This is a genomic window from Streptomyces sp. O3 (assembly GCF_054788135.1).
On record NZ_JBTVYK010000015.1, the window covers coordinates 1 to 110,600 of the forward strand.

The following is a 110,600-nucleotide window of genomic DNA, read 5'->3' on the forward strand; positions in this document are numbered from 1 at the left end:
CGAACCCGGAAGCTAAGCCTTACAGCGCCGATGGTACTGCAGGGGGGACCCTGTGGGAGAGTAGGACGCCGCCGAACAATTTTTGAGGACCCTTGGTCCCAGCGTTCACGCTGGGACCAAGGGTCCTTTTGTTTTGTCGAAGCGCGCCTCGTTGCTGGGTGCGCAAGAATGACTGCGGTACCGAAGACAGGAGTCACCCATGTCGACCAACTCTCCCGACGACCGACCGGAGCGCGACCAGCGTCGACGGGACGGTGGCGACCGGGGCGGATACCGCGGAGGGCCGCGTCGCGACGGTGACCGTGGGGCTCCTGGACGCCGTGACGACCGGCGCGATGGCTCGCGCGGCGATCGCGGCGAGCGTGGTGGTTTCCGCCGCGACGACCGCGACCGTGACCGTGACCGGGGTGGCTACCGGCGCGACGACCGGGACCGCGGCGATCGTGGTGACCGGGGCGGCTTCCGTCGTGACGACCGCCGGGATGACCGACGTGATGACCGCGGTGGCTTCCGTCGTGACGATCGCCGGGATGACCGTGGTGGGTTCCGTGGGCGCGATGACCGCCGTGAGGGTGACCGGGGCGGGTTCCGCGGACGTGATGACCGTGACCGTGGTCCCCGTCGGGACGGCGACCGGCCTGCCTTCCGTCGGGACGACCGCCAGGATGACCGGGGCGGCTTCCGTCGTGATGACCGACGTGATGACCGTGGTGGGTTCCGTGGACGGGACGACCGGCGGGACGACGACCGGCGGGATGGTAGCCGGGGCGGGTTCCGCCGTGACGACCGCGACCGCGGCGATCGTGGTGACCGGGGCGGCTTCCGCCGCGATGACCGCCGGGACGAGCGGCGCGACGACCGCCGTGATGACCGTCGTGACGGGCGGCGCGATGACCGCGGCGGCTTCCGTGGACGGGACGACGACCGGCGCGGCGGCGGGTTCCACCGGGACGACCGGGGCCGTGGCCCGCGCAGGGACGACAGCCGTGGCCGCCCCGGCGGCGGATACCGTGGTGGGCGCGACGACCGCGACCGCGGGCCGCGTCGTGACGAGCGGGAGCGCGAGCCCATCAAGCGGCTGCCGATCCCGGAGGACGTCACGGGCGAGGAGATCGACGGTGACGTACGGCAGGAGCTGCAGAGCCTGCCCAAGGGTCTCGCCGAGGACGTCGCCAAGAACCTGGTGATGGTCGCCAAGACCATCGACGAGGACCCCGAGCTGGCGTACGGCTACGCGAAGGTCGCGCTGCGACTCGCCTCGCGGGTGGCCGCCGTGCGCGAGGCCGCGGGCTTCGCCGCGTACGCCACGCAGAAGTACGCCGAGGCGCTCGCCGAGTTCCGCGCCGCCCGCCGGATGACCGGGTCCGCCGAGCTGTGGCCCCTGATGGCGGACTGCGAGCGGGGGCTCGGAAGGCCCGAGAAGACCCTCGACATGGCCGGTGCGCCCGAGGTCCAGAAGCTGGACAAGGCGGGACAGGTCGAGATGCGGCTCGTCGCCGCCGGAGCCCGGCGCGACATGGGGCAGCTGGACGCCGCGATCGTGACGCTGCAGAGCCCCGAGCTCGCGTCGAACTCCGTACAGCCGTGGACCGCGCGCCTGCGGTACGCCTACGCCGACGCGCTGCTCGCCGCCGAGCGGGAGGACGAGGCGCGAGAGTGGTTCGCGAAGGCCGTCGAGGCCGACAAGGATGGCACCACGGACGCGTCCGACCGTCTGGCGGAGCTGGACGGGGTGGAGTTCGTTGACGCTTTCGACGACGAGGCGGAGACGGGCGAGGCCGAGGCCGAGGCCGCCGCACCGGCGGAGGGCGACCACACGGCCGACAGCGGGCACGACAGTGGGCAGGACAGCGGGCAGGACGATGACCGGAGCTGACCGCGCCAACGCCGTACGGCATGAACGGCTGAACGGCTGAACGGCGTGACATGAGCAGAGGAGGGGGGCGGGACCGCGACACGGTCCCGCCCCCCTCCTTCGGTTCCTCAGCCCCGTCAGAGCCAGGGGCGCGTCAGAGAGTCAGGCTGCGCAGCACCAGGCCGGTGGCCGGTTTCGGGCCGAAGGACGTGGACTTGCGCGGCATCGTGACGCCCTGGCGGGCCAGCTCGCGTACGACGTCCTCGCCCACGGCGTGCATCAGGACCGCCGTACCGCCGTCGCGCTCCGCCTTGGCGACGGTGGCCGCCGCATCGTGGATGTAGCCGATGTGCTCGGGGTCGTCCGGGATCTTCCAGAGGTGGTCCAGGAGCGTCGCGTGCAGGACGGTCGCGTCCAGCGTGCGCCAGGCCTCGGGCCGGTCGTCCGGCACCGTACGGGCGAGCAGTTCGGGGGACGGGCGGTCGACGAGGTGGAACGCGCCGTCGCCCGCCAGCAGGAGGGCGTTGGACGCGGCCGCCGCCTCGGCGAGCGCCTCCAGGGCCTGGGGCAGCGGGCCCGCGACACGGCGCACCCGGAAGCAGTCCGACACGGCCTCGAGCGCCTCGGCGACCGGGAGGCGGTGCAGCAGACGGTGGATGCCGCGCACCTGGAGCGGGTAGCGCGCGCTGTCGACCAGGAGGACAAGACCGAAGTCCCAGGGCGTGGGCGGGGTGTGCTCGGAGCGCAGGCGCAGATAGGTGGCCCAGCGGTGGTGGCCGTCCGCGATCAGCGCCTGCCGGGGCGCGAGGTCGGCCTGGACCTCGGCCAGCTCGGCGGGGTCCGTGACCGCCCACAGCCGGTGGCTGTAGCCGTCCTCGGTGGTGGTGGCGAGCAGCGGCGCGCGCCGCACGGCGCGCTCGACCACCGCCGTGCCGCCGGTGGCCGTGCCGCCGTCGCCGCGGTAGGACAGCAGCAGGGGCTCCAGGTTGGCCGCGGTGGCACGCATCAGGTCCGCGCGGTCCTCGACGATGTGCGGCATCACGCCCTCGTGCGGGAGGACGACGCCGTCCTCCGCGTCGGAGAGCTTGAGCGCTCCGATGATTCCGCGCTGGAGCAGATCGCCCTTGCGCTGCTCGTAGACGTAGAGCGCGGGCTCCTGGTCGGGGGCGAGCACGCCTTCGGACAGCCAGCGGTGGAAGGTGTTCGAGGCCTGTTCGCGGCGGGCCGCCGCGGTGTCGGCCTGCGGGAGGATGAGCCGGACGATGTTGTACGGGTCCGCCGACTCGAGGTGGTGCAGGCCGTCCGGGCGCACCACGACGTCGTACGGCGGCGAGGTCACGGCGGCCAGGCTGCTGACCCGCTCGGGGACATAGCGCAGTCCGCGGAACGGGATCAGGTGCAGACCTTCGACTGTCGGACCTGTGGAGTTCATGACTGCATCGTATGTGCGGTACTGGAGTACGAGATGATCGGGGGAAGAGCGGCGAACGAGGAGCGGTACGAAATGAGCCAAACCGTCAGGACCAGCCCGGCAGCGAGCGAGCGGGCGCTGAGCGAGGCCTACGACACGGCGCTGCTGGATCTGGACGGGGTGGTGTACGCGGGCGGCGATGCGATCGAGCACGCCGTGGACTCGCTGCTGGCGGCGCGCGAGCGTGGCATGCACCTGGCGTACGTCACGAACAACGCGCTCCGGCCGCCGGACGTCGTGGCCGCGCACATAACCGAGCTGGGTGTGCCGACCGAGGCGGTGGAGGTCATCAACTCCGCGCAGGCCGTGGCCCGGCTGATCGCCGAGCAGGTGCCAGCTGGTTCGCGGGTGCTGGTGATCGGGGGCGAGGGGCTGCGGGTCGCGCTGCGCGAGCGCGGCCTGGTGCCGGTGGAGTACGCGGAGGACGACCCGGCGGCGGTGGTGCAGGGGTATGGCGGGCTCGAACTGGCCTGGGGCCGGTTCGCCGAGGCGTGCGTCGCCATCGCGCGCGGGGTGCCGTGGTTCGCGTCCAACACCGACCTGACGGTTCCCAGCCCGCGGGGGATCGTGCCGGGCAACGGGGCGGGGGTCGAGGTCGTCCGGATCGCGACCGGAGCCGAGCCGCAGGTGGCGGGCAAGCCGTTGCCGCCGATGCACCGCGAGACGATCCTGCGGACCGGGGCCGAGCGGCCGCTGGTGGTCGGCGACCGGCTGGACACGGATATCGAAGGGGCCTTCAACGGCGAGGTCGACTCGCTGCTCGTGCTGACCGGGGTGACGGACGCCGCCCGGCTGCTGGCCGCACGGCCCGAGCACCGGCCGACCTATGTCGACGCGGATCTGCGCGGCATGCTGACCGGCCAGCCGCCGGTGTCCGCGGCGGGGGACGGGTTCGCCTGCGGCGGATGGACCGCGTCCGTACGGGATGACGCGCTCGCGCTCGACGGCGACGGCGCGGTCATGGACGGGCTGCGGGCGCTGTGCGCGGCGGCGTGGACCCAGGCCGGGGAGGGGGCTTGCACGCTGGACGCGGGGAAGCCGCTGGCCCGGCTGGGGCTGTAGATCGCTGACAGACCGCCGGATAGATCGCCAGGTCAGGCGGGGCAGACGGGCCGGGCGAGGCAGGTAGTCCGGGCGGCATCCGCGGCGCGACCGGTCAGAGCAGCGACCTGAGCCGGAGCAGATCCCGGACCCCGGCTTCCAGCCGTACCCGTCCCGAGGCCCAGGCCCTGGCGAAGTGCAGCTCACCGCCGACCAGCGAGACCAGGTCGTCGCTGGTCATGGCGAGCCGGATCTGCGCCTTGCCGCGCGGCGGGCCGCTGTGCGTGCCGGTGAGCTCGATCCGGCCGTCCTTCAGCCGTCCCTCGAAGGTGGCGTCCAGGTCGGTGACACGGCAGCTGAGCGAACGCTCTCGGGCGATGACGCCGCGTACCTCGCCGTCGGCCCCGGCCAGGGTGTCCGAAAGTGTGTCGAGTGCGGCGCGGCACTCCTCCATCGTCGCCATCGTGACCGACGGTACCCCAGCCGTTCGCGGTAGCGTCGGGGCATGAGCGACACGACGCCGGGGCTCGACGGGGAGCCGCCGGCCGCACAGACGACCTACCATCCGGCCGGGCCCCGGCCCCTCGGCGTTCCCCGTACCGCCACCGGGAACGCCGACGTCGACGCGCGGATAGCGCGCCTCGGGGACGCCGACCACCTCGCCACGGACGGGCACATCGAGGTGTACGAGGATGTACACGGGGGGCTGCGCGACGCGCTGACCGCGCTGGACGCACGCCAGGGTCCTCCGGCACCCGCCCCCGGCCGCCCGTACGACGACAGGAGCTGAACCGAACGTGGCAGGAGTGGCACGCCGCCGCCTCGACGCCGAGCTGGTCCGCCGCAAGCTGGCGCGGTCGCGCGAGCACGCCGGACAGCTGATCGCCGCCGGGCGGGTGACCGTCGGCGGCAATACCGCGACCAAGTCCGCGACCCAGGTGGAGACCGGCGCCGCCATCGTGGTCGCCGACGACGCGGACGACCCCGACTACGTCTCCCGCGGCGGGCACAAGCTCGCGGGCGCGTTCGCCGCCTTCGTGCCGCAGGGGCTGAAGGTCGAGGGACGGCGCGCGCTGGACGCGGGCGCGTCGACCGGGGGCTTCACCGATGTGCTGCTGCGGGCCGGAGCGGCCCATGTGGTGGCCGTGGACGTCGGCTACGGCCAACTCGCCTGGTCGCTGCGGAGCGATGACCGGGTCACCGTCAAGGACCGTACCAACGTACGGGAGTTGACCCTGGAGGCGATCGACGGCCAGCCGGTGGACCTGGTGGTCGGCGACCTGTCCTTCATCCCGCTGGGGCTCGTGCTGCCCGCCCTGGTGCGCTGCGCCGCGCCGGACGCCGACCTGGTGCTGATGGTCAAGCCGCAGTTCGAGGTGGGCAAGGAGCGGCTCGGGAGCGGCGGTGTGGTGCGCAGCGCCGCACTGCGCGCCGAGGCCGTGCGGACGGTGGCCGGTCAGGCCCTGGACCTGGGCTTCGGGACGCGGGCCGTCACCGCGAGCCCGCTGCCGGGGCCGTCCGGCAATGTCGAGTACTTTCTGTGGCTCAGGGCCGGGGCACCCGCACTCGACCCGGCGGACGCCGACCGTGCGGTGGCGGAGGGACCGAGTTGACCACTGATGCGACGACGCTGACCACTGAGGGGCCGACCACTGAGGCGCTGGCCGCCGACGCGACGGCCGCCGAGGCGACGGCCGACCGCACGCGCACCGTCTTCCTGCTCGCGCACACCGGACGCCCGGCCGCCATCCGCAGCGCGGAACTCGTCGTACAGGGGCTGCTGCACAGCGGCCTCGGGGTACGGGTGCTCGAGTCGGAGGCCCCCGACCTGCCGTTGCCGTCCAGCGTCGAGCGGGTGCCGGACGCCACCGGCGACGTGCTGAACGGCTGCGAGCTGATCGTGGTGCTCGGCGGGGACGGCACCCTGCTGCGCGGCGCCGAGTTCGCGCGCGCCTCCGGGGTGCCGATGCTCGGCGTCAACCTCGGCCGGGTCGGGTTCCTCGCGGAGGCCGAGCGGGACGACCTGGACAAGGTCGTGGACCGGGTCGTCACGCGCGCGTACGAGGTCGAGGAGCGGATGACCCTCGACGTCCTGGTACGGGACAACGGCAGCGTGGTGCACACCGACTGGGCGCTGAACGAGGCGGCCGTCCAGAAGGTGTCCCCGGAGCGGATGCTCGAGGTCGTCCTGGAGATCGACGGCAGGCCGGTCTCCGGCTTCGGCTGCGACGGCATCGTGTGCGCGACCCCGACCGGGTCCACGGCGTACGCCTTCTCGGCGGGCGGTCCCGTGGTGTGGCCCGAGGTGGAGGCGCTGCTCATGGTGCCGATCAGCGCGCACGCGCTGTTCGCCAAGCCGCTGGTGACCTCGCCGAGTTCGGTGCTCGCCGTCGAGGTGCAGCCGCACACGCCGCACGGCGTGCTGTGGTGCGACGGCAGGCGGGCGGTCGAGCTGCCCGCCGGAGCGCGGGTGGAGGTGCGCCGGGGCGCGGTGCCGGTCCGGCTGGCCCGGCTGCACCACGCGTCGTTCACCGACCGCCTGGTGGCCAAGTTCGCGCTGCCGGTCTCGGGCTGGCGGGGAGCGCCGGACCAGCCCTAGGCCCTGTCTCCCTGGGGCTCTGAGGTTACGGAGCAGCAGAGGAGAGGGGGCTGAGGCGCTGACGCTGCGGCGGGAAGCGGCACGGCCGCCGGAGTTCCACCCCGCGGGTGACAGTTCGTCCGCTGTGTCCCCTGATCACCTGCGTCTTCGCCCGTGCGGGGCGGGGCCCGTCGCCATGCGGGGCGCCGACCTCGTAAGGTCGTGTCCGTGTTGGAGGAGATGCGGATACGGTCGCTCGGAGTCATCGACGACGCGGTCGTCGAGCTGTCACCAGGTTTCACCGCCGTGACGGGTGAGACCGGTGCGGGCAAGACGATGGTGGTCACCAGCCTCGGGCTGCTGCTCGGCGGACGCGCGGATCCCGCCCTGGTGCGGATCGGCGCCAGGGCGGCGGTGGTGGAGGGGCGGATCGCCGTGCCCGCCGACGCCTCGGCGGTGCTGCGCGCCGAGGAGGCGGGCGCCGAACTCGACGACGGGGCGCTGCTGATCAGCCGCACGGTCTCCGCCGAAGGCCGCTCCCGCGCGCACCTCGGCGGCCGGTCGGTGCCGGTCGGGCTGCTCGGCGAGCTCGCCGACGACCTGGTCGCCGTACACGGCCAGACCGACCAGCAGGGCCTGCTCAAACCCGCCCGCCAGCGGCAGGCGCTCGACCGGTACGCGGGGGACCCGGTGGCCGCGCCGCTCGCCAAGTACACGGTGGCCTATCGCAGGCTGCGGGCGGTGGCGGCCGAACTCGACGAGCTGACCGTCCGGGCTCGCGAGCGCGCCCAGGAGGCCGATCTGCTGCGCTTCGGGCTCGACGAGATCGCGGCGGTCGAACCGCGCGCCGGTGAGGACGCCGAGCTCGCCGCCGAGGCCGAGCGGCTCGGGCACGCCGAGGCGCTCGCGTCCGCCGCCACGGCCGCGCACGCCGCGCTCGCCGGGAACCCCGAGGACCCGGAGGGCGTCGACGCGGGGCTGCTCGTCGGCGGCGCGCACCGGGCGCTGGACGCCGTACGCGCGCACGACCCGGAGCTGGCCGCGCTCGCCGACCGGATCGGCGAGATCGGCATCCTGCTGGGCGACGTGGCAGGGGACCTGGCGGGGTACGCCGACGACCTCGACTCCGATCCGCTGCGCCTGGCCGCGGTCGAGGAGCGGCGGGCCGCGCTGACCCAGCTGACCCGCAAGTACGACGCGTCAGGCGAGGGCGTCGACGCCGTACTGGCCTGGGCCGAGCGGGGCGCCACCCGGCTCACCGAACTCGACGGCGACGACGACCGCATCGGCGAGCTGACCGCCGAACGCGCGGCCCTCAGCGCGGAACTGGGCGAACTCGCGGCCGCCCTGACCGCCGCCCGCACCGAGGCCGCCGAACGGTTCGCCGCCGCCGTCACCGCGGAGCTGGCCTCGCTCGCGATGCCGCACGCGCGCGTGAGCGTCGACATCCGCCAGACGGAGGCCGTCGACGAGGGCTCCGGCATCGAGGTCGCGGGCCGCGCCCTCGCCTACACCGCCAGCGGCGTCGACGAGGTCGAACTGCTCCTCGCGCCGCACCCCGGCGCCCCGCCCCGCCCGATCGCCAAGGGCGCGTCCGGCGGTGAGCTGTCCCGCGTGATGCTCGCGGTGGAGGTGGTCTTCGCGGGCTCTGACCCGGTGCCGACGTACCTGTTCGACGAGGTCGACGCGGGCGTCGGCGGCAAGGCTGCCGTCGAGGTGGGCCGCCGCCTCGCCCGCCTCGCCAGGTCCGCGCAGGTCGTCGTCGTCACCCACCTGCCGCAGGTGGCGGCCTTCGCCGACCGGCAGCTGCTCGTCGAGAAGACGCACGACGGCTCGGTGACCCGGTCCGGGGTGCAGGTACTCGAAGGCGAGGACCGGGTCCGTGAACTGTCCCGGATGCTCGCGGGCCAGGAGGACTCCGAGACGGCCCGCGCGCACGCGGAGGAACTCCTGGCGACGGCCCGAGCGGACGGCTGAGCATGACCGACTGCCGACCGCCCGGCGGCCGTCTGACCGCGCTGCTCACCGCCGCCGCGGCGACCCGCGCCGGGTACGAGGCACTGCGCCGCGGGCGCGGGGACTCGGGGCGCTGGGAGCGGAGGAACTTCGCGGGCCGCACCGTCGACCTGTGCGCCGGGCCCGCGACCGTCGTCGGCGGCGTGCTCGGGGCGCTCGCCCCGCGCGGCCTGCCGCCCCGTGCCCGCGCGGGGGCCGCGCTGGCCGTGGCCGCGGCGGGAGCCTGCGGGGCGTACGACGACCTCGCGGGCGCCGACGATCCACGGCGCGGGTTCCGCGCGCACCTGGGCGCGCTGCGCCGCGGCGAGGTGACCAGCGGCGCGGTGAAGCTCCTCGGCATCGGGGCGGCCGGTCTCGCCGCGGGCGCGCTGCTCAAGGAACGGCCGGTCGACAAGGTGCTGGCGGGTGTGGTCATCGCGGGCGCCGCGCACGGTGTGAACCTCGTGGACGTACGTCCTGGGCGTGCGGCGCTGCTCGCGCTGGCGCTCGGCGCGCCGGGGCTGCTGAAGCGGGACGGCGCGCTCGCGGCGGCCCCGATGGGCGCGGTCGCGGCGGTGCTCGCGGACGATCTGGGCGAGCGGACCATGCTGGGCGACGCCGGGGCGCATGCGGTGGGCGCGGGGCTGGGGGCGGCGGTCGTCGCGGGCAACGGGCGGGCGGGGCTCGTGGTGCACGCGGCGGGGGTGGTCGCGGCGGCGGTGTACGGCGACGCGGCCGCGGCGCGCGGCTCCGCCGCGTAGTTGTTCTCCGGGTGCCCCAGGGCCCCGTGCCACGGGAGGGTGTTGCCCTGCGGCCTGTCGGAGCGGTTCACCGGGGTCGGGGGGTGTGCTCACCCTCCCCCACTCTCGGCTTCGCTCGAATGGGAGGTGCTCTCTCGCCCTGAGGAACGTATGCCCACAACGGGGGGAGACGGCATGGGCGGGAGGCAGCGCGGCGGTGAGTGGACTGGTGTGCGGTCGCTCGTGTGGGTGAAGTGGTGGGGTGTCGTGGGCGCTCCCTTACGCGATCGGCACGTCGGCGGTGCCGGAGCGCCTGTGCGGGCTGGCATCCTTGGCGGTGCGCTCGGCGCCCGCCGTCCGAAGCGTCCCCAGCGCGTCCGTCCGCGAAGCCGTCCGTCGACTCAGGAGCCCCGGCCACGTGAGCAGCCACTCACCGCAAGGCCAGCCGCAGTTGCGTACCGTGCAGGTGCTCGGCGGCGGCAGCGCGGGCAGCACCGCCCATGTCCGCTCGCTCGCCGCGGGGCTGGTCGCGCGCGGCGTACGGGCGACCGTGTGCGCGCCGCCCGAGCTCGACGCGCGCTACGACTTCACCGGCGCCGGGGCGACGTTCGCCCCTGTGCCGCGCCGCACCGACCCGATGTCCGTGGCCGCGCTGCGCGCTGCCTGCGCGGACGCCGACCTCGTCCACGCGCACGGGCTGCACGCCGCGCTGCGCGCGTCGCTCGCCCTCGCCGGGCGCGCCACCCGCCCCGACGGCCGCCGTACCCCGCTGGTCGTCACCTGGCACGCGCGCGGATGTGCGGAGGGCGCCAGGGCCCCGGTCCTGCGGCTGCTCGAACGGCGGGTCGCGCGGGCCGCGGCCGTGGTACTCGGCACGTCGTCGGAGCTGGTCGCCCGGGCCCGCAGCCGCGGCGCCCGCGACGCGCGGCTCGCGCCGATCGCGTTCCCCGTGTCCCGCCGCACGGCCGCCCCCGGTCCCGACGACCCCGACCGGCTGGGCCACAAGGCCAGGGCCGAACTGGGCGCTGTCGACCGCCCGTTGCTCATGGCCGTCGGCTCGCTGGACCGGCACCGTGGATACGGCACACTGCTGGACGCCACGCGCGCGTGGCGGCGGCTGGACCCCGCGCCGCTGCTGGTCGTCGCGGGAGAGGGGCCCGAACGGGCCGCGCTGCAGCGCCGTATCGAGGGCGAAGACCTCCCCGTACGGCTGCTCGGCCGCCGCGCGGACATCCCGGAACTGCTCGCCGCCGCCGATGTCGCGCTGCTCCCCAGCCGCTGGGAGTCCCGCTCGGTGCTCGCCCACGAGGCGCTGCACGCGGGTGTTCCGCTGGTCGCCACCGCGGTTGGCGGGGTGCCCGAGCTGGTGGGGGACGCGGCCGAACTGGTCCCGTACGGAGACGCGGACGCACTCGCGGACGCGGTGGCCGCGCTGCTCGCCGACCCGGAGCGCAGGGCGCGGCTCAGGGCCAGGGGCCTGGCCCAGGCGGCGAGCTGGCCGACCGAGGACACGACGGTCGCCCAGATCCTGAGCGTGTACGACGAGCTGGCGCAGCCCTGACTCCAGGCCCAGGCCCAGGCCCAGGCCCAGGCCCAGAGCCAGCCCCAGCCGGAGCCTGGCCGGTGTCACGGCACGTGGCGGCGGGCCCGCAGGGCCAGGCTGAGGGCGAGCACCGTCTGCGGGTCGTCCAGGTCCGTGCCGAGCAGTTCCGCGATCCGCGCGAGCCGGTTGTACAGCGTCTGCCGGTTCAGATGCAGCTCGCGGGCGGTCTCCGCCTTGCGGCCCGCATGCGCGAGATAGGTTTCCAGCGTCGGCAGCAGCGGGGTCTTCGACCTGCGGTCGTGCGCGCGCAGCGGACCGATCGCCCGGCCGACGAACGCCGCCAGGTCGGGGTGCTCGCGCAGCCGCCACAGCAGCAGGTCGGTGTCCAGGCGCCGCGCGTCGTACCACGGACGGTCCGGGAGCCCCTGCGCCGCGGCCGCCGTCTCGGCCGCGTGCCGCAGCCCCGCGGCCGCCGCCGCCCAGCCGCCCGCGACGTCCCCGGCCACCACGACCGGCGCCCGCGCCGCGGGCCCCCGGATACCGGCCCGCTCGGCCCCGGCCCGCAGGGCCGCCGCGACCCGGTCGGCGACCGCGCCCCGCTCGGACTCCGAGCGCAGCCCGAGCAGCAGCGGCACTCGCCCCTCGACCGGACGCACCCCCACCAGCACCGGCACTCCCACCGCCGCCAGCTCCTCGGTGACCGCACGGGCCAGCACCGCCCAGCCGCCGCCGGGCGCCAGGCCGTCACCGCCGTCCCCAGCGCCATGCCCGCCGCCTCCGCCGCCTCCGCTGCCGGGGAGCCGCATCACCATCGGCAGCAGCGGCCCCGCACCCGGCTTGAAGCCCAGCACCCTGGCCTGGGCGGGGGCGTCGTCGGCGGTGCAGCGGCCTTCCGCGAGGTCGGTCAGGAAGTCCCCGCGGCCGCGTGCCGCCAGCTCCTCCTCCTGGCGGGCCTGCATCAGCACGACGGCCAGGATGCCCGCCGCCCGCTCGGCCGCGATGCGGTGCACCGCGAGCAGCGGCGCCGCCACCGGGAGCTGGACCAGGCGGGCGCGCACGGACCCCGTGCCGGGGCCGCCACCGGGGACGTCGACGACCACCGCGCCCGCGGGCGGCCCGGTGCCCCGCTCCGGCCGTTTGCCGCGCAGCCCCTCCCAGACCTGGAGCGGATCGACCTCACCGCCGACGGCCTCACCCACACCCGCGCCCACACCCGCGCCCATGCCCGCGCCCGCACCCAGGCCCGCGCCCGCGCTCGCGGACGGGGATCCGCCCGGCCCGGCCGCGTACAGGAGCTGCCCGTCGGCGGTCTCCAGGAACACCGGATTGCCGCCGAAGTCCGCGAGCGTGCCGAGCACCTGCGGCACCCCGCCCCCGCCGAGCAGCACCTGGGTGCACCGCCGGTGCACCTCCTCGGCCTGCTGGAGCAGCGCGTAGTGGCCGTTGACGATCTCGGTGTGCACCTCTTCGGTGACCGTCACAAAGGCCACCTCGCGGTGCAGCTGCACCAGCGGCAGCCCCGTGGCGCGCGCGGTGTCCACGATCGCCGCGGGCAGCCGGTCGAACCGGGTGCCCAGCTCGACCACCAGCGCGGCGATCCGGCGCTCGGCCAGCTTCGTCACGAAGGCACGCTGCTCGGCGGGCCGGGCGCCGAGCCCGATACCGGTGCTGAGCAGCAGTTCGCCGCCCTTGAGCAGGGACGCGATGTTCGGTGTCTCGCCCGCGTGCACCCAGCGCACGGTGCGCTGCAACCGGTCGGCGCCCGCCACGACCTCCGGAAGGCCGCTGCGCAGTCCCGGCAGCTCCAGCGCCCGTTGCACGGTGATCCCGCCCTGCATGTCCATGGGCGGGACGGTACCCGTACACCCGTTCCCGGAGCATCTCGCTCCGGTTCGTCCGGGACGTTCGCGTGCGGTGGCCTCAGCCTCCGTACGCCCCCGAAGCCGTCAGCCGCAGTGCCGTGTCGATCAGCGGGACGTGGCTGAACGCCTGCGGGAAGTTCCCCACCTGGCGCTGCAGGCGCGGGTCCCACTCCTCGGCGAGCAGCCCCACGTCGTTGCGGAGCGAGAGCAGCCGCTCGAAGAGCTCACGGGCCTCGTCCACGCGCCCGATCATCGCCAGGTCGTCGGCGAGCCAGAAGGAGCAGGCCAGGAAGGCGCCCTCGTCCCCTTCGAGGCCGTCGACGCCCGCGTCGTCACCGGACGTCGGGTAGCGCAGCACGAACCCGTCGGACGTGGACAGCTCCCGCTGGATCGCCTCGATGGTGCCGACCACCCGCTTGTCGTCCGGCGGCAGAAAGCCCACCTGCGGGATGACCAGCAGGGACGCGTCCAGCTCCTTGGAGCCGTAGGACTGGGTGAAGGTGTTGCGCTCCGGGTCGTAGCCCTTCTCGCAGACGTCCCGGTGGATGTCGTCGCGCAGTTCCCGCCACTTCGCCAGCGGCCCGTCGGCGTCGCCCGACTCGATCAGCCGGATGGTGCGGTCGACGGCGACCCAGGCCATCACCTTGGAGTGCACGAAGTGGCGGCGCGGTCCGCGCACCTCCCAGATGCCCTCGTCCGGCTGGTTCCAGTGGGTCTCCAGATAGCGGATCAGCTTGAGCTGGAGCAGCGAGGCGTAGTCGTTGCGGGACAGGCCGGTCATATGGGCCAGGTGCAGGGCCTCGGTGACCTCGCCGTACACGTCGAGCTGGAGCTGGTGGGCGGCGCCGTTGCCCGCCCGGACCGGCTGGGAGCCCTCGTATCCGGGCAGCCAGTCCAGCTCGGTCTCGCCCAGCTCTCGTTCGCCCGCGATGCCGTACATGATCTGGAGGTTCTCGGGGTCGCCCGCGACCGCCCGCAGCAGCCACTCGCGCCAGGCGCGGGCCTCTTCGCGGTAGCCGGTGCGCAGCAGCGAGGAGAGGGTGATCGCCGCGTCCCTGAGCCAGGTGAAGCGGTAGTCCCAGTTCCGGGAGCCGCCGATGTCCTCCGGCAGCGAGGTGGTGGGCGCGGCCACGATCCCGCCGGTCGGCGCGTAGGTGAGGGCCTTGAGGGTGATCAGCGAGCGGATCACGGCCTCGCGGTAGGGGCCGTGGTACGTGCACTGCTCGACCCATTCGCGCCAGAAGTCCTCGGTCGCCTCCAGCGCCGCCTCGGGTTCGGGCAGCGCGGGCGGCTCGTGGTGCGAGGGCTGCCAGCTGATCGTGAACGCCAGCCGTTCGCCGGGCGCGACGGTGAAGTCGGCGTAGGTGGTGAGGTCCTTGCCGTAGGTCTCGGCGGAGGTGTCCAGCCATACCGAGTCCGGTCCCGCGACGGCGACGGTGCGCCCGTCGAACCGGTGCACCCAGGGGACGATCCGCCCGTAACTGAAGCGCATACGGAGCGCCGAGCGCATCGGGACCCGTCCGCTGACGCCCTCCACGATCCGCACCAGCTGCGGAGCGCCGTCGCGTGGCGGCATGAAGTCCGTCACCCGGACCGTGCCGCGCGGGGTGTCCCACTCCGATTCCAGCACCAGCGAGTCGCCGCGATAGCTGCGGCGGGCGGCGGGGGGCGGCCCGGCCTGCGCCGAGTGCGCGGGTCCCAGCCGCCAGAAACCGTGCTCCTCGGTGCCGAGCAGCCCGGCGAACACGGCGTGTGAGTCGAAGCGGGGCAGACACAGCCAGTCGACTGTGCCGTCCCGGCAGACCAAGGCGGCGGTCTGCATATCGCCGATGAGTGCGTAGTCCTCGATGCGCCCGGCCACGTGCATCTCCAGTCGAACGGCCACGTCCGCCCCGCGGGGCGCTTGCGTTGCAGTCAAGGGTCGTTGACGAGCTTGGGTGATCCGGTTCGGGCGGGGATGGTGCCGTGGGCCGGCCTGGCTCGGCAGCGAGTGTCCGAGCAGGATACGACGCACCCTAATGATCCGCGCGAGGGTCGCGACAAATATCTGTCCGCCGAACGGGTGGGCCCCGGTGCGTCGTACGCGAACCCCGCGCCGCGGGTGATCGGCCGGGTGCGGGGCGTGAGCGGCGCGGGCGGGCGGTGCCGCGCGGCGGGGGAGCCGCGAGGCGGGGAGCGCCGCCGCGCGGCCGGGTGCGGCGGCGGCGGGAAGCGACCCCCCTCGGTCGCTGATACCCTGGTAGCCCGTGGACCGGTGGGCGAAAGAGTCATCGAGCCTGGCCCCCGAACCGCAGCGACGGCAACCCCCGAATCCGGGCCGGACGCCGGTACGCACCACCACCTCGCGACCACGGGAGCCCCCTCTTGGCCATGCCGCCCAAAGCCACGACGACCAAGCACATCTTCGTCACCGGGGGTGTCGCCTCCTCCCTCGGCAAGGGCCTGACCGCCTCCAGCCTGGGTGCGCTGCTCAAGGCGCGGGGCCTGCGGGTCACCATGCAGAAGCTCGACCCGTACCTGAACGTCGACCCCGGCACCATGAACCCGTTCCAGCACGGCGAGGTGTTCGTCACCAACGACGGCGCCGAGACCGACCTGGACATCGGCCACTACGAGCGCTTCCTCGACGTCGACCTGGACGGCTCGGCCAACGTCACCACGGGGCAGGTCTACTCGCAGGTCATCGCCAAGGAGCGGCGCGGCGAGTACCTCGGCGACACCGTGCAGGTCATCCCGCACATCACCAACGAGATCAAGCACCGCATCCGGCGGATGGCCACCGACGACGTCGACGTGGTCATCACCGAGGTCGGCGGCACCGTCGGCGACATCGAGTCGCTGCCGTTCCTGGAGACCGTCCGCCAGGTCCGGCACGAGGTCGGCCGGGACAACGTCTTCGTGGTGCACATCTCGCTGCTGCCCTACATCGGCCCGTCCGGTGAGCTGAAGACCAAGCCCACCCAGCACAGCGTGGCCGCGCTGCGGAACATCGGCATCCAGCCGGACGCCGTCGTGCTGCGCGCCGACCGCGAGGTGCCGACCTCCATCAAGCGCAAGATCTCGCTGATGTGCGACGTCGACGAGGCCGCGGTGGTCGCCGCGATCGACGCCAAGTCGATCTACGACATCCCCAAGGTGCTGCACACCGAGGGCCTGGACGCCTACGTCGTCCGTAAGCTGGACCTGCCGTTCCGCGATGTGAACTGGACCCAGTGGGACGACCTGCTGGACCGGGTGCACAACCCGAACCACGAGGTCACCGTCGCCCTGGTCGGCAAGTACATCGACCTGCCCGACGCCTACCTGTCGGTCACCGAGGCGCTGCGCGCGGGCGGCTTCGCCAACAGGGCGCGGGTCAAGATCAAGTGGGTCACGTCCGACGACTGCAAGACCCCCGCGGGCGCGGCCCGGCAGCTCGGCGACGTGGACGCGGTCTGCGTGCCCGGCGGCTTCGGCGACCGCGGCGTGAACGGCAAGGTCGGCGCGATCACCTACGCCCGCGAGAACAAGATCCCGCTGCTCGGGCTCTGCCTGGGTCTGCAGTGCATCGTCGTCGAGGCGGCCCGCAACCTGGCGGACATCCCGGAGGCCAACTCCACCGAGTTCGACGCGGCCACCGCACACCCGGTGATCTCCACCATGGCCGAGCAGCTCGACATCGTCGCGGGCGAGGGCGACATGGGCGGCACCATGCGGCTGGGCATGTACCCGGCGAAGCTCGCCGACGGCTCCCTCGTCCGCGAGGTGTACGACGGCAAGGAGTACGTCGAGGAGCGCCACCGCCACCGCTACGAGGTCAACAACGCTTACCGCGCCGAGCTGGAGAAGAAGGCGGGCCTGGTCTTCTCCGGCACCTCGCCGGACAACAAGCTCGTCGAGTACGTCGAGTACCCGCGCGAGGTGCACCCGTACCTGGTCGCCACCCAGGCGCACCCGGAGCTGCGCTCCCGGCCCACCCGCCCGCATCCGCTCTTCGCGGGCCTGGTCAGGGCCGCCGTACAGCGCCAGCAGGGTGCCAAGAAGTAGGAAGCACCGGCGGGATACGGTTGCCGGGGTACGGGCCTTTTGCGGCTCGTACCCCGGTTTCGCTGTCTGTGGTTTTCGCTGTCTGTGGCGTGCGCACGCGCGCGTAGGAGGACGTTCTTCATGACGCTCAGGGACACCGCCGAGCAGTGGCAGGTCACGGCCAGTGACACGCCCTTCGCCGGGAACAAGACCAGCGTCCGCACCGACGACGTGGTCATGCCCGACGGCACGGTCGTCCGCCGTGACTACCAGGTCCACCCCGGCTCTGTGGCCATCCTGGCCCTCGACGACCTCGGCCGGGCCCTGGTGCTCAAGCAGTACCGGCACCCGGTGCGGCACAAGCTCTGGGAGATCCCGGCCGGGCTGCTGGACGTGCCCGGTGAGAACCCGCTGCACGCGGCTCAGCGCGAGCTGTACGAGGAGGCGCACGTCAAGGCCGGGGACTGGCGGGTGCTCACCGATGTGTTCACCACGCCCGGCGGCTGTGACGAGGCGGTACGGATCTTCCTCGCCCGTGACCTGTCGGAAGCCGAGGGCGAGCGCTTCGACGTCAGCGAGGAAGAGGCCGACATGGAGCTCGCGCGGGTGCCGCTGGATGAGCTGGTACGCGGCGTGCTCGCCGGTGAACTCCACAACAACTGCCTGGTCGTGGGCGTCCTGTCGCTCGTGGCCGCGGAGCGCGGCGACGGCCTGGACGCGCTGCGCCCGGCTGACGCGCCGTGGCCCGCCCGCCCCTTCGAGGCCTGAGGGGCTGAGTCCCGGCTTCCGGTTCCGGGATGTCCGGTATGACCATCCGTTGATCCGATCGAGGGATGTGCCCGCCGCGCTCCCCCCGTTCCGTCGCAGAGCGTGAACTACGCTCGGAAGCCCCCCGACCGCAGCCGCGGCGGGCTCGGTGCGCAGGCGGACGGGAGCGTGGCCCGTGACGGATCAGGCGGTGGACACCCACACGGAGTCGTCCGTGCCGAAGGGCCCCGCTCCGGGAGCCGATCCCCGTTCGGGAATCCCCGGATTCTTCGGGCGGGACCGGGAGTTGAAGGAGCTGCGCGCCGACATCGCGCGCACCGGCCTGGACACCCTCACCGGCCGCAAGCGCCCACGCGCGCGTGTCCTGCTCATCGCCGGACGGCCGGGCTCCGGACGCACCGCGCTGGCCGGGGAACTGACCCGGCAGGTCGAGGACGGCTATCCGGACGGGGTGCTGCGCGCCCGGCTCACCGACCCCGCCGGCGCCCGCGTCCCCACCGAGCGCACCGCCGGGGAACTCCTCGGCGCGCTGGGCCTCCCGGTGACTCCCGGCGCCGCCGTCGACGACCTCACCGGCGAGCTGCGCGACGCCCTGTCCGCACGCCGGGTCGTGCTGCTGCTGGACGGCGCCGCCGACGCCGAGCAGGTCGACCCGCTGCTGCCGGACGCGCCGGACTGCCTTGTCGTGGCCACCGCCGAGGGACCGCTGACCGGCATCCCCGACGTACGGCCGTGCACACTCGGCGGCCTGGACGCCGCCTCCGCCCGCGCCCTGCTCAGCGGCTTCGCCGGGTCGGTGCGCATCACCTGCGACCCGCGGGCCGCCGAGGGCCTGGCCGAGCAGTGCGCCCACCAGCCCGCCGCGCTGGTCCTGGCCGGCGGCTGGCTGGCGGCCAGGCCGAAGGCCTCGGTCGCCGAACTCGCCAAACAGCTGCGCGACCTGCCGGAGAGCACGGCCGGTGCGCACGGCTCCCTGGAACGGGTCTTCCGCTTCGCCTACGACGGCCTCCCGCGCCCCGCCGCGCGGATACTGCGCCTGCTCGCGCTGGCCCCCGCCGGGATCGCCGACCCGCACACCGCGTCCGCGCTGGCCGGGTGCTCCGTATCGGCCGCACGGGTCACGCTGGACGACCTGACGGCGCGCGGGATGCTGCGCCCCCTGGATCCGCCCCGTGCCACGCGGCGCGGCGGCGCGGACCCGGAACTGCCGCAGTATGAGGTGCCCGGCTGCCTGCTGCCGGCCCTGCGCGCGCTGTCCGAAGCGGCGGACCGCCCGGCCGAGCTCCAGCTGGCCCGCGCCCGGATGCTGGAGCGTACGGTGCGGCTGCTGCAGTCCTGCCGGGCGGTCACCGAGCCGGACGGCTCACCGGCCCGCAAGCGGCTCGCCGGACTGCCCCGCTCGCTGCGCTTCGCCACCCCCGCGGCGGGCGCGGCGTGGCTCGCCGACCGTAAGGCCGCGCTGTTCGCCTCGGCCCGGCTCGCGGTGGCCGACGGCGAACTCGACACCCTGGCCAGACGGCTGATGGCCGCGCTCACCAGGGCCCTGGTCGCGCACCGCGGCACCGAGGCCGCCGCACCCGAGCTGTACGGCGTCCACCAGCTGGTCCTGGATGTGGCGACCCGGTGCGACCTGCGGCGCGAGCAGGCCGCCGCGCTGCTGAACCTCGCGGACCTGGACGCCGCCACGGGACGCACCCGGCAGGCGCTGGCCCGCTACCGCGAGGCGCTGGACGTGGCGCGGACCGCGAACGACCCGTACGCCACCTGCCGGGCGATGGAATCCGTCGGCGGCGCCTACCAGGAACTGGGGGACTGGCAGCGGGCCGCCGACTGGTTCGGCCGGGCGCTCGGCGCGCGGCTGGCGCGCGCCGAGCGGCTGGACGCCGCCCGGCTGTACGGACGCGTCGCGGCCGCGCACACCTACGCGGGCCGCTACGGGGAGGCGCTGCGCAACTGGCGCTCCGCCGTCGCCGGGTACCGCAAGGCGGGCGACGTCGCCTCCCACGCGCGGGCGCTGAGCGAGCTGGCCCGTGTCCAGGAGTACGCGGGCCACCCCGACGCGTCGCTGCACACCTGCCGGGAGGCGGTGGAGTGGGCCCGGCGGGCGCGTGATGTGCGGCTGCTGGCCGCGTTGCAGCTCAGGCTGGCCGACACGCTGGACCGGCTGGGCGACCCGGCGGCCGCCGGGCTGCACCGGGGTACGGCCGAGCGCATGCTGGGAAGAGAGATCCCCGAGGATGGAAGGGAACCCTCCGCCTGCGAAATCCGTAGCGCATCTCCGGCAGATTGATGCTTTGAAAGGCTAGACAGCTCAAAATCCTTCATTAGACTGGCTCCGCCGCGTACTCTCGTGGTGCATCCCGTTGCGCCCCCATGCATCCGGGAAAGTCTGCTGTTGCCCCGAAACATCCCTGAGTCAAGGACCGTGATCGACGATGAAGGTCGGCATCCCCCGCGAGGTCAAGAACAACGAGTTCCGGGTGGCCATCACCCCCGCCGGAGTGCATGAGCTCGTCCGCCACGGCCACCAGGTCGTCATCGAGCAGAACGCGGGCGTCGGCTCCTCGATCACGGACGAGGAGTTCGTCGCCGCGGGCGCCCAGATCCTGCCCACGGCCGACGAGGTGTGGGCCACCGCTGACCTGCTGCTGAAGGTCAAGGAGCCGATCGCCGAGGAGTACCACCGCCTCCGCAAGGACCAGACGCTCTTCACCTACCTGCACCTGGCCGCGTCCCGTGAGTGCACCGACGCGCTCCTGGAGTCCGGCGCCACCGCCATCGCGTACGAGACGGTGGAGACCGCGAACCGCGCGCTGCCGCTGCTCGCCCCGATGTCCGAGGTCGCGGGCCGGCTCGCCCCGCAGGTCGGCGCGTACCACCTGATGCGCTTCAACGGCGGGCGCGGCGTGCTGCCGGGCGGCGTCCCCGGCACCGCCGCGGGCAAGGCCGTCGTCATCGGCGGCGGCGTCTCCGGCTGGAGCGCTGCCCAGATCGCCGTCGGCATGGGCTTCCACGTCACCCTGCTCGACAAGGACATCAACAAGCTCCGCGAGGCCGACAAGATCTTCGGCACCAAGGTGCAGACGATCGTCTCCAACGCCTACGAGCTGGAGAAGGCCGTCGTCGAGGCCGACCTCGTCATCGGCGCGGTGCTGATTCCGGGCGCCAAGGCCCCGAAGCTGGTCACCAACGAGCTCGTCGCCAAGATGAAGCCCGGAAGTGTCCTTGTCGACATCGCGATCGACCAGGGCGGCTGCTTCGAGGACTCCCGTCCGACCACCCACGCGGAGCCGACCTTCAAGGTCCACGACTCGGTGTTCTACTGCGTCGCCAACATGCCCGGCGCGGTGCCCAACACCTCGACGTACGCGCTGACCAACGCGACGCTGCCGTACATCGTCGAACTCGCCAACCGCGGCTGGGTCGACGCGCTGCGCCGTGACCCGGCGCTGGCCCTGGGCCTCAACACGCATGACGGCCAGGTCGTCTACGGCCCCGTCGCCGAAGCGCACGGCCTGCAGAGCGTCGAACTGGGCACCCTGCTCGGCTGACGTCGCCGCTCGCGCCGCCCGTGTCAACAACGGGCGTCAATCGCGCACATCCGGCCGGACCTTGTCTGTCAAGGTCCGGCCGGATGTGTGTCGGGTCACGTGGTGAGGCTCGATCAACTCGCGTCGAACGTAACCCTTTAACCGTTTCGCGCGCCCGTGAAACCTGGTGAGAGGTGCCTGCGCACCCTTGACAGCGGGGTGTTCGGTTGCCGACACATCGGGTCCGGTCCGGCGGATTGTGTTGCTGCGGACCGGTGACACGCCATAGAGTCGCCAACCGTCGGCATGGTGCCACGCTGACCTATCTAGAAGTTTCCTGGTCACCAAGGAGGTAAGACGACTTGTGAATGAGTCGACATTTACTCCCGGAGGTGGTCAACCAGGAATGCCTGCGCAGGGATCGGGCCCCGAGGGACCCGAGGCTGTCGGCTCCATCGCTGTCCGCACCTTCGCCGACCGTCAGAACACGCGGCGCGCCCAGGGCGCGCAGCCGACGCTTTCAGCCCACCAGAGCATGGATGGCCATCAAGTGAACGCCATGGCCGGCGACCGGAGTGGCGAGAACACCACCCAATTCGCTGACTACGAAGAACTGCCCGAGGGGCACTTCTACGACCCCGACGCCGAGTACGAGCCCGACCCCGAGTACGCGGCGACGCTCGCCCCGGACGCCGCCCGCCAGCGCCGGGAGCGGATCGGCCCCACCGGGCGCCCGCTGCCGTACTTCCCGATCCCCGGACCGCTGACCGACCACGGTCCCGCGAAGATCATCGCGATGTGCAACCAGAAGGGCGGCGTCGGCAAGACGACGTCCACCATCAACCTGGGCGCGGCGCTCGCGGAGTACGGACGCCGGGTGCTGCTGGTCGACTTCGACCCGCAGGGCGCGCTCTCGGTCGGCCTCGGGGTCAACCCGATGGAGCTCGACCTCACCGTCTACAACCTGCTCATGGAACGGGGCATGGCGGCGGACGAGGTGCTCCTGAAGACGGCCGTGCCCAACATGGACCTGCTGCCGAGCAACATCGACCTCTCAGCCGCCGAGGTGCAGTTGGTGAGCGAGGTCGCCCGCGAGTCCACGCTGCAGCGGGCGCTCAAGCCGCTGATGGCGGACTACGACTACATCGTGATCGACTGTCAGCCGTCGCTCGGCCTGCTGACCGTGAACGCGCTGACCGCGGCGCACAAGGTGATCGTGCCCCTGGAGTGCGAGTTCTTCGCGCTGCGCGGTGTGGCGCTGCTCACCGAGACGATCGAGAAGGTCCAGGAGCGGCTGAACCCCGAGCTGGAGCTCGACGGCATCCTGGCCACGATGTACGACTCGCGCACCGTGCACAGCCGTGAGGTGCTGGCCCGCGTCGTCGAGGCCTTCGACGACCACGTCTACCACACGGTGATCGGCCGCACCGTCCGCTTCCCGGAGACCACGGTCGCCGGTGAGCCCATCACCACATACGCGTCCAACTCCGTCGGCGCCGCCGCCTATCGCCAGCTCGCCAGGGAGGTGCTCGCCCGGTGTCACGCCGAGTGAGTCTGCCCGGAGCCGACGAACTGTTCCGCACCACCGGGGGAATGGCGCTCACCTCGTCGTCTCCCAGGCGAACGGCCAACGGCGAAGCGCGCGTTCCGGCCCCGGCGGGCGAGAGCGACGGCGTGGCGGCGGGCGAAGGCGACGCCGAGCGGGCCGCGCCGGACGACGGCGAGCACGCCGAACACGCCGCCGCGGACGCGGAGTCCGGCGATCACCGCAGCCGGGGCGCCGAGGGCGTGGACGCGGCGGGGCGCACCAAGCGCCGCCAGGCGCAGGAGACGGCCGCGGCCGGGCAGGCCGCGTCGGCGTCGGCGCGGCCAGCGGAGGGGACCGCGCGGCGCCGCGGCAGGGCACAGGCCAGGCGGCCCAGCGGACGCGAACGCCACGACGAGAAGATCACGGTGTATGTCTCCGCCGAGGAGCTGATGGACCTCGAGCACGCGCGCCTGGTGCTGCGCGGCGAGCACGGGCTCGCGGTGGACCGCGGACGCATCGTCCGCGAGGCGGTCGCCGTGGTGCTCGCGGACCTTGAGTCGCGTGGCGACGCCAGCATCCTCGTACGGCGGCTGCGGGGCCGCTGACCGGCCGGGCCTGCCGATGCCAGGAGGCTGGCGCGCTCCGGCGTCCCGCCGGAGCTGACCGCTGCCGAGGGGGAGTCGTCCCGCGCGGGGAGGCTGGCGCGGGTCGTCGACTCGTCGTCGGCCTGGGGAGGTAATCTGCGCCTGCCCTGTCCTTGTACGTGCCGGTAGGCCACCGTGCGTCGCTCGTCGCCCCTGGATCGTGATGCCGTCCGAAGACCCCGCCGAGCCCCGCCGTGCCCGCCGCTCGCTCGGCCGGGGGCCCGGTGCGAAGACGTCCACCGTGGCGGGGCCGACCGGGCCAGTGCCCCAGGGCGAGCCGGTCGCGCCCGGCGACGCGGCTTCGGCCGAGACCGAGGCCGAGACCAAGGCCGAGACCAAGGCCGAGGCCGAGCCGGGGTCCGACACCGGGAGCTCGGCCGACGAGGGGCGGTTCACGGTTCGGCTGGCCAACTTCGAGGGGCCGTTCGATCTGCTGCTCCAGCTGATCGCCAAGCACAAGCTGGACGTCACCGAGGTCGCGCTCTCGAAGGTCACCGACGAGTTCATGGCGCACATCCGGGGCATGGGCGCTGACTGGGACCTGGATCAGACCACCGAGTTCCTGGTAGTGGCGGCGACCCTGCTCGACCTGAAGGCGGCCCGGCTGCTCCCCGCGGCCGAGGTCGAGGACGAGGCCGACCTCGCCCTCCTCGAGGCCCGTGACCTGCTCTTCGCGCGGCTGCTCCAGTACCGCGCGTACAAACAGATCGCCGACATCTTCAGCGCGCGGCTCGATGACGAGGCCCGGCGGTACCCGCGCACCGTCGGACTCGAACCCCACCACGCCGAGCTGCTCCCCGAGGTCGTCATCAACATCGGCGCCGAGGGTTTCGCGAAGCTCGCCGTCAAGGCGATGCGGCCGAAGCCCAAGCCGCAGGTCTACGTCGACCACATCCACGCCCCGCTCGTCTCCGTACGGGAACAGGCCGACGTGGTCGTCGCCCGGCTGCGCGCGGCGGGCGAGCTGCGCTTCCGGGAGCTCGTCGCGGACGTCGACGACACACTCACCGTCGTCGCACGCTTCCTGGCGCTCCTGGAGCTGTACCGCGAGAAGGCCGTCGCACTCGACCAGGACGAGGCGCTGGCCGACCTGGTGGTGCGCTGGACCGGGGGCGAGGGCGCCGAGCCCACGGTGACGGACGAGTTCGACCGGCCGCCCGCCGACCCGGACGCGGACGCGGGCGTGACGAAGACGAAGGAGGAGAAGGCGTGAGCAGCGATACGAGTCCGCGGCTTCCGGCCGGTGCGGACGCCGCCGTCTCGGAGCTGGACCTGAAGCCCGCCCTGGAAGCCGTCCTGATGGTCATCGACGAACCCGCCACCGATGAGCACCTCGCCAAGGTGCTGCGGCGGCCGCGCCGCGAGGTCGCCGACGCGCTGCGCGAACTGGCCGACGACTACACGGCGCAGCGGCGCGGCTTCGAACTGCGCCTGGTGGCCGGCGGCTGGCGGTTCTACTCGCGCCCGGAGTACGCCGCCGCCGTCGAGGGCTTCGTCCTGGACGGCCAGCAGGCCCGCCTCACCCAGGCGGCTCTGGAGACCCTCGCCGTCGTCGCGTACCGCCAGCCGGTGAGCCGCTCCAGGGTCTCCGCGGTGCGCGGCGTGAACTGCGACGGCGTGATGCGGACCCTGCTCCAGCGGGGTCTGGTGCGGGAGGCGGGCGCGGAACCCGAAACAGGTGCGATCCTGTACAGGACGACGAACTACTTTCTGGAGCGGATGGGCCTGCGCGGCCTGGACGAGCTCCCGGAGCTCGCGCCCTTCCTCCCCGAGGCGGACGCGATCGAGGCCGACACGCAGGAAGGCGTTCCGTCGTTCGATCCGGACGCCCCGGAGCCAGACGACGTAGACGACAAGACGGAACTTTGATGCGAAGCAGCAGCGGCAGGAACAGCAGCGGAAACAACGGCGGGAGCCGTGGTGGCAACAGCGGCGGCCGCGGCAGCAGCGGCGGCCGCGGCGATTACCGGGGTTCCGGTAGCAGCCGCGACGGCCAGCCGAAACGACCCAGCAAGCCCCGTCCCGAGGAGCGCCGCTACGACGTGAGCCCGGCCGACGGCGGCCCCGGACCGAGGAAGGGCCGCGGCGAGGCCGCGCGGGGTGGCGCCAAGGGCGGCCCTCGTACGTCCCAGGGCAGCGGCGCGCGAGGCGCCCGCCGCGGCGCGCCCGCCACGTCACGCGAGTACGACGCACGGCAGGAAGAGCGCAACCGCGAGCGGTACGCGGGCAAGCCGCAGGTCAAGACCCCGAAGACGTTCCCTGGCGCCGAGCAGGAAGGCGAGCGGCTGCAGAAGGTGCTGGCCCGCGCCGGATACGGCTCGCGGCGCGCCTGCGAGGAACTGGTCGACCAGGCCAGGGTCGAGGTGAACGGCGCGATCGTGGTCGAGCAGGGCCTGCGGGTGAAGCCCGAGAGCGACGAGATCAAGGTCGACGGGCTGACGGTCGCCACGCAGTCGTACCAGTTCTTCGCGCTGAACAAGCCCGCCGGTGTCGTCTCCACCATGGAGGACCCGGACGGCCGTCAGTGCCTCGGCGACTACGTCACCAACCGGGAGACCCGGCTCTTCCACGTCGGACGGCTCGACACCGAGACCGAGGGCATCATCCTGCTCACCAACCACGGCGAGCTGGCACACCGCCTCACCCACCCCAAGTACGGCGTGAAGAAGACCTACGTGGCCGCCATCCAGGGCCCCATCCCGCGTGACCTGGGCAAGCAGCTCAAGGACGGCATCCAGCTGGAGGACGGGTACGCCCGCGCCGACCACTTCCGGGTCGTCGAGCAGCTCGGCAAGAACTACCTGGTCGAGGTGACCCTGCACGAGGGCCGCAAGCACATCGTGCGCCGGATGCTGGCCGAGGCCGGTTTCCCGGTCGAGAAGCTGGTGCGGACGAACTTCGGGCCGATCGCGCTCGGCGACCAGAAGTCCGGCTGGCTGCGGCGGATGAGCAACACCGAGGTCGGCATGCTGATGCGCGAGGTCGACCTCTGACGCGTGGCAGCCGCTGACACCGCGGTGCGCCCGCCCCGTGGTGGCGCGCTGCCCACCCACCCTCTTATAGTCTCAATGACGATAAGGGGGTGGGTGTCGTGGCACAGGTGCCCGGCAAGGCCACGGGTTCGCTGATCGGACTCGCCATCGGAGACGCGCTCGGCTTCCCGACCGAGTTCAACGACGTACCGTCGATCCTCGCCAAGTGCGGGCCCTGGCGGGAGATGCCCCTGCCCGAGCCCGCGTTCGTCACGGACGACACACAGATGACGCTCGCGCTCGGCCGCGGGCTGCGCACCGCCATGGACCGCGGACTGCTCGGACCCAAGCGCCTGGAGCGGCCGGTCCGCGAGGAGTTCGTCGACTGGTACCACTCGCCCGACAACAACCGGGCGCCCGGCCGCACCTGCCTGATCGCCTGCCGGAAGCTGGACAGCGAACGGCCGTGGCAGGCCGCGAGCCAGATCCACTCCAAGGGCTGCGGCGCCAACATGCGGGTCGCGCCCATCGGGCTGGCGCCGGGGCTCAGCGAGGAGCAGCGAGCCGGCGCCGCGCAGCTGCAGTCCGGGCTCACCCACGGGCACCCGACGGCGCTCGCGGCGAGCGACCTGACCGCGCGTGCGGTGTTCCTGCTCGCCGCAGGGGCGGACCCCACGGCCCTGGTCGGGCTGCTGCGCTCGTACGCCATCGAGAATCGCACCCGCTACCATCACCGCTGGCTCGGCGACCTGTGGACCCGCGCCCAGGACCCCAGCGCGGAACACTTCATCGCACGCGGCTGGGACGAGTGCCTGGCCATCCTGGAACGCCTCGCCGCCGCGGTGCGCCAGGCGAACGAGGAGACCGACCCGTGCCTGGCCACCGGCGCCGGCTGGATCGCCGAGGAGGCGCTCGCCACGGCCCTGCTGTGCTTCCTGCTCTTCCCCGGCGACCCGGTCACGGCCCTGCGCCGGGCCGCGTGCACCTCGGGCGACTCCGACTCCATCGCCTGCCTCACCGGGGCCTTCGCGGGCGCGCACCTGGGCACAAGGGCCTGGCCCACGGCCTGGTCCGAGCGGATCGAGCACCATGACGAACTGACGGCGCTCGGCGCGCACTGGGACGCCTGAACCGCTCCAGGCGGGGTGAGCGCGCCACCGCCGTACCCTCGCGTGCGCGGGCTGGCTACGCTGACCCGGACAGGGTGCAGGACGCGGACACACGCGGACACGAAGAGAAGACACGAAGAGAAGACACGAAGACACAAGGAGCGGCGCGGTGACGGTACGAGCGGTCCGAGGCGCGGTCCAGCTTCGGCAGGACACGACCGAGGAGATGGACCAGCAGGTCAGCGCCCTGCTCACCGAGATCATGGCGCGCAACGACCTGACCTCGGACGACCTGATCAGCGTCTGGTTCACGGCCACGCCCGATCTGCGCAGCGACTTCCCGGCCGCCGCGGCCCGCGGGCTCGGCATCGTCGACGTTCCGCTGATCTGCGCCCAGGAACTCGACATCGCGGGCGCCATGCCCCGCGTCGTCCGTATCCTCGCCCACATCGAGTCCGACAAGCCCAAGGCCGACATCGCGCATGTGTACCTCGGCGCCGCGGCCGCTCTCCGCAAGGACATCGCCCAGTGAGAACAGCCCTGGTCATGGGGACCGGCCTGATCGGCACCTCCGCGGCCCTGACGCTCGCCAGCCGCGGCGTCACCGTCCACCTCACCGACCACGACCCGGAGCAGGCCCGCACCGCCGCCGCGCTCGGCGCCGGCACCGACGCCGAGCCCGAGGGCCGGGTCGACCTCGCGGTGGTCGCGGTGCCGCCCGCGCACGTGGCGGCCACGCTGGCCGACGCGATGCGGCGCGGCGTGGCCCGCGGCTATCTGGACGTCGCCAGCGTCAAGGGCGGCCCCCGGCGCGAGCTGGAGGCGCTCGGCCTCGACCTGAGCGCGTACATCGGCACCCACCCCATGTCCGGTCGTGAGCGCTCGGGGCCGCTGGCCGCCACCGCCGACCTCTTCGAGGGCCGCCCCTGGGTGCTCACCCCCACCCGCGACACCGACACCGAGGTGCTGAACCTGGCCCTGGAGCTGGTCGCGCTCTGCCGCGCGGTGCCGGTCGTGATGGACGCCGACTCCCACGACCGCGCCGTCGCCCTGGTCTCGCACATGCCCCACCTGGTGTCCAGCATGGTCGCGGCCCGCCTGGAGCACGCCGAGGACACCGCCGTACGGCTCTGCGGCCAGGGCATCCGCGACGTCACCCGGATCGCGGCGTCCGACCCCCGGATGTGGATCGACATCCTCTCCGCCAATCCGGGGCCGGTCGCCGACCTGCTCGCCGATCTCGCCGCCGACCTGGACGAGACCGTCACCGCGCTGCGCGGGCTGCAGTCCGCCGACGAGAGCAAGCGGCTGGGCGGCGCGGCCGGGATCGAGGACGTACTGCGCCGAGGCAACGCGGGCCAGGTCCGGGTGCCCGGCAAGCACGGATCCGCCCCCACGACGTACGAGATCGTCGCCGTCCTCATCGACGACCAGCCGGGACAGCTGGCCCGGATCTTCGCCGACGCCGGGATGGCCGGGGTCAACGTCGAGGACGTACGCATCGAGCACGCGACCGGGCAGCAGGCGGGTCTGGTGCAGCTCATGGTCGAGCCGAAGGCCGCGCCGGTGCTCACCGCGGCACTGCGCGAGCGGGGCTGGTCGATCCGCCAGTAAGCCGATCCGCCGGTAGGCCGATCCGCCGGTCCGCCGGTAGACCGGTCCGCCGGTGCGGGGCTGGCGATCCCGGCGGTCACCGGCAGTCAAAGGCGGGCGGGCGAGCCAGTAACCTTGTGGGGGGTCCGTCCACCGCGGCGGCCCCGCCCCCCTCGTCCCCCGCAGCCCCCGCCTCGCCCGCCCGCGTGATCAGGAAGGTGTACACCGCCCGTGGAAACCGCAGGAAACGCCGCCACCGCCGCCAGCAGCGCCAGCACCGCACCGGCGGTGATCGTCGCCATCGACGGCCCCTCCGGTACGGGCAAGTCCAGCACCTCCAAGGCCGTCGCCGCCCAGCTCGGCCTCAGCTACCTGGACACCGGGGCCCAGTACCGGGCGATCACCTGGTGGATGGTGCACCACGGCATCGACATCACGGACCCGTCCGCGATCGCCGCGGTCGCCGCCAAGGCGGAGATCGTCTCCGGCACCGACCCGGCCGCCCCGACCATCACGGTCGACGGCGCCGACGTCGCCGGGCCGATCCGCACCCAGGAGGTCACCTCCAAGGTCAGCGCGGTCAGCGCGGTCCCCGAGGTGCGCACCCGCATCACCGAGCTGCAGCGCTCCATCGCCTCCGGCGCCGAGCGCGGCATCGTCGTCGAAGGCCGGGACATCGGCACCACGGTGCTGCCCGACGCCGACCTGAAGATCTTCCTCACCGCGTCGCCCGAGGCGCGCGCCGCCCGCCGCAGCGGCGAGCTCAAGGGCGCCGACGTCAACGCCACCAAGGAGGCGCTGATCAAGCGGGACGCGGCCGACTCGGGCCGGAAGACCTCGCCGCTGGCCAAGGCCGGGGACGCGGTCGAGGTGGACACCACCGACCTCACCCTCCAGCAGGTCATCGAGTGCGTCGTCACCCTGGTCGAGGAGAAGCGGGCCGCGAAGTGACCGCGGCAGCACCAGCCGCGCCGTCCGGCCGCGGCGCGGAGATCGGCCGCCGGATCGGCGTCGGGCTGATGTACGGGCTGTGGCGGCCGCGCGTGCTCGGCGCCTGGCGGGTGCCCGCGAGCGGCCCGGCGATCCTGGCCGTGAACCACGCGCACATGGTCGACGGACCGATGGTGATGGGCACCGCGCCGCGCCCCACGCACTTCCTGATCAAGAAGGAAGCGTTCGTCGGACCGCTCGACCCGTTCCTGCGCGGCATCGGCCAGCTGAAGGTGGACCGCTCGGTCGCCGACCGCACGGCCGTCACCCAGGCGCTGGACGTGCTGGCCGACGGGGGAGTGCTCGGGATCTTCCCCGAGGGCACCCGCGGCGACGGCGACTTCGCGTCGCTGCGCGCGGGCCTCGCGTACTTCGCGGTACGCAGCGGGGCGCCGGTCGTCCCGGTGGCGGTGCTGGGAAGCACCGACCGCCGTGGACGGTTGATACGGGGGCTGCCGCCGCTGCGCGGCCGGGTCGACGTCGTCTTCGGCGACGGCTTCGAGGCCGGAGACGGCAGCGGGCGGCGGACGCGTAAGGCGCTGGACGAGGCGACCGTGCGCATCCAGGAACGGCTGACCGCCCACCTGGAGAACGCCAGGCGTCTCACCGGACGCTGAGCGAGACTTTGAGTAGTGGACCGCGACCTGAGCGGTCCATCGATGACTGATGACAGAGGTACGGACTTCATGAACGACCAGACCCACGCCGGAGAACCGGCGGGCGCCGGCGGCCACGAGCACGGAGCGCTCGGCGACGCCGAGTACGCGGAGTTCATGGAGCTCGCCGCACAGGAGGGCTTCGACGTCGAAGACGTCGAGGGCGCGATCGACGAGGCCGGACACGGGCCGCTGCCGGTGCTCGCCGTCGTCGGCCGCCCCAATGTCGGCAAGTCGACCCTGGTGAACCGCATCATCGGCCGCCGTGAGGCCGTCGTCGAGGACAAGCCGGGCGTCACCCGCGACCGGGTCACCTACGAGGCCGAGTGGGCGGGCCGCCGCTTCAAGGTCGTCGACACCGGCGGCTGGGAGCAGGACGTACTCGGCATCGACGCCTCGGTCGCCGCCCAGGCCGAGTACGCGATCGACGCGGCCGACGCGGTCGTGTTCGTGGTCGACTCCACGGTCGGCGCCACCGACACCGACGAGGCGGTCGTCCGGCTGCTGCGCAAGGCGGGCAAGCCCGTCGTGCTCTGCGCCAACAAGGTCGACGGCCCGAGCGGCGAGGCGGACGCCACCGCGCTCTGGTCGCTCGGCCTCGGCGAGCCGCACCCGGTCTCCTCGCTGCACGGGCGCGGTACGGGAGACATGCTGGACGCCGTCCTGGAGGCGCTGCCCGAGGCGCCCCAGCAGACCTTCGGCGCCGGGGGCGTCGGCGGTCCGCGCCGGATCGCGCTCATCGGCCGCCCGAACGTCGGCAAGTCGTCGCTGCTCAACAAGGTGGCCAACGAGGACCGCGTGGTCGTCAACGAACTGGCCGGAACCACCCGCGACCCGGTCGACGAGCTGATCGAACTCGGCGGGGTCACCTGGAAGTTCGTGGACACCGCGGGCATCCGCAAGCGGGTCCACCTCCAGCAGGGCGCGGACTACTACGCCTCGCTGCGCACCGCGGCCGCGGTCGAGAAGGCCGAGGTGGCGGTGATCCTGATCGACGCCAGCGAGTCGATCAGCATCCAGGACCAGCGCATCGTCACCATGGCCGTCGAGGCCGGGCGCGCGGTCGTCCTCGCGTACAACAAGTGGGACACCCTCGACGAGGAGCGCCGCTACTACCTGGAGCGGGAGATCGAGAGCGAGCTGGCGCAGGTCGCCTGGGCGCCTCGGGTCAATGTCTCGGCGCGCACCGGGCGGCACATGGAGAAGCTGGTCCCGGCGATCGAGACGGCGATCGAGGGCTGGGAGACCCGCGTGCCGACCGGTCGGCTGAACGCCTTCCTCGGCGAGCTGGTCGCCTCGCACCCGCACCCGGTGCGCGGCGGCAAGCAGCCCCGCATCCTGTTCGGCACCCAGGCGGGCACCAAGCCGCCGCGCTTCGTGCTGTTCGCGTCCGGCTTCATCGAGCACGGCTACCGGCGCTTCGTGGAGCGGCGGCTGCGCGAGGAGTTCGGCTTTGAGGGGACGCCGATCCACATCTCGGTACGGGTGCGCGAGAAGCGCGGACGCAAGAAGTAGGTCCCGGTACGAGGCCGCGGCCCCGGTGTCCCCGCCATGACGGGAGCATCGGGGCCGCGGCGCGTGTTGTGGGTGTGTGCGGGAGGGCGCGGGGCGGGGCGCGGGGCGTCAGAGTCCCTTGCGGGGGCCGGGCGGCAGTGCCGCTTGGGGTCTGCCCCCGGTGTACGGCGGTCGCCCGTCGGCGGACCAGGAGCCGGTCTGGCCGCCGCCGTATCCGGCGTAGCTGTTGTAGCCGCCGTACGAGCTCAGGCTGCCGTGGCCACCCGGCCCGCTGTGGCCGCCGTGCTGGTCGTGGCCGTACGGGAGGCTTCCGAAGCCCGTGAAACCGAGATCCTCCTCGCCGGTTCGGTCGCCGGGTAGGGCCTTGAAGGACCGACGCCACTCCACGAACAGCTGGTCGTAGATCGGAGTGGCCGAGCGCCCGACCGAGGCGTTCTGGGCCGGGCGCATGGAGGGGATCTGCTGGCGGGAGAGGTCGTAAGGCTGCACGTTATGTGCCAACGACCCCGAGGGCTGTCGGATGCGGGGGGATTTCAGGTACCCGCGAGCGGCATCGAGCCGCCCACCAGGAGACCGCCGGCCGCCGCCTTCTCCAGCGCGTCGCGCAGCAGGTCCTCGCGCTGCTGACGGCCGATCGAGCCCGCCGGAGCGGCGAACACGAGAACGCTGCTCAGCTTGTTGGCCGCGGCGCGCCAGCCCTCGGTGACCGGCAGCGGCTGGTGCGCCTGCCACCAGGCGACCGTGCCGCCTTCGGCGCTGGGCTGGAGCACGGCGTGCAGCTGGCCCATGGCGAGCAGCACGGACCAGCCGGGCAGCTTGGGCGGCACGTTCTCCACACCGGTGACCGGCATGAAACCCTGCTCGATCAGGAGCGGCAGGAACTCGTCGCCGGGGCCGGTCGAACCGGGCCTGGCGATGGGCCCCGTGGGCTCGACGACCAGCGCGGGGTGCAGTTCCCCGTCGAGCAGGATGAGGCCGCTGGTGACACCGAGGACGGCCTGCTCGGGCGCCGGTGAGGTCGGGGCGCCGGACGGGGGCTGGGCGCCGACGCCCGCGTTCCCGGCGCCGCCGTCCTCGCCCGTGATGGAACGTACGGCGCCCTGGAGGTGTTCCTCGGCGACCTGCACTACCTGGGACGGCAGGCAGGTGGCGTGGGCGAAGGCGAGGACCGCGGTCTCCTCGCCGACGAACAGCACGGTGCTGGTGCGCTCCTGCCCGGAGTCGCCCGGAGTGCGGCAGGAGGTGCAGTCGTAGCTGCCCGGGGAGTTGTCGCCGGCGAGCAGCCGGTCGGCTTCGTCGTCGCCGATCTCGGCGCGTACGTCATCACTGACGTCGAGCATGCGCTGCACGGGGGGCTCCTCGGAGTGTGAGTGCGTCGCTCCGCCGGGGCGGCCCCCGGCTCTTGTGGGGCACAACGGCTGACCCGTGGCACAGGTCACGCCGGGAGACGGACGGAATCGAAGACGTGGGCCCCGCCCGGTCGTCCGATAGTCCGACCGGGTGGGGTTCGAGTCCGACCGGGTGGGGTTCGTCCGTGGCGGGCGTGTGACGAAACGTCACGGCAGTTTCGCCTCTTAGCGTGACGCGATGTCACACACCCGTGTCTGGTTCGTAGGGCTGCTCGCGGCCCTGATGTCCCTCGCCCCCGCGGGGCCGTCCGGCGCCGCGCGGCCCGACCCCGCGGACCCGCCCCGCACGCTGCTCCACCGGGTGCTCGAACAGTGCCCGCTGGACGAGTCGCCCTGGACCTGCGTCGCCGCGTGCGAGAGCAGCGGAGACTGGCAGATCAACACCGGAAACGGCTTCTACGGCGGACTGCAGTTCTGGCAGCCGACGTGGGAGGAGCACGGGGGGCTCGCCTACGCCCCGCGCGCGGACCTCGCCACCCGCGAGCAGCAGATCGAGATCGCGGAGGAGGTGCTGCGCACCCAGGGCTGGGAGGCCTGGCCCACGTGCTCCAAGCGCTACGGGTTCGAGACCGGCGTCCACACCGTCCGGCCGGGCCAGACGCTCTCCTCGATCGCCGCCTTCTACCGCGTGCGGGGCGGCTGGTCCGCGCTGTACCGGGCCAACGAGAAGGCGGTCGGCTCCGACCCGGACCGGCTGGCGATCGGCGTCCGGCTGGTCATTCCGGGCGCGTAGCCCGCCCGCTAGCCCGCTGGCCCGCTAGGGCGGATCTCCGACGCCTCGCCGCTGAACACCAGGGAGCCGCGGCGCAGCTCGTGGACCAGGACCGGGTGGGCGTCCCCGGTCGCCGTGCCCAGGCCGGGCGGCAGCCGCTGCTCGGCGAGCAGCACCGCCGCGTCCAGGGCCGCCAGGAGCGCGTACGTACGGGCGGCCAAGGCCGGGGACATGCCCTGGGTCGGTTCGTCGACGAGCACCACGCGCGCGTGGCCGCACGCCTGGGCCAGCAGGACGCGGGACAGGGCGAGCATCCGCTGCTCGCCGCCCGAGAGGGCGCCCGCGTGCCGGGGCAGCAGGGGGCGCAGCTCCGGGTAGGCGTCCAGGGCGGCGGCGAAGTCGCCGCGGCCCCGTCGGCCCGGCACGGCGAGCTCCAGGTTCTCGGCGACCGTGAGGGCGCCGAACACGGCCTGCCGGTCGGGGACGAACGCGAGGCCCCGCCGGGCCCGGTCGTGGACGGCGAGCCGGGTCACGTCGACGCCGCGCCACACCACGGCGCCGGCGGCGAGCGGGACGGTACCGGCGAGCGCGCGCAGCGCGGTCGTCCGGCCCGAGCCGTTGCGGCCGAGCAGGACGGTCGCCCCCGGACGCGGCACCGCGAGCGAGACGCCGTGCAGCGCCTCCAGCGGGCCGTAGCGCACGCGCGCGTGGCGCAGCTCGATCTCAGCGCTCATGGCTGTGCCGCCGTCCGGGTGCGTCCGGGGCGACCCGTGCCGTGGCGATGTCCCGTACGCGGGCGGCGGGGCCCGAGCCGACGACGCGCCCGGCCGCCAGCACCCGCACGGTGTCGGCGAGGTCGGCCACCAGGTCGAGGTCGTGCTCGACGACCAGCAGCGCCATGCCGTCCGCGGCGAGCGCCCTGAGCAGCCGGGCGAGCGCCGCCGCCTCGGAGGTGTCCAGACCGGCGGCCGGTTCGTCGAGCAGCAGCACCCGCGGGCTCCCGGCCAGGGCGCGGCCCAGTTCGACCCGGCGCAGGACGCCGGTCGGCAGGCCGGCGGCGGGCCGGTCCCGTACGGTGTCGAGCCCGAGCAGGGTGAGCGTCCGCGAGACCGACCGGGCATCCCGTACCCGGCCCTGCTCGGCCCCGACGGCGACGTTCTCCGCGACGGTCAGCGAGGGGAAGACGGCGAGCTGCTGGAAGGTCCGGGCCACGCCGAGCCGGGTCCGCGCGTGGGCGGGCCGGTGGGTGATGTCCAGGCCGCCGAACTCCACGCGGCCCGCGTCGGGCCGGACCGTCCCGGCCAGGCAGTGGAACAGGGTGCTCTTGCCCGCGCCGTTCGGCCCGACGACAGCGGTGATCCGCCCCGGCGCGACGTCCAGGTCGACCCCGTCCAGCGCGGTGAACTCCCCGAACCTGACCCGCACCCCACGCGCCACGAGCAACGCGCTCCCGCCCCGTGCTGCCGCTCCCAGGGGCCCGGCCCACCCCGGTTCCGCCGCTGGCGGCCCGGTGCGCGCGCCGCTGGCGGGCTCACTCGGCGCGGGTCCGGCCGCTGGTGTTGGCCGTTGGGCGGCGGGCGGGCGCCGAGGCGCGGCCTCCGGGGCGACCGGGCCGCCCTGGGGCGTCACCGGCTCCTGGGCCGCCGCCCGAACCCCCGCCGGACGCGCCGGGGCACCGGACGCGCCGGGGGCCCGGCCCTCCTGAGGGCGGCCCGGTCCGTCGCCCGCGGGCCGGGCCCGCGGCGCGGACCCGAGTACCTCCAGCACGAGGGCCCGCATCCGGCGCGCCGAGAGCACGCATCTGCCGCCGCCCGGCCCGCCCTCCGGGCGGACGGCGGAGGCTGGCTCCGGCCTGGTGCGGGACGCGCCCGGGCCGGAGAGCCCGGAACGCGCCCCCGCCCCCGCCAGTCGCGCGCGCAGCGCCACGCCCAGCGGGGTCAGCCGGGCCGTCGCGCGCGTGTGCGGGCGCAGGCGGGTCAGGGCGGCGCGGACGGCGTCGTACGGGCCGCCTGGGAACCGGCCGATCAGGACGGCCAGGACGCCGATCACCGCGGCCGCGACACCGCCCTTGGCGCCCGCGTCGAGACCGACGAGCAGCGCCGCCGCGGCCAGCGCCCCGAGCGGCGAGTCCGCGCCCAGCACCACGACCGCCGCGAACCAGAGCAGGCCGCGCACCGGGTCGAACGCCGCCGGGTCGAAGGCCCGCACCCCGATGCCGAGCAGCCCGCCGCCCAGCGCGGCCAGCGCGGCGCCCACCACGAAGGCGGCCAGCTTCAGCGCCGGGACCGCGACCCCCGCCGCCGACGCCCCGGCCTCGTGATCCCGCATCGCGGCCAGCGCGCGGCCGACGCGTCCCCGGCGCAGCGCCGTCACCACGAGCAGCGCCCCGGCCAGCAGGGCGAGTTCCAGGAGGTAGTAGGTTCGGTCACCGGCGAAGCCCGCGGGGCGGTCCAGGCCGAGCCCGGACGTCGCGTACGGCTGGGCGAAGACGAACCGGCTCACCCCGACCCCGACCGCGAAGGTCGCCAGCGCCAGCGCGAGACCGTGGCGGCTGATCGCGGGCCACCCGGTGAGCAGCCCGAGCGGGGCGACGAGCAGCACCGCGACCCCCAGCGCGACCAGGAGCGGCAACGCGGGCAGCCCCGGAAACCGGCCCGCCGCGAGCAGCGCCGTGAACAGCGCGCCGAGCCCCGCGTACGCCGCCTGGCCCAGCGAGATCTGGCCACCCCGTCCGGTCACCACGACCAGGGACAGCAGAATCACCGCGAGCGCCGGAACCTGCACCGAGGTGTGCAGGTCGGAGCCCGCGAACCCGAGCGGAAGCAGAAAAAGCACGCCCGCCGCGATCCAGGCGCCCGGCGGGGTCCGCACCCGGACCGTCGCCGTACGCGGCAGCGCGTCCCGTGCCCCCACACCAGGCAGCACCAGCGCGGCGACCAGCAGCGCCACCACGAACAGGTTGGCCCCCACCGCCCGCAGCAGCGGCTCCGCCCACCCCGACGGATGCAGCCGGGTCAGCTGGCTCTGCGCGACGCCGAGCCCCAGCGCGACCGCCACGGCGACCGGCAGGCTGCGCATCCCCGCGGCGACCGCGACCGCCACCACCTCCATCACCAGCAGCGGCAGCCCGTACGGATCAAGCCGTACGTACGGCGCGAGCAGGACGCCCGTCAGACCCGCGGTGAACGAACCGAACGCCCAGCCCGCCGCCGACACCCGGTCCGCGTCGATCCCGCCCAGGACCGCGAGCCGCCGGTTGTCGACCACGGCCCGCAGCTCGCCCCCGAACCGGGTCCAGCGGGTCACCGCCCACACCCCGGCCGTCAGGGCGAGCACCGCGCCCAGCTGCCCCCACGGCTCGGCGGCGAGCAGCTCCGGCGCGTCCGCCCGCGCCCCCCGCCCCCACAGCAGCGCGGCCCCGCCGACCAGCAGCACGAACACCCCGAGCGAGGCCACCAGGGTCTGGGCCGGATCGCCGCCGAGCACCGACAGCGGCCGGAACACCGCCCGTTCGAGCAGCAGCCCGATGCCCGGCGCGGCCACCAGCAGGGTGACCGACGCCGCGAGCCACAGCGGCCAGCCCCACTCGACGACGAGCTGGCGCAGCAGATAGGCGCAGACCATCGCGATCGCGCCGTGCGCGAAGTTGAGCACGCCGGTCGCGCGATAGGTGACGATCAGTCCGATGCCGGTGAGCGCCGCCGCGCCGCCGACCGCGAGACCCGCCAGGGTGAGGTCGTACGTCAGGGTCCCCACCGGTCAGGACTCCGCGGCCGACGCCCCGGCCCCGCTCCCGGCATCGGCCCCGGCTTCGGGCTCGCAGACGGGGCAGGGGCTGAGCCCGGCGAGGTCCGACGCCCCCGTGCCGTCCGGTGCCCCGGCCGTCACGGGCGCCGCCTCCGGCTTCCCTGCGATCAGCGGGCAGTCCGCGCGGTGCCACAGGGTGCCTCCGGGGACCGTACGCAGCTCCGCGCTGGTGGCGACCGGCTCCGCGGCCGTCTCCCGGCCGGGCGCGCCGCCCTCCGCGCCGACGGCCACCAGCAGCCGGTACAGCTCCTCGACGCGGGCCGCCGCGAGCTGGCTGCGGCCCCCCACGAGGAGTACGGCGGCCGCGACGAGCAGCGCCGCGCCCGGCACCGTGCAGGACGCCAGATACGGCACCTGCCGCTCCGCGAAGCGCTCGCCGGACACGCCGTACCAGCCGATCACACACAGCACGGCGCCGGTAGCGGCCGCGACCCAGGCGGCCCAGAGCAGGGGGTGCGCAGTACGCAGTCGAGCGGTCCGCATCCGGGGGCTCCCTGGGGGATATGGGTGCGTGTCTGTTCATGTCGGCCGATGGCTTGCACTATGCCTCCTGCGAGCTGACCCTGAAAGCACCGGGCGGTCCCGGCCCGGTCCGACACCCGGTGGTGAGCCAGATGGTCCGCGGGAACGCGAAGACAGGCCCCAGGCGGGGCAGATCGGGGATTGCGGCGTGGGCGGCCGCCGCGGTCCTGGTAGTGGGCGGGGCCGCCACGGCCTGCGGGGACGGCGACGACGGAGGAACCGACACCCCGCCGCCGACGCCTCCGAGGGAGGAGACCACGAGCGCGCCCCAGGACCCGACCCCGACCGAAGCGGACGCCCCGGCCGACCCGGCGGCGGCCGAGAAGGAGGTCAGGGAGAACTGGGTGAAGTTCTTCGACCCGGAGGTGAGCCTGGAGGACAAGGAGGCCGTCCTGGAGAACGGGCCCGAACTGCGTGAGGTCTTGCGGTCCTTCAGCGGTGACGAGCGCGGGCAGCAGGTGAGCGCGAAGGTCACCGAAGTGGACTTCACCTCGGACAAGGAGGCCGACGTAACGTACACGCTGGAGCTGTCCGGGGACACCGTGATGCCCACCTCCGGGACCTCGGTGAACCAGGACGGCACCTGGAAGGTGTCGGTCAAGACCCTGTGCGCACTGGTGGGCATGAGCGGCAATGCGTCGCCGGCGCCCGGCTGCTGAGGCACTCGCCGCGAGCCTGCTGGCCTTGCTGGTCCCGCTGAGTACGGCCTGCGGCAGCCGCCTCCCGGAGAGCGACTTCGAGCGCGGCAGGGGCACCGGACCGCCGCCAGCGGACGCCGGAGAGCCGATCCGCGTCGGCATCATCGCCAGCGCCACCAGCCCGGTCGGCAGCCAGGCCTTCACCGGCCCCAGGGACGGCGCCCGGGCCTACTTCGACCGGCTCAACGCGCGCGGCGGCATCGACGGCCGCGAGGTCGAGGTGCGCACCTGCGACGACGGCGGCAGCGGCGTCGGCAACAACGAGTGCGTGCACGAACTCGTGGACGAGCAGAAGGTGGTCGCCCTGGTCGCCACCACGTCCCTGGACTACGCGGGCGCGCCCAGGGTCTCCGCCGCGGGCGTCCCGGACATCGGCGGCCAGCCGATCGGCCCGGCGTACGACACCTATCCGCACCTGTACTCGATCTACGGCAGCCTGGCGCCGCGTACGGGCGGCGAGCCGGGCTGGGACGGCAAGCTGTACGGCGGCACCGAGGTGTACCGCTATTTCAAGCGCGAGCACGGGGCCAGGACGGCCGCGGTCGTCTCGTACAACCAGTCGGCGTCGGCCGCGTACGCCCGGCTGATCACCCGCGGGCTGAAGGCCGAGGGCTATCGGGTCGTCACCCAGCAGGTCGACTTCGCGCTGCCCAACTTCCGTGCGGTGGCGGCCGATCTGAAGCAGCAGGGCGCCGACCTCGTCTTCGACGCGATGGACACGCACGGCAACGCCCGGCTGTGCCGCGCGATGGACGCCGTGGGCGCCGACGTCATCGCCAAGGTCACCAACGCGCAGAACTGGACGTCCACGGTCGCCGACGACTACAAGGACGCGCCGCGCTGCCGCAACGCCCTGTGGGTGACCGGGTCGAGCCGCAACTATGACGACGACGAGCACCCGGCGGTACGGGAGTTCCGCGAGGCGACCGAGGACGCACCGGCGCGCTCCCAGTGGCAGCTGGAGGGCTGGGCGGCCGCCATGTGGTTCACGGACGCCGCCAGGTCCTGCGGCGCGGACGTCAACCGGGCGTGTGTGGACCGGTTCATGGCGCGCGCCGAGCCGTACAGCGCGCGCGGGCTGCTGGTTCCGGTGGTCTTCGAGAAGCGCCCGGAGCCGCCGAAGACCCGGCGCACCTGTCTGTCGGCAGCCCGCTGGCAGGACGGGCGCGGCTGGGTCACCCAGGGCGGCGACATGAACGACAACTGCTTCGACGTGCCCCAGCTGTCCTACGAGCCCTGATGCGTCAGACGCGGCGCAGGTTCCACAAATCGGCTATCGATCACGCAACCGTTCCAAAACAAGTTGATGTTGACGGACAACCATCGGGTCGGATCACCGGTCTCCCCCTGCGGTAGGGGGAGGACCGGCGTGCGCCGGAGCGGAACGTGGGATGGGGGCGTATGCATATCAGTTCTCTGATTCGCCATGCGTGGGGAGGTCGCCGACGCGACGCCGCACGGCGCGAGGGACGTACGAGATGACCGCACCGGTCCGCACCCCCGCGGCGGACACCCCGAAGGACGCACCCGTGCCGCTCAGCACCGACTGTGTCGCCGACTCCGCCGGCGGCCTCACCTTCGACCTCGCCGATCCGGGCACGACGGGCGCCGCCCACCTGCTGCTGCGGCTGCGCGGCGGTGACGCCGACGACCCGGCCGACGAGGTCAGGCTCCCGCTCACCCCGGCGGGCGACGGACGGCTGCGGGCCGTGCTGCCCAGCAGCGTCGGGCTGCCCGAAGGGCGGTGGGACGCGTACGCCGAGTACGGCGGGGGCGTCCCGCGGCGACTGGTGCCCGGACGCAGCGATCTGCGGTCGCTGGTCGACCGGGTGCCCAGCGGCCGCCGCGGCCATGTCGCGGTCCGCATCCCCTACGCCACCCAGTACGGCAAGCTCACGGTGCGCGCCTGGCACCGCGCCCCGCACGCCGAGGCGGGCGAACTGCTCGTCGGCGACGGGGAACTGACCGTACGCGGCCGGGTCTTCGCCACCACGCTGACCGCCGACGCGTACGTCGAGGCGCGCGCCCGCACCCGGCCCGCGCTGACGCACCGGGCCGAAGTGACCCGCCAGGGCCCCGACTTCACCTGCGCGGTGGCCTACCGGGAGCTGGCCGGGCGGCGGGGCGTCTGGGACCTGTGGCTGTACCCGGCGGGCGCGGCGGGCCCCGGCGTGCGGATCGCCCGGCTGCTGGACGACGTGGCCGACAAGAAGCCGGTCCTCACCTATCCCGTGACGCGCCTGGACACCGCGCACGGGCCGGTCGAGGCCGGACCGTACTACACGGCCGACAACGACCTGTCGGTGCGGGTCGAGGCGGCGCGCTGAGAGCGGCCCGAGGCGCGCCGCTCGCCCCCCGCCCGCTCTCTTAGGGGGCGGGCGGGGGAGTGCCGGGGCGGCGGGGCGCGTGTGCCGCGAACTCCGGGTGGTGCAGGTCGAACGCGGGGCTCTCGGAACGGATGCGGGGCAGCGTGACGAAGTTGTGCCGCGGCGGCGGACACGAGGTCGCCCACTCCAGCGACCGCCCGTACCCCCAGGGGTCGTCGACGTCGACCCGCTCGCCGTAGTGGGCGGTCTTCCAGAGGTTGTAGAGGAACGGCAGCGTCGACAGGCCGAGCAGGAACGCGCCGATCGTCGAGATGGTGTTGAGCACCGTGAACCCGTCCGCGGCCAGATAGTCCGCGTACCGTCGTGGCATGCCCTCGGCGCCCAGCCAGTGCTGCACCAGGAACGTGGTGTGGAAGCCGACGAACAGCGTCCAGAACTGGATCCTGCCGAGCCGCTCGTCCAGCAGCTTGCCGGTGAACTTGGGCCACCAGAAGAAGAACCCCGCGAACATCGCGAAGACCACGGTGCCGAACACCACGTAGTGGAAGTGCGCCACCACGAAGTACGAGTCGGTGACATGGAAGTCCATCGGCGGCGAGGCCAGGATCACCCCGGTCAGCCCGCCGAACAGGAAGGACACCAGGAAGCCGATGGACCACAGCATCGGTGTCTCGAACGACAGCGAGCCCCTGAGCATGGTGCCCGTCCAGTTGAAGAACTTCACCCCGGTCGGGACCGCGATCAGGAACGACATGAAGGAGAAGAACGGCAGCAGCACCGCTCCGGTGGCGAACATGTGGTGCGCCCAGACCACGATGGAGAGCCCGGTGATGGCCATCGTGGCGCCGACCAGCATCACGTAGCCGAAGATCGGCTTCCGGGAGAACACCGGCAGGATCTCGCTGATGATGCCGAAGAACGGCAGCGCGATGATGTACACCTCGGGATGGCCGAAGAACCAGAACAGGTGCTGCCACAGCAGCGCGCCGCCGGTCTCCGGGGCGAAGATCTGCGAGCCGAGCCGCCGGTCCGACTCGAGTGCCAGCAGCGCGGCCGCCAGCACCGGGAACGCGACGATGACCAGGATCGACGTGAAGAGCACGTTCCAGGTGAAGACCGGCATCCGGAACATCGTCATACCGGGGGCCCGCATCCCGATGATGGTGGTGATGAAGTTGACCGCGCCGAGGATCGTGCCGAACCCGGAGAGCGCCAGACCCATGATCCACAGGTCGGCGCCGATCCCCGGCGAGCGTTCCAGGCTGTTCAGCGGCGAGTACGCGAACCAGCCGAAGTCGGCGGGGCCGCTCGGCACCAGCAGCGACCCGAGCACCATCAGCCCGCCGAACAGGAACAGCCAGTACGCGAACATGTTCAGCCGGGGGAAGGCCACGTCCGGTGAGCCGATCTGCAGCGGCATGATCGCGTTGGCGAAACCCGCGAAGGTCGGGGTGGCGAAGAGCAGCAGCATGATCGTGCCGTGCAGCGTGAACAGCTGGTTGAACTCGGTGTTGCTCAGCAGCTGCGAACCGGGTCGGGCCAGCTCCGCCCGCATCAGCAGGGCCATCAGCCCGGCGATCAGGAAGAAGGCGAACGACGTGATCAGGTAGAGGTACCCGATCTTCTTGTGGTCGGTGGTGGTCAGCCAGTCGACGACCACATGCCGGGGCCGTGGCCGCCCGCTCTGTGGCCCTGCCTGTGCCTGAGCGGTCTCCGTCCCCATCACTGCTCCTCGCTTGCCACGGCTAGGGCTTCCGGACGCACCCGCCATGATGCTCGCCGTGTGCCCGGCTCCGACAGAGGGCGGAGCGCCTCATTCCCATCTGGCCGGCAATTGCTCACGGCCCGTCAGGCCAGGGGCCCGTCGGGCCTTTCGAGGTAGGCGGCCGGGAATTCGGGGCGGGTGATTTCGTACGCCGCCGGAAGGATACGGCGGGGTGTGGCCGCGCCGCGCGGAACGCGCACAGGGAATGAGAAATCGCCCATTTGTGTGAGCGTGCGCGAGATAAACGCGTGTCGGGATCTTGTGACAGAAGCGTGACTGGAGGGCGACGGTGACGCTCGGTATCCGCCGTCGGCGGGCCTTCCGCCGCCGGACCCCGGCCGCCTACGGTGGGGCCTATGGCACCCCTACCGTCTCCCTCCGCGCAGCCCCAGGACGCCCCCGAGTCCTACGTCGGACTCGACGCGGCCGACGCCGAGCGCCGGGCCCGCGAACGCGGCTGGACCACCGTCAGATCGGTGCCGCCCGGCGGGTTCGTCACCATGGAGTTTCTGGAGGGGCGGCTCAACTTCGAGGTCGCCGACGGCGTCGTCACGCGCTGCTGGGCGGGCTGAGCGGCCCGCCCAGGGCGTCGCGGTACGGCCCCCGGTCGGAGACACCCCGGTGCCGCCCCGCCGGGCCCGCCCTGCTCGGGGTCTGGCGGGTCAGCTGCCCGCTACCGGGCTCGCCGGGGTGGAGCGGGACGCCCGGTCCGGGTGGGGCGGGCGGCGGCTTCCGGTCGGCGTGACCGGGGTCCGTGCCGCGTGGCCGCGGTGTGTGAGGTGACCGGCGCGCGGGGCGTTGTGCGCCGCGGCGCCCACCGGTTCGCGCGCCGCGCACGTCTCACCGCTCTCGGGGCACGGCAGCGGCGTGCCGAGGGTGACCGTGGCCGGGACCGGAGCCGGGGTGGCCGGGGCGCGCCGCAGGCGGGCGAGCACCCGGTCCCGCCGCTGGAGGATCCAGGCCTCGGCGCGGTCGATCAGCGGCTCGAACCAGGGCAGCGCCAGCAGGATCAGCACGCCCGCGGCCCAGCCGAGCAGCACATCGCTCAGCCAGTGCGTGCCCAGGTAGACGGTGGTCAGCCCGACGCCGAGCGCGACCACGGCGGAGACCGCCGACAGATAGCGGCGGGTGCGGTGGGTGGCGGCCAGATAGGCGAGGATGCCCCAGGTCACCACGGCGTTGGCGGTGTGCCCCGAAGGGAATATATCGCCGGTCAGCCACATCTCGTTCGAGCCGATGGTGGTGGCGTAGTGCGGACCGAGCCGCCCCATGCTGAGCTTCGCGGCGCCCACCGTGACATTGAGCAGCAGCAGAGAGACCCCGAGCACCAGCAGCGGGCGGATGGTGTGCTGCCGCCAGGAGCGCCACAGCAGCCAGGACGCGACCATCACCGCGGTGGGCCCGCGCTGGCCGAGCACCACGAAGTAGTCGAGGAAGGCGTGCAGCTGCGGCCACTGCTCGTAGGGGCGGAAGAACATGAGCTGCCAGTCGAGCCGGACCAGCCACGAGGTGTTCACCACGGCGACGATGATCAGCACGTAGAAGACCAGGGTCGAACCCAGGAGCACGATCCGGTGCGGGCTCATCCTCGGGGGGTCGAGGACGCTCGGCCGCTCCGGCTCACGGTCGAGACGGGCCAGGACCCGGTCCAGACGGGTGAGGTTTCGTTCGGTACGCACTCAATCGACGTTACAGCGGGTTAGCGCCGGGGCCGGGTGAAGCGCTGGCTTCGTGATAACGATGTGATGTGGGATTCATCTCAGGCAGGCCTTTATTTCCGGGATCCCGCAATGTGCGGTGGCTATGGCCCGCGTTTACTCCGATCGTATGCGGAGGAGTTTCGGCGGGCTTCTGAATTCGTTCACCTTTGCTCGATGCGGAATTATCCGTTCGGCCGCCTCCCGTCCGCCTCCCGTCCGCCTGCCGCCCGTCTGTCGTCCGCCTGCCGTCCGCCGGGGTGACGGGAACGTCCGCTACGTGGCGTATGCCACAGTTCGTCGCCTCGTCACGTGAGAGGTGCGCCACCGACCCCGGCCGTTCACTCGCGTACGCTGACGACTCGCTCGTGTTCTCGAGAGGGTCTGGCCGGGGCCGACACTCATCGGCGCCGGGTCAGGGCCGCCGCGTCGGCGGAATCCGAGCAACCCCACTGGGAGGTAGGTATATGTCCGGGACGCCCACGGCCGCTTCGGCGCCGCCCGCCGGTGTTTCCCGTTCATCCCCCGCCCCCCGCCTCGCCGCCCTCGCCCGTGGCCCCTGGTCGGCACGGCCGCCGGGCGGCGGCGCCAACCGCTGGGTCGTCCTGGTGGTGCTGTGCGCCAGCCTGCTGCTCGTCGCCATCGACTCGACCGTGCTGCACGTCGCCGTCCCGGCCGTCACCGAGGACCTCAAGCCCGGCGGCATCCAGCTGCTGTGGATCGTCGACGCCTACCCGCTGGTCTGCGCCTCGCTGCTGATCCTGTTCGGCACCCTGGGCGACCGCGTCGGCCGCCGCCGGGTGCTGCTCATCGGGTACGCGCTGTTCGGCTCCGCCTCGGCGCTGGCCGCCCTGGCCGACACCCCCACGGTGCTGATCGCCGCTCGGGCGCTGCTCGGCGTCGGCGGCGCGATGATCATGCCCGCCACGCTGTCGATCCTCCGCCAGGTCTTCCCCGACCGCCGGGAGCGCGCCGTCGCCATCGGCCTGTGGACCGCGGTCGCCGCGGTCGGCGCCGCGGGCGGCCCGTTGCTCGGCGGTCTGCTGCTCGAACACTTCTGGTGGGGCTCGGTCTTCCTGATCAACATCCCGCTGATGCTGGTCAGCCTCCCGGTCGGCCGCTGGCTGCTGCCCGAGTCGACCGGGGACCGCTGCGGCCCCTGGGACGTGGTGGGCGCCCTGATGGCGGCGGCCGGACTGTTCGGCGTCGTCCTCGGGGTGAAGCGCGTCGGCGGCGGCGAGGACGTCGTCAGCCCGCTGACCCTGGTGCCGCTGCTGGCCGGGGCGCTGCTGCTGACCGGGTTCGTCCGCAGACAGCGGCGGCGCAGGCACCCGCTGGTCGACCTGTCGATGTTCTCCCGGCCCGCGTTCGGCACCTCCGTGGGCTGCATCGTGCTGGCGATGCTGGCCCTGGTCGGGCTGATGCTGATCGCCGCCCAGTACCTCCAGCTGGTGCTCGGCCTCTCGCCGCTGGAGACCGGGCTGCGGATGGTGCCGCTCACCCTGGCCGCCATGGCCGGCGGGCTCGCGGGCTCCACGCTTCTGCAGCGCCTCGGCCCGCGCACGATGGTCGCCTTCGGCTTCTGCCTCACCGCGGCCGCGGTGCTCACGCTCACCTTCATGGGCCAGCAGGACAATCCGCCGCTGCTGCTCGGGGGCTTCGTCATCCTCGGCTTCGGCCTGCAGACCACGCTCTTCGGCGCGTACGAGTCGATGCTCAGCGAGGCCCCGCAAGGGCAGGCCGGCGGGGCCGCCGCGATCGGTGAGACCTCGTACCAGCTGGGCGGCGGCATCGGGATAGCGCTGCTCGGCAGTGTCATGAACGCCGTGTACGCGCCGGGGCTCTCCTCGGTGCCGGGCGTCCCGGACCGGGCGAGCGAGGCCGCGGGCAACTCCCTGGGGGAGGCGTACGAGGTCGCGGCCGGACTCGACGGCGGCGCCGGCGAGCTGCTGCGGGCCGCGGCCCAGGACTCCTTCGTCTACGGGATGCGGGTCAGCCTGCTGGTCAGCGCGGGCCTGCTGCTGCTCGGCGCGCTCGCGGCGCTGCGGCTGCCGCGCGGCATGGAGTGCGCCGCGGAGTCCGGTACGGCGTGCCACGCGGCGCCGGCCGGCGGCGACCTGGCCGGGGTGCCCACGCGGACGCCGCGGCCGGGCCCCGAACGGGAGCGGGACCACGGGTTCGGGCCCGCGGTGGCCGTCCCGGCGGCGCGCGCGGAGCAGGCGCCTCGGGAGTTCCGGGAACAGGCGGGCCTCGCGGCCGAGTCCTGAGCCGGGCCGCGGCCGCGCCGGGCCGCCCGCGACGCCGCGTGCGCCGCCCGGAGCAGGCTGGACGTGCGCGGCACCGCCCCGTAACGTCGGCGCCACGCACATAACTACCACTGCTAGGAACGGCCGGCGGAGCGGGCCTGGGGCGTGGTGGCCTGGCACGCGCGACCGCGGCGCGGTCGTCGGCCGCTCATGGCCTGATCCGCCGACCGGCCCTGGTTTTCCCGCCGTCCGGAGGCCAGCATGTCCGCCACCCGTCCGACAGCGTTCGACCCACCCCGCCCGCCAGCGTTCGACCCGCACGACCCGCTCGGCCTCGACGACCTGCTGAGCCCCGACGACCTCGCCGTCCGCGACACGGTGCGCGGCTGGGCCGCCGACCGCGTCCTGCCGCACATCGCCGACTGGTACGAGCGCGGCGAACTGCCCGGCATCCGCGAACTGGCCCGCGAACTGGGCGCCATCGGCGCCCTCGGGATGTCCCTGACCGGCTACGGCTGCGCCGGTGCGAGCGCCGTCCAGTACGGCCTGGCCTGCCTGGAGCTGGAGGCCGCCGACTCCGGCATCCGCTCCCTGGTCTCCGTGCAGGGCTCACTCGCCATGTACGCCATCCACCGCTTCGGCTCCGAGGAGCAGAAGCAGCGGTGGCTGCCGGGTATGGCCGCCGGAGAGCTGATCGGCTGCTTCGGCCTCACCGAGCCCGACATCGGCTCCGACCCGGCGTCGATGCGCACCTACGCCAAGAAGGACGGCGCCGACTGGGTGCTGACCGGCCGCAAGATGTGGATCACCAACGGCTCGGTGGCCTCGGTCGCCGTGGTCTGGGCGCAGACCGACGACGGCATCAGGGGCTTCGTCGTACCGACCGACGCCCCCGGCTTCTCCGCCCCCGAGATCAGGCACAAGTGGTCGCTGCGCGCGTCGGTGACCAGTGAGCTGGTCCTGGACGAGGTGCGGCTGCCCGCCGACGCCGTACTGCCCGAGGTGACCGGACTGCGCGGCCCCCTCGGCTGTCTGAGCCACGCCCGCTACGGGATCGTGTGGGGCGCGATGGGCGCGGCCCGCTCGTCCTTCGAGGCCGCGGTCGACTACGCCAAGACCCGTGAGCAGTTCGGCAAGCCCATCGGCGGCTTCCAGCTCACCCAGGCCAAGCTCGCCGACATGGCCCTCGAACTGCACAAGGGCATCCTGCTGGCGCACCACATCGGCCGCCGGATGGACGCGGGACGGCTGCGGCCCGAGCAGATCAGCTTCGGCAAGCTCAACAACGTACGCGAGGCGATCGAGATCTGCCGGACGTCCCGCACGATCCTGGGCGCCAACGGCATCTCCCTGGAGTACCCGGTCATGCGCCACGCGACCAACCTGGAGTCGGTGCTCACCTACGAGGGCACCGTCGAAATGCACCAGCTGGTGCTGGGCAAGGCGCTCACCGGTCTCGACGCGTTCCGCTGAGCGGGCGGCGGCCGGACGGGCGAACGCCTCGCTCAGCTCTGGTTGAAGAAGCCGTCGCTGGGGCGGCTCTCGCTCTCGCCGTTCACGATCCGGGTGTCGGCGGGGGTGAGCAGGAAGACGCGGTTGGCGACCCGCTCGATCGAGCCGCGCAGCCCGAAGGTCAGCCCGGCGGCGAAGTCCACCACGCGCTTGGCGTCGGCGGGTTCCATGGACGTGAGGTTCATGATCACCGGGACCCCGTCCCGGAACAGCTCGCCGATGCCGCGCGCGTCCCGGAACCCGTCCGGCGTGACCGTGCCGATCCGCTGGCCCTGCTCCTCGGCCGCCTCCGTGGCCACCCGCACCCGCGGGTCGGTCACCCAGGCGTTGCCGGGCTCGTGCCCCTCGGCCGAGTCGGCCGAGTCGTCTTCGTATCCGCCGTAGTAACGCTCGTCATCGTTGTCGTCGACGAGGCCAAGCCAGGCACTCGCCTTGCGCACCGATCCCATGGACGCCTCCTCTCGCAGCGGTTCCTGCTGTCCGCACTCCTATGGTCGTCCATGATGCGGATGCCGCGCCAAGTGGATAGTCGCCGCGCGCGGTTTTCGTGACGGTACTGGTGCACGAGCCACCCCGGTTCTTCAAGGGTCCTGCGGGGTACGGCTGCTGACAGTGAGTGAAATATGATTTGTTCGGCAGACGGGTGACGACGGGCGTGTCACGACGGGCTGCTGGTCTCGGTTCTGACGGTGACTCAGTCTGGGCGGGATCGCGCCTGGGACGCACCGGGAGTGTACGGGGAGCGACGGGGAACGACGGGGAGTGCGCCGGGGCGGCCGGCGGCGCGTGTGCCCGCCGGGGCGGACGGCCGAAAAGCGCCCTTGTGCCGGGCGGTGAGCCGCCGAATACTCCCGAACAGCGCTTGTCAGGGGCACAACTGTTGTCGAAATGCCGAACAGTGAACGGCCCCCTGACCGCGCCTCACGGGTCCGCTGTCCAGTGGACCCCCGATTCCCCTCGGGAGGAACGACAAGTGAGGATCAAGCGCACCACCCCCCACGGCGGCATCGCCCGACGGACCCGGCTGCTGGCCGCGGCCGTCGGCCTGGTGACCGCGGGTGCCCTGGCCGTCCCCGCCGCGCAAGCGGCCGAGGCCAGACCGGACGTCTACAGCGCGGCCCAGCTCACCCAGGCCGGTGACGCGGTGCTCAAGGCCGATGTGGCGGGCACCGCCTGGAACGTGGACCCGAAGACCAACCGCCTGGTGGTCACGGCCGACAGCACCGTCTCGCGGGCGGAGCTCAACAAGATCAAGCGCGCGGCCGGCCCCCACGCCGGCGCCCTCAAGATCGAGCGCACCCCCGGCAAGTTCACCAAGCTGATATCCGGCGGAGACGCCATCTACGCGAGCGGCTGGCGCTGCTCCCTGGGCTTCAACGTCCGCAGCCGCAGCGGCGCCTCCTACTTCCTGACCGCGGGCCACTGCACCGACGGGGCGGGCACCTGGTGGGCCAACTCCAGCCGCAGCACCGTGCTCGGCTCCACGGCGGGATCGAGCTTCCCAGGCAACGACTACGGCATCGTCCGGTACACCAACAGCTCGATCAGCAAGCCGGGCAGCGTCGGCGGCCAGGACATCACGCGGGCCGCCGACCCGTACGTCGGCCAGTGGGTCACCCGCCGCGGCTCCACCACGGGCACCCACAGTGGCCGGGTCACGGGGCTCAACGCCACGGTCAACTACGGCGGCGGTGACGTCGTCTACGGCATGATCCGCACCAGTGTGTGCGCCGAGCCGGGCGACTCCGGCGGTCCGCTCTACTCCGGCAGCACCGCACTCGGTCTCACCTCCGGCGGCAGCGGCAACTGCCGGACCGGCGGCACGACCTTCTTCCAGCCCGTCACCGAGGCCCTGAACAGGTACGGGGTCAGCGTCTACTGAGCAAGAGAGCCTGGCACGGAGCCCTCGTCCGAACTTCCGGCCACCGGAACTCCCGGAACCCGGAACTCCCGGACGGGGGCTCGCCCTTGCTCTGTGAGGAAGACGGCGCCGCGTCAGCGGCGGGTTCCGGCGGGCTCAGCCGTCCGGCCACCAGGTTCTGCGGACGTCCTGGCGGATCTCGGGGCGCGGGCGCGCGGGTTCGTCGGCGCGGTCCCGCTTCCGGCGGCTCGTGGTCCTGTTGACGGGCTTCTGTACGGTCTGGCGGCGCATGGCGGCCTCCTGGCGCAGTCGTCCCGGTCCGCTCCTCCGTGAAGGGAGACCCGGATAGGGAGCCTTACCCATCGCGAGGCCTGTTGTCAGTGGCGCCGGTCACGCATCTGTGTGGCGCTCGTCACACCAGTGGCCCAGGGGGCGCTTCCCCAGGGCCCGCGGCGGGCGCGACGGTTGTCAGTGGCGGCTGCGACGATCAGTGCATGACCGACAGCCGCGCTGGACACGACTGGGACGACGAGGCCGCCACGTTCGACGGCGAGCCCGACCACGGCCTGCGGGACGCCGGGGTACGGGACGCCTGGGCCGCCAGGCTGCGCGGCTGGCTGCCCCGCGAAGCCTCCGACGTACTCGACCTCGGGTGCGGGACCGGGAGTATGTCGCTGCTCGCCGTGCGGCAGGGGCACCGGGTGACCGGGGTCGACCGCTCGCCGCGCATGGCGGACCGGGCCCGCGCCAAGCTCGCCGGTACCGGGGCCGAGGTGCTCGTCGGCGACGCGGGGCGGCCCCCGGTCGAGGGGCGGCGGTTCGACGTCGTGCTGGTCCGGCACGTGCTGTGGCAGCTTCCCGACCCGGATGCGGCCCTGCGTCGCTGGGCCGCGCTGCTGCGCCCCGGCGGGCGGCTGGTGCTGGTCGAGGGGGTGTGGGGGACGGTCAGCCCGGTCGGCATACCGGCCGCCCGGCTGACCGAGGCGCTGGGGCGGCTGACCGACCGTGTCCACTCCGAGCGGCTCTCCGGCGACACGCGCCTGTGGGGGCGCGAGATCCACGACGAGCGGTACGTCGTGGTGGCGGCCTTCGACGGAAAGCGGCGGCACAAGGAGGTCGTCGACGTGCACCTGTTCGTGCGCCGCGGTGACGAGGTGCTGCTCGCCCGGCGTGCCGGAACCGGCTACGCGGACGGCCTGCTGCACGCGCCGTCAGGTCACCTGGAGGACGGCGAGGACGTCCGGGAGGCGATGCTCCGCGAGGCGTACGAGGAGCTCGGCCTGCGGCTCACCCGAGACGACCTGAGCGTCGCGCTGGTCATGCAGCACCGTTCGCCGAGCGGCGAGACCCGGATCGGCTGGTTCTTCGAGACGGCGTACGGCGTCGGCGGCGAGCCCGTCAACGCCGAACCGGACAAGTGCTCCGAGCTCGCCTGGCACCCCCTGGCCGCGCTCCCGGACGACCTGGTGGCGTACTGCCGAGCGGGACTCGACGCCTACCGGGCGGGGCAGCGGTTCGTGCTGCACCTGCACGAGGCGGGCGACTCGATCGCGTACGAACCGAAGGGAGCGAGCCGTGCCGTACCGCTCCCGGCGTCCGGCGTCCGAGCCGCGCCCTGACCGGGCCGCGGGCGATCGCGAGCCCGGCGGCCCCGCGCCCGCTAAGCAAAGCGCCCCGCCCTGGCCCAGGATTTTCCGTCGGTGCGGGACAATCGGCCGGTGACCTTGAAGCTTGACATCGATCCGGGCGCCGCCGTCGCGCCGTATGAGCAGCTGCGTGCGCAGATCTCCGAACTGGCCCGGTCCGGGGCGCTGCCGGTGGGCTACAAGCTGCCGACCGTGCGCGGTCTCGCCGAACAGCTGGGTCTCGCGGCCAACACCGTGGCCAAGGCGTACCGGACGCTGGAGTCGGACGGGGTGGTCGAGACGCGCGGCCGCCACGGGACGTTCGTGGCGGCGGCGGGGGACGCGGCGGCGCGGCGTGTCGCGGCGGCGGCCGCGGAGTATGTGGCTCAGGCCCAGCGGTTGGGGCTGGACCGGGCGGCCGCGCTCGCGGCGGTGGAGGACGCGGTGCGGGCGGCCTATCCGTAGGCGTGCTGGGGGAGCGAGTGTCGGGCCGCGGTCGGTGTCGCGACGCGCTCGGTTTACGTGACGGAGTGTCACGTAAACGGCACAGAGCGGAAGTTGAACTGCTCAACGGCGTACGCCGGTTAAACCTTGTCCCGGCAAGAATTCCGATAACCGGAAACTCTTGGCATGGACACTTCCCGGCTCCTGTGGTGCGTGGTACCACCGGAGTTGACAGCAGTGATCCTGCTTGAGGAGGTTCCATGAGGTTATCCCGAATCACCGCGGGTCTGGGCTCGCTCCTCCTGGCCGTCGGCCTCCCCCTGGCCGGTGCGAGCGCGGCGCACGCCGCCGACGGCCAACAGGCCGCGGCGGGCGGCTATGTGGCCCTCGGCGACTCCTACTCGTCCGGCGTCGGGGCCGGTTCCTACGACAGCGGCAGCGGCGACTGCAAGCGCAGCAGCCGCGCCTACCCCGTCCTGTGGGCGGCCGCCAACTCACCCGCCTCGTTCGACTTCACCGCCTGCTCGGGCGCCCGGACGAGTGATGTCGTGAACTCCCAGCTGGGTCCCCTGAATTCGACGACCGGACTGGTCTCGATCTCGGTCGGCGGCAATGACGCGGGCTTCGCGGACGTCATGCTCACCTGTGTGCTGCAGTCCGAAAGCGCCTGCCTGAACCGCATCGAGGAGGCCAAACGGTACGTCGACACCGAGCTGCCAGGCCGCCTCGACTCCGTCTACTCGGCCATCGACTCCAAGGCCTCCCACGCGCGTGTGGTCGTCCTGGGCTACCCGCGCTTCTACAAGCTGGGCGGCGGCTGCTGGTTCGGCCTGTCCGAGACCAAGCGCGCGGCCATCAACGACGCCGCCGACTATCTGAACACCGCCACCGCGAAGCGTGCCGTCGACCACGGATTCACCTTCGCCGACGTCAACCCGGACTTCGCCGGGCACCGGATCTGCTCCGGCGACTCCTGGCTGCACAGCGTGAACTGGGGCGACATCGGCGAGTCGTACCACCCGACGGCCGCCGGGCAGTCGGGCGGATATCTGCCGACGCTCAACCGGGCGGCGTGACCTGGGTCCTGTCCGGCGGACAGGACCCAGCGCTACCCGGCCGCGCCGTTCGGCGCGTAGTCGGAGGGGCCTCCGCTGGTCGGGGGCTCCTCTTCGCAGGTCACGGAGTACGCCACGGAGTTGGACTGCGCGTCCAAAGGCGCGCGGACCTCCACGCTGATCTCGTTGTGCAGCGTGCCGCCCGGTGTGTAGGCCGCCTCGGTGTGGTTCACGGTCTGGGTCTTGTCCCCGCCGTCGGCGAACTGGAGGGTCTTCCACCCCGGATCGGATGGCTGGCCGTTCGCGGTCACCCAACGGTACTCGACCTCGACCGGGGTGCCGCCCACCGTGAACGACGCGGTGAAGGACGGGGCCTCGGCCTCGGACGGCGGACAGGCGCCGGTGTAGTCGGCGTCGGTCGCGGCGACGGAGACCTCGACGGTCTGCGGGGGGTCGGTGGTCGTTCCGCCGTCGCCTCCGCCGCTGGTTTCACCGCCGCTGGTGTTGGTCCCGCCGTGGTCGTTGCCGTTGCCATTTCCGTTGCTGCCGCCGCCGCTGTTTCCCTGGCCGCCGGTGTCACTGCCGCCGTTGTCTCCCCCGCCGGTACCTCCACTGCCAGTGTCTCCGCCGCTGTCCGACCCGCCGCCGCTGTCCGACCCGCCGCCGTTGTTCGCGCCCGTATCGCCGCCGCTGTTCGAGCCGCCAGTGCCGTTGGAGCGCCCGCCGTCCGAAGTCTTCCCGTTGCTGGAGCCGTTGCCGTTGCCGTTTCCCTTGTCGCCGTCCAGCAGGGCGTACGTCGTCAGCCCGCCGATGGCGAGTACCAGCGCGGCGAGACCCGCGATCAGCAGCACGGCCCGTCCCGACCGGGCCGGGCGTGGCTCAGGCCGCGGTTCGGGGGCAGGTCCGGGCGGGGTGGGAGAAGGCGCCGTGATCGTCTGCCGACGGTGCAGATCGGGGTCCGGTCCTGAACCCCGGACCGAGCCGGGACGCGGGGGCGGCGTGTTGCCCGCGGCCACGTCCCGCAGGTCGTGCGCGGTGTCGGCCGCCGAGAGCCGCTCGACGGGGTCCTTGCGCAGCAGCCCCTCGATGACCGGGGCCAGCGCCCCGGCCCGGTCCGGCGGCGGCAGTTCCTCCGTGACCACCGCGTGCAGCGTCGACCAGGGGGTGTCCCGCCGGAACGGGGAGTTCCCCTGCACCGACGCGTACAGCAGCACCCCCAGCGACCACAGGTCCGACTCGGGCCCCGGCGTACGGCCCTGCGCGCGCTCCGGGGCCAGGAACTCGGGCGAGCCGACCAGTTCGCCGGTCATCGTGAGATGCGAGCCGCCCGTCAGGAGCGCGATGCCGAAGTCGGTGAGCACGACCCGCCCGTCGTTGGCGAGCAGGACGTTGCCGGGCTTGACGTCACGGTGCAGGACGCCCGCCTCGTGCGCGGCCCGGAGCGCCGCGAGCACCTCGACGCCGATCGCCGCGGCCCGCCGCGGTGGCATCGGGCCCTCGGCGTCCAGCGCGTCGGAGAGGGAGAGCCCGCGGACGAGCTCCATCACGATCCACGGGCGGCCGCTCTCCATCGCCACGTCATAGACCGTGATCACGGAGCCGTGTGACACTCGGGCCGCGGCCCAGGCCTCGTTCTCCAGACGCGCGTACAACCGCTCCACGTCCTCGGGTGGGACTCCGGCCGGAGCGCGGACCTCCTTGACGGCGACCTCGCGGTGGAGCACCTCGTCACGGGCCCGCCAGACGATGCCCATGCCGCCCGCACCCAGGGTGTCCAGCAGGTGGTAGCGGCCAGCGACCACCCGCCCGCGGTCTTCCCCGCCTTGTCGACCCGTGTTTCCCGTTGCGTCGCTCACAGGCGAACCCCCATCCGCGGCAGGGCGATTTCCCACCAAAGTACCCTGGTAGGGCGGGGTTGCCTCCCCCTTTGACAGGGTTGTCCAACTCCACCTGGAAGCAAGCGGATTCGGAGAGTAGTTGTCAATATCCTTATGACAGAGGTGAATCCGGCGGCCGGGATACACGAGTGTCAGTAGGGAGCGATAGGGTTACCCTGCCCAGGGCCGGGCGCCCTCGTACGGGTGGGGAGTGACATGGAACAGATAACAGTGCGCAGCAGGGCGCGAGTCCCTGCGATCACCTGCGGGAGCAGCGCGAGCAGTTCGCGTCTCGACCGCCATCTGGCGGTGCTGGGCGGGCCTGCCGTCCCGCAGCGTGAGACGGCTGAGGCGACGTTGCTGATGCGTGAGCTGACCACGCGTGATGTCGCGCACGAGCGCACGGGGCGGGGCGCGCGGATGCGTCGGGTCTCGCTCTTCGCGCCGTTGCGGCGGCTGCGCCGCACGCTCTTCGGCGGTCGCTGAGCTCGCCGAGAGCGCGGCCGATCGTCGTCGGGGCCCGCGACCGTGGGCCCGCGATCTCGGGGCGTGTCCGGCGGATCATGCCGGGGCGCGGCCCGTACGGCGTCGCCACCCCACCAGGCCTGATCCGCCGTTCCCCGTCCAACCACCGGCCCGCCCCCTCCTCTCCCCCTCTTCCTTCCCTTCCTTCTTCTCCTTCTCCCTCTTGCTTCAGGCGATCACCCCGTCCCGGCGCATCGCCGTGATTTCCGCGTCCGTCGTCCCCACGCCCCGCAGCAGAGCCTCGGTGTGCTCGCCCAGCGCGGGCACCGCCCCCATGACCGGCTCGGCCGCACCCGGCGACGTCACCGGCGGCAGCATCGCGCGCAGCGGCCCGACCGGCGAGTCCACCTCCCGCCAGCGCGCCCGCGCCGCCAACTGCGGATGCGCGGCGACCTCGTGGACATCCCGCAGCCGGGCGCAGGCGATCCCGGCCGCCTCAAGGCGCTCCAGGGCGTCGTCCGCGGTCAGCTCCAGCAGGGCCTTCCCGACCAGGGCGTCTGTACGCTCGCGGTGCGCGGTGCGGGCCGCGTTCGTCGCGTACGCCGGGTCGTGCCCCAACTCCGGTCTGCCGACGACCTGTTCGGCCAGTCGCCGCCACTCCCGGTTATTCTGCACCGACAGCAGCACCCGCGCGCCGTCGGCCGTCGGATAGGCGTCGTACGGGGCGATGACGGCGTGCGCCAGACCCGCGCGCGCCGGGGCGGTGCCGCCGTGCATCGCATGGTGCAGCGGATGCCCCATCCACTCGGCCAGCGCCTCCAGCATCGAGATCTCCAGCGGTCCGCCGACCCCGGTCGTAGCCCGCCGCAACAGGGCCGCGAGCACACCCGAGTACGCGTACATCGCGGCCGCGATGTCGGCGGCCGGGATCCCGGCCTTGACCGGCTGCTGAGGCGTCCCGGTCACCGAGACCAGACCCGCCTCGCACTGCACCAGCATGTCGTAGGCCCGTTTGTCGGCGTACGGGCCGCCCGCGCCGTACCCCGAGATGTCCACCGCGACCAGGCGCGGGTGGCGGTGGCACAGAGTGGCCGCGTCCAGGCCGAGCCGGGCGGCCGCGCCCTGGGCGAGGTTCTGGACGAACACGTCCGCGTCCGTGATCAGGCGCTGTACGACGGCCAGGCCCCGAGGGTCCTTGAGATCGACGGCGAGGCTCTCCTTGCCGCGGTTGGCCCACACGAAGTGCGAGGCCAGGCCGCGCGCCGCGGTGTCGTAGCCGCGGGCGAAGTCGCCGCCGTCGGGGCGCTCGACCTTGATGACCCGAGCTCCGAGGTCCGCGAGCTGCCGGGTGGCGAAGGGGGCCGAGACGGCCTGCTCGACGGCGACGACCGTGATGCCGTCCAGGGGAAGTGGTTGCATGGCGCACGATCCTCACCCCGGTGCGCCGCCTTTGTCACCCCCCTCGGACTCCCCGGACCTGCGCGGACCTGCGCGGACCTGCGCGGACCTGCGCGGGCGGGGCGTCAGAGCAAGGCGAACTGCCCGTCCGGGCCTTCCTCGTGATGGTCGAGTACCGATGCGGGCCGCCGCGCCGCGTCCGGGGGCGGCAGTACTCCGGCCCGGCGCAGTTCCGTCGCCGTGATCACGTCCGCGTCCGCCGCCGTGGCCAGCTCCTCCTGCCGCGGTCGCAGCTCGGCGAGCAGCGCGAGTACGGTGATCAGCTCCAGGAGTTCGGAGGTCCAGGCCCGAGGCCAGGCGGCCGGGCGGATCGCCTCCAGGGTGCCCGGTTCGGCCCGTTCCGTACGCTCCGCGAACCAGCGGTCGAGAACCCGTACTCCGCTCACATGGAAGTCCCACGCCTCGGCCGGTACGGGGGAGATCCGGCCGTCGCCGACGAGCAGCGCCTCCTCGTCGCGGTCGTAGCGCAGCTCGACGGGACGGGCCGGGAGCGGGGCGCGTACGTAAGGGCGGCGGCCGCCCGGCAGCCGGGGACGCTCGCCGGTGCGCAGCTGGAGCCAGCGCAGCCGCTGGCCCAGGTCCACGCCGTGCGCCCAGACGTCCGGGTCGGCCGGGAGCGGCACCCGGCACCCGGCGGCACTCGCGCGGGCCGCGGCCAGCGCCCAGGCGAGCAGCTGTTCGGCGGTGACGGGCGTGCCGAGCCGCTCGCCGAGCAGCCGCGGCAGCCCTGGCGGCAGGTTCGGTTCGACGCCGCCGGGGCGGCGGTACAGCGGCCTGACGCGCCCCGGCCGCCCGGCGGGGGAGCGGCCCTCGGGGAGCAGCGCGGTGGCGAGCAGCGCGGGGCCTCCCGCGCCGGGCACGTACCCCTGCTCGACCAGGAACAGCTGGTGCGGGTCGGCGACCCGCCACAGCTCGGGGCGGGCCGCGTCGATCAGCCGGTGATCGGGGATCAGCCACTGCTCGTCGAACGGCCCGCGCAGCACGCGCACGGGCGCCGGGCAGGGCCCGGACGCGTAGGCCAGCCGCCCGGTTCCCGACGCCTGGCCCGGCAGCTGGGCGACCGCGCTGTGCAGGGTGCGGGCCCTGCTCGGCCGCAGCAGCGCCTCCCGGTCGTCCTCCTCGGCGCGGACGAAGGCGTCCCAACGGGACCTGAGGGACGCCGCGTCCGGCGCCATCGGCCAGGGGCGGCCGAGCCGCAGCGGTGCGACGGACCACGGCATGAGATCCGCGAGCAGCGGTGCGTCGTCGTGCGTCACGCCCAGCATCGTACTCACGCGCCCCGACCGCGATCAGCGGGCCGACGCCCAGGCCCCAGGCCCCAGGCCTCAGGTCTCAGGCCCCAGATTTCAGGCCCCAGGTCTCAGTGGGCGTCGAGTGTCACCGTGAACGAGAAGCGGTCGCCGCGGTAGTGGATGCGGGCCACGTCCAGGACGCGGCCGTCCTCGTCGTAGGTGACGCCGGTGTAGTGCAGGATCGGGCTGAGCAGCGGGACCTGGAGGAGATGCGCGGTCTCCGGGTCCGCGAGCCGTGCCTCGACGGTGTCCGTGATCCGGCTGATCCGCACCCCGACCCCGTCGCGCAGCACCTTGGTCATCGGCCAGCGCGCCAGATCGGCGAGGTCGATGCGCTCGGCGACATCGGGACGTACGTGGTTGCGCGCGTGGTTGGTCGGCTCGCCGGTCGCGTCCTCGCTGCGCAGCCGGTGGTACGTCGCCACGCTGCCGGTGTCCGGGAAGTACTCGGCGAGTTCGAGCGGCACCGGCACCGTGCCGTGGTCGAGGAGTTCGGTGGACATCCCGGACTGCTGCGCCACGATCGCGTCCACCGAGCCGAGCAGCCGCACCGGACTGCCGCGGCGCGCGCTCGGCTCGATGAACGTGCCGCGCCGCCGGTGCCGACTGATCAGCCCCTCGTCCTCCAGCTCCTTCAGCGCCTGCCGCATGGTGAGCACACTGACGCCGTAGTGCGACGCGAGCTGTTCCTCGGTGGGCAGCCGCAGCGGCGCTTCGGGCGCGCGGCCGAGTATCGAGGCACGCAGCGACTGCGAAACCTGATACCAAAGCGGCAGCTTGCGGTTGAGGACGATCGAGTCCGGGGCGAAAGCGGTCACGGGTGCTCCGTCTTACGATCAGCTGGCGTCACTGGGGGAGTATCCCTCAGATCCCCAGTGACGCTGCAGCCCCTGCCACACAGCGTCGTACCCCTGCTGGAGGTGCTCCGCCGTCGCGGCGTGCGGGGTCAGGGTCACCGGCCAGCGCGTCTCGAACATGAACGCCAGACCGTCGTCGATCTTCTGCGGTACGAGGTCGGCGGCGCTGGCCCGGTCGAAGGTCTCCCGGTCCGGGCCGTGCGCCGACATCATGTTGTGCAGCGAGCCGCCGCCCGGAACGAAGCCCTCCGCCTTGGCGTCGTACGCGCCCTCGATCAGGCCCATGTACTCGCTCATCACGTTGCGGTGGAAGTACGGCGGCCGGAAGGTGTCCTCGCCGACCAGCCAGCGCGGGGCGAACACCACGAAGTCCACGCCCGCCAGGCCCGGAGTGTCCGAGGGCGAGGTGAGCACCGTGAAGATCGACGGGTCCGGGTGGTCGTAGCTGATGCTGCCGATGACGTTGAAGCGGCGCAGGTCGTAGACGTACGGCAGGTGGTTGCCGTGCCAGGCGACGACGTCCAGCGGCGAGTGGTCATAGGTCGCCTTCCAGAGGTTCCCGCAGAACTTGCTGACCACCTCGACCGGGCCCTCGACCTCCTCGTACGCGGCGACGGGGGCGAGGAAGTCACGGGCGTTGGCGAGGCCGTTGGCGCCGATCGGGCCGAGGTCGGGGAGCTGGAAGGGCGCGCCGTAGTTCTCGCAGACATAGCCGCGGGCGCTCTCGTGCAGCAGCTCCACGCGGAAGCGGACGCCGCGCGGGATCAGCGCGACATGGCCGGGCTCGGCGTGCAGCAGGCCGAACTCGGTGCGGATCAGCAGTCCGCCGTGCTCGGGGACGATCAGCAGCTCGCCGTCCGCGTCGCTGAACACCCGGCGGTCCATGGCGGCGTTGGCGTGGTAGAGGTGCACGGCCATGCCGGTGCGCTGGGTCGCGTCGCCGTTGCCGCCGAGCGTCCACAGGCCGTCCAGGAAGTCGGTGCCGGGCTCGGGCGCGGGCAGCGGGTTCCAGCGCAGCCGGTTGGGGTCGGCGGCGGTCTCGGTGAAGGGCGCGGTCCGCAGAGCGCCGTTGTCGGTGCGGACGAACGCCGGGTGCGCGGCCGACGGGCGGATGCGATAGAGCCAGGACCTGCGGTTGTGCGCGCGGGGCTCGGTGAAGGCGGAGCCGCTGAGCTGCTCCGCGTACAGCCCTAGCGGGGCGCGCTGGGGCGAGTTGCGGCCGATCGGCAGGGCGCCGGGCACCGCCTCCGAGCTGTGCTCGTTGCCGAAGCCGGACAGCCCGCCGAGCCCTTGGGCCGTCTTCCTCGCCTGCTCGATGCCGCTCATCGTGACCGCTCCCAGGGTGCCGAAGAATTCCTATAGGCAACCATAGGAATACCTGGTGGGCGCGTCAACGGTGATCGCCGCCGGGCGGGGCCGGAAAGTTCCCCGTGCGCGGGGGGTTCCAAAAGATGAACAATCCTCTACTCTCTCGCGCATGTCGTGGACGCGCTGGACCCGCAGGCTCCTCACCCTCGCACTGGCCGTCGTCCTCACCGTGACCGCCGTCGGCGCGGCCGCGGCACACGAGGAACGGCCCGTGGACTTCCCGGACGGCTCCGGCAGCGTGCCCGAGTACCGCGGCGGCGAGCCGGACCTGCTCGTCTGCAAGACCGACCGGGACGTATTCGAGCGCCGGATATCTGGCTTCCCCGAGCAGCTGCGCGAGCGGAACCGGAAGCTGTTCGCCCGCTGCCTGGACGAGGGCTACCGGCACCTCCAGGCCGCCGTCGACGCGGTCGACAGACCGGGTATGAACATCGCGATCCTGCCCGGCCGCTACGAGGAGGAGCCCTCCCAGCCGAAGCCGAGGGGCGCCTGCGCCCGGCTCAAGGCGCCCGAGTCCGGGTTCGGTTACCAGGTCCTGTCGTACGAGCAGCAGAAGCGGTGCCCGCACAACCAGAACCTGGTCGCGATCCTCGGCAAGAAGGACCTGCAGATCGAGGGCACCGGCGCGGACCGCACCGACGTCGTCATCGACGCCGGGTACCAGAAGCTCAACGCGGTGCGCGCGGACAGCTCCGACGGCGTCTACTTCAGGAACTTCACCGCGCAGCGCACCACCTTCAACTCGCTGTACGTACTCGCCGCCGACGGCTTCGTCATCGACGACGTACTGACCCGCTGGAACGACGAGTACGGCTTCCTCACCTTCGCCAGCGACCACGGCCTCTACAAGGACTGCGAGTCCTACGGCAACGGCGACTCCGGCATCTATCCGGGCAGCGCCTCCGACATCAACGCCGGCCGCGGCTACGACGTACCGCGCTACTCGATCGAGATCACCGGCTGCCGCAGCCACCACAACATGGTCGGCTACTCCGGCACGGCGGGCGACTCGGTCTGGGTCCACGACAACGAGTTCGACCAGAACATGGGCGGCGCCTCCATGGACTCCGCCTTTCCCGGCCACCCCGGACTGCCGCAGAACCACGCCAAGTTCGAGCGCAACCTGATCCACGACAACAACCAGAACTACTACCGGTACGTCGCCGACGGCACCTGCGCCAAGCCGCCGGCCGAGCGCGGCTACGAGCGGGGTGTGGTGTGCCCGCAGATCTCCATGCCGCCGGGCACCGGAATCATCACCGCGGGCGGCAACTGGAACATCTACGAGAAGAACTGGGTGTACGGACACGACCGGGCGGCCTTCTTCCTGAGTGCCGTACCCGCGTTCATCCGGGGCGAGTCGGCCTGGTCGAAGCAGGCCGACACCTCCCACCACAACCGGTACGCGGACAACCGCCTGGGCGAGGACAGGGACGGCAACGCACGCCCCAACCGCACCGACGTCTGGTGGGACGGGCAGGGCGAGGGCAACTGCTGGCAGGCGGACGCCGGGCCTTCCACGCCGCGCGCCCTGCCCGAGTGCGGCGCCCGGCGCGGCGCGGTGTCCGGCGGCTCCGACCGGCTGGCGGGCGAGCCGGTCAAGCTCGCCCACCTGCTGGTCTGCGCCGACTACGACGTCCAGGCGCGCCGCCTCCCGGCCGGGTGCGACTGGTACGGGGCGCGGGGTATCGAGCGGATCGAGGTCCAGCTGTCCCTCGGCATCGCGGTCGTCCTGGGCCTGGTCGGGGGCGTGCTGTGGTGGCGCAGACTGCGGCACGACCGGCTCGCCACCGTCGCGTCGGCGGTGGGCGCGGCCGGGCTCGCACTGGATGTGGCGGGCGCGACGACCAGCCTCGCCACCTCCTACGCCCCGGCGCTCGCCCTGCTGCTCATCGGCGCCTGGTGGACGGGCGTCGGTCTCGCCCTGCGCCGCGGCGGGCGGCCCGTCCTGGGCTGGACGACGGTCGTCCTCGGCGCGCTGACCCTCCTGGACGCCTTCGACAAGGCGGTCTGGATGATCCCCTGGATTCCGCTGGGCCCGGCCTGGTTCCGCGGTCTCCTCGGGGTGGTCTGGGTGCTGTGGGCGGTGGTCGCGGCGGCGGGCCCGAAGCCCGCAGCCCCACGGCACACACCGGAGGGGGCCCCGGCATGACCGCCGCCACGAAGCGCGGGCCCCGTGCCCGCCGGGTCACCCTGTCGCTCGCGGCCGTGCTCCTGGTCGGCGCCGCCGCCGGGTGCGACGGCCGCCCCACCACCCACCACAAGCCCGGCACCAGCCACGAACAGGCCTCCGGCCCGGTCGGCGAGCTGCTCGACACCAAGGACGAGAGCGGCCACCGCTACCGGCAGGTCGCCCGCGACGGCGCACCCGAGGTCGGCCTCACCGTGCGCCCTGACTCCCTGGACGGCTGGAACCTCCATATCCCCGTACGGAACTTCCGGTTCACCCCCGACAGCGTCGGCGGAGCGGCCCTGTACGGCACCGGCCACGCCCATCTCTACCTCGACGGCCGCAAGATCGCCCGGCTCTACGGCCCCTGGCACCACCTGCCGGGCCGCCTGGTCACCAAGGGCACCCACGAACTCACCGTCCGCCTGTACGCCGACGACCACACCGCCTGGGCGGTGGACGGCGAGCCGGTCGAGTCCACGGCGAAGCTCACCGGCTCGGCCGCCGGCCATTCCCACCCCGCCGACCGGACCGTCGAGATCGCCGTCACCGTCGCCGACGGCAGGGTCCGCCCCGCGCCCGGCCGCGTCGACGTGAAGAAGGGGCGACAGGTCCGCCTGAAGGTCACCAGCGACCGGGCCGACACCGTGCATGTCCACGGCTACGACAAGGAGGCGCCCCTGCGCGCGGGGGAGCCCACCGTCATCACCTTCACCGCCGACCGCACCGGCCTCTTCGAGGTCGAGACCCACGACGCGAAGCTGGTTCTCACCCAACTCGCCGTCCGATGACCCAGCCAGTCAGCGCCCCGGCTCCGGTGCACGCCCCGGCTCCGGTGCACCTGGAAACCGACCCGGCCACCGAGGCGGCGGGCGACACCGCGCACTGGCTCGCGCACGGTGTCGGGTCCCAGCATGACCTGCCGGTCTCTCCGTTCTACGCCTACGCCGGCGCCTTCGCCGCGCTCCTCGTCTCCTTTCTCGCGCTCGGTCTGCTCTGGTCCGTGTCCCGACTGCGCGGCGACCGCGCGGGCGTGCCGTTGCCCCGCCCGGTCCAGCGCCTCGCCGACGCCCGCGCCACCCGTCTCGCGCTGCGCGGACTCGGCCTGGGCATCGCCCTGTTCGTCGTGTTCCACCTCCTGTTCGGCCCGGACGACACCGGCCGCAACCCGGCGCCCGGCGCCGTCTACGTGGTGTTCTGGGTCGGCCTCGTTCCCGCCTCGCTGTTGCTCGGGCCCGTGTGGCGGCTGCTCAACCCGCTGCGCACCGTGCACGCTCTCGCCTGCCGCGCCCTGGGCCGCGACCCCGCCGCCGGTCACCGCCCCCGGCCCGCCGCGGGAGGGGCTTCCGGCGCACGCCGCCCCTGGAGGCCGCCGTGGCAGTCCCTGGGTCTCTGGCCCGCCGCCGTCGGTCTGCTCGCCTTCACCTGGCTCGAACTCGCCGCCCCCGAGCCCGCGTCGACCACCTCCCTCCTGACCTTCCTCATCGCCTACAGCGCCGTCCAGCTCGCCGCCGCCGCGCGCTACGGCGACAGGTGGTTCGCCCGCGGAGACGCCTTCGAGGCGTACTCCACGCTGCTGGCCCGCCTCGCGCCGCTCGGTCGTCGCAGGGACGGACGCCTCGTCCTGCGCAACCCGCTGCACGGCCTCGACGCCACCGAGCCCGCGCCCGGTCTGGTCGCCACCGTCTGTGTGCTGCTCGGCTCCACCGCCTACGACGGCTTCTCCGACGCCCCCGCCTGGATCAACACCCTGCAGACCTCACCCCTGGGCCGCACCGCCACGGCCACGCTCGGGCTGCTCGCCGCCGTCGCGCTGGTCGCCGGGGTGTACGGCCTGTGCGCGGGGGCCGCCCGTGCGATCGCGGGCCGACTCCCGCACCCGCTCACCTCCTTCGCGCACTCACTCGTCCCGATCGCCGTCGGCTATCTCGTCGCCCACTACTTCACGCTCCTCGTCACGGAAGGACCACGCACAGTCATCGTGGCATCCGGCACTGACAATCCCCTCCCGCCCCAGCCGCCACTGGGCCCCGGCGGCCTCGCCACGCTCCAGGTCGTCGCCGTCGTCACCGGTCATGTCGTCGGGGTCATCGCCGCGCACGACCGGTCCGTACGCCTCTTTCCGCCCGCGCGGGCGGTCGCGGGCCAGCTTCCCCTGCTGGTGCTGATGATCGTGTACACCCTCGGCGGTCTCGCGCTGCTGATCGCGTGAACCTTCCTGGGCACCCGAAGCCGGCGGCGGCATGATGGAGCCCGTGCCCCTGACCCAGCCCCATCCGGACCCGTCCGGCCCGGACCCGTCCAGTCCAGACCCGTCCAGTCCAGACCCGTCCGGCCCCGACCCCTCCCTCGCGGACGTGCCGCGTTCTCGCGCACTCCGCCGCGAGCCCGTGCAGCAGCGCAGCGCGGAGCGGCTGGCCCGGATACTCGACGCCTGCGCGGCCCTGCTCGACGAGGTCGGGTACGACGGCCTCACCACCCGTGCCGTCGCGGACCGGGCGAATGTCCCCATCGGCTCGGTCTACCGGTTCTTCGGCAACAAACGCGCCATGGCCGACGCCCTCGCCCACCGCAATCTGGAGCACTACGCCCAGCGTGTCACCGCCCATATCGCGGACCTCGGACGAGAGGACTGGCACGCCGCGATCGACGCCGCGCTCGAGGAGTACGTGGCGATGAAGCGCACGGTCCCCGGCTTCACTCTCGTCGACTTCGGGGTCCCCGCGCAGCCCGGCGACCCCAACCACCTGGTCGCCGACCAGCTCGCCGCACTGCTCGCCGCCCACATCGGCCGCCCGCTCGACGACCGGGCCAGGCGCACGGTGCTGGTCGCCGTCGAGGCGGCGGACGCCGTACTGCGGCGCGCCTTCCACGTCGACGTTGGGGGAGACCCGGAGCTCATCGCCGAGGTGCGCACGCTTCTCCACGCGTACCTCGCCCGCACATTCGACTGACAGACGCCCAGCGGGCGCCCCAGGCCCTATCTCACGTGCCTACCGGTCGGTATGCTCGGTGCTGCCCGCGCGCCACCGCCGCCGCCGTCTCGGGAGGCCCCGTTGTCCAGGCATGACACGCTCCACGACACCGCCAGCTCCGCGCCCCGCACCGCCCCGCGTATCTGCCCGCTCTGCGAAGCCACCTGCGGACTGACCCTCACCATCGAGGGCGGCAGAGTGACCGGCGCGCGCGGCGACCGGGACGACGTCTTCAGCCGCGGCTTCATCTGCCCCAAAGGCGCCTCGTTCGGCGAACTCGACGCCGACCCCGACCGCCTGGCCAGGCCGCTGGTCCGCAGGACGCCGGACGGCGCGCTCGAAGAGGCCACCTGGGAGGAGGCGTTCGACGCCGTCGCCGACGGCCTGCGCCCGCTGATCGACGCGTACGGGCCGAACGCCGTCGGCGTGGTGCTCGGCAACCCGAACGTGCACACCATGGCAGGAGCGCTCTACCCGCCCGTACTGCTGTCCGGCCTCGGGACCCGGAGCCTGTTCACCGCGAGCACCCTCGACCAGATGCCCAAGCACGTCTCCAGCGGCCTCCTGTTCGGCGACCCGCTGGCCATCCCGGTGCCCGACCTGGACCGCACCGACCACCTGCTGCTGCTCGGCGCCAACCCCCTGGAGTCCAACGGCAGCCTGTGCACCGCACCGGACTTCCCCGGCAAGCTCAAGGACCTCAGGAAGCGCGGCGGCACCCTCACGGTCGTCGACCCACGACGCACCCGCACCGCGCGGCTCGCCGACCGGCACGTCGCGATCCGCCCCGGCACGGACGCCCTGCTGCTCGCCTCCCTGGCGCACGTCCTGTTCACGGAAGGCCGCACCGACCTGGGCGCGCTCGCACCGCACGTCCAAGGGGCCGCCGAAGTACACGACGCCGTACGCGACTTCGCCCCCGAAGCGGTCAGCGAGGCCTGCGACGTCCCGGCCGACGTCATCCGCACCCTGGCCCGCGAGCTCGCCGCCGCGCCCACCGCCGCCGTCTACGGCCGGATCGGCAGCAGCACCGTCGAGTTCGGCACCCTGACCAGCTGGCTCGTCGACGTACTCAACACCCTCACCGGCAACCTCGACCGCCCCGGCGGCGCCCTCTTCCCGCTCTCGGCCACCGACCAGGCCCCGCGCCCCGCGGCCCCCGGCAAGGGCTTCGCGCTCGGCCGCTGGCACAGCAGGGTCAGCGGCCACCCGGAAGCCAAGGGCGAACTGCCCGCGGCGGCGCTCGCCGAAGAGATCGACACACCGGGCGAAGAACGGATCCGCGCGCTCATCGCGATCGCCGCGAACCCGGTGCTCTCCGCCCCCGACGGCGACCGCCTCGACCGGGCCCTGGCCAGTCTGGACTTCATGGTCAGCGTCGACCCGTATCTGAACGAGACCTCGCGCCACGCGCGCGTCGTGCTCCCGCCGCCCCCGCCCGCGCAGAGCGCGCACTTCGACTTCGCCTTCAACGCCTTCGCGGTGCGCAACCAGGTCCGCTACACCCGCGCCGCCGTCCCCTTGCGGGAGGGCGCGCTCGACGAGTGCGAGATTCTCGCCCGGCTGGTCCTGGCGGCGACCGGCATGCACGGAGCGCCCCCGGACGCGGTCGACGCCATGGTCATCGACCGCTCACTCGCCAAGGCCGCCGCCGACCCCCACGCGCGTGTGCACGGACGCGACCCCGAGGAACTCGCCGCCCAGCTGACCGGTGACAGCGGCCCCGAGCGCCGCCTGGACATGATGCTGCGCCTGGGCCCCTACGGCGACGGCTTCGGCGCCGACCCGGACGGCCTCACCCTGGACCGGCTCCTGGCGCACCCGCACGGCATCGACCTCGGTCCGCTGCGCCCACGCGTCCCGCGGCTGCTCAAGACCCGCAGCGGCCGGATCGAGCTGCTGCCCGCGCCGATCGCCGCCGACCTGCCCCGGCTGCGCGGCGCGCTCGCCGACCGCCCGACCGGCTTCCTGCTCGTCGGCCGCCGCCATCTGCGCTCCAACAACAGCTGGCTGCACAACGTCCCGAGCCTCAACCGGGGCTCCAACCGCTGCACCCTGCACATCCACCCCGAGGACGCGGCCAGGCTCGGCCTCGCCGACGGGGCGCCCGTCCGCGTCAAGGGCGACGGCGGTGAGGTGGAGGCGCCCGCGGAGATCACCGACACCGTACGGACCGGGGTGGTCAGCCTGCCGCACGGCTGGGGTCATGACCGGTCCGGGACCCGGCTTTCCGTCGCCGCGGCGTCTCCGGGCGTCAACACCAACCAGCTCCTGGACGGCACCCGGCTCGACCCCCTGTCGGGCACCGCCGTGCTGAACGGCGTCCCCGTCCAGCTGTCGGCCGGGAACCCCCTGGCGCCAGAAAACTAACAACGCTAGTTTGGGAGTCCGTGCGGCGGACCCCGCATGACAGGCCCGTACGCCAGGTCACCGGGAGGAACGCGATGAAGGCCCACGACGGCATGTACATCGACGGCGCGTGGCAGCCGCCCGCAGGCAAGGACACGATCCCCGTCGTGAACCCGGCCGACGAGCAGGTGATCGCGCACGTGCCCGCGGGCACGGCGACGGACGTGGACGCCGCCGTGCGCGCCGCCCGCGCCGCGTTCCCGCGCTGGGCCGCGACCCCGCCCGCGCGGCGCGCCGCGCTGATCGGCGCCCTGCGGGACGTCCTGGTCGCGCGCAAGGACGAGATCGCCGAGACCGTCACCGCCGAACTCGGCGCGCCCCCGCAGTTCGCGCAGCTGGTGCACGCGGGCGTGCCCATCGCGGTGGCGGGTTCGTACGCCGAGCTGGCCGCCTCGTACTCCTTCGAGGAGCGGATCGGCAACTCCACCGTGCTGCTCGAACCGGTGGGCGTGGTCGGCGCGATCACCCCCTGGAACTACCCGCTGCACCAGATCGTTGCCAAGGTGGCACCCGCACTCGCCGCCGGGTGCACGGTCGTCCTCAAACCCGCAGAGGACACCCCGCTGGTCGCCCAGCTCTTCGCCGAGGCCGCGCACGAAGCGGGGCTGCCCGCGGGGGTGTTCAACCTGGTCACCGGCCTCGGACCGGTGGCCGGGCAGGCGCTCGCCGAGCACGACGGCGTCGACCTGGTCTCCTTCACCGGCTCCACCGCGGTCGGCAAGCGGATCGGCGCCATCGCCGGAGCCGCGGTCAAGCCGGTCGCGCTGGAGCTCGGCGGGAAGTCGGCCAACGTCATCCTGCCGAGCGCCGACCTCGCCAAGGCGGTCAACGTCGGCGTGGCCAACGTGATGTCCAACTCCGGGCAGACCTGCAGCGCCTGGACGCGGATGCTGGTGCACGCCGACCAGTACGAGGAGGCGGTCGGGCTGGCCGCCGAGGCCGCGCGGAAGTACGGCGACCGCATCGGCCCGGTCGTCAGCGCCAAGCAGCGGGCCCGCGTGCGCGGCTATATCGAGCAGGGCGTGGCCGAGGGCGCCAGGCTGGTCACCGGCGGCCCCGAAGCCCCGCGCGAGCAGGGCTGGTTCGTCAGCCCGACGGTCTTCGCCGACGTCACCCCGCGGATGACGATCGCCCTGGAGGAGATCTTCGGCCCCGTACTGGCCCTGCTGAAGTACGAGGACGAGGACGACGCCCTGCGCATCGCCAACGGCACCGTGTACGGTCTCGCGGGCGCCGTCTGGGCGGGCGACGAGGCCGAGGCCGTCGCCTTCGCACGCCGGATGGACACCGGGCAGGTCGACATCAACGGCGGCCGCTTCAACCCGCTCGCGCCCTTCGGCGGGTACAAGCAGTCCGGCGTCGGGCGTGAGCTCGGCCCGCACGGCCTGGGGGAGTACCTCCAGACCAAGTCTCTCCAGTTCTGAGTCTCTCCAGTTCTGAGGCCCGCTAGCACTGAGTCCCAGTTCTGACCCACCCGCCCAGGGCGCCCGTCCGCCCAAGCCGTCCGAAGACCAGGGAGTACCCGAACGTGGTCCGCGCCGCTGTCCTGCCCGCTGTCGGCTCCCCGCTGGAGATCGCCGAGATCGAACTGCCGGAGCCCGGACCCCGCCAGGTGCGGGTTCGCCTGGCCGCGGCCGGGGTCTGCCACTCCGACCTGTCGCTGTCGAACGGCACCATGCGGGTGCCGACGCCCTGCGTACTCGGCCACGAGGGCGCGGGCACCGTCCTGGCCGCCGGAGCGGAGGTCACCCATGTCGCACCCGGCGACGAGGTCGTCCTCAACTGGGCGCCCTCCTGCGGCAGCTGCCACCACTGCCGGATCGGCGAGGTGTGGCTGTGCGCGGACGCGCTGAGCGGGGCCGCCGCGGTGTACGCCCGCCGTGCCGACGGCACGGACCTGCATCCCGGTCTGAACGTCGCCGCGTTCGCCGAAGAGACCGTCGTCGCGGCCGACTGCGTGCTCCCCGTGCCGGACGGCGTCCCCCTCACGGACGCCGCCCTGCTCGGCTGCGCCGTCCTGACGGGCTACGGAGCGGTGCACCACTCGGCCGGGGTCCGGGCGGGCGAGTCGGTCGTGGTGTTCGGCGTCGGCGGCGTCGGACTGGCCGCCCTCCAGGCCGCGCGGATCGCGGGCGCCGAGAAGATCATCGCGGTCGATGTCTCGCCCGAGAAGGAGCGGTTGGCCCGCGGAGCGGGCGCCACCGACTACGTCATCGCATCCGGCGCCACCCCCAAGGAGGTCAGGAAGCTCACGGGCGGTCAGGGCGCGGATGTCGCGGTCGAGTGCGTCGGCCGCGCCGTCACCATCCGTACGGCCTGGGAGTCCACCCGGCGCGGCGGCCGCACCACGGTCGTCGGGATCGGCGGCAAGGACCAGCAGGTCACCTTCAACGCCCTGGAGCTCTTCCACTGGGGACGCACGCTGTCCGGCTGCGTGTACGGCGACTCCGACCCCGCCGCGGACCTCCCGGTGCTCGCGGACCACATCCGCGCCGCCCGTCTCGACCTCGGCGCGCTGGTGACCGACCGGATCGGCCTGGACGACATCCCCGCCGCGTTCGAGAACATGGCCGCGGGCAAGGGCGGCCGGGCCCTGGTGATCTTCTAGGAGCGCGGATCTTCCAGGGAGGGAGTAGCGGATCTTCCAGGGAGGGAGTACGGGTCCGCCGACAGGCTCTCAGGGGGTACGGGCCCGCCGTCGCGACCGCGACACCGCCACTCCCGCCAGGCAGATCGCCCCGCCGCCCAGCGTGAGCCACCCCGGCACCTCATCCAGGGCCAGCCACGACATCAGGACCACCAGCGCGGGCACCGCGTAGGTCGTCGCGCCCATCCGGCCCGCCGTCGTACGCGCCAGCGCGTACGCCCAGGTGGTGAACGCCAGGGCGGTCGGGAACACCCCCAGGTACACCATGTTGAGCGTCGCGGACGCCGGCGCGCTCGCGGCCTCGGACGCCAGCACCCCCGCGAAGGGCAGGCAGGCGACCGCGCCGATCGCACAGCCGAACGTGGTCACCTGGAGCGGCGACGCGTGCCGCAACGCGGGCTTCTGGGCGACCACGCCGCCCGCGTACGACACGGCGGCCAGCAGACAGAGCAGGACGCCGAGCACCGACGCGTCGCCCCCGCCCGACATGGACAGGCCGACCACCGCCGCGCCCGTGAAGGACACCGCCATCCCGGCCAGCAGCCGGGGCGGCAGCCCCTCCTTGAGCAGCCAGCCCGAGAGCAGCGCCATCACCAGCGGGCCGACGTTGACGACCAGCGCGGCCGTGCCCGCGTCGACCTTCTGCTCACCCCAGTTGAGCACCACCATGTACACCCCGAACCACAGCAGCCCCGAAACGGCGATGCCCGGCCAGGCGGCACGCGGCGGCAGCCCCTCCCGCCGCAGCCCGAGCACACACCCGAGGGCGAGCGCCCCGGCCAGCAGCCGCCCGAGCGCCAGGGCGCCCGGCGAGTACACCTCGCCCGCGCTGCGGATGGCGACGAAGGCGGAGGCCCACAGGACGACGGTCGCGCCCGCCGCGCCGAGCGCGAGCAACTCGGCGCGGCGGGCGCGCGCCGACGAGCCGGGCGTATAAGGCATATCGGGTGTGTCGGGCGAGTCGGCCGGGCGCGGTGCATGCGCGGTGCGTGGCGTGTCAGACATGCGCGGAACCCTAGGCGCGGGACGGTTCGGCACCCACCGAATTGACGGATGGACACCGTCGTCGAGCGCCCGGCGACGTACCGCGGGCACCCGTCAGGGCGTACCGCGGGCGCACGGCGGACGCCGCGCGGCTCACCCGCTCAGCCCCCGGTACTGCTGCTCAAGCCCGTCGAGCAGCGCCCGCAGCCCCGTCTCGAAGGCCCGTTCGTCGATGGCGTCCTGGCGTTCCGCCAGCAGATGCGCCTGCCCGAGGTGCGGATAGTCCGCGGGGTCGTACGCGGCCGCGTCGTCCACGAAGCCGCCCGCGAACGAGCCGAGCGCCGACCCCATGATGAAGTACCGCATCAGCGCCCCGATCGAGGTGGCCTGCGCGGCGGGCCAGCCAGCGGCCGTCATCGCCCCGTACACCGCGTCCGCGAGCCGCAGCCCGCTGGGGCGGCGGCCGGGTCCCCGCGCGAGGACCGGAACGATGTTCGGGTGCGCGGTGAGCGCCGCCCGGTAGGACAGCGCCCAGTCGTGCAGCGCGGTGCGCCAGGGCCGTCCGTCCTCGAACATCGACAGGTCGACCCGAGCGCTGACCGAGTCCGCGACCGCCTCCAGGATCTCGTCCTTCGTGCGGAAGTGGTTGTACAGCGACGGTCCGCTGACCCCGAGTTCGGCGGCGAGCCGCCGGGTCGAGACGGCCGCCAGGCCTTCCGCGTCGACCAGCGCGCACGCCGCGGCGACGATGCGTTCTCGGCTGAGGAGGGGCTTGCGCGGTCGGGCCATGCGGCTCATAGTAGGCCCTGTCACCGTTAAACTAGCGGTGCTAATTAAAGCCGGTCTCGCCGGGGTGAGGAGCGCAGCGGATGGACCTGGAGCTGACCGACGAGCAGACCGCGGTCCAGCGGCTCGCGCGGGACTTCGTCGCACGCGAGGTCGCGCCGTACGCCGCCGAGTGGGACCGGAACGAGAGCGTGGACCGGTCCCTCGTCCGCAAGCTCGGCGAGCTCGGCTTCCTCGGGCTGACCATCGACGAGGCGTACGGCGGCAGCGGCGGCGACCATCTCACGTACTGCCTGGTCACCGAGGAGCTGGGCCGTGGCGACTCCTCGGTGCGCGGCATCGTCTCGGTCTCGCTCGGCCTGGTCGCCAAGACGATCGCGACCTGGGGCGAGGAGCGGCACAAGCGCCGGTGGCTGCCCGGCCTCACCTCGGGCGCGGCCGTCGGCTGCTTCGGCCTCACCGAACCGGGCACCGGATCGGACGCGGGCAACCTCACCACCAGGGCGGCGCCCGACGGCGACGACTATGTGATCGACGGCACCAAGATGTTCATCACCAACGGCACCTGGGCCGACATCGCGCTGATCTTCGCGCGCACCGACGACACGCCCGGCCACCGCGGGATCTCCGCCTTCCTCGTGCCGACCGACACGCCCGGACTCAGCCGCCGCCCCGTGCACGGCAAGCTCGGCCTGCGCGGCCAGGCCACCGCCGAGCTGGTGCTCCAGGGCGTCCGGGTGCCCGCGAGCGCGATGCTGGGCCCGGCGGGCAGGGGCTTCTCGGTGGCCATGTCGGCGCTGGCCAAGGGCCGGATGTCGGTCGCCGCGGGGTGTGTCGGCATCGCCCAGGCGGCCCTGGACGCCGCGGTGTCGTACGCGACCGAGCGCGAGCAGTTCGGCAAGCCCATCGCCCGGCATCAGCTCGTCCAGGAGCTGATCAGCGACATCGCGGTGGACGTGGACGCCGCCCGGCTGCTCACCTGGCGCGTCGCCGACCTGATCGACCGGGGACGGCCCTTCGCCACACAGTCGTCGCAGGCGAAGCTCTTCGCGTCGGAGGCCGCCGTACGCGCCGCGAACAACGCTCTGCAGGTCTTCGGCGGCTATGGCTACATCGACGAGTACCCGGTGGGCAAACTGCTGCGCGACGCGCGCGTGATGACCCTCTACGAGGGCACGAGCCAGATCCAGAAACTGGTCATCGGCCGTGCCCTGACCGGGATTTCGGCCTTCTGAGTACCCGCCTGAGTACGCGGACGGATAGCCCGGACGCTCCGCGCGCCGGATGCTGAGGCCATGACCGACGCACCCATCAAGCAGCAGAACACCAGCGCCTACTACGGGATGGCCGTCGCCTCCTTCATCATCTCGCTGGGCGCGGTGGCCGCCGCGCTCCTCTATATGAACGTGGACGTCTGGGTACGCGCCTTCCTGGCCATCGCCCTGCTCTACCTGGTCACGTCCTCCTTCAACCTCGCCAAGGTCATCAGGGACCGCCAGGAGGTCGGGCAGATCGTCAGCCGCGTCGACCAGGCCCGGCTGGACAAGATCCTGGCCGAGCACGATCCTTTCAAGACGCCGTGACCCGTTCCCTGCGACCGGCGGCGCGCAGAGACAGGCTCTAAGCGCTTGCTCACTGTCAGGGGTATGGTTCTCTCCTGCCAGCAGCACGGTGGAAGGGGCCAGTGGCGATGAGCACGGTAGAGCGCACCGAGGGTGCGGCGTGGGACGAGGTCACGCCGGACGCGGCCAGGCGGCTGCTCGTCGCCGCCGTCGAGGCCTTCGCCGAGCGCGGCTATCACGCGACCACCACGCGGGACATCGCGGGCCGCGCGGGGATGAGTCCGGCCGCGCTCTATATCCACTACAAGACCAAGGAAGAGCTGCTCCACCGGATCAGCGCGATCGGCCACGGCAAGGCGTTGCGCATCCTGGAGTCGGCCGCCGACGGCGACGGCAGCGCGGCCGAGCGGCTCGTGGAGGCCGTACGCACGTTCGTGATCTGGCACGCCGGGCACCATATGACCGCCCGTGTGGTCCAGTACGAGCTGGACGCGCTCGGCGCCGAGCACCGCGCCGAGATCCTCCAGCTGCGGCGCAGGTGCGACGCCGCGGTGCGGCGCATCCTGGTCGACGGCGTCGCGGCGGGGGAGTTCGACGTTCCGGACGTCTCCGGCACCACGCTGGCCGTGCTGTCGCTCTGCATCGATGTGGCGCGCTGGTTCAACGCGGCGGGGCGCCGGACGCCCGACGAGGTCGGCGTGCTCTACGCCGACCTCGTACTGCGCATGGTCGGAGCCGGTCAGAAGTAGAAGCGGGACACCGACTCCGCGACGCAGGCGGGCTTGTCGCCGCCCTCGCGCTCGACCGTGACCGCCGTGGTGAGCTGCACCCCGCCGTCCGGGGTCTCGACGACCTCCTTGACGGCCGCCGTGGCGCGCAACCGCGAGCCGACCGGCACGGGTGAGGGGAAACGGACCTTGTTGGTCCCGTAGTTGAGGCCCATCCGCACCCCCTCGACCCGCAGGATCTGCGGGACCAGCGCGGGCAGCAGGGACAGCGTCAGATAGCCGTGCGCGATGGTGGTGCCGAACGGCCCCTGGGCGGCCTTCTCCGGGTCCACGTGAATCCACTGGCGGTCGCCCGTGGCCTCGGCGAACAGATCGACCCGCCGCTGGTCGATCTCCAGCCACTCGCTGGTGCCCAGCTGCTCGCCGACGGCCGCCTTGAGCTCGTCCGCCGAAGTGAAGATCCTTGGCTCTGCCATGTCCCATGCCTCCAGGGTCTACGTTTCTAAGCGCTTGCTCAGCATGGGTGGCGCCGGTATCCGTGTCAACGCGTCAGCGGGGTCGATTAGGGTCGATGGAGTGCCGCAGATTCCAGAGAAGATCCACGAGCTCACCGTCGGCCAGCTGTCTGCACGCAGCGGCGCCGCGGTTTCCGCCCTGCACTTCTACGAGTCCAAGGGGCTCATCAGCAGCCGCCGCACCGCGGGCAACCAGCGCCGCTACAGCCGGGACGCGCTGCGCCGGGTCGCGTTCGTCCGCGCCGCGCAGCGCGTCGGCATCCCGCTGGCCACGATCCGGGACGCGCTCGCCGAACTCCCCGAGGAGCGCACCCCCAACCGCGAGGACTGGGCACGCCTCTCCGAGGCCTGGCGCTCCGAACTGGACGAGCGCATCAAGCAGCTCGGCCGCCTGCGGGACCATCTGACGGACTGCATCGGCTGCGGGTGTCTGTCGCTCGAGACCTGTGTGCTCTCCAACCCGGACGACGTCTTCGGCGAACGGCAGTCGGGCTCGCGGCTCCTGGCGGAGCGCCGGAGCTGACCGAGCCGGAGCTGACCGAGTCGGAGCTGGCCGATCCGGAGCTGGCCGAGCTGGAGCGCCCAGGCGTCAGACCGCCAGCGGCGCCCAGGCGTCAGACCGCCAGCAGCGCCCTCCCCTGACGCACCCGTGTCAGAACTCCCGGCGCGATGACGGGCCGCGGCACCACGATGCCGCAGTCCGTGCACACCGGACCCGACCACGGCTCGTGCGACAGATCCCGCTTCCACGCGATGTCCGGGGACGCGCAGACCGGGCAGACCGTGCCCGGATCCCGCTCCAGCGCCGCGATCAGTCTGCGCAGCACCTCGTCCAGCGGCTGCGCCGGACGTCTTCCGGGGTCCTCGCACCAGGCGATCCCGTGGCCGCCGCGGGCGCGCCGGTGCCAGCAGTCCACGTCGGACGGTCTGCGCAGGCCGCCGTGCTTCTCCTGTCTGCGCCGGTCGGCGAACTCGGCCTGGTACGCGAGCCACACCGCACGCGCGGCCTCCAGCTCGTCGAGCGCGGCCACCAGCCGCGCCGGGTCGGGGGAGCGGTCCTCGGGCCCGAAACCGGCTCGGGCGCACAAGTGGGCCCAGGTCGCCCGGTGCCCGTAGGGGGCGAACCGCTCCAGGCACTTGCGCAGCGAGTACCGCCGCAGCGCCAGGTCGTTGCGGGGGTCCCGCACCTGTCTTGCGAGGCTCCGGAAACCGGCCATCGCATCGCACCTCCGTCGCTGGTACTTCGGCGTCGGCGAACAGACGTCGTGACATAGACGTAGCGGCGCGCGATTCGGCTCCATCCGAGGGGCGATGTCTCTTCCCCGAGTGCATACCGACTGGTTAGTCTGCTGTCGCGTCGCGTCGCGTCGCAACGCATCGCGTCCGGGCGGCGGCGCGTGAGCCGAAGGAGAACGAGGGTGGACAGCGTGCGGGGACAGGGAGTGGTCGTCACCGGAGCGGGCGGCGGGATCGGCGCGGCGCTGGCGCGCCGGTTCGCGGCCGAAGGGGCCCGCGTCGTGGTCAACGACCTGGACGCCGACAAGGCGCGGGCGGTCGCCGACGAGTTCGGCGGCACCGCCGTGCCGGGCGACGCGTCGCAGGTCGTCGAGCGGGCCAGAGACGCGCTCGGCGGCACGGTCGACGTCTACTGCGCCAACGCCGGACTCGCGTCCGGCGGAGCCGAGGACGCCGACGAGCGGATCTGGGCCGCCGCCTGGGACGTGAACGTCATGGCCCATGTCCGCGCGGCCCGCGCGCTGCTCCCCGGCTGGCTGGAACGCGGCGCGGGCCGCTTCGTGTCCACCGTGTCCGCGGCCGGGCTGCTCACCATGGTGGGCGCCGCCCCGTACAGCGTGTCCAAGCACGGCGCGTACGCCTTCGCCGAGTGGCTCTCGCTGACGTACCGGCACCGCGGGCTCAAGGTGCACGCGATCTGCCCGCAGGGCGTACGGACCGACATGCTGACCGCCGCGGGCACGGCCGGGGAGCTGGTCCTGGCGCCCACCGCGATCGAGCCGGAGGACGTCGCCGACGCGCTCTTCGCGGGCATGGCCGACGACCGCTTCCTGATCCTGCCGCACCCCGAGGTCGCCGAGTACTACCGGGCACGGGCGAGCGAGCCCGACCGCTGGCTGGGCGGCATGAACCAGATCCAGCGGAAGTGGGAAGACAGGGCCTAGGCGCCCGGTCCAGGGCCCGGTCCGGCCTGGTCCAGGCGACCGGCGGCGAGCGTGTGACGACTGGTTCCAGCCACCGTGGGAAGATCTTTCGGCGGGAACTGCGCTCCCGCGCGACGGCTCGGCAGGCGACGAGCGCGAACCCGTGACGAAAGGCAGGTGGCGGCAGTGCCAACAACGACGGACACCGGCGGCGCGACCGTCCCGCAGCGGCTCCTGGCCGCCGCCACCCGGCTCTTCGCCGACCAGGGCTACGACCGCACCTCCGTACAGGAGATCGTCGAGGCGGCGGGCGTCACCAAGGGCGCCCTCTACCACTACTTCGGCTCCAAGGAGGACCTGCTGCACGAGGTGTACGCGCGCGTGCTGCGCCTCCAGCAGGAGCGCCTCGACGCGTTCGCGGACGCCGACGAGCCGGTGGAGAAGCGGCTGCGCGACGCGGCCGCCGACGTCGTGGTCACCACCATCGACAACCTCGACGACGCCGCGATCTTCTTCCGGTCCATGCACCATCTCAGCCCGGAGAAGAACAAGCAGGTGCGCGCCGAGCGGCGGCGCTATCACGAACGGTTCCGCGCCCTGATCGAGGAGGGCCAGGAGAGCGGGGTGCTCTCTCGGGCCACCCCGGCCGACCTGGTGGTCGACTACCACTTCGGGTCGGTGCACCACCTGTCGACCTGGTACCGCCCCGACGGCCCGCTCACCCCCCAGGAGGTCGCCGACCACCTCGCCGACCTCCTGCTGCGCGCCCTGCGCCCGTAGGGGGCGCCTCCTCTGGGGCCTGCGCGCCCAGCCCAGCGCCCGCACGCCCCAGGCCGGTGGCCTCGCCCCCCGTGGCCTGCCTGCCCGGCAGGCAGGCCACGGGGGCAGACGCCCTCACCGGTATTTCTTCAGCTCCCGTCGTGCCAGCGAGCGCTGGTGGACCTCGTCGGGGCCGTCCGCCAGCATCAGCGTCCGGGCCCCCGCCCAGAGTTCGGCCAGCGGGAAGTCCTGGCTCACGCCGCCCGCGCCGTGCAGCTGCACCGCCCGGTCGATGATGTCCACGACCGTGCGCGGTGTCGCGATCTTGATGGCCTGGATCTCGGTGTGCGCGCCCTTGTTGCCGACGGTGTCCATCAGCCAGGCCGTCTTGAGCACCAGCAGCCGCAGCTGCTCGACGGCCACCCGAGCGTCGGCGATCCACTCCTGTACGACGCCCTGCTGGCCGAGCGGCCTGCCGAAGGCCGTACGGGACACGGCCCGCTGGCACATCAGCTCGATCGCGCGCTCGGCCATCCCGATCAGCCGCATGCAGTGGTGGATACGGCCGGGCCCGAGCCGCGCCTGCGCGATCGCGAAGCCGCCGCCCTCCTCGCCGATCAGGTTGGCCACCGGCACCCGCACCTGATCGAAGACCACCTCCGCGTGGCCGCCGTGCCAGTGGTCCTCGTAGCCGTACACCCGCATGGCGCGCCGGACTTCGAGTCCGGGGGTGTCCCGCGGCACCAGCACCATGGACTGCTGGCGCCGGACGTCGGAGCCGTCCGGGGCGGTCTTGCCCATCACGATGAAGACCTTGCAGTCCGGGTTCATCGCCCCGGAGATGTACCACTTGCGGCCTGTGATGACGTACTCCGCGCCGTCGGCGCCGTTGGCGTCCCGCTCGATCCGGGTCTCGATGTTCGTCGCGTCCGACGAGGCCACCTCGGGCTCGGTCATTGCGAACGCCGACCGGATCTCCCCCGCGAGCAACGGCTCAAGCCACTGCTTCCGCTGCCGCTCGTCGCCGAACTGGGCGAGCACCTCCATGTTCCCGGTATCCGGGGCCGCGCAGTTCAGCGCGGTCGGCGCGAGCTGCGGGCTGCGGCCGGTGATCTCGGCCAGCGGGGCGTACTGGAGGTTCGTGAGCCCGGCACCGTACTCATCGTCGGGCAGGAAGAGGTTCCACAGGCCCTGCCTGCGGGCCTCGGCCTTCAGCTCCTCGACGACGGGCGGGGTGCCCCAGGGCGAGTCGAGGGCGGTTCGCTGCCGCTGCGCGACGTCCTGCGCCGGATAGACGTGTTCGTCCATGAAGGCGAGCAGCCGGGCGCGCAGCTCCTCGGTCCGTGCGTCGAATGCGAAATCCATGACGGGTCAGCCTTCCTGGAGGGTGGTCAAGCCGTGGTCGATGAAGACGGGGACGAGTTCGCCGATACGGTCGAAACCGGCGCCGACCGTCTGGCCCAGCGTGTAGCGGCAGTGGATGCCCTCCAGGATCACGGCGAGCTTGAACCAGGCGAACGCCGTGTACCAGGAGACGGCCGACACATCCCGCCCCGACAGGGCCGCGTACCGCTCGGCCAGCTCGCTCGGGGCCGGGTGGCCGGGGGCCGAACTGGTGGTGCTGATCGGCGAGTCCGGCAGCTCAATCGGCTCGCTGTACATCACGAGGAGCCCGAGGTCGGTCAGCGGGTCGCCGAGTGTGGACATCTCCCAGTCGAGTACGGCGCCGATCCGGTCGTCCGCGTCCAGCAGCACGTTGTCCAGGCGGTAGTCGCCGTGCACGATCGCGGGCGCGGGGGAGTCCGGCAGCGCGCGGCCGAGCGCGGCGTGCAGCTCGTCGATCCCGGCCAGCTCGCGGCCCCGCGAGGCGTCCAGCTGCTTGCCCCAGCGCCTCAGCTGCCGGTCCAGGAAGCCGTCGGGCCGCCCGAAGTCCGCGAGGCCGACCTCGGCGGGGTCGACCGCGTGCAGCTCGACCAGCGTGTCCACCAGGGCGAGCACCGCGTCCCTGGTGCGTTCGGGGCCGATCGCCGCGAGCTGAGGCGAGGTGCGGTACGGGGTGCCGTCCACGTACTCCATGACGTAGAACGGCGCCCCGAGTACCGCGTCGTCCTCGCACAGCAGCAGCGGCCGGGGTACCGGCACCGCGGTCGGGTGCAGCGCGCTGATCACCCGGTGCTCGCGCTTCATGTCGTGCGCGGTGGCCAGCACATGCCCCAGCGGCGGCCTGCGCACCACCCAGCGGGAGGCGCCGTCGGACACGGCGTAGGTGAGGTTCGACCGGCCGCCTTCGATCCGCCGCGCGGTGAGCGGTCCGCGCAGCAGGCCCGGCCGCTCCTGGTCGAGATGGCCGCGCAGCCGGTCGAGATCGAGGCCCGCGGGCTGGTCTGAGCTCATACGTTCGCTCCTCCTGGTCAGACTCCACTCAGCATCATGCCGACCAGTCGGTATGGCGTCCAGTGCCTTGCCGGAAAACCGTCGTGGACAGTGGACATACGCCCCGCGGGCGACACCGGCGCGGGCGACACCGGCGAGGGCGACGCCCTAGTCGACGATCATCACCGCACACGCCGCGAGCGCCAGCGCGCACCCCGCCGTGGCCAGCGCCTCCCGCCTGCGCAGACCCCGCGGGCGTACCGCGGTGAGCGTACGGATGCGGAAGTGGGTCAGCGTCAGGAAGGCCAGGAAGACCACCAGGATGGCCGCCAGGGCCACGAGCCCGCCGGACCCCCCGTCCCGCAGGGACTGCCTGGCGGCCAGCGACGCGGCCACCGCGCAGGACAGCGTGGTGCGCCGCCAGGCCAGCCGGGTCCGCTCCGGCTGCAGCCCGGCGTCCCGCTCGGGCGCGGGCAGCGGCGCCTGCCGGGGCGGCTCGCCGGTCACTCGACCCACCCGGCGAGCACGGCCACGGTGATCAGCACCGCCACCAGGCCGACCGCGATGCTCAACAGGGCGGGAAAGCGGGAGGCGGGCAGCGCCTCGCCGCGCCGCATCGCCAGCTCGCAGCGCAGCCAGTGGTTCACCGCGCGCAGCGCGCACAGCGCGCCGAACGCCAGCAGCGACACCGCGAGGCCCACCCGCCAGCCCCAGCGCAGGTCCGGCAGGAACTGGTTCACGGCGAAGCCGCCCGCCACCAGCGCCATGGACGTACGGACCCAGGCCAGGAAGGTGCGCTCATTGGCGAGTGAGAAGCGGTAATCGGGGGTCTCGCCCTCCTCGCGGACGCGCCGCGGGGAGAACCACAGCCGGAGCGACGTCACGAAGTTGATCACCTTACGACCCTACCCCCGCCGCCCGCGGAGGGCGCGGCCGCTCGACCCCGCCGGCCGCTCGGCCCCGCGGGCCGCTCGGCCCCGCGGGCCGCTCGGCCCGTCACCGGTTGCTCAGCCCGTCGCCGACTGGTCCCGCCCCGCGCGAAACGCCAGGAGCCGCTCATACGCCGCGAGCCCGTCCGGCACCCACTCCCAGTCGGCGAGCCGTCGCCGCAGCTCACTCTCGTCCAGGAAGGCATGCCAGGCGACCTCCTCCGCCTGGGGCCGCACCGGTAGCACGCAGCGCACCTCGTAGAGGTGCGACCACCAGCTGTGCTCCTCGGTGTCGTACAGGAACTTGAACAGCGGCCGCGGGCGCGGCAGCCCCGTGACGCCGAGCTCCTCCTCGGCCTCGCGGAGCGCCGCCGCGTCGTAGGACTCACCCGCGCCGACCACGCCGCCCACGAACATGTCGCACAACGAGGGGAACACCAGTTTGGTGTCCGTCCTGCGGTGGACGAACACCCGGCCGTCGGCGTCCCGTGCCAGCACGAACACGGCCCGGTGCCGCAATCGCTCGCGATAGGCCACATCGCGCCTGGCCTGTCCGACGACCCGGTCGTGCTCGTCGACGATGTCCAGCAGTTCGTCAGCGCTCATGCCCGCCATCCAAGCAGGCGGGCGGATCGATCCGTTCGGCGACCCGGAAGCGTTCGGTGACGACCGGCGTCGTATCGCCGACGCGGAACTCCGGGTCGCCGAGCGCTTCCAGCGACTCGGGGCTGTGCCAGAACCGCTCGTGCGCGGCGCGCCACCGCGCCACGCTCCGGTAGCCCTCGCCTTCGTCGATCGCGTGCCGCGACCCGACGTCCGCGAGCGGCAGCGTCCGCACCTCGGTGGTCTCCACCACGGCGACGCCGCGCCCGTCCGAGTCGACCAGGACGCTCCGCGTCCCCGGCGTCGGCAGTTCCTCACCCTCGGCCTCGTAGTGGGCCAGCAGCCCGGTGGTCGCCGTCTTCGCCCCGGACAGGACAGCGGCGACCAGCTTGTCGCGCAACGGTCCCGGAAAGGCGAGCTCGAAGGGCGGAAGCGCCGAGAGGTCAGACATTCCGCCAGCGTACGCGCACGTGGCCGGAATGAGTGTCCGCGCAGGTGGGAAGCCAACTGGCGGACGCGAGGACGGAGTTGGACGGCCGGACAGGTCCAGACCGGTCTTGACGCGGAGCTGTCACTACCGGTTTGCTGTGCGTGATCATCCGCTCGCCGCTCGCTCAGTGGAGGAAACCCGCTGTCCCCGCCACCACCCCTGGGGCGTTCCCGGAGACGGGGCGCACCGGGTTTCGACCCCGCACTCGACGACACCGAACTGGTCGCCGCGCGTGCCGCGCTGGACCGGGGGCGCTGGACCGAGGTCCGTTCGCTGCTCGCCGAAACGGGCGACGACTGGGACCGCCGAGGACACCGCCTCGTCGTCCTGGGCCAGCCGCGGTCCACCGGATCCTGGGCCCAGGAGTGGCGACTCGCGGAACCGGAGAGCGCGGACGCCGCCGCACTGGCCGCCTGCGCGGCCGTCTTCCGGGCGCTGCGCGGCAAGGAACGCGCCGAACGGGCGCGGGAGGCCTGCCGCGCCGCCGCCGCACTGGCCGCGCCCGATCCCACGCCCTGGCTCGCCCTGCTCATCCTCGCCCGCACGCTCGGCACCGAGCAGGAGGTGGTCCAGCTGTTCGACGAGGTGCGCCACCGCCACCCCGAGCACCACCACGCCCACCACCTGATGGCCGCCCGGCTGGCCGAGCGCCGTACGGGGGCCGGGCAGGACCCGCTGCACGAGGTGTACGACTTCGCCTCCTGGGCGGCCGAACAGGCCCAGCCAGGATCGCCGTTGGCGGTGCTGCCCGTGGTGGCGCACGCCGAGCGGTACCGGGTGCTCGCCACGGTCGGCAGCGAACCGGCCGACCCCGTGGCCTCCGGGCACTGGACCGGCCGCCGCGCCCGCCTGGTGATGAAGGCCGCCTTCGACTGGTGGCTCGAGTGGGGCGGCGGCGCCCACCCGAGGAACCGGATCGACCTCAACTTCCTCGCCCACGCCAAGTTCTGCGAGGGCCGGGCGGCGGAGGCGGCCGCGCTGTTCCACCGGATCGGCCCGCAGGGGACCTGGGAGCCCTGGGCCTACCCGGACCGCGACCCGGCCGCGGCCTTCCGCGCCGCGCGCGCGGCCGCGCTCGGCTCCGCCTGACCCATGCGCCACCCGTCTGCGCCACCCGTTCGCCCCGCCTGATCTGAGGAAAGGACACCCCCTGCCATGACTACCGGCAGACCGCGTACCACTGAGGACAGCAGCATCAACACCTTCAAAGGGCAGGGCAGCGCCCTGCGCGCGGGGCGCCTGGGCACCCTGGGCCTGCTGCTCTCCGTGCTGGCCGCCAGTGCGCCCCTGCTGGTCGTCGCGGGTGTCATGCCTACGACATTCGGCGTGATGGGGATCGTCGGCACCCCGCTGCTCTTCGTGGCGCTCGGCGTGGTCCTGATCCTGTTCAGCGTCGGATACGCCGAGATGAGCCGACACGTCCACAACGCGGGCGCCTTCTACGCCTACATCGCACGCGGCCTCGGCGGCACGGCGGGCGTCGGGGCCTCCCTGGTGGCGCTCGTCGCCTACTCCGCCATGCAGGTCGGCGTCTACGGCATCTTCGGCTTCGAGGTCTCCGTGCTCTTCGACCTCTACCTCGACACCGAACTCGCCTGGTGGATACCGGCGCTGCTGGCCGTCGCCGTGGTCGGCGCACTCGGCTGGCTGAAGATCGACCTCAACGCCAAGGTGCTCGGCGTAATGCTGCTCATCGAGGTCGCCCTGGTGGTCATCTTCAACTTCGCCGCCGTCGCCGACCCGGCGAAGGAGGGCCTGTCCCTGCACGCCTTCAACCCCGACACCCTCACCGGCGCCGGACTCGGCACCGCCCTGTGCTTCTGCTTCGCCGCGTTCGTCGGCTTCGAGCAGGCCCCGGTGTACGCGGAGGAGACCAGCCGCCCGCATGTCGTCGTCTCCCGCGTGATGTTCCTGGCGGTGGGCTTCGCCGCGCTGTTCCTCGCCTTCAGCTCCTGGGCGCTCACCGTCGCCGCCGGTCCCTCCTCGATCGTCGGCTCCTCCGCGGAGCAGGGCCCCAACCTGCTGTTCGCCCTCACCGAGACCAGGCTGGGCGGCACCTTCACCGACGTCCTGCACGTCCTGTTCCTCACCGGCATGTTCGCCGCCCTGCTCAGCTTCCACAACGTCGTCGCCCGGTACGCCTTCGCCATGGGCCGCGAGGGCCTGCTGCCCGCCGCCTTCGGCCGTACCAACTCCGCCAGCGGCGCCCCCGGCACCGGGTCCCTGCTGCAGACCGGCGTCTCCCTCGTCATCGTCCTCGCCTTCGCGATCACCGACGACGGCCCGGTCGGCGACCCCACCACACCCGTACTGAAGCTGTTCACCTGGATGGGCAACGTGGGCGCGCTCGGCGTCATCACCCTGATGGCCACCGCGTCCGCCGCCGTGATCGCCTTCTTCGTCCGGCGCGGCGCCGCCCGCGTCCAGATCTGGCGCCTGGCCGCGGCCGCCGTCGCCGGGCTCGCCCTCGCGACCATCGCCGTCTACACCGTCAAGGACTTCGCCGTCCTGGTCGACTCGGGCCCCGGCTCGGCCCTGCGCTGGGTCCTGCCCGGCATCATCGCCGCGGCCGCCGTGACCGGCCTGGTGTACGGGGCGGTGCTGCGCACCAGAAACCCCGCACTGCACGCCCGGATCGGGCTCGGCAACGAGGCGTTCCAGCTGGAGAAGGCCGCGGAGTCGCGCGAGTCCGCGACCACCTCCGTATGACCCCGCGTGTGACCTCGCGTGTGACTTCGCGTGTGACCTCGCGCGGTACAAGAATGACGGAAGTCTGACGTCGACCCGCGGCCCCTGGCCTCCAGCGGCCGCGGGTGCTCAACTCGGAAGGGTGAGCCACTCCCCGTACGACGCGGACCCAGGCCGCGCGGACCCAGGCCGCGCGGAAACCGGCAAGCCCGTCGGCCGCCGGATCGTCCTCGGCATGCTCGGCCTCGGCGCCGTCGGCATCGGCGCCGCGCCGCTGCTGCAACGCGCCGTCGAGACCATCGCCCAGAAGGACCCCACCGGACTGACCGAACTGCTGCCCGCGGGCGGCGGGTTCCGCTACTACTCGGTCGCCTCGTCGGTCCCGCGGAAGAACGCCGACACCTACCGGCTGACGGTCGACGGCCTGGTCGAACGCCCGGCCGACTACACCCTCGACCGGCTGCGCGCGCTGCCGCAGACCCGGATCGTCCGCGACGTCCAGTGCGTCACCGGCTGGCGGGTGCCCGAGACCCCCTTCGAGGGCGTACGGCTCCGGGACCTCCTGGACGCCGCCGGAGTGCGCCCAGCGGGCCGGGCCGTGCGCTTCACCTGCTTCGACGGAACGTACAGCGAGAGCCTCACGCTGCGGCAGGCCCGCCGCGACGACGTCCTGGTGGCGCTGCGGATGAGGGACGAGCCGCTCAGCCACGCGCACGGCGGCCCGGCGCGGCTGTACGTCGCGCCCATGTACTTCTACAAGTCCGCCAAATGGCTGTCCGGGATCACCGTCACCGACGAGGTGCGCCCCGGCTACTGGGAGGAGCGCGGCTATGACGTCGACGCCTGGGTCGGCCGGTCCAACGGCCGCGACGACGCCCCCACCGTCTGATCCCGCACGGCCCGAAGAGCCCGCCCGCGTACGCCGGTTCACCCGCGCCGAGCGCTGGGTGCACCGCACCACCGCCGTGCTGATGGGCGTCTGCCTGTTCTCGGCCGCCTGTCTGTACGTGCCCCAGCTCGCCCAACTGGTGGGCCGCCGCCACCTGGTGGTCACCGTGCACCAGTGGTCGGGGCTGCTGCTGCCGGCGCCCTTCCTGGCCGGACTCGCCTCCCGCGCGTTCCGCGCCGACCTGCGCCGCCTGAACCGCTTCGGCCCGCACGACCGGGACTGGCTGTGGGCCGCGCTGATGCGCGCCAAGGGCCGACGCCCCGCCGGGAAGTTCAACGCCGGACAGAAGTCGTACGCGGGCTGGATCGCCGGGGCCGTCCTGGTCCTGCTGGGCACCGGGCTGCTGATGTGGTTCACGGGCCTGACGCCGTTGGCCTGGCGTACCGGGGCGACCTTCGTCCACGACTGGCTGGCGCTGGCGGTGGGCGTCGTCATCGCCGGGCACATCGGCATGGCCATCGGCGATCCCGAGGCCCGCCGCGGCCTGCGGACCGGCACCGTATCGCGGGACTGGGCGAAGCGGGAACACCCGCTCTGGAAGCCGCCGGACAGGCCCTAGGACCCGCCGGACAGGCCCTAGGACCGGGGGCAGGCCCTAGGACCGGACAGGGGGGCGGCGCGCCTGGCTACAGCTCGCGCAGCTCGGTCGCGGCGTGTGTCGCGATCTCCTTGGGCGACGGGGCCACATCGACGGTGACCCCCGTCTCGTCCGACCCCAGCGGCTCCAGCGCCGCGAACTGCGAGTCGAGCAGCGAGCTCGGCATGAAATGGTCCTCGCGCGCCGCCTGCCGCTCGGCGATCAGCGCACGGTCGCCGCTCAGATGCACGAACGCGAGACCGGGCGCCGCCGCCCGCAGCCGGTCGCGGTAGGCGCGCTTGAGGGCCGAGCAGCTGACCACCCCGCCGTGCCCCTCCTGCTCCTTGACCCACTCGGCGATCGAGTCGAGCCACGGCCAGCGGTCCTCGTCCTCCAGCGGAGTGCCGAACGCCATCTTGGCGAGGTTCGCCGCCGGATGGAAGCCGTCGGCCTCCGCGTACGGGACGTCCAGCTCAGCCGCGAGCAGCTCCCCGACGGCGGACTTGCCCGCACCGGACACGCCCATCACCACCACGACCCGGTCGGCCTCCATGACACTCAACCCTCTCCGCCTCGGCGCACGTCGCCCTCATGATGCCTGACCCGGACAGGGTGCTCGGGAACCCCCCTTGACGTGCCCTTTTTGGCCTTGATTGGTCCGATCGGGCGACGAAGGGACTTCCGGTACACGCCCTAGCTGGACGGCGGCTGCTGACGCGTGTCCCCGTCCACGTAGACCCAGTCCCCGTCGAGCCGCGCGAACCGGCTCACCTCGTACAGCGAGCCGGGCCGCCCGCGCTCGGTGTACCGGGCCCGGAACGTCACCGTCCCTGTACGGTGGAAGGCGCTGCCCTCGGTGGTCGCCAGGATCTCCAGGCCCGCCCAGCGGGTGCCGCTGTCCAGGCTGATGCCGGGCGGCCGGGTGTCGGGGTGCCAGGTCCGCAGCAGGTACGCCTCGTCCGCGACCGCGAACGCGCTGTACCGGGACCGCATCAGAGCCTCGGGCGTGGCGGCCTTCGCCGCACCGGAGTGCAGCCGCCCGCAGCACGCGCCGTACGACGCGGACAGCCCGCAGGGGCAGGGCGAGGCGGCCCCCACGACAGGAGCGTCAGGGGTACGAGGGATACGAGAGGCGCGAGGGGAGCGGGAGGCGCGGCGAGACATGCCGCCCATTGTGCACAGCCGCACCAGCCCGCCGTCAGCCGAGCGCCGTCGGTCGGGTGCCGTCAGCCAGGTGCCGACAGCAGAACGCGGGCCGTGACCGTGAAGTCACGACCCGCGTTCTCGCGGTGTCCGAGGGGGGACTTGAACCCCCACGCCCGATAAAGGGCACTAGCACCTCAAGCTAGCGCGTCTGCCATTCCGCCACCCGGACCAGGTGTCTGTCGGCCCCGGTCTCCCGCGGCGACGTGGAAAACCATAGCAAACATTCCGAGCACCCTGATCACACCGCCGGCCGTCTCGCGCCGGACCGCCAGGCGTGAGACGGCCGGGTCCCGGCCTTGGGCCCGCGCGGTCCGCGCGGGAGGATGGCAAGGGACCACCAGCGGCAACTGCGGGAGGAAGCAGCGTGAGCGAGTCGAGCAGGGCGAAGCAGGACGGGGCGGCCGAGCCCGTGTCGGGCCAGGACGAGGTCGTGGACCTGTGCCGTGACCTGATCCGGATCGACACCAGCAACTACGGCGACCACTCGGGCCCCGGCGAGCGCAAGGCCGCCGAGTACGTCGCCGAGAAGCTCGCCGAGGTCGGCCTCGAACCGCAGATCATCGAGTCCCATCCGGGACGCGCCTCCACGGTGGCGCGGATCGAGGGCGAGGACCCCTCGCGGCCCGCGCTGCTCATCCACGGGCACACCGACGTCGTACCGGCCAACGCCGACGACTGGACGCACCACCCGTTCTCCGGCGAGATCGCGGACGGCTGTGTGTGGGGCCGGGGCGCGGTCGACATGAAGGACATGGACGCGATGACCCTCGCGGTCGTACGCGACCGGCTGCGCAGCGGCCGCAAGCCGCCGCGGGACATCGTGCTGGCCTTCCTCGCCGACGAGGAGGCGGGCGGCACCTACGGCGCGCGGCACCTGGTCGACAAGCACCCCGACCTGTTCGACGGCGTCACCGAGGGCATCGGCGAGGTCGGCGGCTTCTCCTTCACGGTCAACGAGGAACTGCGGCTCTATCTGATCGAGACGGCGCAGAAGGGCATGCACTGGATGCGCCTCACCGTCGACGGCACGGCGGGCCACGGCTCGATGACCAACAGTGACAACGCCATCACCGAACTCTGCGAGGCGGTCGGGCGGCTCGGCCGCCACCAGTGGCCGGTGCGGCCCACCAAGACCGTACGGTCCTTCCTCGACGAGCTCTCGGACGCGCTCGGCACCGAGCTCGACCCCGAGGACATGGAGGCCACGCTCGCCAAGCTCGGCGGCATCGCCAAGATGGTCGGGGCGACGCTGCGCAACTCCGCGGCGCCCACCATGCTCGGCGCCGGATACAAGGTGAACGTCATCCCCGGACAGGCCACCGCCCATGTGGACGGGCGCTTCCTGCCCGGCTACGAGGAGGAGTTCCTGGCCGATCTGGACCGGATCCTGGGCCCCCGCGTCCAGCGTGAGGACGTCCACGCGGACAAGGCGCTGGAAACCGACTTCGACGGCAGGCTGGTCGACGCCATCCAGTCGGCGCTCAAGGCGGAGGACCCGATCGCGCGCGCCGTGCCGTACATGCTGTCCGGCGGCACCGACGCCAAGTCCTTCGACGACCTCGGCATCCGCTGCTTCGGGTTCGCGCCGCTGAAGCTGCCGCCGGAGCTGGACTTCGCGGGCATGTTCCACGGTGTGGACGAGCGCGTCCCGGTGGACGGGCTGAAGTTCGGGGCGCGGGTGCTCGACCGGTTCATCGACGCCTGCTGAGCGCGGACGCCCGCCGTGCCGCGCGGCACCGGGGAGATCCTTCCGTAATCGCTAGCGTGTTCCGTGCTGACTGAGACGAGTGAACGAACTCGTAAGCTCGTAGCTTGATTACTCCCTCCTCGTTACAAGGTGTGCAGTCCGCAGCTGGGACTGCATTTGCCAACTAGGAGGAACAATGATCAAGAAGGTCGCTGCTGCCGCGGCTGTCACCGGTGGTCTCGTGCTCGCTGGTGCGGGCGCGGCCGTCGCCGACGCGGGTGCGCAGGGTGCCGCGGTGCACTCTCCCGGCGTGCTCTCGGGCAACGTCGTGCAGGTCCCCGTCCACGTGCCGGTGAACGTCTGCGGCAACACGATCTCCGTGATCGGGCTGCTGAACCCCGCCTTCGGCAACACCTGTGTCAACCAGTGACGTTGTGACCCACCCCATGAGGGTCTGAGCTCATCGGCCCCGGAGTGCGAGCCATGCACTCCGGGGCCGATCGGCATTCCCCGCACGGGTCAGCAGGTCCGTGCGTCATCCGGAAGGCGGAAGGCAGGGAACGAAGCAATGCGACAGATCACACGCAAGGGCCTGATCACCGTGGCGGCCGCGGGCGGCGTGCTCGCCGCGAGCGGCGGCTACGCGCACGCCGACTCGGGCGCGGACGGCGCCGCGTCGGATTCGCCCGGTGTGCTGTCCGGCAACACCGTTCAGGCTCCCGTGAACGCTCCGATCAACGTCTGCGGCAACACCGTGAACATCATCGGGCTGCTCAACCCGGCGATGGGCAACAGCTGCGCCAACGACTCCGGCGGCGGCTCCGCGGGCGGTTCGACGGGCGGTTCCACGGGTAACGCGGACGGCGGCTCCGGCCAGGACTCCGGCGACGGTGGCGGCGACGACGGCTCGGGCGGCAGCGGCGGCGCGGACCAGGGCGCGCCGTCTGGCGGCGGGTCCAACGCCGAAGGCGGCAGCACCGGTTCACCCGGCATCGGCTCCGGCAACGTCATCCAGGCGCCCGTCACCGTACCCGTCAACGCCTGCGGGAACACCGTGACCGTCGGCGGTCTCGGCAACGGCACGACGGGCAACGACTGCGTCAACGACTCCGGTGAGGCGCCGCCCCCCGCGGACGACACCGACCCGGAGCCCCCGAAGAAGCCGGAGACCCCCGGCACACCGAAGACACCGGAGGTCCCCGAGAGCCCGGAGCCGAACAAGCCGGTGGCGCAGGACGGGCCGGAAACGCAGGTCGTCACCCCGCCCAAGGGCTCCGAGCGGCTCGCGCAGACCGGCAGCGACCTGCCGGTCGGCGTCGTCGTGCCCGCGGGCGCGGGGCTGCTCCTCGCGGGCGCCGTCCTGTACCGCAGGGCACGCCGCGCGGCGTAGCCGCGAGTGACACCGTGAACGGAGTGGGCCCCCCCGCGGCGGGGCCCACTCCGTTTCCGCCCGTGGTCCGCCGTCACCAGGTGGCGCGCAGCTGGCGGATGATCCGCCGCCGCAGCCGCACCCTGCGACTGCCGTCCCGGTGGAGGCTCAGTCGGTCCAACTCCCAGTGCCCGTACTCCGCGTGGTCGGTGAGGAGACGGGTCGCTTCCTTGCGGGAGACCCCGCGCGGAACGTACACGTCGACAAATTCGTATTCCGGCATCGGCATCTATTGTGCGGGCAACACCCTGGTACGGATAGCGTCTGCACTATGTCTGATGCTGCGCAGCCCACCGCTGCCGAGGTACGCGCCGCCGCCGAAGCGGTCAAGGCGGCTCTCGACCGTCACCTGGCGGCGGTCGAGAGCCGGTCGGGGGAGGACGACCAGGCCGTCTACGACGCGTTCAACGAGCTGGCCGCGGCGGCCGAGGCGTACGACGAAGTCCTCTACGACCGGTATGACGAGGTCACGCCGTTCGAGATCCCAGGGGCCGAGGACACCCTGCCGCCGTACACCGGGCCCGACGAGCCGAGCGCGCTCAGTGTGCTGATCCGCCGGGACTACGCGGTGGCCCAGCCGCAGCGGCTGCTCGCACAGGCCCAACGGGTCGCCGACCTGGAGGCGGAGACCGAGGCGGACAAGGCGTCCGCCGCGGGGGTGGTCGGCGGCAGCGTGCATGCCGCGCTGGGCGTGCTGTTCGGCGAGTTCGAGCCGGACGAGATCGCCTCCCGGTACAAGGAGTTCGGCCTCGACGAGGGCGACTCCACGCTGTGGGTGACCGCGGCGGACACTCCGGCCGAACCGGGGGAGTGGCTCGACACGCCCTTCGAGCAGGCGGACCCGCAGCAGATCGTCTGCCGCTTCGACGTCAGCACGGTCTTCGACGAGGAACCCGACGACGAGCGCTTCCCGGTCCGCGGCGTCCTGGACGACGCCCTGGGCGACGATCTGGGCGACGACGACCTGGACCCACTCGACGCCGAACGCTGACCCGGCGGAGGGCTTGGGCACCCCGAGGCGGTGCCCAAGCCCGGAGCCGTAGAGCGCCGCGCTACGCCGTCGTCGAGGGGATCTGGGCGCGCAGCAGGGTCCGCAGCCGGGTGGTGCGCTCCTTCGCGGAGACCTCCGCGACGGCCCGGACCAGCGCCTGGTCGACTCCGTGCACCACGGACAGGTGCCGCTCGGCGCGCCCGAAGGCCGTGTACACCCACGCGCGGGTCAGCGCCCGTACCTCGTCGCCTGGCAGGACCACGACCGCGGCGGGCCAGCGCCAGCCCACGGCCTGGTGCGCGGTGAGCGCCCAGCCGTGCCGCACCGTGCGCCCCACTCGCTCCTTCGGTACGACCACGGGCGTGCCCGCGCAGTCCAGGTGCAGCCCCTCGGTGTCCGCGCGGACCACACGCCCCGGCGCGATGCGGCCGGGCACCGGGGTGTGCACGACGCGGTCACCGGGGTCGAAGCCGCCGAAGCGGCCGGGTCCGGGGTTCAGCCGCTCCTTCAGCGCGGCGTTGAGCACGCGGGTGCCCGCGGCCCCGCCGTGCCCGAGGGTGATCACCTGGGTGTGCTCGGCGGGAACGCCGACGGCCCTGGGCACCGAGTCCGCGACCAGCTGCACCGTGCGGTGCACCGCCTCGCCCGCGTCCCGCACGGGGACGATCACGACCTCCTTGTCGGGTGCCGCCACCTGGTTCAGCTCGCCGACCCCGATGCCCGAGACCAGCTCGCCGAGCGGGCCCGGATCGGGGGTGCGGGAGACGATCTGCGGGCAGACACGGGCGGCCAGCAGATCCGCGAAGACCCGCCCGGCTCCGGCCGACCACAGGACTCCGGGGTCGCCGCTCAGCACCAGCCGGGCACCGTCCGGCAGCGACTCCACGAGCATCGCGGCGGTCTCCACGTCCAGCTGGGGCGTGTCCAGGACGACCAGGAGATCGAGGGCCAACGCGCCCTCGGCGTCCCGTCCGGGGCCCTCGGCGCCGGACAGCAGCCCGGACACGGTGGTCACGTCCGCTTCCGCCTCAGCCCCCGCGATCTCCTCCGCCCCGCCCGCCGGGAGCAGTCGCGCGAACCTGTCCCGTCCGTCCGTGCTGTGCGCGGCGGCGCAGACCCGCAGGCCGAGTTCGCGCGCGGCGGCGACCAGCGCGGCGGGCTCGGCCCTGGCCGCCTCACCGCCGGTGTGCAGCACCAGGCCATGGCTCGCGGCGGCCCGCAGCAACTCGGCCGCCGAACTCCGGGCCGTCCCGGCGGACTCCCAGCGCGCCTGCTCCGAACCGTCCTCCTTCGCCAGCGAGTTGACGATCCGGGCCAGCCCGTCGGCGAGGCTCTCCTCGGCGAGTGCGCAGCGCTCCAGGCCCACCCGCACCCGTACCGGCCGCTCCTCGCCTTCTTCACCCGGCGCGGCGGGAGCGGGAGCGGGGGCGTCCTCCACGGCGTCCTGGAAGACGAGTACGTCGCCTTCGGCGATGGCGCTCTGCACCGCGGCGTCCGGGTCGGGGACGCCGCGCTGCCCGAGCGCGGTCCGCAGGGCCGGGGCGTCGAGGACGGTGTGGCCCGCCAGCGCGGCCTGTTCGAGCAGCCAGACCGCGACCGCCCGGCCCCTGCGCGCGTCGTCGGGGCCGCAGGCCTCGCCCAGCAGGGCCCGCGCGAAGCCGTCGGCCTGTTCGGGGCGTACCCCCGCGATACGGAGCAGCAGCCAGGGGTCATCGCGCAACTGGCCCGCCGCGCCGTCCCCGAGCACGGCCGCGGCCCGCTCCGCGAGCGCGGCGGGCGCGCCGTACTCGCCGAGCACGGCCGCCACCGCCTCGACCGCCTCAGCGGCGGGCCGCATCTCCTGCGACGCCGCGGTCCCCACGCCGCCGGGCCGCCCGGCGCGCGCCGGGTCCGGCGCGGCGGCCCGCACCGAGTCCCGTGACGCGGGCGACGCCGACCCAGGCGACGCCGACTCGGACGCGGCGGACCGAGGTTCGGTCAGGGGCTTCTGGAACACGGCCGCCACCGGCTTGGCCCCGCTCTCCACCGCCCGCACGGCCGCCAGCAGATCGGCGGCCGGTCCGCTCAGCTTGGCCCCGCTCTCCACGGGCCCCTGCTTCTCGGCCTTGCGCTGCGCGATCCGCTCCCGCAGCTCCCGCTGCGCGGCCAACTCCACCTCGGCCTCGGAAAGCCCCCCGCCGTCCCCTCCGGCCTCGCCACCGTCGCCCCCTCCCCCCGCGACCGCGCCGCCCGAGATCTCTCCGCCTGCGGCGGGTTCGTCCGCGGGTCTGTCCGCCTCGGCCGGGGAAGGGTCCTCGCCGCCCTGCCCGCCAGTGCCGTCGCCCGAGGCTGCGCCGCCTTCGGCTCTTTCCGCCGCGGCCGCGTCGCCCGAGGTGTCTCCGCCTGCGGCGGTCCCGTCCGCGGGCGGACCCGCTTCGGCGCCGGAAGGTCCCTCGCGGACTTCCCCGCCAGCTTCGCCCGCGGCCGCGTCGCCCGCCGTCTCCGCGCCCGCCGCGGGCCCGTTCGAGGGCTCATCCGTGTGCCGCGCGGGCGCGTCCGCCGGGGCGGACGGCGTCTCGGCGTCGCCGGGCGGCTCCTCGGGAGCGCGGCCCGGCGTCTCGGGTCGCGCGGCCTCGGCGTGGTCCGTCGCGGCATCCCGCGTGCGCGCGGCCGCGCCGGTCTCTTCCGCGGCGGCGGACTCCGTACTCACAGCGTGCTCCAGTCCTGATCGGGATAGCGGTGCACGGGCGCCGACACGTCGTCGAGCGCCTGGCAGATCTCGTCAGGAAGACTAAGCGCCTCCACTGACAACGCCGCCGTGAGCTGCGGCGCGTTGCGCGCGCCGACGATCGGCGCCGCCACCCCCGGCCGGTCCCTGACCCACGCCAGGGCGACCTGGAGCGGCGTCGTGGCCAGCCCGTCCGCCGCGGTGGTGACCGCGTCCACGATCCGGCCCGCCGTGTCGTCGAGATACGGGGCGACGAACGGCGCGAGGTGCTCGGAGGCGCCCCGCGAGTCCGCGGGCGTGCCCTGCCGGTACTTTCCGGTCAGCACACCGCGCCCGAGCGGCGACGACGGCAGCAGCCCGACGCCCAGGTCCAGCGCCGCGGGCAGCACCTCGCGCTCCACGCCGCGCTGCAACAGCGAGTACTCCAACTGGGTGCTGGCCAGCCGGGTGCGTATGCCTGGCGCCGCCAGCTGCCAGGTGGCCGCCTTCGCCAGCTGCCACCCGCACAGGTTGGACACCCCCGCATAGCGCGCCCGCCCGCTGCTGACCGCCAGATCGAGCGCCTGGAGCGTCTCCTCCAGTGGCGTGTACGGATCGAACGCGTGCAGCTGCCAGAGATCCACATGGTCGGTGCCGAGCCGCTCAAGGGACGCGTCCAGCGCCGCCAGCAGATGCCCCCGCGAGCCGTCGAAACGCCGGTCGGGGTCCGGCACGCTGCCCGCCTTGGTCGCGATCACCAGGTCACGGCGCGGAACGAGGCTCTCGATCAGCTGTCCGAGCAGGTACTCGGCCTGCCCGTCGCCGTACACGTCCGCCGTGTCGACCAGCGTGCCGCCCGCCTCCCAGAACACCTTCAACAGATCGGCGGCGTCCCGCTCGTCGGTGTCCCGCCCCCAGGTGAGTGTGCCGAGACCGATCCGGGACACACGCAGGCCGGTACGGCCGAGATGCCTCTGCTCCATGGGCGCTGAGGTTACTGGCCGGAGTTCACCCCGTGGTGCGCCTGTGGACGACCGCACCCTGACGGATCGTGCGCCGGCGCGCTACAGTCCCCGCAACACTGACATTACTGATGAGTAAGGGGATCGGCCCATGCGACTCGGGATCAACCTCGGCTACTGGGGCGCCGGGATGGACGCGGACAATCTCGCCGTCGCCAAGGAGGCCGACAGACTCGGCTACGCGGTCTGCTGGGCCGCCGAGGCGTACGGCTCGGACGCACCCACGGTGCTGTCCTGGGTCGCCGCCCAGACGGAACGCATCGACGTCGGCTCGGCGATCCTGCAGATCCCGGCCCGCCAGCCCGCGATGACCGCGATGACCGCCGCCACCCTGGACTCGCTCTCCGGCGGCCGCTTCCGCCTCGGCCTCGGCGTCTCGGGCCCGCAGGTCTCCGAGGGCTGGTACGGCGTGAAGTTCGACAAGCCGCTCCGCCGCACCCGCGAGTACGTCGAGATCGTCCGCAAGGCGATGGCCAGGGAGCGCCTGTCCTACGAGGGCGAGCACTGGACGCTGCCGCTGCCCGGCGGCCCCGGCAAGCCGATCAAGCTCACCGTCCACCCGGCCCGCGAGCACATCCCCGTCTACATCGCGGCGATCGGTCCGAAGAACCTCCAGCAGACCGGCGAGATCGCCGAGGGCGCCCTGCTGATCTTCCCGTCCGCCGAGCACCTCCAGGACACCGCGATCAAGCACATCAGGGCGGGCCGCGAGAAGGCCGGGCTCGCCATGGAGGGCTTCGACGTCTGCCCGACGGTGCCGCTCGCCGTCGGCGCCGACGGCGACGTCCCGGCGCTGGCCGACATGTTCCGCCCCTACACCGCGCTCTACGTCGGCGGTATGGGCAGCCGTCAGCAGAACTTCTACAACCAGCTGGCCCAGCGCATGGGCTACGAGAAGGAAGCAGCCGAGATCCAGGACAAGTACCTGAACCGCGACAAGGAGGGCGCGGCCGCCGCCGTGCCGCAGAAACTGATCGAGCAGACCACCTTGCTGGGCTCCGTCGACCGCATCGCCGACGGGATGCGGGCCTACGCCGAGGCCGGAGTCACCACCCTCACCCTGGCCCCCGCCGGGTTCACGCTGGACGAGCGGATCGCCTCGCTGCGCGCGGGCACGGAAGCGCTGGAGCGCGCGGGACTGGCGTAACCCAAGGCGTGAGATCCAAGGCGCGACCTCGACGGGAGGTCCCCACGGCCGTGGTGGGGGCTCGGGGGTCTTCCCCGCCACGGCCGTCACCCGTACAACGCCCCACGCACCGGACGGTTACGGGGCGCGCCCCGCCCGCCGACCGATCTGCCGCTCCGTAAACCTCAGGTCCTCCTTTCGGTGGAGTCGCCCCGCGCAGCTATTGCCCGACGCCGTGCGGGGGACTTCACTCGTGGTAGCTGCGGTCCCTGCTAGGAGGTGGCGGGCATGCTCTCGGCCAGGAGCCTGTTCCAGGAGATCATCGACAACGACGTGTCGTTCCAGCTGTTCTGCTCCATCGCCGCCACCGGCGAATCCCAGGGCGGCTGGGAGAACGGCCGCATCGCCGCGCTGATCCCCGACAGTCAGCGCGCACTCGCCCCGAAGGTCGCGCGGCACGGCGCGGACGAGGACAAGCACGGCCGGATCTTCCACGCTCTGATGAAGAAGCGCGGCCTCACCCCCGTCGACGTCCCCGAGGACACCGACTACACACACCTGCTGGAGAAGCGCGGCATCGGACTCGCCCACGAGCAGCTGCGCCGCGACGAGCAGCTCAGCGAACTCGACATCATCACCTACCTGTCGCACAGCCGCGTGACCGAACAGCGCGCCGCCGACCAGATGGTGATGCTCCGCAAGTACTTCGCCGACCACCCCGAGCTCGGCAAGGCCATCACGATGATCTCGAACGACGAGGACAACCACCTCGCCTACTGCCACGAGGAACTCCTCAGGCTCGCCCGCGCGGGCCACGGCCGCACCATCCAGCGCATCCTGCGCGACTGCGCACTCGCCGAGATCCGCGTCTACCGCGACGTCAGCATCGCCGTGATGGCCCGGATGGGACAGATCCTGAACTGGCCGAAACCCAAGGCGGCGGCGCTCGCCGCGGGCATCCACGCCGTGTACGCGTACGAACGCGCCGCCGGCTGGCGGGCGATGGTCTCCCTGGCCACGCCCAAGCGCCGCGACGCCCTGGGCGGCCCCGCGACCTCCGAGGCGGAACTGGCCTAGCGGAAGCGGAACCGGCCCAGCGGAAGGCGCTCCCCAGACCCTGTCCGCGCCCCCGCGACCGCAGGCCCTAGGGTGGCCGCATGCCGACGTTGATCCTCGTCCGACACGGACGGTCGACCGCCAACACCGCGGGCCTGCTCGCCGGGCGCACACCGGGTGTCGGACTCGACGAGCACGGCAGCGCCCAGGCCGCGGCCCTGCCCCAGCGGCTCGCCGCGATCCCGCTGGCGGCGGCCGTCAGCAGCCCGCTGCAGCGCTGCCGGGAGACCCTCGCGCCGCTGCTCGCCGCGCGCCCCGGCCTCGCGCTGCACACCGAGGAACGCGTCAACGAGTGCGACTACGGAGACTGGGCGGGCCGCAAGCTCGCCGAGCTCATGGACGAGCCGCTGATGGAGGTCGTCCAGCAGCACCCGTCCGCGGCGGCCTTCCCCGGCGGCGAGTCGATGGCCGCCATGCGCCACCGCGCCACCGAGGCGGTACGCGACTGGAACGCGCGCGTGGAGCGCGAGCACGGACCGGAGGCCGTCTATCTGATGTGCTCGCACGGCGACGTCATCAAGTCCGTCGTCGCGGACGCGCTGGGCCTCCACCTCGACCTCTTCCAGCGGATCTCCGTCGAGCCCAGCTCGATCACCGCGATCCGCTACACCCGGCTGCGCCCCTTCCTGCTGCGCCTCAGCGACACCGGCGACCTCGGCTCACTGGCCCCGCGCCCCAACGCCCCGGATCGCGGCACCTCGGACGCGACCGTCGGCGGCGGTGCGGGAGCACCGTGATCGCCGCCCGCAGTAGGGTGAACTAGTCGCAACCAGCCGACGAGCCAGCCGCAGCACCAGCCGAAACCTAGGGAGAGGCCAGGACGTGTCCCGTCAGGTGTTCCTCTATGACCCGCCGGAACGCTTCGTGGCGGGTACGGTCGGGCTCCCCGGACGCCGTACGTTCTTCCTCCAGGCCTCGGCCGGAGGCAGGGTCACCAGCGTCGCCCTGGAGAAGACACAGGTCGCCGCGCTCGCCGAGCGTATGGACGAACTGCTCGACGAGGTCGTACGGCGCAGCGGGGGCAGCGCCCCGGTGCCCGCCGTCGCGCCCGCCGAGATCGCCGACAGCGCGCCGCTCGACATACCGGTCGAGGAGGAGTTCCGGGTCGGCACCATGGCCCTGGCCTGGGACGGCGACGACCAGTGCATGGTCGTCGAGGCGCAGGCCCTGGTCGAGCTGGACGCGGACGACGAGGAGGACCTGGCCGAGGCCGAGGAGCGGCTGCTCCAGGACGACGAGAACGGCCCCCCGATGCTGCGGGTGCGCCTGTCCGGAACCCAGGCCAGGGCGTTCGTCAAACGCGCCCTGGACGTCGTGAACGCCGGACGCCCGCCGTGTCCGCTGTGCAGCCTGCCACTCGACCCGGAGGGACACGTATGTCCGCGCCAGAACGGATATCGCCGCGGAGCGTGACGGCCGACAGGGAGCTGCTCGCCCGCGGTGAGCTCGCCGTACAGGGCCGGATCCGCGAGGCGTCGAACGCGGTGCTGTACTGCTCGGTCGAGTACGCGGGCGAGCGCGCCGCGTGCGTCTACAAGCCGGTCGCGGGGGAGCGGCCCCTGTGGGACTTCCCCGACGGCACCCTCGCCCAGCGCGAGGTCGCCGCGTACGAGGTCGCCGAGGCCATGGGCTGGGGCCTGGTGCCACCGACCGTGCTGCGCGACGGACCGTACGGCGAGGGCATGTGCCAGCTGTGGATCGAGGCCGCCCCACAGGACACGGCCCCGGAGCTGCTCGCCCTGGTGGACCGCGAGGAACCGGCGGACGGCTGGAAGGCGATCGGCTTCGCCGAGGTCGAGCAGGGCCGCACGGCGCTGCTGGTGCACGCCGACGACCCGAGGCTGCGGCGGCTCGCCGTCCTGGACGCGGTGATCAACAACGCCGACCGCAAGGGCGGTCATCTGCTCCCGACCGCCGACGGGCGGCTGTACGGCATCGACCACGGGGTCACCTTCAACGCCGAGGGCAAGCTGCGCACGCTGCTGTGGGGCTGGGCGGGCGAGCCGCTGACCGACGAGGCCGTCGAGGTGCTCGGCCGCCTCGCCGCCGACCTGGACGCGGGCCCGCTCGCCGCACGTCTGGCCGAACTGATCACCCGGACCGAACTGGCGGCCCTGCGCGGCCGCGTATCGGCGCTGCGGACCAGCGGGCGGCACCCCGCGCCGTCGGGCGACTGGCCCGCGATCCCTTGGCCGCCCGTCTAGACCCTTAGACCATGAGACCCGAGAGACCCCGCACACCCGGAGAACTCAGAGGGCTCTGCACACCCCAAGCCCTTCGCGCAAGGGTGTCGAATCAGCCAAGGTCACCCGTCCGGTTCGTATCTGGAACATTCATCCGGTTAGGCTCGACACATGCATGCCTGGCCAGCCTCCGAGGTCCCCGCCCTGCCCGGCACGGGCCGCGACCTCACGATCCACGACACCGCGACCGGTGAACTCGTCACGCTTGAGCCCGGTCCCGTCGCCCGCCTCTACGTCTGCGGCATCACGCCGTACGACGCCACCCACATGGGTCATGCGGCGACCTACAACGCGTTCGACCTCGTCCAGCGCGTGTGGCTCGACAACAAGCGGCAGGTCCACTACGTGCAGAACGTCACGGACGTGGACGACCCGCTGCTGGAGCGCGCCCAGCGCGACGGCGAGGACTGGACCGCGCTCGCGGAGCGCGAGACCGCGCTCTTCCGCGAGGACATGACCGCCCTCAGGATGCTGCCCCCGCGGCAGTACATCGGCGCGGTCGAGTCGATACCCGCGATCATCCCGCTGGTCGAGCGGCTGCGGGACAACGGCGCCGCCTACGAACTCGAAGGCGACATCTACTTCTCCGTGGAGTCGGACGCGCACTTCGGCGCGGTCTCCGGGCTGGACGCCGAGGCCATGCGGCTGCTGTCCGCCGAGCGCGGCGGCGACCCGGACCGTCCGGGCAAGAAGAACCCGCTGGACCCGATGCTCTGGACGGCCGCCCGCGACGGCGAGCCGAGCTGGGACGGCGGCAGCCTGGGCCGCGGCCGCCCCGGCTGGCACATCGAGTGCGTCGCCATCGCCCTGGAGCACCTGGGCATGGGCTTCGACATCCAGGGCGGCGGGTCCGACCTGGCCTTCCCGCACCATGAGATGGGCGCGTCCCACGCCCAGGCGCTCACCGGCGAATACCCCTTCGCCCGGTCGTACGTGCACGCGGGCATGGTCGCCCTGAACGGCCAGAAGATGTCCAAGTCCAAGGGCAACCTGGTCTTCGTCTCGGCCGTGCGCCGCTCCGGCGTCGACCCGGCCGCCATCCGCCTGGCGCTCCTCGCGCACCACTACCGCGCCGACTGGGAGTGGACCGACCAGGTGCTCACGGACGCCGTGGCGCGGCTCGGGCGCTGGCGGGCCGCGGTCTCCCGCCCGGACGGCCCGCCCGCCGACGCCCTGGTGGAGGAGATCCGTACGGCGCTCGCGAACGACCTGGACTCGCCCGCCGCGCTCGCGGCCGTCGACCGCTGGGCCGACCTCCAGGAGTCGGCGGGCGGTACGAGCGAGGGGGCGCCCGGTGTCGTCTCGCGTGCCGTGGACGCGCTGCTCGGGGTCGCCCTGTAGGACGCCGTGACCTGAGGCGCCGGACGAGCGGAACGCGTCCGGCGCCTCAGGCGTGTGCCCTGCCTGTGCCCTGTCTGCGTCCTGGCGGGAGCTGAAAGCACTGCGGGGGAACGCGTCGTGTGATGAGGTGTCAGCGTCTTCTGCGAAAGACGGCTTCCGCCCCGAGGGCGTCACCTGATTCTTGCGAGGAGGCCCCGGCGTTCACGCCTGGGAGGAGTCGCATCCCGGCCCCACGGTCGCGGCGCGGTCGGTAGCATGGCGTAGCCGAAAGTCTGAGCCTTAAGGCACGAACGGGTCTGCCCGGAGAGACGGTTGGGGCATGGATGGCTTCGGCGTCGCCGTGCGTGATACGTGCGGCGTGGGTACCCGTCACCGTACCCGTCGTAGGGGGCAGTCGGGAGCGCGACAAGGTGTGAACGACTGAGCTATACGAGCTCGGCTCGTTCACGGCCGAGAAGGTGACGGCCAACGGCATCGAACGCACCCCCGACGGCAGCGCGCTGCTCGTGGTCAACTCCGTCGCGAACGGCGGCAGTCTGATGCGGGTCGACCCGCGCAGCGGAGTGGCGAGCGCGGTCGACCTGGGCGGGGCGAAGATCCCCAACGGTGACGGGCTGCTGCTGCTCGGCCGGACGCTGTACATCTGTCAGCAGCGGCAGCACGCCGTCGATGTCTTCACCCTGAACAGGACCGGCACCCGCGGCCGGGCGCTCACGCGCATCACCGACCCGCGGTTCAGGATCCCCACGACCGTGGCCGCGTGGGGCGGGCGGCTCTACCTGCCCAATTCCCGCTTCGACGTGGAGCCCACACCGGACACGGAGTACGACGTGGTGGCGGTCGACCAGGTCTGACCGGTCTTACGCGTCCTGGCCGGCCCAGCCGGTCCGACGCACCGAGGGGCGGCGCTGCCACAGCGCCGCCCCACGGTGTCAGCTCTCCGAGCCGGAGGGATCGTCGTCCCCCTCGGCGTCCGTCACGTCTGGCGCGTCCGACGACGACGGCGGTTCGGCTGACGGCGGCCCGGCCGTCGGCGGGTCCGGCAGCGGCGGCTTCGGCGGGCGGGTGCGGCCGCTCGGGTTCTCCCGCAGATAGGAGCTCCCCTCCCCGCCGTCCGTCGCGTGTCCGGGCCCGTGTCCGGGACCGCCGTCCCTGCGGCGCAGATACCGCTCGAACTCCAGGGCGATCGCCTCGCCGGACGCCTCGGGCAGCTCCGCGGTGTCCCGCGCCTCCTCCAGTGTCTGCACGTACTCCGCGACCTCGCTGTCTTCGGCGGCCAGCTGGTCCACGCCGATCTGCCAGGCCCGCGCGTCCTCGGCCAGCTCGCCGAGCGGGATGCGCAGATCGAGCAGATCCTCCAGCCGGTTCAGCAGCGCGAGCGTCGCCTTCGGGTTCGGCGGCTGCGACACGTAGTGCGGCACCGCCGCCCACAGCGACACCGCCGGCACCCCCGCGTGCGTACAGGCCTCCTGGAGCACCCCGACGATGCCCGTCGGGCCCTCGTACCGGGTCTCCTCCAGGTTCATCGTGCGGGCCAGGTCCGCGTCCGACGTGACGCCGCTGACCGGTACCGGACGGGTGTGCGGGGTGTCGCCGAGCAGCGCGCCGAGCACCACCACCAGCTCCACGCCCAGCTCATGGGCGAAGCCGAGCAACTCGTTGCAGAACGAGCGCCAGCGCATCGACGGCTCGATCCCGCGCACCAACACCAGGTCACGCGGCTTGTCCCCGCCGATGCGGACCACCGAGAGCCGGGTCGTCGGCCACGTCAGCCTGCGCACCCCGCCGTCCAGCCAGACCGTGGGGCGGTTGACCTGGAAGTCGTAGTAGTCCTCGGCGTCGAGCGCCGCGAACACCTCGCCCTTCCACTCCCTGTCCAGATGCGCGACCGCGGTGGAGGCGGCGTCGCCGGCATCGTTCCAGCCCTCGAACGCGGCCACCATGACCGGGTCGATCAGCTCGGGAACCCCCTCGAGCTCGATCACCCAGCGCCTCCTTCCGACGATCCCTTACGTACGTGCCAACCTTACGGCGTCGCCGGGGCGCCGCCGCAGCCCCCTGACACACCCGGTGACACACCCCGTGGCACCTCGGCCAGGGGGCCGTGCGCGGGCCCGGCCCGCCCGGCCATGCGAGAGGGGCGGCCGTACGCGACCGGCCGCCCCTCAGCGCGTGCGCGCTTCAGCGCACGCTCACCGCTTGGCGTCGAGTATCCCCTGGACCTTGGCGCGTACGTCGTCGGTGTCCAGGCCCCGGATCGTCAGCGTCGTACGGCGGCGCAGCACGTCGTCCGCTGTCTCGGCCCACTCGTGGTCGCGCGCGTAGGCGACCTGCGCCCAGATCTCCGGGGCGTCCGGGTGGATGCGCTCGGCGAGCGACGCGTCCTCGTTGGCCAGCCGCGCGATGTCGAAGGACAGCGAGCCGTAGTGCGTGGCCAGGTGGCGCGCGGTGTCCGCGGACATCCGCGGTCCGGGGGCCGGACCGTCCACCAGGAGGCGGTGCGCGACCGCGCGCGGGTTGGCGATGCCCGGCAGCGGGAGCTTCTTCGGCAGGTGCGCGATCGGCTCCATGTCATCGCCCAGCGGGTGTCCGGGCAGCTCGGCGAGCTTGTTCATGACCGTGCGGCCGATGTGCCGGAACGTCGTCCACTTGCCGCCCGCGACCGACAGCATCCCGCCACGGCCCTCGGTGACGACCGTCTCGCGCTTGGCCTTCGAGGTGTCGCCGGGACCGCCGGGCAGCACCCGCAGACCCGCGAAGGAGTAGGTGATCAGGTCGCGGGACAGCTGCTGGTCGCGGATCGAGAAGGCCGCCTCGTCCAGGATCTGCGCGGTGTCCTGCTCGGTGACCGCGACATCCGCCGGGTCGCCCTCGAACTCCTCGTCGGTCGTACCGAGCAGCAGCATGTCCTCCCAGGGGAGGGCGAAGGTGATGCGGTACTTGTCGATCGGGGTCGCCAGCGCGGCCTTCCACGGCGAGGTGCGCTTGAGCACCAGGTGCGCGCCCTTGGACAGCCGGATGGACGGCGCCGCGTTCGGGTCCTCCATCTTGCGCAGGTGGTCCACCCACGGGCCGGTGGCGTTCAGCACCAGGCGGGCGCTGACCCCGAACTCACTGCCGTCGGTACGGTCCTTGAGCTCGGCGCCCGTGACCCGGCCCTGCGTGAACCGCAGCCCGGTCACCTCGGCGTGGTTGAGCACCGTGGCGCCCGACTCGACGGCCGCGCGGACCGTCATGAGGGCCATCCGGGAGTCGTTCATCTGGTCGTCGCCGTACACGGCCACGGCCTTCAAGTTGTCGGTCCGCAGCTCCGGCACGTCCTGCGCGGCCTTGGCCGGGCTGAGCAGGTGCCCGACGCCGTCGCCGAACGCGGACAGCGCCGAGTACGCGAAGACGCCCGCGCCGAGCTTGGCCGCGCCGTGCGGGCCGCCCTTGTAGACCGGCAGGTAGAAGGTGAGCGGGTTGGCGAGGTGCGGTGCCACCTGGCGGGACACCGCCCGCCGCTCGAAGTGGTTCTCCGCGACCAGCTTCACCGCGCCGGTCTGTAGGTAGCGCAGACCGCCGTGGAGCAGCTTGGAGGAGGCGGAGGAGGTGGCGCCGGCGAAGTCACCGGCGTCCACCAGTGCCACCCGCAGACCGGCCTGGGCGGCATGCCAGGCAGTGGAGATGCCCAGGATTCCGCCGCCGATGACCAGGAGGTCGTACGTAGCCTTGCTCAGCTGCTCCCGAGTCTCGGCGCGGCTCGGGTGGGAGCCGCCGGCCGGATGCAGCCCGAGAGCCGGGAGGGCCGAGCCGCTCTGCAGGGTGGGGGTGCTCATGGGTGATTACTCCTCGTCTTCGATCCAGCCCATGGTCCGCTCGACGGCCTTGAGCCAGTTCTTGTACTCGCGGTCCCGCTGGTCCGCTGCCATACGGGGGGTCCACTCGGCGGCCCGGCGCCAGTTGGCGCGCAGCGCGTCGGTGTCCGGCCAGAAGCCGACGGCGAGACCGGCGGCGTAGGCGGCGCCGAGGCAGGTCGTCTCGGCGACCATCGGGCGCACCACCGGCGCGTCCGTGAAGTCCGAGATGGTCTGCATCAGCAGGTTGTTGGAGGTCATACCGCCGTCGACCTTGAGGGCCGTGAGCTCGACGCCGGAGTCCTTGGTCATGGCGTCGGTGATCTCACGGGTCTGCCAGGCGGTGGCCTCGAGCACGGCGCGCGCGATGTGCGCCTTGGTGACGTACCGGGTGAGACCGGCGATCACACCGCGGGCGTCGGAGCGCCAGTACGGGGCGAACAGGCCGGAGAAGGCCGGTACGAAGTACGCGCCGCCGTTGTCGTCGACCGTGGACGCGAGCGTCTCGATCTCGGCGGCGGAGTTGATCAGGCCCATCTGGTCGCGCATCCACTGCACCAGGGAGCCGGTGACGGCGATCGAGCCTTCGAGGGCGTAGACCGGCTTCTGGTCGCCGATCTGGTAGCCGACGGTGGTCAGCAGGCCGTTGTACGAGTTGACGGGCGTGTGACCGGTGTTCATCAGCATGAAGGTGCCGGTGCCGTACGTCGACTTGGCCTCGCCCTGGGCGAAGCAGGTCTGGCCGAACAGGGCCGCCTGCTGGTCGCCGAGCGCGGAGGCGACCGGGACGCCGCTCAGGATGCCGTCCTTGGCGGTGCCGTACACCTCGGCGGAGGACTTGATCTCGGGGAGCACCGCGGCCGGGATGTCCATCGAGTGCAGGATGCGCTCGTCCCATGCCATCTCGCTGAGGTTCATCAGCAGGGTGCGCGAGGCGTTGGTGACGTCCGTGACGTGCACACCGCCGTTCACGCCGCCGGTGAGGTTCCAGATGACCCAGGAGTCCATGGTGCCGAAGAGGATGTCGCCGCGCTCGGCGCGCTCCCGCAGCCCCTCGACGTTGTCGAGCAGCCAGCGGACCTTCGGGCCCGAGAAGTACGAGGCGAGCGGGAGGCCGGTCTCGCGGCGGAACCGGTCCTGGCCGACGTTGCGTCCGAGCTCCTTGCACAGCGCGTCGGTGCGGGTGTCCTGCCAGACGATCGCGTTGTAGACGGGCTCGCCGGTGTTCTTGTCCCACATCAGCGTGGTCTCACGCTGGTTGGTGATGCCGATCGCCTTCACGTCGGCGGAGGTGATGCCCGCCTTGGAGATGGCTCCGGCGACCACGCTCTGGACGTTGGTCCAGATCTCCGTGGCGTCGTGCTCGACCCAGCCGGGCTTGGGGAAGATCTGCTCGTGCTCGCGCTGGTCGACGGAGACGATCCGGCCGTCCTTGTCGAAGACGATGCAGCGGCTGGAGGTGGTGCCCTGGTCGATCGCGGCGATGAAGGGGCCAGCGGTGTGTGCGTCGGTCACGTTCTTGCTCCTGGAAAGTCTGTGTGCGGGGGCTTACGCGAAGGCGATGCTGTAGATACCGGCGGCTACGGCGCCACCGATCAGGGGGCCGACGACCGGGACCCAGGAGTAGGACCAGTCGGAACCCCCCTTGTTCGGCAGCGGCAGCAGGCTGTGCACGATGCGCGGCCCGAGGTCACGGGCCGGGTTGATCGCGTACCCGGTCGGGCCACCGAGCGACAGACCGATGCTCACGACGACGAAGGCCGTGATCAGCGCGCCGAGCGTGCCGAGACCGTTGCCCTCATCGTTAAGCCCCTGAGTGAGGATCGCGAGGACCAACACCACGGTGCCGATGATTTCGGTGGCAAGGTTGTAGACCGGGTTACGCACCTCGGGGCCGGTGGAGAAGATCCCGAGCACCGGGCCGGGCTCCGTGGTGGACCGGGCCACCGCGGTGTCCTGGGCGCCGGGGCCGCCCACGATCTCCTTGTCGGTCAGATGCGCGAGGAACTGCCCGTAGTAGGCGATCCAGACCAGCACCGCGCCGATCATGGCGCCGAGCAGCTGGCCTATGACGTAGACCGGGACCTTGCCCCAGCCGCCGTTCTCGATGGCCAGGGCCACCGTGACCGCGGGGTTGAGGTGGGCGCCGGAGAGGTGCGACGTCATGTAGACGGCGGTCATGACCGCGAAGCCCCACCCGAAGGCGATGGCGACCCAGCCGGCGTTCTGCGCCTTCGAGCGCTTGAGCGTGACGGCGGCACAGACACCGCCGCCGAGGAGGATGAGCACGGCGGTACCGATGGTCTCGCCAATGAAGATGTCGGAGCTGGACACCCGCGACTCCTTTGTCCTTCGTCCAGAGGGAACACCGAGTAGGTCGTACCCCGGCTTCCTTCCGGTGGTCCGAGCCCTCGGTGAGGGCGGAATGCTCGATCCACGCTTGCCACACCCTACCCCGTATTGCCGGTAGGTGTTCGACAATGTCGACCGATGAACGGCAGTTTTGCGCCACGGTTAACGTGACGTCAAGGGTTCGGTGGGACTTCTGTGGCGAGGATCCCGGATCGTTACCGGGGATGCGCGCGGCGGCGGACGCCGCTCAGAACCGGCCCGCGCCGAGATCCCGCGAGACCGAGCGCGCGCAGTCGCGCACCGCGGCGATCAGCTCGGACCGCAGCTCACCGTCGGTGCAGACCCGCTCCACGGCCCCGGTGACGCCGACCGCGCCGACGGGCATCCGCCGCCGGTCGTGGATGGGCGCCGCGACCGAGGCGACGCCCTCCCAGGTCTCCTCGACGTCCGCGGCCCAGCCGCGGGCCCTGGTCAGGTCGAGCACCTCCTCGAAGGAGGTCAGGTCGCTGACGGTGTGCGGGGTGAGGGTCTGGCGCTCGACCTCCACGACCTCGCTGTGCGCCACCGGGTCGTACGCCGAGAGGACCTTGCCCAGCGCCGTGGAGTGCAGCGGCTGCATCGCCCCGACCTCGAGCACCTGGCGGCTGTCGTCGGGCCGGAAGACGTGGTGCACGATCAGCACGCCCTGCTGGTGCAGCACCCCCACATAGACGCTCTCCCCGCTGGAGCGCGCCAGGTCGTCCGTCCAGACCAGCGCGCGGGCGCGCAGCTCGTGCACGTCCAGATAGCTGTTGCCGAGCCGCAGCAGCTCGGCCCCCAGCTGGTAGCGGCCGGACGTGGAGTCCTGCTCGATGAAGCCCTCATGCTGGAGCGTGCGCAGAATCCCGTGCGCCGTCCCCTTGGCCAGGTCGAGTGACGACGCGATGTCGGAGAGTCCCAGGCGCCGCTCGCCGCCGGCGAGCAGCCGCAGGATGGCCGCCGCTCGCTCGAGCGACTGGATGTTCTTCGCCATCGGGTCGGCGCCCCCTCTGCCTCGTGCTGCCTCATGCTTCATGCCTAGGTCGTCTACACCATCGTTCGACAATGCTGAACACTATCGGTCGATGTCGACCTTGTCCTAATGGTTGCGCACCCGCTCCGCGACACATCCGCGCAGACATCTCTACAGCAGGAACGCGCCGCCGCCCCACTCGCTCCCGCCACATCACCCCCGACAGCCCGTCCCGCCCGGTGGACACCCTTCCCATAAGGGCAGGGGTCCCGGATACCCTGGCCGCGTGCGCTCGCCCTCCGGCGGGTGCAAAGCCGACAGCCGTCGCATCCCAGGGAGTACATCCATGGCCACGCTGCCGACCCCCGTACCGTCCAGCCAGACCCGCGCCGACGCCCTACGCGAGGCGCTCGCCTCACGAGTGGTGGTGGCGGATGGGGCGATGGGCACGATGCTTCAGGCGCAGGATCCGAGTCTGGAGGATTTCGAGCAGCTGGAGGGCTGTAACGAGATTCTGAATGTGACGCGTCCGGACATTGTGCGGGCGGTGCATGCGGAGTATTTCGCGGTGGGTGTGGACTGTGTGGAGACCAATACCTTCGGTGCGAACTTCGCGGCGCTGGGGGAGTACGACATCGCGGACCGGATCTTCGAGCTGTCTCAGGCGGGGGTGCGGATCGCGCGTGAGGTCGCCGATGAGTTCACCGCTTCGACGGGGCGGCAGCGGTGGGTGCTGGGGTCGATGGGGCCGGGCACGAAGCTGCCGACGCTGGGGCATGCCCCGTATGCGGTGCTGCGGGATGCGTATCAGCAGAATGCGGAGGGGATGATCGCGGGCGGTGCGGACGCGCTGCTGGTGGAGACGACGCAGGATCTGCT

General features: G+C 72.8%; 102 protein-coding genes, 1 tRNA gene, 1 rRNA gene and 1 pseudogene. 65 read left to right on the forward strand and 40 right to left on the reverse strand.

All coding sequences use genetic code 11. The features are described 5' to 3' along the window. Positions 1 to 77, forward strand: a 5S ribosomal RNA gene (gene rrf, locus ACX6XY_RS09850); the annotation flags it as partial. A gap of 116 nt (positions 78 to 193) precedes the next feature. On the opposite strand, the gene ACX6XY_RS09855 is transcribed toward rrf, so the two are convergent. Then, the gene (locus ACX6XY_RS09855; protein ID WP_460328468.1) at positions 194 to 946 is read right to left on the reverse strand and encodes a hypothetical protein; all 753 of its coding nucleotides are present in this window, start codon (positions 944 to 946) and stop codon (positions 194 to 196) included. 132 nt (positions 947 to 1,078) lie between these two features. Between ACX6XY_RS09855 and ACX6XY_RS09860 the strand changes: the two genes are divergently transcribed. Further along, the gene (locus ACX6XY_RS09860) at positions 1,079 to 1,876 is read left to right on the forward strand and encodes a hypothetical protein (RefSeq protein WP_460328443.1); all 798 of its coding nucleotides are present in this window, start codon (positions 1,079 to 1,081) and stop codon (positions 1,874 to 1,876) included. 133 nt (positions 1,877 to 2,009) lie between these two features. On the opposite strand, the gene ACX6XY_RS09865 is transcribed toward ACX6XY_RS09860, so the two are convergent. Next, positions 2,010 to 3,287 (reverse strand): DUF1015 family protein, encoded by a 1,278-nt coding sequence (locus tag ACX6XY_RS09865; protein ID WP_460328268.1) that lies wholly within the window; start codon positions 3,285 to 3,287, stop codon positions 2,010 to 2,012. 72 nt (positions 3,288 to 3,359) lie between these two features. On the opposite strand from ACX6XY_RS09865, the gene ACX6XY_RS09870 reads away from it, so the two are divergent. Then, positions 3,360 to 4,388 (forward strand): HAD hydrolase-like protein, encoded by a 1,029-nt coding sequence (locus ACX6XY_RS09870; protein WP_460328269.1) that lies wholly within the window; start codon positions 3,360 to 3,362, stop codon positions 4,386 to 4,388. A gap of 94 nt (positions 4,389 to 4,482) precedes the next feature. On the opposite strand, the gene ACX6XY_RS09875 is transcribed toward ACX6XY_RS09870, so the two are convergent. Continuing rightward, positions 4,483 to 4,830, reverse strand: a complete 348-nt coding sequence (locus ACX6XY_RS09875; RefSeq protein WP_460328270.1) for a sterol-binding protein — start codon at positions 4,828 to 4,830, stop codon at positions 4,483 to 4,485. A 42-nt stretch (positions 4,831 to 4,872) separates the two neighbouring features. Between ACX6XY_RS09875 and ACX6XY_RS09880 the strand changes: the two genes are divergently transcribed. From ACX6XY_RS09880 to ACX6XY_RS09905, 6 genes are all read left to right on the forward strand, one after another. After that, the gene (locus ACX6XY_RS09880; RefSeq protein WP_460328272.1) at positions 4,873 to 5,157 is read left to right on the forward strand and encodes a hypothetical protein; all 285 of its coding nucleotides are present in this window, start codon (positions 4,873 to 4,875) and stop codon (positions 5,155 to 5,157) included. Positions 5,158 to 5,164: 7 nt separating this feature from the next. Next, complete coding sequence (locus ACX6XY_RS09885; RefSeq protein WP_460328274.1) at positions 5,165 to 5,980, forward strand: TlyA family RNA methyltransferase; 816 nt, start codon at positions 5,165 to 5,167, stop codon at positions 5,978 to 5,980. A gap of 47 nt (positions 5,981 to 6,027) precedes the next feature. Further along, the gene (locus ACX6XY_RS09890) at positions 6,028 to 6,966 is read left to right on the forward strand and encodes an NAD kinase (protein WP_460328445.1); all 939 of its coding nucleotides are present in this window, start codon (positions 6,028 to 6,030) and stop codon (positions 6,964 to 6,966) included. Between the two features lie 219 nt (positions 6,967 to 7,185). Beyond that, positions 7,186 to 8,922: a DNA repair protein RecN gene (gene recN / locus ACX6XY_RS09895; protein ID WP_460328447.1), complete on the forward strand. Its 1,737-nt coding sequence runs from the start codon at positions 7,186 to 7,188 to the stop codon at positions 8,920 to 8,922. A gap of 2 nt (positions 8,923 to 8,924) precedes the next feature. Further along, a complete protein-coding gene (locus tag ACX6XY_RS09900) occupies positions 8,925 to 9,701 on the forward strand; it encodes a hypothetical protein (RefSeq protein ID WP_460328275.1) in 777 nt (258 codons plus the stop codon). Positions 9,702 to 10,098: 397 nt separating this feature from the next. Continuing rightward, the gene (locus tag ACX6XY_RS09905; RefSeq protein ID WP_460328277.1) at positions 10,099 to 11,241 is read left to right on the forward strand and encodes a glycosyltransferase family 4 protein; all 1,143 of its coding nucleotides are present in this window, start codon (positions 10,099 to 10,101) and stop codon (positions 11,239 to 11,241) included. Between the two features lie 65 nt (positions 11,242 to 11,306). Here the strand turns inward: ACX6XY_RS09905 and ACX6XY_RS09910 are convergent, their stop codons facing one another. Continuing rightward, a complete protein-coding gene (locus tag ACX6XY_RS09910; protein ID WP_460328278.1) occupies positions 11,307 to 13,067 on the reverse strand; it encodes a PucR family transcriptional regulator in 1,761 nt (586 codons plus the stop codon). Positions 13,068 to 13,143: 76 nt separating this feature from the next. Further along, positions 13,144 to 14,946 carry a glycoside hydrolase family 15 protein gene (locus tag ACX6XY_RS09915; protein WP_460328449.1) on the reverse strand — a complete coding sequence of 601 codons (1,803 nt, stop codon included), beginning with the start codon at positions 14,944 to 14,946 and terminating at the stop codon, positions 13,144 to 13,146. Positions 14,947 to 15,455: 509 nt separating this feature from the next. Between ACX6XY_RS09915 and ACX6XY_RS09920 the strand changes: the two genes are divergently transcribed. From ACX6XY_RS09920 to der, 15 genes are all read left to right on the forward strand, one after another. Further along, on the forward strand, positions 15,456 to 17,111 hold the full coding sequence (locus ACX6XY_RS09920; RefSeq protein ID WP_460328279.1) for a CTP synthase: 1,656 nt from the start codon (positions 15,456 to 15,458) through the stop codon (positions 17,109 to 17,111). Positions 17,112 to 17,231: 120 nt separating this feature from the next. After that, entirely contained in the window at positions 17,232 to 17,858 is a 627-nt protein-coding gene (locus tag ACX6XY_RS09925; protein WP_460328281.1) for an NUDIX domain-containing protein, read from the forward strand. Positions 17,859 to 18,033: 175 nt separating this feature from the next. Next, positions 18,034 to 20,148: a tetratricopeptide repeat protein gene (locus ACX6XY_RS09930; RefSeq protein ID WP_460328282.1), complete on the forward strand. Its 2,115-nt coding sequence runs from the start codon at positions 18,034 to 18,036 to the stop codon at positions 20,146 to 20,148. Positions 20,149 to 20,293: 145 nt separating this feature from the next. After that, a complete protein-coding gene (gene ald / locus ACX6XY_RS09935) occupies positions 20,294 to 21,409 on the forward strand; it encodes an alanine dehydrogenase (protein WP_460328284.1) in 1,116 nt (371 codons plus the stop codon). Positions 21,410 to 21,794: 385 nt separating this feature from the next. After that, positions 21,795 to 22,940 (forward strand): ParA family protein, encoded by a 1,146-nt coding sequence (locus ACX6XY_RS09940; protein ID WP_460328285.1) that lies wholly within the window; start codon positions 21,795 to 21,797, stop codon positions 22,938 to 22,940. After that, positions 22,925 to 23,521, forward strand: coding sequence for a hypothetical protein (locus ACX6XY_RS09945; RefSeq protein WP_460328286.1), 597 nt, complete (start codon positions 22,925 to 22,927; stop codon positions 23,519 to 23,521). Before ACX6XY_RS09940 ends, ACX6XY_RS09945 begins: the two co-directional genes overlap by 16 nt. A 202-nt stretch (positions 23,522 to 23,723) precedes the next feature. Further along, positions 23,724 to 24,773, forward strand: coding sequence for a segregation and condensation protein A (locus ACX6XY_RS09950; RefSeq protein ID WP_460328288.1), 1,050 nt, complete (start codon positions 23,724 to 23,726; stop codon positions 24,771 to 24,773). A gap of 86 nt (positions 24,774 to 24,859) precedes the next feature. Further along, a complete protein-coding gene (gene scpB / locus ACX6XY_RS09955) occupies positions 24,860 to 25,429 on the forward strand; it encodes an SMC-Scp complex subunit ScpB (protein ID WP_460328451.1) in 570 nt (189 codons plus the stop codon). Then, positions 25,429 to 26,553, forward strand: a complete 1,125-nt coding sequence (locus ACX6XY_RS09960) for a pseudouridine synthase (RefSeq protein ID WP_460328289.1) — start codon at positions 25,429 to 25,431, stop codon at positions 26,551 to 26,553. Before scpB ends, ACX6XY_RS09960 begins: the two co-directional genes overlap by 1 nt. A gap of 98 nt (positions 26,554 to 26,651) precedes the next feature. After that, positions 26,652 to 27,662 carry an ADP-ribosylglycohydrolase family protein gene (locus ACX6XY_RS09965; RefSeq protein WP_460328291.1) on the forward strand — a complete coding sequence of 337 codons (1,011 nt, stop codon included), beginning with the start codon at positions 26,652 to 26,654 and terminating at the stop codon, positions 27,660 to 27,662. 148 nt (positions 27,663 to 27,810) lie between these two features. Continuing rightward, positions 27,811 to 28,173: a chorismate mutase gene (gene aroH / locus ACX6XY_RS09970; protein ID WP_460328292.1), complete on the forward strand. Its 363-nt coding sequence runs from the start codon at positions 27,811 to 27,813 to the stop codon at positions 28,171 to 28,173. Continuing rightward, a complete protein-coding gene (locus ACX6XY_RS09975; protein WP_460328293.1) occupies positions 28,170 to 29,255 on the forward strand; it encodes a prephenate dehydrogenase in 1,086 nt (361 codons plus the stop codon). The genes aroH and ACX6XY_RS09975 overlap by 4 nt, the downstream gene beginning before the upstream one ends. Before the next feature lie 210 nt (positions 29,256 to 29,465). Continuing rightward, the gene (gene cmk / locus ACX6XY_RS09980) at positions 29,466 to 30,185 is read left to right on the forward strand and encodes a (d)CMP kinase (RefSeq protein ID WP_460328295.1); all 720 of its coding nucleotides are present in this window, start codon (positions 29,466 to 29,468) and stop codon (positions 30,183 to 30,185) included. Continuing rightward, on the forward strand, positions 30,143 to 30,841 hold the full coding sequence (locus ACX6XY_RS09985; protein ID WP_460328297.1) for a lysophospholipid acyltransferase family protein: 699 nt from the start codon (positions 30,143 to 30,145) through the stop codon (positions 30,839 to 30,841). The genes cmk and ACX6XY_RS09985 overlap by 43 nt, the downstream gene beginning before the upstream one ends. A gap of 69 nt (positions 30,842 to 30,910) precedes the next feature. Then, positions 30,911 to 32,395: a ribosome biogenesis GTPase Der gene (der, locus tag ACX6XY_RS09990; RefSeq protein WP_460328299.1), complete on the forward strand. Its 1,485-nt coding sequence runs from the start codon at positions 30,911 to 30,913 to the stop codon at positions 32,393 to 32,395. A 108-nt stretch (positions 32,396 to 32,503) separates the two neighbouring features. On the opposite strand, the gene ACX6XY_RS09995 is transcribed toward der, so the two are convergent. Next, positions 32,504 to 32,884: a hypothetical protein gene (locus ACX6XY_RS09995; RefSeq protein WP_460328301.1), complete on the reverse strand. Its 381-nt coding sequence runs from the start codon at positions 32,882 to 32,884 to the stop codon at positions 32,504 to 32,506. A gap of 44 nt (positions 32,885 to 32,928) precedes the next feature. After that, positions 32,929 to 33,744, reverse strand: a complete 816-nt coding sequence (locus ACX6XY_RS10000) for a hypothetical protein (RefSeq protein WP_460328303.1) — start codon at positions 33,742 to 33,744, stop codon at positions 32,929 to 32,931. 238 nt (positions 33,745 to 33,982) lie between these two features. Here ACX6XY_RS10000 and ACX6XY_RS10005 point away from each other — a divergent pair, with 238 nt between their 5' ends. Continuing rightward, positions 33,983 to 34,537: a LysM peptidoglycan-binding domain-containing protein gene (locus tag ACX6XY_RS10005; protein ID WP_460328304.1), complete on the forward strand. Its 555-nt coding sequence runs from the start codon at positions 33,983 to 33,985 to the stop codon at positions 34,535 to 34,537. Between the two features lie 8 nt (positions 34,538 to 34,545). Here ACX6XY_RS10005 and ACX6XY_RS10010 read toward each other — a convergent pair whose 3' ends face one another. The 3 genes from ACX6XY_RS10010 to ACX6XY_RS10020 are packed head-to-tail and all read right to left on the reverse strand — an operon-like array spanning position 34,546 to position 38,806. Beyond that, the gene (locus ACX6XY_RS10010; protein WP_460328306.1) at positions 34,546 to 35,250 is read right to left on the reverse strand and encodes an ATP-binding cassette domain-containing protein; all 705 of its coding nucleotides are present in this window, start codon (positions 35,248 to 35,250) and stop codon (positions 34,546 to 34,548) included. Beyond that, entirely contained in the window at positions 35,240 to 38,272 is a 3,033-nt protein-coding gene (locus ACX6XY_RS10015; RefSeq protein WP_460328308.1) for an ABC transporter permease subunit, read from the reverse strand. The genes ACX6XY_RS10010 and ACX6XY_RS10015 overlap by 11 nt, the downstream gene beginning before the upstream one ends. Before the next feature lie 3 nt (positions 38,273 to 38,275). Beyond that, a complete protein-coding gene (locus ACX6XY_RS10020) occupies positions 38,276 to 38,806 on the reverse strand; it encodes a hypothetical protein (RefSeq protein ID WP_460328311.1) in 531 nt (176 codons plus the stop codon). Positions 38,807 to 38,937: 131 nt separating this feature from the next. On the opposite strand from ACX6XY_RS10020, the gene ACX6XY_RS10025 reads away from it, so the two are divergent. From ACX6XY_RS10025 to ACX6XY_RS10035, 3 genes are all read left to right on the forward strand, one after another. Beyond that, complete coding sequence (locus tag ACX6XY_RS10025) at positions 38,938 to 39,504, forward strand: hypothetical protein (protein ID WP_460328313.1); 567 nt, start codon at positions 38,938 to 38,940, stop codon at positions 39,502 to 39,504. After that, positions 39,479 to 40,783 (forward strand): ABC transporter substrate-binding protein, encoded by a 1,305-nt coding sequence (locus tag ACX6XY_RS10030; RefSeq protein ID WP_460328316.1) that lies wholly within the window; start codon positions 39,479 to 39,481, stop codon positions 40,781 to 40,783. Before ACX6XY_RS10025 ends, ACX6XY_RS10030 begins: the two co-directional genes overlap by 26 nt. Before the next feature lie 238 nt (positions 40,784 to 41,021). Continuing rightward, a complete protein-coding gene (locus ACX6XY_RS10035; RefSeq protein WP_460328318.1) occupies positions 41,022 to 41,870 on the forward strand; it encodes a hypothetical protein in 849 nt (282 codons plus the stop codon). 40 nt (positions 41,871 to 41,910) lie between these two features. On the opposite strand, the gene ctaD is transcribed toward ACX6XY_RS10035, so the two are convergent. Further along, complete coding sequence (gene ctaD / locus ACX6XY_RS10040) at positions 41,911 to 43,593, reverse strand: aa3-type cytochrome oxidase subunit I (RefSeq protein WP_460328320.1); 1,683 nt, start codon at positions 43,591 to 43,593, stop codon at positions 41,911 to 41,913. A gap of 398 nt (positions 43,594 to 43,991) precedes the next feature. Between ctaD and ACX6XY_RS10045 the strand changes: the two genes are divergently transcribed. Then, the gene (locus ACX6XY_RS10045) at positions 43,992 to 44,207 is read left to right on the forward strand and encodes an I78 family peptidase inhibitor (protein ID WP_460328322.1); all 216 of its coding nucleotides are present in this window, start codon (positions 43,992 to 43,994) and stop codon (positions 44,205 to 44,207) included. 90 nt (positions 44,208 to 44,297) lie between these two features. Here the strand turns inward: ACX6XY_RS10045 and ACX6XY_RS10050 are convergent, their stop codons facing one another. Beyond that, positions 44,298 to 45,314, reverse strand: a complete 1,017-nt coding sequence (locus tag ACX6XY_RS10050) for a phosphatase PAP2 family protein (protein WP_460328324.1) — start codon at positions 45,312 to 45,314, stop codon at positions 44,298 to 44,300. Positions 45,315 to 45,799: 485 nt separating this feature from the next. On the opposite strand from ACX6XY_RS10050, the gene ACX6XY_RS10055 reads away from it, so the two are divergent. Together ACX6XY_RS10055 and ACX6XY_RS10060 are read left to right on the forward strand one after the other, a co-directional pair. Further along, entirely contained in the window at positions 45,800 to 47,599 is a 1,800-nt protein-coding gene (locus ACX6XY_RS10055) for an MFS transporter (protein WP_460328327.1), read from the forward strand. Positions 47,600 to 47,839: 240 nt separating this feature from the next. Then, a complete protein-coding gene (locus ACX6XY_RS10060; protein ID WP_460328331.1) occupies positions 47,840 to 49,051 on the forward strand; it encodes an acyl-CoA dehydrogenase family protein in 1,212 nt (403 codons plus the stop codon). 32 nt (positions 49,052 to 49,083) lie between these two features. Here the strand turns inward: ACX6XY_RS10060 and ACX6XY_RS10065 are convergent, their stop codons facing one another. After that, complete coding sequence (locus tag ACX6XY_RS10065) at positions 49,084 to 49,539, reverse strand: cell division protein SepF (RefSeq protein WP_460328333.1); 456 nt, start codon at positions 49,537 to 49,539, stop codon at positions 49,084 to 49,086. Between the two features lie 524 nt (positions 49,540 to 50,063). Here ACX6XY_RS10065 and ACX6XY_RS10070 point away from each other — a divergent pair. After that, positions 50,064 to 50,972, forward strand: coding sequence for a S1 family peptidase (locus ACX6XY_RS10070; RefSeq protein ID WP_460328335.1), 909 nt, complete (start codon positions 50,064 to 50,066; stop codon positions 50,970 to 50,972). 135 nt (positions 50,973 to 51,107) lie between these two features. Here ACX6XY_RS10070 and ACX6XY_RS10075 read toward each other — a convergent pair whose 3' ends face one another. Next, positions 51,108 to 51,242, reverse strand: a complete 135-nt coding sequence (locus ACX6XY_RS10075; protein WP_460328337.1) for a hypothetical protein — start codon at positions 51,240 to 51,242, stop codon at positions 51,108 to 51,110. Positions 51,243 to 51,445: 203 nt separating this feature from the next. On the opposite strand from ACX6XY_RS10075, the gene ACX6XY_RS10080 reads away from it, so the two are divergent. The 3 genes from ACX6XY_RS10080 (at position 51,446) to ACX6XY_RS10090 (ending at position 54,096) form a co-directional block, all read left to right on the forward strand. Further along, positions 51,446 to 52,570 (forward strand): methyltransferase domain-containing protein, encoded by a 1,125-nt coding sequence (locus ACX6XY_RS10080; protein ID WP_460328339.1) that lies wholly within the window; start codon positions 51,446 to 51,448, stop codon positions 52,568 to 52,570. 99 nt (positions 52,571 to 52,669) lie between these two features. Beyond that, on the forward strand, positions 52,670 to 53,041 hold the full coding sequence (locus tag ACX6XY_RS10085) for a GntR family transcriptional regulator (RefSeq protein WP_460328341.1): 372 nt from the start codon (positions 52,670 to 52,672) through the stop codon (positions 53,039 to 53,041). Positions 53,042 to 53,280: 239 nt separating this feature from the next. Continuing rightward, positions 53,281 to 54,096, forward strand: a complete 816-nt coding sequence (locus ACX6XY_RS10090) for an SGNH/GDSL hydrolase family protein (RefSeq protein ID WP_460328343.1) — start codon at positions 53,281 to 53,283, stop codon at positions 54,094 to 54,096. Between the two features lie 32 nt (positions 54,097 to 54,128). Here the strand turns inward: ACX6XY_RS10090 and ACX6XY_RS10095 are convergent, their stop codons facing one another. Continuing rightward, positions 54,129 to 55,829 (reverse strand): serine/threonine-protein kinase, encoded by a 1,701-nt coding sequence (locus ACX6XY_RS10095; RefSeq protein WP_460328453.1) that lies wholly within the window; start codon positions 55,827 to 55,829, stop codon positions 54,129 to 54,131. A 339-nt stretch (positions 55,830 to 56,168) separates the two neighbouring features. Between ACX6XY_RS10095 and ACX6XY_RS10100 the strand changes: the two genes are divergently transcribed. Further along, positions 56,169 to 56,438: a hypothetical protein gene (locus ACX6XY_RS10100; protein WP_460328345.1), complete on the forward strand. Its 270-nt coding sequence runs from the start codon at positions 56,169 to 56,171 to the stop codon at positions 56,436 to 56,438. 207 nt (positions 56,439 to 56,645) lie between these two features. Here ACX6XY_RS10100 and ACX6XY_RS10105 read toward each other — a convergent pair whose 3' ends face one another. The 4 genes from ACX6XY_RS10105 to hmgA form a co-directional block, all read right to left on the reverse strand. Further along, positions 56,646 to 57,836, reverse strand: a complete 1,191-nt coding sequence (locus tag ACX6XY_RS10105) for a CaiB/BaiF CoA transferase family protein (RefSeq protein WP_460328347.1) — start codon at positions 57,834 to 57,836, stop codon at positions 56,646 to 56,648. A 104-nt stretch (positions 57,837 to 57,940) separates the two neighbouring features. Further along, on the reverse strand, positions 57,941 to 59,140 hold the full coding sequence (locus ACX6XY_RS10110; protein ID WP_460328455.1) for a type ISP restriction/modification enzyme: 1,200 nt from the start codon (positions 59,138 to 59,140) through the stop codon (positions 57,941 to 57,943). 95 nt (positions 59,141 to 59,235) lie between these two features. Then, positions 59,236 to 59,985, reverse strand: coding sequence for a GntR family transcriptional regulator (locus ACX6XY_RS10115; RefSeq protein WP_460328349.1), 750 nt, complete (start codon positions 59,983 to 59,985; stop codon positions 59,236 to 59,238). An 18-nt stretch (positions 59,986 to 60,003) separates the two neighbouring features. Continuing rightward, the gene (hmgA, locus tag ACX6XY_RS10120) at positions 60,004 to 61,350 is read right to left on the reverse strand and encodes a homogentisate 1,2-dioxygenase (protein ID WP_460328351.1); all 1,347 of its coding nucleotides are present in this window, start codon (positions 61,348 to 61,350) and stop codon (positions 60,004 to 60,006) included. A 151-nt stretch (positions 61,351 to 61,501) separates the two neighbouring features. Here hmgA and ACX6XY_RS10125 point away from each other — a divergent pair, with 151 nt between their 5' ends. From ACX6XY_RS10125 to ACX6XY_RS10155, 7 genes are all read left to right on the forward strand, one after another. After that, positions 61,502 to 63,544, forward strand: coding sequence for a right-handed parallel beta-helix repeat-containing protein (locus ACX6XY_RS10125; protein ID WP_460328353.1), 2,043 nt, complete (start codon positions 61,502 to 61,504; stop codon positions 63,542 to 63,544). After that, a complete protein-coding gene (locus ACX6XY_RS10130; RefSeq protein ID WP_460328355.1) occupies positions 63,541 to 64,353 on the forward strand; it encodes a hypothetical protein in 813 nt (270 codons plus the stop codon). The genes ACX6XY_RS10125 and ACX6XY_RS10130 overlap by 4 nt, the downstream gene beginning before the upstream one ends. Further along, positions 64,350 to 65,774 carry a hypothetical protein gene (locus ACX6XY_RS10135; protein ID WP_460328356.1) on the forward strand — a complete coding sequence of 475 codons (1,425 nt, stop codon included), beginning with the start codon at positions 64,350 to 64,352 and terminating at the stop codon, positions 65,772 to 65,774. The genes ACX6XY_RS10130 and ACX6XY_RS10135 overlap by 4 nt, the downstream gene beginning before the upstream one ends. A gap of 145 nt (positions 65,775 to 65,919) precedes the next feature. Further along, positions 65,920 to 66,516 (forward strand): TetR/AcrR family transcriptional regulator, encoded by a 597-nt coding sequence (locus ACX6XY_RS10140; protein WP_460328358.1) that lies wholly within the window; start codon positions 65,920 to 65,922, stop codon positions 66,514 to 66,516. A gap of 51 nt (positions 66,517 to 66,567) precedes the next feature. Further along, entirely contained in the window at positions 66,568 to 68,907 is a 2,340-nt protein-coding gene (locus tag ACX6XY_RS10145) for a molybdopterin oxidoreductase family protein (RefSeq protein WP_460328360.1), read from the forward strand. A gap of 74 nt (positions 68,908 to 68,981) precedes the next feature. After that, the gene (locus ACX6XY_RS10150; protein WP_460328362.1) at positions 68,982 to 70,370 is read left to right on the forward strand and encodes an aldehyde dehydrogenase family protein; all 1,389 of its coding nucleotides are present in this window, start codon (positions 68,982 to 68,984) and stop codon (positions 70,368 to 70,370) included. Between the two features lie 104 nt (positions 70,371 to 70,474). Beyond that, on the forward strand, positions 70,475 to 71,554 hold the full coding sequence (locus ACX6XY_RS10155) for a zinc-binding dehydrogenase (RefSeq protein WP_460328363.1): 1,080 nt from the start codon (positions 70,475 to 70,477) through the stop codon (positions 71,552 to 71,554). 69 nt (positions 71,555 to 71,623) lie between these two features. Here ACX6XY_RS10155 and ACX6XY_RS10160 read toward each other — a convergent pair whose 3' ends face one another. Continuing rightward, positions 71,624 to 72,535 carry a DMT family transporter gene (locus ACX6XY_RS10160; RefSeq protein ID WP_460328457.1) on the reverse strand — a complete coding sequence of 304 codons (912 nt, stop codon included), beginning with the start codon at positions 72,533 to 72,535 and terminating at the stop codon, positions 71,624 to 71,626. A 195-nt stretch (positions 72,536 to 72,730) separates the two neighbouring features. Then, positions 72,731 to 73,366: a TetR/AcrR family transcriptional regulator gene (locus ACX6XY_RS10165; RefSeq protein WP_460328365.1), complete on the reverse strand. Its 636-nt coding sequence runs from the start codon at positions 73,364 to 73,366 to the stop codon at positions 72,731 to 72,733. An 80-nt stretch (positions 73,367 to 73,446) separates the two neighbouring features. On the opposite strand from ACX6XY_RS10165, the gene ACX6XY_RS10170 reads away from it, so the two are divergent. The 3 genes from ACX6XY_RS10170 to ACX6XY_RS10180 all read left to right on the forward strand — a co-directional run bounded on the left by ACX6XY_RS10170 (position 73,447) and on the right by ACX6XY_RS10180 (position 75,674). Next, on the forward strand, positions 73,447 to 74,598 hold the full coding sequence (locus ACX6XY_RS10170) for an acyl-CoA dehydrogenase family protein (protein ID WP_460328367.1): 1,152 nt from the start codon (positions 73,447 to 73,449) through the stop codon (positions 74,596 to 74,598). A gap of 60 nt (positions 74,599 to 74,658) precedes the next feature. After that, entirely contained in the window at positions 74,659 to 74,946 is a 288-nt protein-coding gene (locus ACX6XY_RS10175; protein ID WP_460328369.1) for a YiaA/YiaB family inner membrane protein, read from the forward strand. A gap of 107 nt (positions 74,947 to 75,053) precedes the next feature. Beyond that, positions 75,054 to 75,674 (forward strand): TetR/AcrR family transcriptional regulator, encoded by a 621-nt coding sequence (locus ACX6XY_RS10180; protein WP_460328371.1) that lies wholly within the window; start codon positions 75,054 to 75,056, stop codon positions 75,672 to 75,674. Here the strand turns inward: ACX6XY_RS10180 and ACX6XY_RS10185 are convergent. Beyond that, a complete protein-coding gene (locus ACX6XY_RS10185; RefSeq protein ID WP_460328373.1) occupies positions 75,665 to 76,129 on the reverse strand; it encodes a MaoC family dehydratase in 465 nt (154 codons plus the stop codon). The two genes, ACX6XY_RS10180 and ACX6XY_RS10185, sit on opposite strands and share 10 nt — an antisense overlap. Positions 76,130 to 76,229: 100 nt before the next feature. Here ACX6XY_RS10185 and soxR point away from each other — a divergent pair, with 100 nt between their 5' ends. After that, positions 76,230 to 76,691, forward strand: a complete 462-nt coding sequence (gene soxR, locus ACX6XY_RS10190) for a redox-sensitive transcriptional activator SoxR (RefSeq protein WP_460328375.1) — start codon at positions 76,230 to 76,232, stop codon at positions 76,689 to 76,691. Positions 76,692 to 76,782: 91 nt separating this feature from the next. Here soxR and ACX6XY_RS10195 read toward each other — a convergent pair whose 3' ends face one another. Next, positions 76,783 to 77,385 (reverse strand): hypothetical protein, encoded by a 603-nt coding sequence (locus ACX6XY_RS10195; RefSeq protein ID WP_460328377.1) that lies wholly within the window; start codon positions 77,383 to 77,385, stop codon positions 76,783 to 76,785. Between the two features lie 210 nt (positions 77,386 to 77,595). Between ACX6XY_RS10195 and ACX6XY_RS10200 the strand changes: the two genes are divergently transcribed. Continuing rightward, positions 77,596 to 78,348, forward strand: coding sequence for an SDR family oxidoreductase (locus ACX6XY_RS10200; RefSeq protein WP_460328459.1), 753 nt, complete (start codon positions 77,596 to 77,598; stop codon positions 78,346 to 78,348). A 165-nt stretch (positions 78,349 to 78,513) separates the two neighbouring features. Further along, positions 78,514 to 79,107 (forward strand): TetR/AcrR family transcriptional regulator, encoded by a 594-nt coding sequence (locus ACX6XY_RS10205; protein ID WP_460328379.1) that lies wholly within the window; start codon positions 78,514 to 78,516, stop codon positions 79,105 to 79,107. Between the two features lie 114 nt (positions 79,108 to 79,221). On the opposite strand, the gene ACX6XY_RS10210 is transcribed toward ACX6XY_RS10205, so the two are convergent. From ACX6XY_RS10210 to ACX6XY_RS10235, 6 genes are all read right to left on the reverse strand, one after another. Continuing rightward, positions 79,222 to 80,451 carry an acyl-CoA dehydrogenase family protein gene (locus ACX6XY_RS10210; RefSeq protein WP_460328381.1) on the reverse strand — a complete coding sequence of 410 codons (1,230 nt, stop codon included), beginning with the start codon at positions 80,449 to 80,451 and terminating at the stop codon, positions 79,222 to 79,224. A gap of 6 nt (positions 80,452 to 80,457) precedes the next feature. Beyond that, the gene (locus tag ACX6XY_RS10215) at positions 80,458 to 81,480 is read right to left on the reverse strand and encodes a phosphotransferase family protein (RefSeq protein WP_460328383.1); all 1,023 of its coding nucleotides are present in this window, start codon (positions 81,478 to 81,480) and stop codon (positions 80,458 to 80,460) included. Between the two features lie 147 nt (positions 81,481 to 81,627). Beyond that, positions 81,628 to 81,966, reverse strand: a complete 339-nt coding sequence (locus ACX6XY_RS10220) for a DUF202 domain-containing protein (RefSeq protein ID WP_460328385.1) — start codon at positions 81,964 to 81,966, stop codon at positions 81,628 to 81,630. Beyond that, on the reverse strand, positions 81,963 to 82,355 hold the full coding sequence (locus ACX6XY_RS10225; protein WP_460328388.1) for a YidH family protein: 393 nt from the start codon (positions 82,353 to 82,355) through the stop codon (positions 81,963 to 81,965). The genes ACX6XY_RS10220 and ACX6XY_RS10225 overlap by 4 nt, the downstream gene beginning before the upstream one ends. Positions 82,356 to 82,466: 111 nt before the next feature. Then, positions 82,467 to 83,003, reverse strand: a complete 537-nt coding sequence (locus ACX6XY_RS10230) for an NUDIX hydrolase (protein WP_460328390.1) — start codon at positions 83,001 to 83,003, stop codon at positions 82,467 to 82,469. Beyond that, positions 82,984 to 83,442 carry an ASCH domain-containing protein gene (locus ACX6XY_RS10235; RefSeq protein ID WP_460328393.1) on the reverse strand — a complete coding sequence of 153 codons (459 nt, stop codon included), beginning with the start codon at positions 83,440 to 83,442 and terminating at the stop codon, positions 82,984 to 82,986. The genes ACX6XY_RS10230 and ACX6XY_RS10235 overlap by 20 nt, the downstream gene beginning before the upstream one ends. Before the next feature lie 180 nt (positions 83,443 to 83,622). Here ACX6XY_RS10235 and ACX6XY_RS10240 point away from each other — a divergent pair, with 180 nt between their 5' ends. From ACX6XY_RS10240 to ACX6XY_RS10255, 4 genes are all read left to right on the forward strand, one after another. Next, positions 83,623 to 84,570 carry a hypothetical protein gene (locus ACX6XY_RS10240; protein WP_460328460.1) on the forward strand — a complete coding sequence of 316 codons (948 nt, stop codon included), beginning with the start codon at positions 83,623 to 83,625 and terminating at the stop codon, positions 84,568 to 84,570. A gap of 66 nt (positions 84,571 to 84,636) precedes the next feature. After that, entirely contained in the window at positions 84,637 to 86,190 is a 1,554-nt protein-coding gene (locus ACX6XY_RS10245; RefSeq protein ID WP_460328395.1) for an APC family permease, read from the forward strand. A gap of 121 nt (positions 86,191 to 86,311) precedes the next feature. Continuing rightward, positions 86,312 to 87,058, forward strand: a complete 747-nt coding sequence (locus tag ACX6XY_RS10250) for a molybdopterin-dependent oxidoreductase (RefSeq protein ID WP_460328398.1) — start codon at positions 86,312 to 86,314, stop codon at positions 87,056 to 87,058. Further along, positions 87,000 to 87,677 (forward strand): cytochrome b/b6 domain-containing protein, encoded by a 678-nt coding sequence (locus tag ACX6XY_RS10255; protein WP_460328400.1) that lies wholly within the window; start codon positions 87,000 to 87,002, stop codon positions 87,675 to 87,677. The genes ACX6XY_RS10250 and ACX6XY_RS10255 overlap by 59 nt, the downstream gene beginning before the upstream one ends. Before the next feature lie 67 nt (positions 87,678 to 87,744). Here ACX6XY_RS10255 and ACX6XY_RS10260 read toward each other — a convergent pair whose 3' ends face one another. From ACX6XY_RS10260 to ACX6XY_RS10270, 3 genes are all read right to left on the reverse strand, one after another. Then, a complete protein-coding gene (locus tag ACX6XY_RS10260) occupies positions 87,745 to 88,248 on the reverse strand; it encodes a gluconokinase (RefSeq protein ID WP_460328462.1) in 504 nt (167 codons plus the stop codon). 140 nt (positions 88,249 to 88,388) lie between these two features. Further along, entirely contained in the window at positions 88,389 to 88,859 is a 471-nt protein-coding gene (locus tag ACX6XY_RS10265) for a YchJ family protein (RefSeq protein ID WP_460328402.1), read from the reverse strand. Positions 88,860 to 88,985: 126 nt separating this feature from the next. Then, a tRNA-Leu gene (locus ACX6XY_RS10270) sits at positions 88,986 to 89,070 on the reverse strand. Positions 89,071 to 89,265: 195 nt separating this feature from the next. Here ACX6XY_RS10270 and ACX6XY_RS10275 point away from each other — a divergent pair. The 3 genes from ACX6XY_RS10275 (at position 89,266) to ACX6XY_RS10285 (ending at position 91,978) form a co-directional block, all read left to right on the forward strand. Further along, entirely contained in the window at positions 89,266 to 90,609 is a 1,344-nt protein-coding gene (locus ACX6XY_RS10275; protein ID WP_460328404.1) for a M20/M25/M40 family metallo-hydrolase, read from the forward strand. A 175-nt stretch (positions 90,610 to 90,784) separates the two neighbouring features. After that, a complete protein-coding gene (chpH, locus tag ACX6XY_RS10280) occupies positions 90,785 to 91,018 on the forward strand; it encodes a chaplin ChpH (protein ID WP_460328406.1) in 234 nt (77 codons plus the stop codon). 138 nt (positions 91,019 to 91,156) lie between these two features. Continuing rightward, the gene (locus ACX6XY_RS10285; RefSeq protein WP_460328408.1) at positions 91,157 to 91,978 is read left to right on the forward strand and encodes a chaplin; all 822 of its coding nucleotides are present in this window, start codon (positions 91,157 to 91,159) and stop codon (positions 91,976 to 91,978) included. Between the two features lie 73 nt (positions 91,979 to 92,051). Here ACX6XY_RS10285 and ACX6XY_RS10290 read toward each other — a convergent pair whose 3' ends face one another. Next, positions 92,052 to 92,240 (reverse strand): DUF5703 family protein, encoded by a 189-nt coding sequence (locus ACX6XY_RS10290; RefSeq protein WP_114041729.1) that lies wholly within the window; start codon positions 92,238 to 92,240, stop codon positions 92,052 to 92,054. Positions 92,241 to 92,288: 48 nt separating this feature from the next. Between ACX6XY_RS10290 and ACX6XY_RS10295 the strand changes: the two genes are divergently transcribed. Beyond that, complete coding sequence (locus ACX6XY_RS10295) at positions 92,289 to 93,008, forward strand: hypothetical protein (protein WP_460328410.1); 720 nt, start codon at positions 92,289 to 92,291, stop codon at positions 93,006 to 93,008. 61 nt (positions 93,009 to 93,069) lie between these two features. On the opposite strand, the gene ACX6XY_RS10300 is transcribed toward ACX6XY_RS10295, so the two are convergent. After that, positions 93,070 to 95,697 carry a helix-hairpin-helix domain-containing protein gene (locus tag ACX6XY_RS10300; RefSeq protein WP_460328412.1) on the reverse strand — a complete coding sequence of 876 codons (2,628 nt, stop codon included), beginning with the start codon at positions 95,695 to 95,697 and terminating at the stop codon, positions 93,070 to 93,072. Continuing rightward, positions 95,694 to 96,677, reverse strand: coding sequence for an aldo/keto reductase (locus tag ACX6XY_RS10305; RefSeq protein ID WP_460328414.1), 984 nt, complete (start codon positions 96,675 to 96,677; stop codon positions 95,694 to 95,696). Before ACX6XY_RS10305 ends, ACX6XY_RS10300 begins: the two co-directional genes overlap by 4 nt. A 130-nt stretch (positions 96,678 to 96,807) precedes the next feature. Between ACX6XY_RS10305 and ACX6XY_RS10310 the strand changes: the two genes are divergently transcribed. The 7 genes and pseudogenes from ACX6XY_RS10310 to ACX6XY_RS10340 form a co-directional block, all read left to right on the forward strand. Next, positions 96,808 to 97,863: an LLM class F420-dependent oxidoreductase gene (locus ACX6XY_RS10310; protein WP_460328416.1), complete on the forward strand. Its 1,056-nt coding sequence runs from the start codon at positions 96,808 to 96,810 to the stop codon at positions 97,861 to 97,863. Between the two features lie 267 nt (positions 97,864 to 98,130). Then, positions 98,131 to 98,919: a ferritin-like domain-containing protein gene (locus tag ACX6XY_RS10315; protein WP_460328418.1), complete on the forward strand. Its 789-nt coding sequence runs from the start codon at positions 98,131 to 98,133 to the stop codon at positions 98,917 to 98,919. A gap of 80 nt (positions 98,920 to 98,999) precedes the next feature. Further along, positions 99,000 to 99,695 carry a histidine phosphatase family protein gene (locus tag ACX6XY_RS10320; protein WP_460328420.1) on the forward strand — a complete coding sequence of 232 codons (696 nt, stop codon included), beginning with the start codon at positions 99,000 to 99,002 and terminating at the stop codon, positions 99,693 to 99,695. Positions 99,696 to 99,780: 85 nt separating this feature from the next. Beyond that, complete coding sequence (locus ACX6XY_RS10325) at positions 99,781 to 100,371, forward strand: DUF3090 domain-containing protein (protein WP_460328422.1); 591 nt, start codon at positions 99,781 to 99,783, stop codon at positions 100,369 to 100,371. Continuing rightward, entirely contained in the window at positions 100,335 to 101,162 is an 828-nt protein-coding gene (locus ACX6XY_RS10330; protein ID WP_460328424.1) for an SCO1664 family protein, read from the forward strand. The genes ACX6XY_RS10325 and ACX6XY_RS10330 overlap by 37 nt, the downstream gene beginning before the upstream one ends. Positions 101,163 to 101,312: 150 nt before the next feature. Beyond that, the gene (gene mshC, locus ACX6XY_RS10335; RefSeq protein ID WP_460328426.1) at positions 101,313 to 102,542 is read left to right on the forward strand and encodes a cysteine--1-D-myo-inosityl 2-amino-2-deoxy-alpha-D-glucopyranoside ligase; all 1,230 of its coding nucleotides are present in this window, start codon (positions 101,313 to 101,315) and stop codon (positions 102,540 to 102,542) included. 461 nt (positions 102,543 to 103,003) lie between these two features. Beyond that, positions 103,004 to 103,396: pseudogene (locus ACX6XY_RS10340) on the forward strand (superoxide dismutase); the annotation flags it as partial. Positions 103,397 to 103,474: 78 nt separating this feature from the next. Here ACX6XY_RS10340 and ACX6XY_RS10345 read toward each other — a convergent pair. The 5 genes from ACX6XY_RS10345 to ACX6XY_RS10365 form a co-directional block, all read right to left on the reverse strand. After that, complete coding sequence (locus ACX6XY_RS10345; protein ID WP_460328429.1) at positions 103,475 to 104,527, reverse strand: PAC2 family protein; 1,053 nt, start codon at positions 104,525 to 104,527, stop codon at positions 103,475 to 103,477. Positions 104,528 to 104,734: 207 nt separating this feature from the next. Next, positions 104,735 to 106,360 carry a glycerol-3-phosphate dehydrogenase/oxidase gene (locus ACX6XY_RS10350; protein WP_460328431.1) on the reverse strand — a complete coding sequence of 542 codons (1,626 nt, stop codon included), beginning with the start codon at positions 106,358 to 106,360 and terminating at the stop codon, positions 104,735 to 104,737. 6 nt (positions 106,361 to 106,366) lie between these two features. Next, positions 106,367 to 107,893, reverse strand: a complete 1,527-nt coding sequence (gene glpK, locus ACX6XY_RS10355) for a glycerol kinase GlpK (RefSeq protein ID WP_460328434.1) — start codon at positions 107,891 to 107,893, stop codon at positions 106,367 to 106,369. Positions 107,894 to 107,926: 33 nt separating this feature from the next. Beyond that, on the reverse strand, positions 107,927 to 108,712 hold the full coding sequence (locus ACX6XY_RS10360) for an MIP/aquaporin family protein (protein ID WP_460328437.1): 786 nt from the start codon (positions 108,710 to 108,712) through the stop codon (positions 107,927 to 107,929). A 265-nt stretch (positions 108,713 to 108,977) separates the two neighbouring features. Beyond that, positions 108,978 to 109,742, reverse strand: a complete 765-nt coding sequence (locus ACX6XY_RS10365; RefSeq protein WP_460328439.1) for an IclR family transcriptional regulator — start codon at positions 109,740 to 109,742, stop codon at positions 108,978 to 108,980. 325 nt (positions 109,743 to 110,067) lie between these two features. Here ACX6XY_RS10365 and ACX6XY_RS10370 point away from each other — a divergent pair. Then, positions 110,068 to 110,600 (forward strand): homocysteine S-methyltransferase family protein (locus ACX6XY_RS10370; RefSeq protein ID WP_460328441.1); only part of this gene is annotated, 533 nt, incomplete at its 3' end.

Bases quoted from the DNA above. Each gene is read 5' to 3' on its own strand.
- ACX6XY_RS09865 (WP_460328268.1), bottom strand. From the start codon at position 3,287: ATGAACTCCACAGGTCCGACAGTCGAAGGTCTGCACCTGATCCCGTTC.
- ACX6XY_RS09870 (WP_460328269.1), top strand. From the start codon at position 3,360: ATGAGCCAAACCGTCAGGACCAGCCCGGCAGCGAGCGAGCGGGCGCTG.
- ACX6XY_RS09875 (WP_460328270.1), bottom strand. From the start codon at position 4,830: ATGGCGACGATGGAGGAGTGCCGCGCCGCACTCGACACACTTTCGGAC.
- ACX6XY_RS09880 (WP_460328272.1), top strand. From the start codon at position 4,873: ATGAGCGACACGACGCCGGGGCTCGACGGGGAGCCGCCGGCCGCACAG.
- recN (WP_460328447.1), top strand. From the start codon at position 7,186: ATGCGGATACGGTCGCTCGGAGTCATCGACGACGCGGTCGTCGAGCTG.
- ACX6XY_RS09900 (WP_460328275.1), top strand. From the start codon at position 8,925: ATGACCGACTGCCGACCGCCCGGCGGCCGTCTGACCGCGCTGCTCACC.
- ACX6XY_RS09910 (WP_460328278.1), bottom strand. From the start codon at position 13,067: ATGGACATGCAGGGCGGGATCACCGTGCAACGGGCGCTGGAGCTGCCG.
- ACX6XY_RS09920 (WP_460328279.1), top strand. From the start codon at position 15,456: ATGCCGCCCAAAGCCACGACGACCAAGCACATCTTCGTCACCGGGGGT.
- ACX6XY_RS09925 (WP_460328281.1), top strand. From the start codon at position 17,232: ATGACGCTCAGGGACACCGCCGAGCAGTGGCAGGTCACGGCCAGTGAC.
- ald (WP_460328284.1), top strand. From the start codon at position 20,294: ATGAAGGTCGGCATCCCCCGCGAGGTCAAGAACAACGAGTTCCGGGTG.
- ACX6XY_RS09940 (WP_460328285.1), top strand. From the start codon at position 21,795: ATGCCTGCGCAGGGATCGGGCCCCGAGGGACCCGAGGCTGTCGGCTCC.
- ACX6XY_RS09950 (WP_460328288.1), top strand. From the start codon at position 23,724: ATGCCGTCCGAAGACCCCGCCGAGCCCCGCCGTGCCCGCCGCTCGCTC.
- scpB (WP_460328451.1), top strand. From the start codon at position 24,860: ATGGTCATCGACGAACCCGCCACCGATGAGCACCTCGCCAAGGTGCTG.
- ACX6XY_RS09960 (WP_460328289.1), top strand. From the start codon at position 25,429: ATGCGAAGCAGCAGCGGCAGGAACAGCAGCGGAAACAACGGCGGGAGC.
- der (WP_460328299.1), top strand. From the start codon at position 30,911: ATGAACGACCAGACCCACGCCGGAGAACCGGCGGGCGCCGGCGGCCAC.
- ACX6XY_RS10005 (WP_460328304.1), top strand. From the start codon at position 33,983: ATGTCACACACCCGTGTCTGGTTCGTAGGGCTGCTCGCGGCCCTGATG.
- ACX6XY_RS10010 (WP_460328306.1), bottom strand. From the start codon at position 35,250: ATGAGCGCTGAGATCGAGCTGCGCCACGCGCGCGTGCGCTACGGCCCG.
- ACX6XY_RS10020 (WP_460328311.1), bottom strand. From the start codon at position 38,806: ATGCGGACCGCTCGACTGCGTACTGCGCACCCCCTGCTCTGGGCCGCC.
- ACX6XY_RS10025 (WP_460328313.1), top strand. From the start codon at position 38,938: ATGGTCCGCGGGAACGCGAAGACAGGCCCCAGGCGGGGCAGATCGGGG.
- ACX6XY_RS10030 (WP_460328316.1), top strand. From the start codon at position 39,479: ATGCGTCGCCGGCGCCCGGCTGCTGAGGCACTCGCCGCGAGCCTGCTG.
- ACX6XY_RS10035 (WP_460328318.1), top strand. From the start codon at position 41,022: ATGACCGCACCGGTCCGCACCCCCGCGGCGGACACCCCGAAGGACGCA.
- ctaD (WP_460328320.1), bottom strand. From the start codon at position 43,593: ATGGGGACGGAGACCGCTCAGGCACAGGCAGGGCCACAGAGCGGGCGG.
- ACX6XY_RS10045 (WP_460328322.1), top strand. From the start codon at position 43,992: ATGGCACCCCTACCGTCTCCCTCCGCGCAGCCCCAGGACGCCCCCGAG.
- ACX6XY_RS10055 (WP_460328327.1), top strand. From the start codon at position 45,800: ATGTCCGGGACGCCCACGGCCGCTTCGGCGCCGCCCGCCGGTGTTTCC.
- ACX6XY_RS10060 (WP_460328331.1), top strand. From the start codon at position 47,840: ATGTCCGCCACCCGTCCGACAGCGTTCGACCCACCCCGCCCGCCAGCG.
- ACX6XY_RS10065 (WP_460328333.1), bottom strand. From the start codon at position 49,539: ATGGGATCGGTGCGCAAGGCGAGTGCCTGGCTTGGCCTCGTCGACGAC.
- ACX6XY_RS10075 (WP_460328337.1), bottom strand. From the start codon at position 51,242: ATGCGCCGCCAGACCGTACAGAAGCCCGTCAACAGGACCACGAGCCGC.
- ACX6XY_RS10080 (WP_460328339.1), top strand. From the start codon at position 51,446: ATGACCGACAGCCGCGCTGGACACGACTGGGACGACGAGGCCGCCACG.
- ACX6XY_RS10090 (WP_460328343.1), top strand. From the start codon at position 53,281: ATGAGGTTATCCCGAATCACCGCGGGTCTGGGCTCGCTCCTCCTGGCC.
- ACX6XY_RS10095 (WP_460328453.1), bottom strand. From the start codon at position 55,829: ATGGGCATCGTCTGGCGGGCCCGTGACGAGGTGCTCCACCGCGAGGTC.
- ACX6XY_RS10100 (WP_460328345.1), top strand. From the start codon at position 56,169: ATGGAACAGATAACAGTGCGCAGCAGGGCGCGAGTCCCTGCGATCACC.
- ACX6XY_RS10105 (WP_460328347.1), bottom strand. From the start codon at position 57,836: ATGCAACCACTTCCCCTGGACGGCATCACGGTCGTCGCCGTCGAGCAG.
- ACX6XY_RS10110 (WP_460328455.1), bottom strand. From the start codon at position 59,140: ATGCTGGGCGTGACGCACGACGACGCACCGCTGCTCGCGGATCTCATG.
- hmgA (WP_460328351.1), bottom strand. From the start codon at position 61,350: ATGAGCGGCATCGAGCAGGCGAGGAAGACGGCCCAAGGGCTCGGCGGG.
- ACX6XY_RS10125 (WP_460328353.1), top strand. From the start codon at position 61,502: ATGTCGTGGACGCGCTGGACCCGCAGGCTCCTCACCCTCGCACTGGCC.
- ACX6XY_RS10130 (WP_460328355.1), top strand. From the start codon at position 63,541: ATGACCGCCGCCACGAAGCGCGGGCCCCGTGCCCGCCGGGTCACCCTG.
- ACX6XY_RS10135 (WP_460328356.1), top strand. From the start codon at position 64,350: ATGACCCAGCCAGTCAGCGCCCCGGCTCCGGTGCACGCCCCGGCTCCG.
- ACX6XY_RS10145 (WP_460328360.1), top strand. From the start codon at position 66,568: ATGCTCGGTGCTGCCCGCGCGCCACCGCCGCCGCCGTCTCGGGAGGCC.
- ACX6XY_RS10150 (WP_460328362.1), top strand. From the start codon at position 68,982: ATGAAGGCCCACGACGGCATGTACATCGACGGCGCGTGGCAGCCGCCC.
- ACX6XY_RS10160 (WP_460328457.1), bottom strand. From the start codon at position 72,535: ATGCCTTATACGCCCGGCTCGTCGGCGCGCGCCCGCCGCGCCGAGTTG.
- ACX6XY_RS10165 (WP_460328365.1), bottom strand. From the start codon at position 73,366: ATGGCCCGACCGCGCAAGCCCCTCCTCAGCCGAGAACGCATCGTCGCC.
- ACX6XY_RS10170 (WP_460328367.1), top strand. From the start codon at position 73,447: ATGGACCTGGAGCTGACCGACGAGCAGACCGCGGTCCAGCGGCTCGCG.
- ACX6XY_RS10175 (WP_460328369.1), top strand. From the start codon at position 74,659: ATGACCGACGCACCCATCAAGCAGCAGAACACCAGCGCCTACTACGGG.
- ACX6XY_RS10180 (WP_460328371.1), top strand. From the start codon at position 75,054: ATGAGCACGGTAGAGCGCACCGAGGGTGCGGCGTGGGACGAGGTCACG.
- ACX6XY_RS10185 (WP_460328373.1), bottom strand. From the start codon at position 76,129: ATGGCAGAGCCAAGGATCTTCACTTCGGCGGACGAGCTCAAGGCGGCC.
- ACX6XY_RS10195 (WP_460328377.1), bottom strand. From the start codon at position 77,385: ATGGCCGGTTTCCGGAGCCTCGCAAGACAGGTGCGGGACCCCCGCAAC.
- ACX6XY_RS10210 (WP_460328381.1), bottom strand. From the start codon at position 80,451: ATGGATTTCGCATTCGACGCACGGACCGAGGAGCTGCGCGCCCGGCTG.
- ACX6XY_RS10215 (WP_460328383.1), bottom strand. From the start codon at position 81,480: ATGAGCTCAGACCAGCCCGCGGGCCTCGATCTCGACCGGCTGCGCGGC.
- ACX6XY_RS10230 (WP_460328390.1), bottom strand. From the start codon at position 83,003: ATGGCGGGCATGAGCGCTGACGAACTGCTGGACATCGTCGACGAGCAC.
- ACX6XY_RS10235 (WP_460328393.1), bottom strand. From the start codon at position 83,442: ATGTCTGACCTCTCGGCGCTTCCGCCCTTCGAGCTCGCCTTTCCGGGA.
- ACX6XY_RS10245 (WP_460328395.1), top strand. From the start codon at position 84,637: ATGACTACCGGCAGACCGCGTACCACTGAGGACAGCAGCATCAACACC.
- ACX6XY_RS10255 (WP_460328400.1), top strand. From the start codon at position 87,000: ATGACGTCGACGCCTGGGTCGGCCGGTCCAACGGCCGCGACGACGCCC.
- ACX6XY_RS10260 (WP_460328462.1), bottom strand. From the start codon at position 88,248: ATGGAGGCCGACCGGGTCGTGGTGGTGATGGGCGTGTCCGGTGCGGGC.
- ACX6XY_RS10265 (WP_460328402.1), bottom strand. From the start codon at position 88,859: ATGTCTCGCCGCGCCTCCCGCTCCCCTCGCGCCTCTCGTATCCCTCGT.
- chpH (WP_460328406.1), top strand. From the start codon at position 90,785: ATGATCAAGAAGGTCGCTGCTGCCGCGGCTGTCACCGGTGGTCTCGTG.
- ACX6XY_RS10285 (WP_460328408.1), top strand. From the start codon at position 91,157: ATGCGACAGATCACACGCAAGGGCCTGATCACCGTGGCGGCCGCGGGC.
- ACX6XY_RS10290 (WP_114041729.1), bottom strand. From the start codon at position 92,240: ATGCCGGAATACGAATTTGTCGACGTGTACGTTCCGCGCGGGGTCTCC.
- ACX6XY_RS10295 (WP_460328410.1), top strand. From the start codon at position 92,289: ATGTCTGATGCTGCGCAGCCCACCGCTGCCGAGGTACGCGCCGCCGCC.
- ACX6XY_RS10305 (WP_460328414.1), bottom strand. From the start codon at position 96,677: ATGGAGCAGAGGCATCTCGGCCGTACCGGCCTGCGTGTGTCCCGGATC.
- ACX6XY_RS10310 (WP_460328416.1), top strand. From the start codon at position 96,808: ATGCGACTCGGGATCAACCTCGGCTACTGGGGCGCCGGGATGGACGCG.
- ACX6XY_RS10315 (WP_460328418.1), top strand. From the start codon at position 98,131: ATGCTCTCGGCCAGGAGCCTGTTCCAGGAGATCATCGACAACGACGTG.
- ACX6XY_RS10320 (WP_460328420.1), top strand. From the start codon at position 99,000: ATGCCGACGTTGATCCTCGTCCGACACGGACGGTCGACCGCCAACACC.
- ACX6XY_RS10330 (WP_460328424.1), top strand. From the start codon at position 100,335: ATGTCCGCGCCAGAACGGATATCGCCGCGGAGCGTGACGGCCGACAGG.
- mshC (WP_460328426.1), top strand. From the start codon at position 101,313: ATGCATGCCTGGCCAGCCTCCGAGGTCCCCGCCCTGCCCGGCACGGGC.
- ACX6XY_RS10350 (WP_460328431.1), bottom strand. From the start codon at position 106,360: ATGAGCACCCCCACCCTGCAGAGCGGCTCGGCCCTCCCGGCTCTCGGG.
- ACX6XY_RS10365 (WP_460328439.1), bottom strand. From the start codon at position 109,742: ATGGCGAAGAACATCCAGTCGCTCGAGCGAGCGGCGGCCATCCTGCGG.